At 31.2% G+C, this 115,343-nt stretch carries 108 protein-coding genes, 5 tRNA genes and 4 pseudogenes (1 of these 117 running past the window's edge); 62 read left to right on the top strand and 55 right to left on the bottom strand.

What is annotated here, in order from left to right; all coding sequences use genetic code 11:
• From C7448_RS14060 to C7448_RS14030, 6 genes are all read left to right on the top strand, one after another.
• On the top strand, nt 1-1,676 hold the 3' portion of the coding sequence (locus C7448_RS14060) for a TIGR04141 family sporadically distributed protein (protein WP_115902052.1). The gene continues 70 nt to the left of window position 1, outside the view; only the last 1,676 of its 1,746 coding nucleotides appear in the window; the start codon falls outside the window, past its left edge; its stop codon occupies nt 1,674-1,676.
• A 161-nt stretch (nt 1,677-1,837) separates the two neighbouring features.
• Nucleotides 1,838-2,371, top strand: a complete 534-nt coding sequence (locus C7448_RS14055; protein WP_115902051.1) for a hypothetical protein — start codon at nt 1,838-1,840, stop codon at nt 2,369-2,371.
• Nucleotides 2,372-3,151: 780 nt separating this feature from the next.
• A complete protein-coding gene (locus C7448_RS14045; RefSeq protein WP_147300545.1) occupies nt 3,152-3,832 on the top strand; it encodes a hypothetical protein in 681 nt (226 codons plus the stop codon).
• Between the two features lie 156 nt (nt 3,833-3,988).
• Entirely contained in the window at nt 3,989-4,375 is a 387-nt protein-coding gene (locus C7448_RS14040; protein ID WP_115902048.1) for a VOC family protein, read from the top strand.
• A gap of 165 nt (nt 4,376-4,540) precedes the next feature.
• On the top strand, nt 4,541-5,104 hold the full coding sequence (locus C7448_RS14035; RefSeq protein WP_115902047.1) for a Crp/Fnr family transcriptional regulator: 564 nt from the start codon (nt 4,541-4,543) through the stop codon (nt 5,102-5,104).
• A 76-nt stretch (nt 5,105-5,180) separates the two neighbouring features.
• Nucleotides 5,181-5,948, top strand: a complete 768-nt coding sequence (locus C7448_RS14030; RefSeq protein WP_115902046.1) for a hypothetical protein — start codon at nt 5,181-5,183, stop codon at nt 5,946-5,948.
• A 64-nt stretch (nt 5,949-6,012) separates the two neighbouring features.
• Here the strand turns inward: C7448_RS14030 and C7448_RS14025 are convergent.
• Nucleotides 6,013-6,132 (bottom strand): annotated as a pseudogene (locus C7448_RS14025) (IS110 family transposase); the annotation flags it as partial.
• Between the two features lie 104 nt (nt 6,133-6,236).
• Between C7448_RS14025 and C7448_RS14020 the strand changes: the two are divergent.
• Entirely contained in the window at nt 6,237-6,893 is a 657-nt protein-coding gene (locus C7448_RS14020; protein WP_115902045.1) for a peptidase associated/transthyretin-like domain-containing protein, read from the top strand.
• A gap of 100 nt (nt 6,894-6,993) precedes the next feature.
• Nucleotides 6,994-7,580, top strand: a pseudogene (locus tag C7448_RS16200) (TPM domain-containing protein).
• Here the strand turns inward: C7448_RS16200 and C7448_RS14005 are convergent.
• Both C7448_RS14005 and C7448_RS14000 read right to left on the bottom strand, forming a co-directional pair.
• Nucleotides 7,577-8,158 carry a TetR/AcrR family transcriptional regulator gene (locus tag C7448_RS14005; protein WP_115902042.1) on the bottom strand — a complete coding sequence of 194 codons (582 nt, stop codon included), beginning with the start codon at nt 8,156-8,158 and terminating at the stop codon, nt 7,577-7,579. The pseudogene C7448_RS16200 and the gene C7448_RS14005 sit on opposite strands and share 4 nt — an antisense overlap.
• Nucleotides 8,159-8,235: 77 nt before the next feature.
• Complete coding sequence (locus tag C7448_RS14000) at nt 8,236-8,991, bottom strand: SDR family oxidoreductase (RefSeq protein ID WP_115902041.1); 756 nt, start codon at nt 8,989-8,991, stop codon at nt 8,236-8,238.
• Between the two features lie 183 nt (nt 8,992-9,174).
• Between C7448_RS14000 and C7448_RS13995 the strand changes: the two genes are divergently transcribed.
• The 6 genes from C7448_RS13995 to C7448_RS13970 all read left to right on the top strand — a co-directional run bounded on the left by C7448_RS13995 (nt 9,175) and on the right by C7448_RS13970 (nt 12,857).
• Nucleotides 9,175-9,699 (top strand): TetR/AcrR family transcriptional regulator, encoded by a 525-nt coding sequence (locus C7448_RS13995; protein WP_115902040.1) that lies wholly within the window; start codon nt 9,175-9,177, stop codon nt 9,697-9,699.
• 6 nt (nt 9,700-9,705) lie between these two features.
• Nucleotides 9,706-10,116 carry a nuclear transport factor 2 family protein gene (locus C7448_RS13990; RefSeq protein ID WP_115902039.1) on the top strand — a complete coding sequence of 137 codons (411 nt, stop codon included), beginning with the start codon at nt 9,706-9,708 and terminating at the stop codon, nt 10,114-10,116.
• 152 nt (nt 10,117-10,268) lie between these two features.
• Nucleotides 10,269-10,706 (top strand): GNAT family N-acetyltransferase, encoded by a 438-nt coding sequence (locus C7448_RS13985; protein WP_115902038.1) that lies wholly within the window; start codon nt 10,269-10,271, stop codon nt 10,704-10,706.
• Between the two features lie 59 nt (nt 10,707-10,765).
• Nucleotides 10,766-11,680: a leucine-rich repeat domain-containing protein gene (locus tag C7448_RS13980; protein ID WP_115902037.1), complete on the top strand. Its 915-nt coding sequence runs from the start codon at nt 10,766-10,768 to the stop codon at nt 11,678-11,680.
• Nucleotides 11,681-11,702: 22 nt separating this feature from the next.
• Nucleotides 11,703-12,062: a GNAT family N-acetyltransferase gene (locus tag C7448_RS13975; RefSeq protein WP_245939484.1), complete on the top strand. Its 360-nt coding sequence runs from the start codon at nt 11,703-11,705 to the stop codon at nt 12,060-12,062.
• A gap of 186 nt (nt 12,063-12,248) precedes the next feature.
• The gene (locus tag C7448_RS13970; RefSeq protein WP_115902036.1) at nt 12,249-12,857 is read left to right on the top strand and encodes an aspartyl/asparaginyl beta-hydroxylase domain-containing protein; all 609 of its coding nucleotides are present in this window, start codon (nt 12,249-12,251) and stop codon (nt 12,855-12,857) included.
• Between the two features lie 78 nt (nt 12,858-12,935).
• On the opposite strand, the gene trxB is transcribed toward C7448_RS13970, so the two are convergent.
• Nucleotides 12,936-13,874 (bottom strand): thioredoxin-disulfide reductase, encoded by a 939-nt coding sequence (trxB, locus tag C7448_RS13965; RefSeq protein WP_115902035.1) that lies wholly within the window; start codon nt 13,872-13,874, stop codon nt 12,936-12,938.
• A 164-nt stretch (nt 13,875-14,038) separates the two neighbouring features.
• Between trxB and C7448_RS13960 the strand changes: the two genes are divergently transcribed.
• The 11 genes from C7448_RS13960 (at nt 14,039) to C7448_RS13905 (ending at nt 26,106) form a co-directional block, all read left to right on the top strand.
• Nucleotides 14,039-14,113: transfer RNA gene (locus tag C7448_RS13960), tRNA-Pro, on the top strand.
• A gap of 520 nt (nt 14,114-14,633) precedes the next feature.
• Nucleotides 14,634-15,194 carry a hypothetical protein gene (locus C7448_RS13955; protein WP_115902034.1) on the top strand — a complete coding sequence of 187 codons (561 nt, stop codon included), beginning with the start codon at nt 14,634-14,636 and terminating at the stop codon, nt 15,192-15,194.
• Nucleotides 15,195-15,204: 10 nt separating this feature from the next.
• Nucleotides 15,205-15,975, top strand: a complete 771-nt coding sequence (locus tag C7448_RS13950; RefSeq protein WP_147300544.1) for a COG1470 family protein — start codon at nt 15,205-15,207, stop codon at nt 15,973-15,975.
• Nucleotides 15,976-16,007: 32 nt separating this feature from the next.
• A complete protein-coding gene (locus C7448_RS13945) occupies nt 16,008-18,731 on the top strand; it encodes a peptidase associated/transthyretin-like domain-containing protein (RefSeq protein WP_147300543.1) in 2,724 nt (907 codons plus the stop codon).
• A gap of 1 nt (nt 18,732) precedes the next feature.
• On the top strand, nt 18,733-19,266 hold the full coding sequence (locus C7448_RS13940) for a hypothetical protein (RefSeq protein WP_115902031.1): 534 nt from the start codon (nt 18,733-18,735) through the stop codon (nt 19,264-19,266).
• Nucleotides 19,267-20,036: 770 nt separating this feature from the next.
• Nucleotides 20,037-20,900 carry an AraC family transcriptional regulator gene (locus C7448_RS13930; RefSeq protein ID WP_115902029.1) on the top strand — a complete coding sequence of 288 codons (864 nt, stop codon included), beginning with the start codon at nt 20,037-20,039 and terminating at the stop codon, nt 20,898-20,900.
• A gap of 86 nt (nt 20,901-20,986) precedes the next feature.
• Nucleotides 20,987-21,505 carry a DUF2938 family protein gene (locus C7448_RS13925; RefSeq protein ID WP_115902028.1) on the top strand — a complete coding sequence of 173 codons (519 nt, stop codon included), beginning with the start codon at nt 20,987-20,989 and terminating at the stop codon, nt 21,503-21,505.
• Nucleotides 21,486-22,868, top strand: a complete 1,383-nt coding sequence (locus C7448_RS13920) for an MFS transporter (RefSeq protein ID WP_115902027.1) — start codon at nt 21,486-21,488, stop codon at nt 22,866-22,868. The genes C7448_RS13925 and C7448_RS13920 overlap by 20 nt, the downstream gene beginning before the upstream one ends.
• A 101-nt stretch (nt 22,869-22,969) precedes the next feature.
• Nucleotides 22,970-23,608 carry a class I SAM-dependent methyltransferase gene (locus C7448_RS13915; RefSeq protein WP_115902026.1) on the top strand — a complete coding sequence of 213 codons (639 nt, stop codon included), beginning with the start codon at nt 22,970-22,972 and terminating at the stop codon, nt 23,606-23,608.
• Nucleotides 23,609-23,610: 2 nt separating this feature from the next.
• Nucleotides 23,611-24,297: a DUF2490 domain-containing protein gene (locus C7448_RS13910; protein ID WP_115902025.1), complete on the top strand. Its 687-nt coding sequence runs from the start codon at nt 23,611-23,613 to the stop codon at nt 24,295-24,297.
• Between the two features lie 123 nt (nt 24,298-24,420).
• Nucleotides 24,421-26,106 carry a helix-turn-helix domain-containing protein gene (locus tag C7448_RS13905; RefSeq protein WP_115902024.1) on the top strand — a complete coding sequence of 562 codons (1,686 nt, stop codon included), beginning with the start codon at nt 24,421-24,423 and terminating at the stop codon, nt 26,104-26,106.
• A 69-nt stretch (nt 26,107-26,175) separates the two neighbouring features.
• On the opposite strand, the gene C7448_RS13900 is transcribed toward C7448_RS13905, so the two are convergent.
• The 5 genes from C7448_RS13900 to C7448_RS13880 form a co-directional block, all read right to left on the bottom strand.
• Nucleotides 26,176-27,423, bottom strand: a complete 1,248-nt coding sequence (locus C7448_RS13900; RefSeq protein WP_115902023.1) for a DUF4374 domain-containing protein — start codon at nt 27,421-27,423, stop codon at nt 26,176-26,178.
• Nucleotides 27,424-27,473: 50 nt separating this feature from the next.
• Nucleotides 27,474-29,837, bottom strand: a complete 2,364-nt coding sequence (locus tag C7448_RS13895) for a TonB-dependent receptor (protein ID WP_211321922.1) — start codon at nt 29,835-29,837, stop codon at nt 27,474-27,476.
• 130 nt (nt 29,838-29,967) lie between these two features.
• Nucleotides 29,968-31,539, bottom strand: a complete 1,572-nt coding sequence (locus C7448_RS13890; RefSeq protein ID WP_115902022.1) for a PepSY-associated TM helix domain-containing protein — start codon at nt 31,537-31,539, stop codon at nt 29,968-29,970.
• A gap of 24 nt (nt 31,540-31,563) precedes the next feature.
• Nucleotides 31,564-31,851 carry a hypothetical protein gene (locus C7448_RS15955; RefSeq protein WP_115902021.1) on the bottom strand — a complete coding sequence of 96 codons (288 nt, stop codon included), beginning with the start codon at nt 31,849-31,851 and terminating at the stop codon, nt 31,564-31,566.
• 2 nt (nt 31,852-31,853) lie between these two features.
• Nucleotides 31,854-32,186, bottom strand: coding sequence for a hypothetical protein (locus C7448_RS13880; RefSeq protein WP_115902020.1), 333 nt, complete (start codon nt 32,184-32,186; stop codon nt 31,854-31,856).
• A gap of 178 nt (nt 32,187-32,364) precedes the next feature.
• Between C7448_RS13880 and C7448_RS13875 the strand changes: the two genes are divergently transcribed.
• Nucleotides 32,365-33,351, top strand: coding sequence for a helix-turn-helix transcriptional regulator (locus C7448_RS13875; RefSeq protein WP_115902019.1), 987 nt, complete (start codon nt 32,365-32,367; stop codon nt 33,349-33,351).
• Between the two features lie 108 nt (nt 33,352-33,459).
• Here the strand turns inward: C7448_RS13875 and C7448_RS13870 are convergent, their stop codons facing one another.
• The 6 genes from C7448_RS13870 to C7448_RS13850 form a co-directional block, all read right to left on the bottom strand.
• The gene (locus C7448_RS13870; RefSeq protein WP_115902018.1) at nt 33,460-33,846 is read right to left on the bottom strand and encodes a hypothetical protein; all 387 of its coding nucleotides are present in this window, start codon (nt 33,844-33,846) and stop codon (nt 33,460-33,462) included.
• Nucleotides 33,847-33,856: 10 nt separating this feature from the next.
• The gene (locus C7448_RS13865; RefSeq protein ID WP_115902017.1) at nt 33,857-34,276 is read right to left on the bottom strand and encodes a GreA/GreB family elongation factor; all 420 of its coding nucleotides are present in this window, start codon (nt 34,274-34,276) and stop codon (nt 33,857-33,859) included.
• An 11-nt stretch (nt 34,277-34,287) separates the two neighbouring features.
• On the bottom strand, nt 34,288-35,589 hold the full coding sequence (locus C7448_RS13860; RefSeq protein ID WP_115902055.1) for a Glu/Leu/Phe/Val family dehydrogenase: 1,302 nt from the start codon (nt 35,587-35,589) through the stop codon (nt 34,288-34,290).
• A gap of 68 nt (nt 35,590-35,657) precedes the next feature.
• Nucleotides 35,658-35,825: a hypothetical protein gene (locus C7448_RS15880; RefSeq protein ID WP_170137046.1), complete on the bottom strand. Its 168-nt coding sequence runs from the start codon at nt 35,823-35,825 to the stop codon at nt 35,658-35,660.
• Nucleotides 35,826-36,007: 182 nt separating this feature from the next.
• On the bottom strand, nt 36,008-37,333 hold the full coding sequence (locus tag C7448_RS13855) for a sigma-54-dependent transcriptional regulator (RefSeq protein WP_115902016.1): 1,326 nt from the start codon (nt 37,331-37,333) through the stop codon (nt 36,008-36,010).
• A 5-nt stretch (nt 37,334-37,338) separates the two neighbouring features.
• Nucleotides 37,339-38,436: a sensor histidine kinase gene (locus C7448_RS13850; protein WP_115902015.1), complete on the bottom strand. Its 1,098-nt coding sequence runs from the start codon at nt 38,434-38,436 to the stop codon at nt 37,339-37,341.
• 152 nt (nt 38,437-38,588) lie between these two features.
• Between C7448_RS13850 and C7448_RS13845 the strand changes: the two genes are divergently transcribed.
• From C7448_RS13845 to C7448_RS13830, 4 genes are read left to right on the top strand one after another with little or no spacing between them, the layout of a single operon-like run.
• A complete protein-coding gene (locus tag C7448_RS13845; protein ID WP_115902014.1) occupies nt 38,589-39,179 on the top strand; it encodes a DUF4230 domain-containing protein in 591 nt (196 codons plus the stop codon).
• 30 nt (nt 39,180-39,209) lie between these two features.
• A complete protein-coding gene (locus C7448_RS15950) occupies nt 39,210-39,458 on the top strand; it encodes a hypothetical protein (RefSeq protein ID WP_115902013.1) in 249 nt (82 codons plus the stop codon).
• Entirely contained in the window at nt 39,448-39,813 is a 366-nt protein-coding gene (locus C7448_RS13835) for an MmcQ/YjbR family DNA-binding protein (protein WP_115902012.1), read from the top strand. Before C7448_RS15950 ends, C7448_RS13835 begins: the two co-directional genes overlap by 11 nt.
• A gap of 4 nt (nt 39,814-39,817) precedes the next feature.
• The gene (locus C7448_RS13830; RefSeq protein ID WP_115902011.1) at nt 39,818-40,366 is read left to right on the top strand and encodes a 5-formyltetrahydrofolate cyclo-ligase; all 549 of its coding nucleotides are present in this window, start codon (nt 39,818-39,820) and stop codon (nt 40,364-40,366) included.
• A gap of 44 nt (nt 40,367-40,410) precedes the next feature.
• Here the strand turns inward: C7448_RS13830 and rho are convergent, their stop codons facing one another.
• The gene (gene rho / locus C7448_RS13825; protein WP_115902010.1) at nt 40,411-42,039 is read right to left on the bottom strand and encodes a transcription termination factor Rho; all 1,629 of its coding nucleotides are present in this window, start codon (nt 42,037-42,039) and stop codon (nt 40,411-40,413) included.
• Between the two features lie 199 nt (nt 42,040-42,238).
• Between rho and C7448_RS13820 the strand changes: the two genes are divergently transcribed.
• The 4 genes from C7448_RS13820 to C7448_RS13805 all read left to right on the top strand — a co-directional run bounded on the left by C7448_RS13820 (nt 42,239) and on the right by C7448_RS13805 (nt 46,338).
• Nucleotides 42,239-42,673, top strand: a complete 435-nt coding sequence (locus C7448_RS13820; protein ID WP_115902009.1) for a DUF4293 domain-containing protein — start codon at nt 42,239-42,241, stop codon at nt 42,671-42,673.
• A 218-nt stretch (nt 42,674-42,891) separates the two neighbouring features.
• A complete protein-coding gene (locus C7448_RS13815; RefSeq protein ID WP_115902008.1) occupies nt 42,892-43,548 on the top strand; it encodes a response regulator in 657 nt (218 codons plus the stop codon).
• Nucleotides 43,549-43,810: 262 nt separating this feature from the next.
• Entirely contained in the window at nt 43,811-44,479 is a 669-nt protein-coding gene (locus C7448_RS13810) for a hypothetical protein (protein ID WP_115902007.1), read from the top strand.
• Nucleotides 44,476-46,338, top strand: coding sequence for a sensor histidine kinase (locus tag C7448_RS13805; RefSeq protein WP_115902006.1), 1,863 nt, complete (start codon nt 44,476-44,478; stop codon nt 46,336-46,338). The genes C7448_RS13810 and C7448_RS13805 overlap by 4 nt, the downstream gene beginning before the upstream one ends.
• Here C7448_RS13805 and C7448_RS13800 read toward each other — a convergent pair.
• Nucleotides 46,321-46,818, bottom strand: coding sequence for a metallophosphoesterase family protein (locus tag C7448_RS13800; protein WP_115902005.1), 498 nt, complete (start codon nt 46,816-46,818; stop codon nt 46,321-46,323). The genes C7448_RS13805 and C7448_RS13800 overlap by 18 nt on opposite strands.
• A gap of 246 nt (nt 46,819-47,064) precedes the next feature.
• Here C7448_RS13800 and truA point away from each other — a divergent pair, with 246 nt between their 5' ends.
• The 3 genes from truA to C7448_RS13785 all read left to right on the top strand — a co-directional run bounded on the left by truA (nt 47,065) and on the right by C7448_RS13785 (nt 50,079).
• Nucleotides 47,065-47,799 (top strand): tRNA pseudouridine(38-40) synthase TruA, encoded by a 735-nt coding sequence (truA, locus tag C7448_RS13795; protein WP_115902004.1) that lies wholly within the window; start codon nt 47,065-47,067, stop codon nt 47,797-47,799.
• Nucleotides 47,799-49,565, top strand: coding sequence for an ABC transporter ATP-binding protein (locus C7448_RS13790; RefSeq protein ID WP_115902003.1), 1,767 nt, complete (start codon nt 47,799-47,801; stop codon nt 49,563-49,565). The genes truA and C7448_RS13790 overlap by 1 nt, the downstream gene beginning before the upstream one ends.
• A gap of 70 nt (nt 49,566-49,635) precedes the next feature.
• Nucleotides 49,636-50,079 carry a hypothetical protein gene (locus C7448_RS13785; protein ID WP_115902002.1) on the top strand — a complete coding sequence of 148 codons (444 nt, stop codon included), beginning with the start codon at nt 49,636-49,638 and terminating at the stop codon, nt 50,077-50,079.
• Between the two features lie 46 nt (nt 50,080-50,125).
• On the opposite strand, the gene cdaA is transcribed toward C7448_RS13785, so the two are convergent.
• Both cdaA and folP read right to left on the bottom strand, forming a co-directional pair.
• Entirely contained in the window at nt 50,126-50,908 is a 783-nt protein-coding gene (gene cdaA, locus C7448_RS13780) for a diadenylate cyclase CdaA (protein WP_115902001.1), read from the bottom strand.
• 83 nt (nt 50,909-50,991) lie between these two features.
• Entirely contained in the window at nt 50,992-51,810 is an 819-nt protein-coding gene (folP, locus tag C7448_RS13775) for a dihydropteroate synthase (RefSeq protein WP_115902000.1), read from the bottom strand.
• Between the two features lie 80 nt (nt 51,811-51,890).
• On the opposite strand from folP, the gene C7448_RS13770 reads away from it, so the two are divergent.
• The 5 genes from C7448_RS13770 to C7448_RS13750 all read left to right on the top strand — a co-directional run bounded on the left by C7448_RS13770 (nt 51,891) and on the right by C7448_RS13750 (nt 55,807).
• A complete protein-coding gene (locus C7448_RS13770) occupies nt 51,891-52,436 on the top strand; it encodes a DUF1599 domain-containing protein (RefSeq protein WP_115901999.1) in 546 nt (181 codons plus the stop codon).
• Nucleotides 52,437-52,452: 16 nt separating this feature from the next.
• A complete protein-coding gene (locus C7448_RS13765) occupies nt 52,453-53,424 on the top strand; it encodes a DoxX family protein (protein WP_115901998.1) in 972 nt (323 codons plus the stop codon).
• 50 nt (nt 53,425-53,474) lie between these two features.
• Nucleotides 53,475-54,500: an SRPBCC family protein gene (locus tag C7448_RS13760; protein WP_115901997.1), complete on the top strand. Its 1,026-nt coding sequence runs from the start codon at nt 53,475-53,477 to the stop codon at nt 54,498-54,500.
• Between the two features lie 154 nt (nt 54,501-54,654).
• A complete protein-coding gene (crcB, locus tag C7448_RS13755) occupies nt 54,655-55,047 on the top strand; it encodes a fluoride efflux transporter CrcB (RefSeq protein WP_115901996.1) in 393 nt (130 codons plus the stop codon).
• A gap of 55 nt (nt 55,048-55,102) precedes the next feature.
• Nucleotides 55,103-55,807 carry a crotonase/enoyl-CoA hydratase family protein gene (locus C7448_RS13750; protein WP_115901995.1) on the top strand — a complete coding sequence of 235 codons (705 nt, stop codon included), beginning with the start codon at nt 55,103-55,105 and terminating at the stop codon, nt 55,805-55,807.
• Between the two features lie 31 nt (nt 55,808-55,838).
• Here C7448_RS13750 and C7448_RS13745 read toward each other — a convergent pair whose 3' ends face one another.
• On the bottom strand, nt 55,839-56,450 hold the full coding sequence (locus C7448_RS13745; RefSeq protein ID WP_115901994.1) for a DUF1684 domain-containing protein: 612 nt from the start codon (nt 56,448-56,450) through the stop codon (nt 55,839-55,841).
• Nucleotides 56,451-56,811: 361 nt separating this feature from the next.
• Between C7448_RS13745 and C7448_RS13740 the strand changes: the two genes are divergently transcribed.
• The 14 genes from C7448_RS13740 to C7448_RS13675 all read left to right on the top strand — a co-directional run bounded on the left by C7448_RS13740 (nt 56,812) and on the right by C7448_RS13675 (nt 71,504).
• The gene (locus tag C7448_RS13740) at nt 56,812-57,042 is read left to right on the top strand and encodes a hypothetical protein (protein ID WP_115901993.1); all 231 of its coding nucleotides are present in this window, start codon (nt 56,812-56,814) and stop codon (nt 57,040-57,042) included.
• Nucleotides 57,043-57,188: 146 nt separating this feature from the next.
• Nucleotides 57,189-57,263 (top strand) — tRNA-Pro (locus tag C7448_RS13735).
• Nucleotides 57,264-57,429: 166 nt separating this feature from the next.
• Nucleotides 57,430-57,503, top strand: a tRNA-Thr gene (locus C7448_RS13730).
• A gap of 98 nt (nt 57,504-57,601) precedes the next feature.
• The gene (gene udk / locus C7448_RS13725; protein WP_115902054.1) at nt 57,602-58,207 is read left to right on the top strand and encodes a uridine kinase; all 606 of its coding nucleotides are present in this window, start codon (nt 57,602-57,604) and stop codon (nt 58,205-58,207) included.
• Nucleotide 58,208: 1 nt separating this feature from the next.
• The gene (locus C7448_RS13720; protein WP_115901992.1) at nt 58,209-58,532 is read left to right on the top strand and encodes an FtsB family cell division protein; all 324 of its coding nucleotides are present in this window, start codon (nt 58,209-58,211) and stop codon (nt 58,530-58,532) included.
• Nucleotides 58,525-59,871 (top strand): methylmalonyl-CoA mutase subunit beta, encoded by a 1,347-nt coding sequence (locus C7448_RS13715; protein ID WP_115901991.1) that lies wholly within the window; start codon nt 58,525-58,527, stop codon nt 59,869-59,871. The genes C7448_RS13720 and C7448_RS13715 overlap by 8 nt, the downstream gene beginning before the upstream one ends.
• Nucleotides 59,864-60,514: a hypothetical protein gene (locus C7448_RS13710; RefSeq protein WP_115901990.1), complete on the top strand. Its 651-nt coding sequence runs from the start codon at nt 59,864-59,866 to the stop codon at nt 60,512-60,514. Before C7448_RS13715 ends, C7448_RS13710 begins: the two co-directional genes overlap by 8 nt.
• The gene (gene scpA, locus C7448_RS13705) at nt 60,507-62,570 is read left to right on the top strand and encodes a methylmalonyl-CoA mutase (RefSeq protein ID WP_115901989.1); all 2,064 of its coding nucleotides are present in this window, start codon (nt 60,507-60,509) and stop codon (nt 62,568-62,570) included. The genes C7448_RS13710 and scpA overlap by 8 nt, the downstream gene beginning before the upstream one ends.
• A 10-nt stretch (nt 62,571-62,580) precedes the next feature.
• On the top strand, nt 62,581-63,804 hold the full coding sequence (locus tag C7448_RS13700) for an IPT/TIG domain-containing protein (RefSeq protein ID WP_115901988.1): 1,224 nt from the start codon (nt 62,581-62,583) through the stop codon (nt 63,802-63,804).
• Entirely contained in the window at nt 63,801-64,679 is an 879-nt protein-coding gene (locus C7448_RS13695) for a phosphatidylserine decarboxylase (protein WP_115901987.1), read from the top strand. Before C7448_RS13700 ends, C7448_RS13695 begins: the two co-directional genes overlap by 4 nt.
• Nucleotides 64,680-64,785: 106 nt before the next feature.
• The gene (gene ccsA, locus C7448_RS13690) at nt 64,786-67,932 is read left to right on the top strand and encodes a cytochrome c biogenesis protein CcsA (RefSeq protein WP_115901986.1); all 3,147 of its coding nucleotides are present in this window, start codon (nt 64,786-64,788) and stop codon (nt 67,930-67,932) included.
• A gap of 61 nt (nt 67,933-67,993) precedes the next feature.
• Complete coding sequence (locus tag C7448_RS13685) at nt 67,994-68,509, top strand: DUF2892 domain-containing protein (RefSeq protein ID WP_115901985.1); 516 nt, start codon at nt 67,994-67,996, stop codon at nt 68,507-68,509.
• Between the two features lie 60 nt (nt 68,510-68,569).
• Entirely contained in the window at nt 68,570-70,474 is a 1,905-nt protein-coding gene (locus C7448_RS13680; RefSeq protein ID WP_115901984.1) for a polysaccharide biosynthesis protein, read from the top strand.
• Nucleotides 70,475-70,652: 178 nt separating this feature from the next.
• The gene (locus tag C7448_RS13675) at nt 70,653-71,504 is read left to right on the top strand and encodes an N-acetylglucosamine kinase (RefSeq protein WP_115901983.1); all 852 of its coding nucleotides are present in this window, start codon (nt 70,653-70,655) and stop codon (nt 71,502-71,504) included.
• Here C7448_RS13675 and C7448_RS13670 read toward each other — a convergent pair.
• Both C7448_RS13670 and gldJ read right to left on the bottom strand, forming a co-directional pair.
• On the bottom strand, nt 71,501-72,763 hold the full coding sequence (locus C7448_RS13670; RefSeq protein ID WP_115901982.1) for a UDP-N-acetylmuramoyl-tripeptide--D-alanyl-D-alanine ligase: 1,263 nt from the start codon (nt 72,761-72,763) through the stop codon (nt 71,501-71,503). The two genes, C7448_RS13675 and C7448_RS13670, sit on opposite strands and share 4 nt — an antisense overlap.
• Before the next feature lie 63 nt (nt 72,764-72,826).
• Nucleotides 72,827-74,527 carry a gliding motility lipoprotein GldJ gene (gene gldJ, locus C7448_RS13665; protein WP_115901981.1) on the bottom strand — a complete coding sequence of 567 codons (1,701 nt, stop codon included), beginning with the start codon at nt 74,525-74,527 and terminating at the stop codon, nt 72,827-72,829.
• A gap of 378 nt (nt 74,528-74,905) precedes the next feature.
• On the opposite strand from gldJ, the gene porV reads away from it, so the two are divergent.
• From porV to C7448_RS13640, 5 genes are all read left to right on the top strand, one after another.
• The gene (porV, locus tag C7448_RS13660; RefSeq protein WP_115901980.1) at nt 74,906-76,000 is read left to right on the top strand and encodes a type IX secretion system outer membrane channel protein PorV; all 1,095 of its coding nucleotides are present in this window, start codon (nt 74,906-74,908) and stop codon (nt 75,998-76,000) included.
• A gap of 82 nt (nt 76,001-76,082) precedes the next feature.
• Complete coding sequence (gene cdd / locus C7448_RS13655) at nt 76,083-76,565, top strand: cytidine deaminase (protein ID WP_115901979.1); 483 nt, start codon at nt 76,083-76,085, stop codon at nt 76,563-76,565.
• 173 nt (nt 76,566-76,738) lie between these two features.
• Nucleotides 76,739-77,803: a 3-oxoacyl-ACP synthase III family protein gene (locus C7448_RS13650; RefSeq protein WP_115901978.1), complete on the top strand. Its 1,065-nt coding sequence runs from the start codon at nt 76,739-76,741 to the stop codon at nt 77,801-77,803.
• A gap of 71 nt (nt 77,804-77,874) precedes the next feature.
• Entirely contained in the window at nt 77,875-79,410 is a 1,536-nt protein-coding gene (gene guaA / locus C7448_RS13645; protein WP_115901977.1) for a glutamine-hydrolyzing GMP synthase, read from the top strand.
• Between the two features lie 29 nt (nt 79,411-79,439).
• Nucleotides 79,440-81,269 carry a LysM peptidoglycan-binding domain-containing protein gene (locus tag C7448_RS13640; RefSeq protein ID WP_115901976.1) on the top strand — a complete coding sequence of 610 codons (1,830 nt, stop codon included), beginning with the start codon at nt 79,440-79,442 and terminating at the stop codon, nt 81,267-81,269.
• Nucleotides 81,270-81,357: 88 nt separating this feature from the next.
• Here C7448_RS13640 and C7448_RS13635 read toward each other — a convergent pair.
• From C7448_RS13635 to C7448_RS13470, 33 genes and pseudogenes are all read right to left on the bottom strand, one after another.
• Nucleotides 81,358-81,561 (bottom strand): annotated as a pseudogene (locus tag C7448_RS13635) (GDP-mannose 4,6-dehydratase); the annotation flags it as partial.
• A gap of 38 nt (nt 81,562-81,599) precedes the next feature.
• A complete protein-coding gene (rfbC, locus tag C7448_RS13630; protein WP_115901975.1) occupies nt 81,600-82,154 on the bottom strand; it encodes a dTDP-4-dehydrorhamnose 3,5-epimerase in 555 nt (184 codons plus the stop codon).
• A 79-nt stretch (nt 82,155-82,233) separates the two neighbouring features.
• Nucleotides 82,234-83,370, bottom strand: coding sequence for a DegT/DnrJ/EryC1/StrS family aminotransferase (locus C7448_RS13625; protein ID WP_115901974.1), 1,137 nt, complete (start codon nt 83,368-83,370; stop codon nt 82,234-82,236).
• A 3-nt stretch (nt 83,371-83,373) separates the two neighbouring features.
• Nucleotides 83,374-84,399 (bottom strand): GNAT family N-acetyltransferase, encoded by a 1,026-nt coding sequence (locus C7448_RS13620; RefSeq protein WP_115901973.1) that lies wholly within the window; start codon nt 84,397-84,399, stop codon nt 83,374-83,376.
• A complete protein-coding gene (locus tag C7448_RS13615) occupies nt 84,378-85,427 on the bottom strand; it encodes a hypothetical protein (RefSeq protein WP_115901972.1) in 1,050 nt (349 codons plus the stop codon). The genes C7448_RS13620 and C7448_RS13615 overlap by 22 nt, the downstream gene beginning before the upstream one ends.
• Nucleotides 85,424-85,987, bottom strand: coding sequence for a GNAT family N-acetyltransferase (locus tag C7448_RS13610; RefSeq protein WP_115901971.1), 564 nt, complete (start codon nt 85,985-85,987; stop codon nt 85,424-85,426). The genes C7448_RS13615 and C7448_RS13610 overlap by 4 nt, the downstream gene beginning before the upstream one ends.
• Nucleotides 85,988-85,991: 4 nt before the next feature.
• Entirely contained in the window at nt 85,992-86,633 is a 642-nt protein-coding gene (locus C7448_RS13605; protein WP_115901970.1) for a sugar transferase, read from the bottom strand.
• Nucleotides 86,634-86,636: 3 nt separating this feature from the next.
• Nucleotides 86,637-87,833, bottom strand: a complete 1,197-nt coding sequence (locus C7448_RS13600) for a glycosyltransferase family 4 protein (RefSeq protein ID WP_115901969.1) — start codon at nt 87,831-87,833, stop codon at nt 86,637-86,639.
• On the bottom strand, nt 87,833-88,963 hold the full coding sequence (locus C7448_RS13595; RefSeq protein WP_115901968.1) for a glycosyltransferase family 4 protein: 1,131 nt from the start codon (nt 88,961-88,963) through the stop codon (nt 87,833-87,835). Before C7448_RS13595 ends, C7448_RS13600 begins: the two co-directional genes overlap by 1 nt.
• A 76-nt stretch (nt 88,964-89,039) precedes the next feature.
• Nucleotides 89,040-89,198, bottom strand: coding sequence for a ChbG/HpnK family deacetylase (locus tag C7448_RS16195; RefSeq protein ID WP_394342469.1), 159 nt, complete (start codon nt 89,196-89,198; stop codon nt 89,040-89,042).
• Nucleotides 89,199-89,380: 182 nt separating this feature from the next.
• Nucleotides 89,381-90,559 (bottom strand): glycosyltransferase, encoded by a 1,179-nt coding sequence (locus C7448_RS13585; RefSeq protein WP_115901966.1) that lies wholly within the window; start codon nt 90,557-90,559, stop codon nt 89,381-89,383.
• A gap of 11 nt (nt 90,560-90,570) precedes the next feature.
• Nucleotides 90,571-91,503 carry a hypothetical protein gene (locus tag C7448_RS13580; RefSeq protein ID WP_170137045.1) on the bottom strand — a complete coding sequence of 311 codons (933 nt, stop codon included), beginning with the start codon at nt 91,501-91,503 and terminating at the stop codon, nt 90,571-90,573.
• 288 nt (nt 91,504-91,791) lie between these two features.
• Nucleotides 91,792-93,084 carry an MOP flippase family protein gene (locus C7448_RS13575; protein WP_115901964.1) on the bottom strand — a complete coding sequence of 431 codons (1,293 nt, stop codon included), beginning with the start codon at nt 93,082-93,084 and terminating at the stop codon, nt 91,792-91,794.
• Between the two features lie 7 nt (nt 93,085-93,091).
• Nucleotides 93,092-94,243, bottom strand: a complete 1,152-nt coding sequence (locus tag C7448_RS13570; RefSeq protein ID WP_115901963.1) for a TDP-N-acetylfucosamine:lipid II N-acetylfucosaminyltransferase — start codon at nt 94,241-94,243, stop codon at nt 93,092-93,094.
• Nucleotides 94,236-95,360, bottom strand: coding sequence for a dTDP-4-amino-4,6-dideoxygalactose transaminase (rffA, locus tag C7448_RS13565; RefSeq protein ID WP_115901962.1), 1,125 nt, complete (start codon nt 95,358-95,360; stop codon nt 94,236-94,238). Before rffA ends, C7448_RS13570 begins: the two co-directional genes overlap by 8 nt.
• Nucleotides 95,351-96,016 (bottom strand): GNAT family N-acetyltransferase, encoded by a 666-nt coding sequence (locus C7448_RS13560; RefSeq protein WP_115901961.1) that lies wholly within the window; start codon nt 96,014-96,016, stop codon nt 95,351-95,353. The genes rffA and C7448_RS13560 overlap by 10 nt, the downstream gene beginning before the upstream one ends.
• Nucleotides 96,016-96,885 carry a glucose-1-phosphate thymidylyltransferase RfbA gene (gene rfbA, locus C7448_RS13555; protein ID WP_115901960.1) on the bottom strand — a complete coding sequence of 290 codons (870 nt, stop codon included), beginning with the start codon at nt 96,883-96,885 and terminating at the stop codon, nt 96,016-96,018. Before rfbA ends, C7448_RS13560 begins: the two co-directional genes overlap by 1 nt.
• A gap of 6 nt (nt 96,886-96,891) precedes the next feature.
• Nucleotides 96,892-97,938 carry a dTDP-glucose 4,6-dehydratase gene (gene rfbB, locus C7448_RS13550; protein WP_115901959.1) on the bottom strand — a complete coding sequence of 349 codons (1,047 nt, stop codon included), beginning with the start codon at nt 97,936-97,938 and terminating at the stop codon, nt 96,892-96,894.
• 458 nt (nt 97,939-98,396) lie between these two features.
• Complete coding sequence (locus C7448_RS13540) at nt 98,397-99,668, bottom strand: nucleotide sugar dehydrogenase (RefSeq protein ID WP_115901957.1); 1,272 nt, start codon at nt 99,666-99,668, stop codon at nt 98,397-98,399.
• A 46-nt stretch (nt 99,669-99,714) separates the two neighbouring features.
• Nucleotides 99,715-100,806, bottom strand: coding sequence for a Wzz/FepE/Etk N-terminal domain-containing protein (locus tag C7448_RS13535; RefSeq protein ID WP_115901955.1), 1,092 nt, complete (start codon nt 100,804-100,806; stop codon nt 99,715-99,717).
• A 13-nt stretch (nt 100,807-100,819) separates the two neighbouring features.
• On the bottom strand, nt 100,820-103,171 hold the full coding sequence (locus C7448_RS13530) for an SLBB domain-containing protein (protein ID WP_170137044.1): 2,352 nt from the start codon (nt 103,169-103,171) through the stop codon (nt 100,820-100,822).
• A gap of 94 nt (nt 103,172-103,265) precedes the next feature.
• Nucleotides 103,266-104,282 carry an NAD-dependent epimerase gene (locus tag C7448_RS13525; RefSeq protein ID WP_115901951.1) on the bottom strand — a complete coding sequence of 339 codons (1,017 nt, stop codon included), beginning with the start codon at nt 104,280-104,282 and terminating at the stop codon, nt 103,266-103,268.
• On the bottom strand, nt 104,282-105,607 hold the full coding sequence (locus C7448_RS13520; RefSeq protein WP_115901949.1) for a UDP-glucose dehydrogenase family protein: 1,326 nt from the start codon (nt 105,605-105,607) through the stop codon (nt 104,282-104,284). Before C7448_RS13520 ends, C7448_RS13525 begins: the two co-directional genes overlap by 1 nt.
• A 41-nt stretch (nt 105,608-105,648) precedes the next feature.
• Nucleotides 105,649-106,581: a Gfo/Idh/MocA family oxidoreductase gene (locus C7448_RS13515; RefSeq protein ID WP_115901947.1), complete on the bottom strand. Its 933-nt coding sequence runs from the start codon at nt 106,579-106,581 to the stop codon at nt 105,649-105,651.
• Nucleotides 106,581-107,878 (bottom strand): annotated as a pseudogene (locus C7448_RS13510) (nucleotide sugar dehydrogenase). The gene C7448_RS13515 and the pseudogene C7448_RS13510 overlap by 1 nt, the downstream one beginning before the upstream one ends.
• 87 nt (nt 107,879-107,965) lie before the next feature.
• Nucleotides 107,966-108,040 (bottom strand) — tRNA-Val (locus C7448_RS13505).
• Between the two features lie 29 nt (nt 108,041-108,069).
• Nucleotides 108,070-108,144, bottom strand: a tRNA-Val gene (locus tag C7448_RS13500).
• 69 nt (nt 108,145-108,213) lie between these two features.
• Complete coding sequence (locus C7448_RS13495; RefSeq protein WP_115901945.1) at nt 108,214-109,422, bottom strand: bifunctional folylpolyglutamate synthase/dihydrofolate synthase; 1,209 nt, start codon at nt 109,420-109,422, stop codon at nt 108,214-108,216.
• A 34-nt stretch (nt 109,423-109,456) separates the two neighbouring features.
• Nucleotides 109,457-110,275 (bottom strand): energy transducer TonB, encoded by an 819-nt coding sequence (locus C7448_RS13490; RefSeq protein WP_115901943.1) that lies wholly within the window; start codon nt 110,273-110,275, stop codon nt 109,457-109,459.
• The gene (locus C7448_RS13485) at nt 110,276-110,668 is read right to left on the bottom strand and encodes an ExbD/TolR family protein (RefSeq protein ID WP_115901941.1); all 393 of its coding nucleotides are present in this window, start codon (nt 110,666-110,668) and stop codon (nt 110,276-110,278) included.
• The gene (locus C7448_RS13480; RefSeq protein WP_115901939.1) at nt 110,668-111,351 is read right to left on the bottom strand and encodes a MotA/TolQ/ExbB proton channel family protein; all 684 of its coding nucleotides are present in this window, start codon (nt 111,349-111,351) and stop codon (nt 110,668-110,670) included. Before C7448_RS13480 ends, C7448_RS13485 begins: the two co-directional genes overlap by 1 nt.
• A gap of 173 nt (nt 111,352-111,524) precedes the next feature.
• Entirely contained in the window at nt 111,525-112,751 is a 1,227-nt protein-coding gene (locus C7448_RS13475; RefSeq protein WP_115901937.1) for a Glu/Leu/Phe/Val dehydrogenase dimerization domain-containing protein, read from the bottom strand.
• 178 nt (nt 112,752-112,929) lie between these two features.
• The gene (locus tag C7448_RS13470; RefSeq protein ID WP_115901935.1) at nt 112,930-113,997 is read right to left on the bottom strand and encodes an anhydro-N-acetylmuramic acid kinase; all 1,068 of its coding nucleotides are present in this window, start codon (nt 113,995-113,997) and stop codon (nt 112,930-112,932) included.
• A gap of 93 nt (nt 113,998-114,090) precedes the next feature.
• Here C7448_RS13470 and C7448_RS13465 point away from each other — a divergent pair, with 93 nt between their 5' ends.
• Nucleotides 114,091-115,233: an acyl-CoA dehydrogenase gene (locus C7448_RS13465; protein WP_115901933.1), complete on the top strand. Its 1,143-nt coding sequence runs from the start codon at nt 114,091-114,093 to the stop codon at nt 115,231-115,233.
• Nucleotides 115,234-115,343 lie beyond the last annotated feature (110 nt).

The following is a 115,343-nucleotide window of genomic DNA, read 5'->3' as shown; positions in this document are numbered from 1 at the left end:
CTGCTCATTTATTATTAAACAAAAAACAATCAATAGTTAAGGACATTCAAGTTAGCAAGTATGATTCAAAGCTAATCGTAATCCAATCTATAGAAAAGGAATCTGAATGGGCAAATTTCTTTCCAAAAGAATATGTAGAAGGAATTTCACTTGAATACCAAATACCATCAATATTAATATTAGTAAATACCGCATCTGGAATTTTCGCTGTTATTGGAGGCTCTTTTTACAACTATATTTTACCTTTTCTTGATACTTCTTACGGATTAAATACCTACTCAAGATTAATGAATCCTGTAAAAGATGAAATAATCACTATAAAGACAAGAGGAGTAACAGGTTTGAGAGCTGGAATGTCCGAACAGTTTAAAGATAATTATAGATTAATGGATTATATCAAGTTCGGAAAAATCCCAACTGAACTTAAGATTAAACTATCAAGCGAATCAGCAGAACTTTATTTTAATCAATTTTTATCAAATCGGTCACCAAATATTATCTTAAACATATCAAGTGGTTTCAACCTTAATAAAAATCTATCTTTCGAAGAGCTAGGTTTTTTAATAGAAATACTGGTATATGTGGAACCGAAAAAAGCTAATGACTTTTTTAGTTCATATAAAGAAATAACTGATAAAGACCTAATTGCTAATTCATTGAAGCCAGCAATAATTAATGAATTATTTAATCGGAGAAATAATATTCTTGATAAGAATATTTCAAATTTTGACATTTGCTATCCAAACAAAATAGAGGACTTTTATAGTGCCGACGAATATGAAATTAAACTAAAAGAAGATAAAAGAAAATTCAAAAAAATAGGGAGAATAAACGACAAAAGTGAAATCTTAAGAACTATACTTCGGTATTTAAATAATGAAAATTTTGATAATAATTTGAGTAATTTTAGTAGTAAAATTTATAGCTTATACATTTATACTTATAAAAATCAAAACAAAAAACCAATACTTAAAACTGCATTAATTTATCATCTAAATTCAGAAATAAATATTGATGGACTAGGTACTTTCATATACCTTGATTCGAAATGGTATAAACTACGACAGATTTTTATAAATGAAATGAATGAGAGATGCTCTGAAATTTTAAATGCAAATGACTTAAAAAATAGAATATTGGATGAAGAATGGGAGAAAAAAGCAAATGGAAAAAGGGAAAATGAAGGGACTTACAATAACAAATATGACAAAGATGAATATTTGGTTTTAGATGCTATTTCACCTGATTCAATAGAACTAGCTGATGTAATTCATTATAAACAGAACACTCTTTATTTATGTCACGTTAAATACGGTTTTAGTACAGAAATGAGAGAACTTTACAGTCAAATTATTTCTTCTGCAAGAAGATTAAAAAATGACTTAAAAGATGATGAAAATCAATATTTAAAAGCGGTTTATAAAGGATTATTATCTAAAAAGAAAAACAGGAATCTTACAGAACAGAATTTTATAGATTTATTTAAGTCAGCAGAAAACATTGTATATGTTATGTCTATAACTAGTCACAGAAAAAACAAACCTGTGCAAAATGATATGGCAAAATATAAATCAAACATTGCGAAATTATCACTAATACAATGCTATACAGAAATGAGGACAGAATATTATGACTTATCTTTCGAAGTAATTAAAAACAACGCTTGCTTTTCATAATTAAAAAAATAAACAACTACAGCTAACAAAGAACTGAGGTAAAAAACAAGTACATTTTATACTTTTTTAAACCAACGTACTTTTATAATTTGCGTCATAAGGTAAACCACTTTTATCCTTATCTTTAACCTATAATATGTAAACTAAAAAAGAACATCGCTATGAAAAACATTATCTACGTTTTCTTTTTATTTATATCTCTAACAAGTTGTGGAGTTAAAAAGGAAAAGATATTAGAACAGAAAAGAATTGAGAGCTTAACAAGCTCTCTAAATTATAAGGTTACGCTACCTGAAAACTGGAAACCAATTTTAAACTCTCATAATTTACTAAGTTATTCCCCCAAAAATCTTGGAGATATATTTTATAAAAACATTGTTCAAATACACGAATTAAAAGCAGTTAAGGTTGATGAAGACTCACTAAACAAGCTGGTTCAAGAGAAAGTTAAACAGTGGAATAATAACGTTAAAATTAATTCTCAAAATCTAATAAAAGGAACTACAAAGTATGGGGAAACTTATACGTATGTCTACGAACATAATTGGAATTCTACACATTATAAAAATACATTTATATACTTCAGGTATAATGATATTGTATATGAGTTCAATTACTCTTCTGATATTAGATTTTATGAAAAATATAAGAATGATGTGACTTTCATCTTAAATAATTTAAAATTTAATGAGTAATCCTAGTATTGATAAAACACGAACCTCAACAATGATTATAATTTATTACTAGTCATAACTTACTCCTGAAAGGCTGTACTTCCTTTTATTCAACTAGTATTCATTAAACTAGAAATTTAAAAGTATTTCTACTTTTATTTAAGAAAAGAGGATGGTATTTGGACAGCCCATAGAGATTTAATTTTAGGGTTGAATATTCCTGACTATGAGTAAAATATTTTCTTACCACCACTTACTTTTTTAGATTTTCTATTCAGCTTCTAATTGTTAAATTAGTTGCTTTTTTCAAAAAATATCTTGGTTTTTTTCTTCGGTTTGTATTTACTAAATTGGTTGCTTAAACCACGTTACTGGCAATCGTAACAAAATGAAAATGCTGATACTAAGTTATGAATGATTTACACGTAAGCACAATAATAACTATTATATTGATTTGCCATTTAGCAGCTATTACCATTGGGTATAAAAAGCAAAAAACAACTTTAATAATTTCTTATTTAAATACGGTTACTGTGATAGGGATATTTGTTTTTTGGGCCATTACCAGCCCGAATATAAAACAACATAACTTTGAATTTAGAGAATTATTAGTAATATGTTTGGAAACTTGTATTTTAATATTCGCTTTCTACTCTATAATTGGTTTTCATAATAAAGCCTTTGTAAAAGTCATAAATTTCATTGGATTTGGAATTCATTTATTGGCTACAATAGGAATGTTTTATTATATGTTCGCATTCAAATTTGACAAACTTTTTTAATGATAAATCGAGCTTAATAATGAAGGTTTCTGAAATTAACATACTGATTATATTACTTGTATTTATTCATTTTACAGGATATGCACAATCAGACAATAATATGATAAACAGTTCTATTACAATACCTTTAAAAATTGGAAAAAACCCTAGTACTCAATTTGAGAAATTAGTTATAGAACCTGCCAATTTATTTATTCAACCCAAACCAATAAACAACGACTCACCACATTTTCAACTAGAATTAAATTTATTTAAAAACAACACTAAACACACTACTTTTCTCTGGTGCTATGATGCGTCTACTAATAATGAAAAAGCAAACTATCCAAAAGCATATCAAAATTATTCTTTTGCTTTAAATATTAATAAAAAAGAAGTTACGTTAGTTGTGGAAAAATTAGACTTTGGAAAAACAATGTTTATTGATTTTGGGCAAACAGCAGTTATTGGTAACCTTGAAATTATGTTTGTAGATTTCATTAGAGAATGGTCAGAAGATATAAATGGAAATCAGACAGATGCCTTTAATTCATATAATATTTCATTATCAGAAGCGGGTGAGCAGAAAACTGTGTCATTTACATCAATTAATAAGCTTGTAGATAAGGAACTAATTATAGAATGGAAGAATTATAAAATCTTCATTTTAGAAGATTCGGAAAAAGCATTAAAACTAATCGTGCGTAAAAACGATTCTTAAAAAACTATAGGTAACAAAGACGTGTATAATTAATTGCTTTGGCAAGTGCTTATTTGAGGAATTTTCTCTGGCAAGTTTTTGTTTACTAAATTAGTAACTTAACCACGCAACTAATCTTATACATAAACACGTTGTACGCAATTTGAGAAAAAGTCCATGAATAAGAAAAATGATTTTGAAATAATAAACACGAGATATGTCCTCGCAGTTAAAGACTTAGTCAAATCCGCAGATTATTATGAAAATCAATTAGGCTTTTCTACCTTGTGGAAAGGAGATGGTTGGCATTTTCTTAAAAGAGGGAAATTTATGGTGATGCTTGGTGAGTGTAAAAACGATAAATCTGCTTTTGAAATCAAAAACCATTCTTATTTTGCATATATTGATGTTGAGAATATTGATAATTTATATACAGAATATTTGTCCAAAGAAGTCGAATTAATAAGTGAAGTAACCGATAAGTCTTGGGGACAACGGGAATTTGGAATTCGAACAATTGATGGTCACCGAATTATGTTTGGTCAAGAAATTCAAACTAAATAAAAACTGCACACAACAAAGAAGTGTATAATTAATTGCTTACTTCTAGCCTACTTACGAAAACTCACACGGATTTTCTATTCGGTTTTTATTTGCTAAATTACGTGCTTAACCACGCAGTTAACCTTATGCATAAACGTTAGCCACAATTACCACTCACACCTTAAAATGATAGAATTTATTAATTTTTGTAAAAAAGTATCACCTCTTGATAATGACTGTATAATTGATTTAAATTCTATTATAAAATTTAAAAAGGTAAAAAAAAATGATTTTCTATTGAATGTTAATTCACATTCGAATGAATTATTTTTTATTAAAAAAGGGATTGTAAAATTCTGTTTTAATGGAGATGGAAAAGAATTTATAATGCGGTTTTTTGCGGAAAATATATTGTTTGCTGATATAGAAAGTTATTCCTCTAAACAACATTCAAAATATGAAATAATTGCTATTGAAAATACAGAATATTTTTCATTACCTTTTTATGAATTTGAACAATTATGTTTAAAACATCATTCATTAGAGACTTTTTTTCGGAAATTTATGACAATTGCCAACCTAAATATGATGGAACGTGTAAGCGAAATTCTTGAAGAAGATGCCAAAAAAAGATATGCGAATTTTATTTCAAAAAAATCTCAAATACTGCCAAGAATAAGTTTAGGAGATTTAGCAAGTTATTTAGGAATTACACAGGTTTCTTTAAGTAGAATTAGAGCAAATAAATAACGTTTTTATCATTTGTTAAAAGAAGTAGAAAAATCACATTGTAAATTTGTTAGAGTATTTTCAAAAACTATAACAAATGACTGAAAACAATAATTTAAAAATAGTAAACAAACAGCTGAATTACGATAAGGTTTCTCTAATAAAACCTACAAATTCAAACTACATTCACATAGCTTCAGAAATTGATAAAAAAAATACACCATTTTTCATAGTAACGAGTTCGAAAAAGAAAAAACTCATTAAGCAATGTAAAAATTGGTGTAAAGAGTTAAACCAAGTTAATGGTGTGATTGAAATCAGCCTTTTTAAGGCTACAATAATTCCACCAGGAATGGGAGAATATGTAAAGGAAAATTTAAATAAAATACATTTGGCAAAATTTGATTTTGTTATTTTAATTGAGGTTTCTTCAGAAAAAATATGCTCAGAAATTAAAAACCATAGCATTTATAAAATCATGTTGAGTGAAATAGAGAAAGTGTCTAGTTATTCTCAAGTAATGACAGCTTCAAACATAAAAAGAATTGGAAATGTAAATCATAAAAAGCAAGGTGTATTTCTTTTTAATTATTTTTCAGCCGAAAGCACAGAACAAAATTTAAAGGTTTGGGAATACACCGCAGGTTGGTTTGAAAAGGAAACCGATTTAGATAATTCGACTTTATTATTCCCTTTAAATGAAAGCAAAACGACATATTCAATAGTCAATCATTGTAGATGGGATAAGTATATAGACATTTTACCAGACTTAATTTTCAAGAAGACATTTAAGAAATATGTACTCGACAATTTTTATGCTAATAATGTTGGTGCACAACCGATTTTATATAAGGTAATTTTATAACGAAGGAAAGAATAACTGTGGGTAACAAAGAACTGAGGTAAAAAACAAGTAAATTTTACAAATTTTATATCAAAGTACTTTTATAGTTCATATCATACGGTAATCCACTTTTTACAATTGCAAAAGCTTGTTTTAGTAACTTATTACACACCGCTATTAAAGCAAGTTTTTTACTCTTACCCTTTACTTATAAAATTCTCGCCTATTTCAAAAAAAACTCTCGATTTTTTTCTTCGGTTTGTATTTACTAAATTAGGTATTTTAAACGTAACTAATACTATACCAGTTATGCAGATTTCTAAATGCAAGACACTAAAACACTATTTAGGAATACTTTTTTTAACGCTAATTGTAACTTCCTGCAAAGGACAATCGCAAACTAAAACAGAAAGAAAAGTAGGTGGGGCTTGCGAGGATTGTAAAGCTTTGTTGGATTATAAAATACTCAACATAGCACCTAAACCAATTGATACTTTACCTGGTTTTCATGAGAATGAACCAAAATTAAAAATAACGGGTATTGCATTTAAAAAAGACGGGGAAACACCCGCGAAAAATGTTGTACTCTACATATATCACACAGATAGAAATGGAATTTATCAACCGAGTGAAAAACCTATTGGTTGGGAAAAGAGACACGGACAGCATAGAGGCTGGCTTAGAACAGGTAAAGGAGGGAAGTTTACTTTTTACACATTCAGACCAGCATCTTATCCAAAAACTCAAGAACCAGAACACATACACATTTATGCAAAAGAGCCTAATACAATACCTTATTATATTGACAGCTATCATTTTGAAAGTGATCCTTCTCTTACGGAAGAAAGAAAGCAATCAAAAAGAAACCGAGGAGGTTCTGGAATTATACATCTTAAAAAGGAAGCTGGTATTTGGACTGCCAACAGAGATATAATTTTAGGGTTGAATATTCCTGATTATGAATAAAACTCTTTTGCAACTTAACTACAAGTAATTACTACTCACCTACTCCTGAAAAACTCAGACTTCTATTCAATATGTATTTACTAATTTAGTTATATAAAAAATGAAACTTTCCTTTAAAATAATAATACTCTCTTTTTTAACAATTTCAAGCTGTAAGTTACAACAAAATGAGAAGAGTGAATCAAATCCAAATCCACCAAAAGCTGAATTTACCAAATTCGATTTAGGTGAAAGTGATTTACCTACACTAAAAAATGTAGTAAATGATTATGAATCTCTCTTCACTATTGAACAACTGGAAAAGTTAACCTTGTTAATTCGAGAATATGAGAAAACGACTTCCAACCAAATAGCTATAGTTTCTATTAAATCAATCGGGAAATACACCGATTTTAGTCAATTCGCTATTGACTTATCAAATTATAATGGTGTAGGACAAAAAGAAAAAATAACGGTTTGACTATTGTTTTTAGTAAAACCTTAAGAAAAATAAGAATTTCTACGGGCATTGGAACAGAACACATTTTAACAGACGAAATTTGTAAAGATGTAATCGAAAAAACAATTATCCCTAAGTTTAAAAAAGGAGAGTATTACCTTGGTATTGAAAAAGGAATAACTGAGTTAATAGCTAAGTGGCAAAAACCTAAAAAAAAAATAACTTTTTACTCAACCTTATTTGATTAGCTCAACAAAGACAAGGCAATATTTATAGAATTTGATAACTCTTTTTTATCAGGGTTTACTTTAGAAACAACTCGAATACCATTGTAAAGTGTGTAAAGAAAAGTAGCTATCGCTTTTAAATCTTGACTGTTCTTTAATTGACCTCTTTGTTTACCTCCTTTCAAATACTCGTAAAATAAGTTTTGGAAATCGCATTTATTTTCTATTAGTACTTTCTGCAAACTTTCATCATTTGGAATAAGTTCTGTCGTAGCATTTACAACAAAACATCCTTTTTTATCTTCATCCACAATAGCTTCATCTATAGCTTTATTAAAAAGCTTAGAAAATCCTTCTTTTACATCCGGATGGTTTTTAAAAAACTCTATTAGTCCCTCCTTTGTAGTGGCTCTATAAAGCTCGAAAGATTTTTTAAATAGCTGTTCTTTATCTCCAAAAGTATCATATAAGCTTGCTCTGTTTATTCCTAAGTAGCATACCAAATCTTGTACGGAAGTAGCAGAATAACCTTGTTTCCAAAACAAACACATTGCTTTGGTTAGTACTTCTTTTTCATCAAATGATTTAACTCTTGGCATAAAAAAATGTGGAAGTGGTTTACACTTCCACAAAATTAGCTTATTGGAACTGTCATTCCAAATATATTCAAAAAAAATTAGCTCAATAACGGGTTAATGTTTGTACCTCCATCAATGTTATATTCACTTCCTGTTATAAAAGAGGCATTATCTGATGCTAAAAACGATACAAGCTTAGCCACTTCTTCTGGTCGTCCAAATCGTTTTAAAGGAATACGATTTTCAATGGCCTGAGCAAGACCTTGTATTTGCTCCTCTTCCATTCCTGTTTTTTCAAAAATTGGTGTAGATACTGGACCAGGGTTTACCGAGTTAATTCTTATTTTTCTTGGCGCTAATTCAGTTGCTGCTGTTCTGGTATAAGAGTTAAGCGCTGCTTTTGATGCTGCATAAACAGCTGTACTTGGCATTCCGGTATAAGCATTTATAGATGATAAATTTATAATTGATGCTCCCTCATTTAAAATTGGCAAGAATTTTTCGGTCGTAAATACAGCCCCTTTAAAGTTAATAGCCATTTGATGATCAAACATTTCTTCGCTTATACTCCCTACTGGAGCTGGTTGAAAAATACCTGCATTTACAAATAATATATCAACTTTATTGAAGTTACTCCTAACTTCCTCTACTAAACTCTCTATTGCAGAGATATTCTTAACATCTGCAACGATTCCTTTTACTCCTAGTTTTTGCGATGCTTCTTCAACTTTTTTAGAGTTTCTTCCTGTAATAATAACTTTTGCTCCTTGATTTTTTAACTCTTGGGCAGATGCAAACCCAATTCCACTATTACCTCCAGTTACAACTGCTATTTTTCCTTTTAATGTACTCATTGTTTTTATTTTTTTAGTTAATATTTTTTATGGAACAATCGTTCCGTTTACAAACATACACATAACAGAACGAATGTTCCAAATTAAATTTACACTTATTTTATCTTCATAACTGTCAAAAAAGAAATCGAACAGACTTGTCTGTTTTTAGAAATTTACATAACTTTGACAAAAATTAAGAGCATGAGTAGCCCTAGAGAACGTATTTTAGAAACAGTAGCACATTTATTCCATCAACAAGGCTATAACAGTACTGGTATTAACCAAGTTATTAAAGAAGCTAAAGTTGCAAAAGCAAGTTTTTATCAGCACTTTAAATCAAAGAATGCCTTATGTGTTGATTTTTTAAACAACAGGCACGAGTTTTGGTTTAAAGAACTCTTTAAGTTTACTTCAAAAAGTAAAAACTCAAAAGACAGAATATTACTTGCTTTCGATTTTGTAATTCATATGAATACAAAAGAGAATTTTAGAGGTTGTAGCTTTTTAAATATTTTATCAGAAATTTCTAAAGAGCAGGAAACTATTCTGATAGTAATTCAATCACATAAAAAAGAATTAAATACTTTTTTTCAAGAATTAGTAGACAACGAATTACTTGCTACGCATATTTATCTGCTTTTTGAAAGTGCCATTATAGAAAGTCAACTCTTTAAGTCAAACAAAATAGTACACAAATCAAAAGAAATTATAAAAAACTTACTATAAAATAATATGGAACAAAAACATCCACTCCCTCCTTTTACTCTCGAAACTGCAAAGGAAAAAATTCAACTAGCAGAAGATGCTTGGAACTCTCAAAACCCAGAAAAGATAGCGTTAGCTTACACTATTGATAGTGAATGGAGAAATAGAGATACATTCGTTAATGGTCGGGAAGAAATTGTTAACTTCTTAACTAAAAAGTGGCAGAACGAATTTAATTATAAACTAAAAAAAGAATATTGGGCACATTGTGAAAACAGGATTGCTGTACGATTTGAGTATGAATACAAAAACAAAGAAGGCAAATGGTTTAGAGCTTACGGTAACGAAAACTGGGAGTTTGACAATAATGGGCAAATGAAAAAAAGATATGCTAGTATTAACGACCTTGAAATAGAGGAGGTTGATAGGTATCTTTAAAAGAATCATCTTTTTTAGCAAAAAAATAACAGCGGCTCTGATAAATCATCAGAGTCGCTTTTTGTATTTTTATTGCTAGAATAAAAATTGTAAAAAACTAATCTTCTCCCTTCACTTCTGAGGATAGTTAATAAATTAATTAAGCTTATATAATGAATTATAAAATAGATAATATAAACAAATCTGAATATCAAGAAGTAGTTGACTTATGGGAAGCTTCCGTTAGGGCGACACATCATTTTTTAAAAGAAGAAGACATTGCATATTTTAAACCTCTTATTTTGAATACATATTTGGATGCGGTAGAATTAAAATGTATTAAGATTAACAATAAAATAATAGGCTTCTTAGGTGTTGCTGAGCAAAATTTAGAAATGCTTTTCATTCATCCTGAATATCGAGGTAAAAAAGTAGGTAAAACCTTACTAAAATACTCACTTGATAAATTGAATGTAAATAAGGTAGATGTAAATGAGCAGAATGAACAAGCTGTAGGGTTTTACAAACATTTTGGTTTTGAAACCATAAAACGTTCTGAAGTGGACTCCTCTGGTAAACCTTATCCTATTTTACACATGCATTTAAAATAATAACTAATATCTCATAAAACATTAAAATATAAACTACGCTTAAAAAAATTAAACAACTTATGAAGTCCATATTTTTAAAACACAAAATTGTTTACACCGTACTTGTCTTAATCTTATCTATTTTTGTTTCATGTTCTAGTGATGATGAAGTTGCTGATATAGGAAATGAAACTTACATTACCATTCCTGACAAACACTTTGAAGCTATATTGGTAGAACAAAACTTGGATAGTGATGGTATTATTAATCAAAAAATATTAAAAGAAGATGCTAAAAAAGTTACTCGATTAAATTTAAACTTAAATGGTAGCTTTGGTGAAACTAGTGACCTAACAGGTATTGAAGCTTTTTCTAACTTAACTTTTTTATCAGCTGCTGGACAAAAAATTGAAACTATAGACCTAAGTTCAAACACAAAACTAGATACACTGTACTTGAATGCTAACTATTTAACTACGATTGATATTAGTAACAATCCTAATCTTACTTTAGTAGATATTCATGCAAACGACCTTACTTCTTTTATAGGCTTAGCTAAAGCTACCAAATTAAAAGGTTTAAATTTATCTTATAACTTCCTAACTAAATTTAGCGTCACTAATGAGTCTTTAGAAACATTAATGATGAGCAACAATTTATTAACTTCATTTGATGCTGAAAATGCACTGAACTTAAAAAGTGCTATACTTACAAGCAATAAAATTACCTCAATAAATACTAATACTTCTCTTGAAACTCTATTAATATCAGACAACAAAATAACAGCAATTAATATTAGTACCATTAGTAATTTAAAGTACCTCTACATCACTAGTAATTCACTTACCAATTTAGATGTTAGTAACAATCTAAAACTAGAAGATTTGAGAGTAGATAGAAACCCTGACTTAGCTTGTATTAAAATTAATGCAGACCAAACAATACCTACTATTTATAAATCTGATAGTCAAAAACTAAGTGATACTTGTTTTTAATTTATCTGAAAAAATTAAACCAATGAATATTACACTTCATCAAATAAAAATTAGTGAGAAAGAAATTGTCTTAAACTTATTTAAAGAGGCTGCTGAAAAAATTAGTAAAATGAATATTGATCATTGGCAGTATTGGAAAAATCCACCTCAACAAAAAATAAAATGGGTAGAAGAGGGTATTCTTAATAATGAGTTCTTTTTTATTTATAACTTAGACGATAAACGCTTAGGCATGGTTAGAGTACTGAATAAAGACTTATTATACTGGGGTAAACAAAATGAAAAAGCTACATATGTCCATTCTTTAGTTATTAAAGAAAAATATAATGGTTACGGTATTGGAGCTAAAGTGATGCAAAAGAGAGTAACTGTTTATATTTAAGACTTGATGCTGACTCAAAAAACCAAAAACTTTGTAACTACTACGAAAAAATGGGTTTTGTAAAAGTTGGTACGAAAGAGTTACCTTTATCAATTAACAACCTTTATGAGAAAAGATTACAATAATATGCATACATAAAACTATAAACACTTAATATACTAACCTAAACTTTTATAAAACTATTATATGCAAACAACTGACACTACTCCCATCTCTACAAATGATACGTTTAGTGATCGTATTAAACTCCCTTTTAATTTTGAAACAGCTAAAATGCTTGAAGAAGCAAAAGCGCTACAGTTAGACAACTTTGAATATTACGATGTAATTCCTTTACGGTCGCCTGCACACTTAGTTGACACTTCATTACCTTTCCCTCCTCCTGCAGATGATTACGCAGACGGTTCGTGGACAGATTGGCTAGACACTAATGCTTTAAAAAAGTCTCCGTATTTAACCAGTGTAATCGATTTTTTTAAAGAAAACACCACTGTAAACTTAGTTCGAGTGCTTCGGTTAGCTCCACATTCAACAGTAAAAGAACACACAGATCCTACTTTAGGTTTAGAGGTTGAAAAATCGGTGATTCGTCTTACCATTCCTATTCTTAACAATGAAAATGTAACTTTTTATTTAAATGATACTCCTGTATTAATGGAACCAGGAGAATGTTGGTATATGCGACTTACAGATCCTCATAAAGTTATTAATAACGGGGATAAAGAGCGTATAAACCTCACCATAGATATGACTCCTAATGAATGGATTCGAAAAATTATTAAAGAAAGTGAATAAAACTCTAATTAAAAAAGAGCTTATTTTATAAAAAAACAAAAAGGGTACACGTGTACCCTTTTTGTTTTTTTATTTTTTTTATTCTAACGCTCCTATATAACGTTCAGCATCTAAAGCTGCCATACAACCAGTACCTGCAGCTGTTACTGCTTGACGATATTCTTTATCTTGAATATCTCCTGCTGCAAAAACTCCTGGTAAATTTGTTTTGGTAGATTTTCCTTTAGTAATTAAATACCCAGTATCATCCATATCTAAAACGCCTTTAAACAAATCAGAATTTGGCTTGTGTCCTATTGCAATAAATACACCTGTTACTGGAATTTCCGTTTTTTCTCCTGTTTGATTATTCACAGCACGAACTCCTTCAACAACGTTTTCACCTAATACCTCATCAATTTCAGTGTTATATAAAACGGTGATATTTTCAGTTTTGCTTACGCGGTGTTGCATTGCCTTTGAAGCACGCATATAATCTTTACGCACCAACATAGTAACTTTGCTACAAATATTGGCTAAATACGTTGCTTCTTCAGCAGCAGTATCTCCTGCTCCAACTACTACAACATCTTGCCCTTTATAAAAGAATCCGTCACAAGTAGCACAGGCAGAAACTCCTCCACCTATTAAACGTTGTTCACTTTCTATACCTAAATATTTAGCAGTTGCTCCTGTAGAAATAATAACAGTTTGTGCTTCAATCTCAGTCGACTCATCCACAATTACTTTATGAACTCCACCTTCTTTACCAGAAAACTCGACCTTTGTTGCCATACCAAAACGAACATCAGTTCCAAAACGTTCTGCTTGACTTTTTAAATCTTCCATCATTGCGGTACCATCAGTTCCTTTCGGATATCCTGGAAAATTATCAACCTCTGTAGTTGTTGTTAACTGCCCTCCCATTTGCATTCCTGTGTACATAACTGGTTTCATATCTGCTCTTGCTGCATATATTGCTGCTGTGTAACCTGCTGGACCAGACCCAATAATCAAACATTTAATTTTTTCTGCCATTATCTTGAATTTTTGAAGTTACAAATGTAATTTTTTTTTACTTCTATTATCTGCTTTTAAATATATTTTAACTATCGCTTTATAAAGTCATATTATTGAATAAATATTTATTTTTTTATTTGTTGTTTACTTTTTTTTTATACATTTGCAGTCCCAATTAAAAACGGGGTGTAGCGTAGCCCGGTCATCGCGCCTGCTTTGGGAGCAGGAGGTCGCAGGTTCGAATCCTGCCACCCCGACAAATTATAGTATCAACCTATACCAAAAACCTGTTAATCGTATGATTTTCAGGTTTTTTTGGTTTTTATAATGTCATAAGAATTGATATGGTTTGATTAAAAACGTCAACAAATCGGATAATGGACTTGCAACAAAAAGTCCAATCATTGTTCGAGTAACAATTTGAAGCTGAAAATGAGGGTGGAGATCTAGAGGATGATTTTGAATTCATAGAGAAGAAGTTCGAGGACCATGACAAAACAGAAAAATGGATCGAAGAAACGACAATTCCTAAAATAAGATATGAAAAACTGGGGAAAAAAAATGGAAGCCCTAAAAACAGGTTTCGGATATGTTTTTCTTAGCAAGATTCATCTATAACATAAAAAATACGGTAACTCTGTCTGTAGAAACCATGGGCAGAAAGCTCAACCAAAGAAATTGAAAATCAGTAATTTAATTTACTTTATTTTCTACTTTTTCTTTCTTATAACATACCTTTTTTATATATTTATCCTTACCAAACCTAAACCAAACCTTATGAAAAAGTATTATCTACTACTGCTATGTACATTTGTTGCCTTAGCAACCAATGCTCAGGATACTAATACTTCTGCTCATAGTGTCACTATTAACTTCTCTGAGATTGCCATTGTTGACCTCGAAAGTGGCGGAAGCACAGATATCACGTTAGATGCTACTGCAGGTGTATCCGAAGCAGGTAATCCTGCAAATTTTGGTACTGTCACAAACAATTCGCTCTGGCTGAATTATACCAGTATCCTTGGGAACGAAGCCAACAGATCGATTACAGCTGCTATTACCAACGGAACTGTTCCTGCCGGTATTTCTCTTAATGTTACCGCAGCAGCAGATGCCGGTAATGGAGACGGAACCATGGGAACCTCTTCAGGGTCAGTCGAACTTTCAGGCACCCCTCAGAATTTCATAACTGGAATAGGTAGTGCCTACACCGGGAATGGTATCAGCAACGGCCATAACCTTACCTATGTGTTGGGCATTGCTGATTTTAGTGCTTTGGACGCCGATAATTCAGGGGCTTTAATAGAGGTTACTTATACTATTACCGACACCCCTTAACCTTATACCTATGAAATATTTAGGTCTTATAACCTTGTTCTTCATGGTTCAATTTAGTTATGCCAACATAGCTATTTTGAATGGTTTGAAGCATGAATATTCATCATCAGGAGATTCAATAAGTGGAGAGATTGATGTGAAAAATATATCTGACGCCCAGCAAAAGATTATTTTATATCTTCAGGACATTTTAATCCCCTGCAATCAAGATGTAGTTTTTTCTGAACCCGGAAGTTCTGTGAATTCCTTAAATAATTGGATCTCCATAGAAAACAATGAGGTTATACTTGAACCTGGGGAAGTTCGAAAGATCAGATATAAAATTGTTTTTCCAAAGAACATAACTCCTATGGGGTATTGGAGCATGATTATGGTCGAGGGACAAACCCCTTTATCTGAACAAGAATTAAAGAGCATTGTAACGGTTAGCTCTAAAATACGCTACGGCGTTCAAATCATTTGTAACCTAGCCAATGATTTTGACCAAGCGCTGCAAATTGAAGATGCGAAATATACCCCTGTTACCGGCACTGTAGAAGTTACATTATCCAATCCCTCTGATTATGTTGCCAAATCTTCGCTATCTATAGAAATATACAATAAAGAAAGTGAATTAATCTCCGACAAATCTTCTCAGAAGGTGAATATATATCCTGATTCTTGCAGGACTATAAAAATGCCATTGGATACCCCTCCTGGCTCGGGTAAATACACCTGTATAATCATGATGGATCATTCGTCTGAACTTACAGGAACTTCTTTTGAATTTATCGTTGAGTAACAACTACGTCCCTGACGTAAAAAACAGTTTATTTGATCACCCCAAAAGGAATAACAGGCTTTAAAAACATAGGCATCAATAGCCTTTTACTGGTCGTGTTTCTACTTTTTGAACCACTAAACGCTCAACAAACAGAAATAACCACTCCAAATGACACCATACATATACTGCCCAATAAACGCTATACCATTCCAGTAACCTTTTTTAATCCAACACAATTAAAAGACAGCCTACGCATCTTTTTAAAAGTTCCTGGCACCATATCTGTTTTTCACAATATCCCTGAGAATACCGTTTTAGAGGGAAATTCTAAAAAATTATCATTTATCCTGCTAAAGATAAACTCAAAGGTACGCCCTGCGCTATACCCCCTGAAATTACATTATGCTAACGGAAAAATAAAACGTGTAAAAACCATTTACATAAATCTTCAGGAAGAAGAAAGAACAGAAGCTTCTGCTATCTCTTTTCCTGAGGAAGTAAAAAGTGATGAGGAATTTTACATTAAGTATTTAATAAAAAATACAGGAAATATAGCCGACACCTTGCAGCTAACATACACGAATGCTGTTGTTGGAGATGATATAAATAAGACATGGGTCTTACCTCCTGGCAAGGACCTTTCTATTGAATTGCCTTTCTTCGTACCTGAACAAGGTGTTGGAAAAAGCTATTTTATGGCAGAAACACATTACAGGTCACTACATAACGGAAAATTAACCAAAATCCGTAAAAGCATCCCTGTTTACCACTCTACACATAATAACGATGAAGATCGGTTGACTTTTCCGGTTACTGCTGGAATAAAATATTTTAACAACAGCCTGCCAGGACAGGAAAATCAAAGTCATTTTCAATTTGAGCTCTCCGGCAGTGGATATGTTGATACCATCAGGAATAAAAAAGTTGATTTTACGCTCAGGGGACCAAGCACCTTGGAGCAACCCAGGTTTGGCAATTATGATCAATACAGCGTAAATTATACATCAGAAAAATTGCATGTTGCACTTGGAGATTATCCGTTAAAACTAAATGTTTTAAGTCTTCAGGGCAGATGGGTTAGAGGAGCAGAGATTAAAACATACTTCAATCAGAAAAATTCAATTAAAGCCTTTTATGGGAGACCCCGTTTTTTTGCACCTACGAATACCCTCTACGGGGCAACATACAGTTATACAAACAATAAAAACTTCTCATACTTCCTTGAATGGCTTCAAAAAGAGGAAGATTATAAGAATAAATTACACAATGGATGGATCGGTACAGGCGGTTTCAATTACAAAAGAGAAGGGTTTACTTTTCAGGGGCTCTTTTCATATAGCAATACTGATGCATACAAAGGTCACGGATTTCAAATTAACCCCCAGTTCAGGGACGACCTTATAAATGCCTCTATCGATTACCTGTATGCTTCAAAAGATTTTTTCGGTTATTATAACGATAGCGAGCTTTTAAATGCCCGTTTTCACTATAACTTCCTAAAACGCTTAAGAATCGGTATAGGATATAATCAGGCACAATACAACAGACAGCTCGAGGACCTTGAATTCAACACCCAACCACAATACAATATGTTGTTTTCAGATGTGAGGTGGTATTTAAAATCTACTAATTATATCCAGTTTAAATTATACAGGAGAAACAATAAGGATCAGGCTGTAAATGCTACGTTCAATTATAAAGAATCTGGTATCAGAAGTATATTAAACTGGGGTTTTAACGGGTTTAACGCCAATATTCAAAACACAATCTCCGAAACTGTTAACTACCTGATAACCAAAAACCACAATAGCGGAAACTCGTACAACACCAGACTAGCCCTTACCTTTAACCCCTTTAACAGTCTTTCTGTTAAACCATATACAGAACACCTGGCTACCAATAGATTTAATCAGAACTCCTCAATTAATGAGACCTATTGGTATTACGGACTGTCTGTTAGTTATCGTACAGAGAATTTTAATGGATCTGTTTTCTGGAGAAACTCTTATGCCAAAGACGAGTTGTATAAAGACCGAAGCTTTTTTAATGCCCTTCTAAACTATAACATAAACAAAAGGGGACTTTTATCACTGTCAGGAGGCTACACCGTTTTTCCTTCTCCTCTTGAAAACAAAGACCTTTATTTCAGCCTGGGATACCGGCATCGTTTCGACATCCCATTAGAAAGGAACAGGAATAAGTTTAACTTAATGGGAGACATCCGGTTTTATGGTCAGCAACTCCTGAATAAAACAGGAATCAGGTTCCGGGTAAACAATGACGAGGTTGCCACCAATCAGGACGGCCATTTTGTAATCAGAAACATCAAAACACCGTCTGTAAGGATCGATATCGATAAAAACACCTTACCGGCCGGCTATCTTACCTTTGAAAAGTTTCCACAAATCGTAGACCTCATGGAAAATGACGTAACACAGATAAACCTGACCCTTATTAAAGAAAGCAGCTTAAAAGGTAGCCTGTCTGTAAAAAAAGCCCCATACAGCAAACTCCGGGATTTTAAAATTTATCTCAAACTTTTTAATGAGGATTATCAATATTTTGCCGAGGTAAATAAAAAGAGTATCTTTAGGTTTATGCATATTATTCCCGGAACATATAAACTGGAAATAATTAACAACCTTAAAAAAGATCGTATAGAAATTGTTTCCATGGCTGATGAAGTGACCCTTTTGCCAGGGAAAACCAAAACCGAGAATATTGAACTAAAAGAAACTGAGCGAAAGATCCGCTTTGTTAAATTGAAAAAATAATATGAGGCTGGCCTTTTATATATTGTTGTGTTCTACCCAATGGCTTTTTGCGCAGATTGACAGCGACATTGTTCCTGTAGAAATAAGCCTCCCTCAAATAGCCTTACTGGATATTGAAGATGGTAGTCCTGTAATTTTGAATCAGATCAACCCAACAGAAGCCGGGAACCAACCTGGCTTTGAATCAAATTCGATTCAATGGATCAATTTTACTTCCGCAGTAAGTACCGGAACAACCAGAAATATTACAGCTGCAATTGAAGGGGGAAGTATCCCTTCGGGTATAGCATTACAATTAACCCTATCCGGTTATAGTGGCACCGGTGAAGGAAATCTGGGCACTCCAACGGGCGGAGCTATAACCCTGACAACGTCCCCACAGGATATTATTACGGCCATAGGCGGGGCATATACCGGTAATGGCACAGGCAACGGATACCAGGTCATCTACTCCATTTTATTATCGGACATCAGTTTACTAACCTCAACAGCATCAACCAGTTTCGATGTCGTTTATACCATGACCAGCTTATGAAACAAATACCCCTGTTTATCTTCATTTTTTACACACTATTTTCCAACAGTCAGACGATTACAGTTAGCGGGGGAGGCTGGACACCAGCCATCTCTTCATCTGACATACTTGATGCCGGCAGTGATTATAACACGAATGTTTCCAGCAATACAGAACACTCCACCATTAATATCACCGGGACATCGTTGCTATGTTTAGGCATCCTAGTAGCTCCCGACTATCAAATTCGAATAAACCGACAAGACAATAACTGGAACAACCTGTTACAGCTTTTTTTAAGAAGAACAGGAGATGGAGAACCTACCCTATTATGCTTAGGTTGTTTCATAGAAAACGGCAATAATTATATTGAAATTGAGAGTATTGACAAATACTTTTTTAACATACGCGGTTGCTACAGTAACGTCCCTATTCAGTATGAACTTAGAGGCTTGTCCGTCCTTATCCCGCCAGACAACTATAGCACAGAAGTTATTTATACTATAACCAATTTCTAAATTACAATTTTCATAAATAACAGGCCACATTCTACCAGCTTTAAGGGTTTTCGATTACCGTAAGTCCGTATTTCCTCATTTTTTTATAAATGGATAATGGCTGGTTCAAATTCGTCCTGAAGCAGGGTCAATGTAAATTCTACTGATTTTTTCATTTTAAAAACTACTACCTATCTATCTAAACCTATAAAATCTTTTATACATTTAAATAATAACCAACCTTCCTTATTTTTTTATAATTAAATTTGTAATACTTTAGTTTATCTTACTTTCATGAAAACCATACCTATAAGACATCTAAAAGCTTCACAAAAAGAACCAAGTTTATCTGGTAATTTTATGATTAAAAGCCTTAAGGAACTTCTCAACGGAAAGGATATGATTCATGAACTTCACAGACACGATTTTTTCTTCTTTTTAGCATTAAAAAAAGGGGTTGGAAACCATGAAATAGACTTTGTTAGTTATGAAGTAACTGATTATACTTTTTTCATAGTCCGTCCCGGTCAAGTACACGAATTAGAATTAAGAAGTAACAGTAAGGGCTTTATGATTCAGTTTAATACTGATTTTTACTATTCAATTGAAAAAGAGTTTAATTCTTTACTACAAAAAGCTAGTGCTACAAATTATTATCAATTAGAAAAAAATAGTTTTTTAAATTTGAATCTGTTATTAATATCCATTTCTATCGAATATAAAAATCAAGCTGTAGCATATAAAGAAGTTATAAATTCTAACCTTCGTATTCTTTTTATAGAATTAATGAGGTTAAGAAATACTGGTAACAAAACCTCAAATACTAAAGACTCATATGTTCAAGAGCGCCTTGAAGAATTTTTGCACTTATTAGAAACCAATATTACTAGTAAAAAGCAGGTGTCTCAATATGCTAATATATTGAGTCTGTCTAACTATCAGCTAAATGCAATAACAAAACAAGCTTTAGGTAAAACAGCTTCAGAACTTATAAACGAACAAATTATTTTAGAATCAAAAAGGTATCTTCTAGCAACGTCTAATCAAGTAAATCAAATCGCTTTTTATTTAGGGTATGAAGATGTTTCATATTTTATCAGGTTCTTTAAAAAACATACAGGTCATTCCCCAGAAGCTTTTAGGCAAAAACTTAAATAAGTCCTATCCTACTTCATTTTTATCCTAATATTTACTGCCTTTTCAAAAGTACTTTTGTAGTGTAATTTTTAGCATAAGTACGTCAAATGAAAATCGTTTATAAAACTATTTTAGTAGGTATAGGAGCGACCCTTTTTATTGATTTCTGTAAGCTCATTGCAGGTTTATTTGAAATTCAGTCTAGAGGAGTGCTATTTTTAGGCAGATGGTTGGCCTATACATCAAATGGGCAGTTTTTACATAATACCATTATACAAACACCAAGTATAGAAAACGAAAAAATTTATGGTTTAATTGGTCATTATTTTATTGGTGCAATTTTCGCTTTTTTACTACCATTACTTTATGGTAGAAAATGGTTTTCTAAACCCGAATTATTACCACCAATTATCGTTGGTATAGTTTCACTTTTACCGGCTATTTTCATAATTCAGCCATTATTTGGTTTCGGGATTGCATTTTCAAAACTACCAAACTCTACACAATACCTTTTAAAGATTTTTATAATTCACATAGTTTATGGTTTTGGCTTGTATTTAAGTGCGATGTTAATTGAGAGAATTAAACTATTCAAACGACAAAAGCATGAAAGGACATTCAAATAAATGGATATTAGCGAGTCTATCGCTATCTACCTTAATGGCTTCACTTGGTGTTAGTATAGCTAATGTAGCATTGCCAACTTTAACTGAAGTTTTTTCAACTTCGTTTCAATCTGTACAATGGGTAGTCATTTCATATCTCTTGTCAATTACAGTTATGATTGTAAGTATAGGACGATTGGGGGATATTTTTGGTTTACGACGTATGTTAATGATAGGCGTTATCATATACACTTTAGCATCCCTAGCCTGTGGTATATCCCCAACACTATGGGGCTTGATTTTAGCTCGTGCTTTTCAAGGATTAGGAGCAGCTATTTTAATAGCACTCACTTTAGCCTTTGTTCGCGAAGCTGTTTCAGATAAGAAAACGGGAAGTGCTATGGGAATGTTAGGTACAATATCTGCTATAGGTACCGCACTGGGTCCAACACTTGGTGGAATTTTGATAGAGAATTTTGGGTGGAGAACTATTTTTCTAATTATGACTCCACTAGGTGTCTTGAATATGTTTTTAATATACAGGTACCTACCAATAACTAAAACGAAAACAAAGTTTGAAAGCAAAAAAATTGATTGGATAGGTACGGTTGTATTGGCATTAACTTTAACTTCTTACACTTTGGCAATGACAATCGGCAAAGGAAGTTTTGATTGGTTGAATGTAGTGTTGCTATTACTTGCTGTTTTTGGTATTGGGACATTTATGTATTCCCAAGCCAATGTGAAATTCCCATTAATAAAATTATCATTATTTAAAAACAGAAATTTAAGTGCCAGTTTAATAATAAATTCTTTTGTCTCAACTGTAATGATGGCAACATTGGTGGTTGGCCCGTTTTATCTATCAATGGGATTAAGTCTTAATGAAACTTTTGTTGGAATGGTCATGTCGGTTGGTCCAATAGTTTCTGCGCTTACAGGAATTCCTTCCGGTCGAATTGTTGACTATTTTGGTTCATCAAAGATTGTAATAACAGGTCTTTTGATAATGGTACTGGGTGCTTTTGCATTGTCAATATTACCAAATTATTATGGGGTTCTTGGGTATATTATTGCATTATCAATTTTAACACCAGGGTATCAACTTTTTCAGGCCGCTAACAATACGTCTGTTATGATGGATGCAAATAAAGACCAGAGAGGTCTTATATCTGGAGTACTTAACTTATCACGTAATTTAGGTCTTATTACAGGAGCTTCAGTGATGGGAGCATTATTCGCATTTGTTGTCGGTTCTAGTGATTTCGAAATAGCTAAAGCACAAGATATTTCAAAGGGAATGCGTATAACATTTATTGCTGCAGGTATTTTAATCATTATAGCTGTAATTATTTCGCTGACTACACGGAAAAAAAAAGTGTAGAATTCTGAAAATTTAGCATTTGTCCAATACTACTTCAATTTTGTCCTAGCGTATAATTTAGGTAGGATATTAATTTTACGTCATATAAATTAAATACAATTATGGAAAAACAATCCGAATTAAAATACAAGGAATTTTGGAATGAAAGATATCAAGATTCAGGTTTTGCTTATGGTAAAGAACCCAATTTATTCTTTAAAGAGCAAGTGCAAAAATTAAAACCAGAGACAATGTTGTTACCAGCAGATGGAGAAGGTCGCAATGGCGTATTCGCTGCAAAGTTAGGTTGGAATGTTACTGCAACCGATTTAAGTATTGAAGGAAAAAATAAAGCCCAAAAGCTAGCCAACGAATCAGGTGTACCTCTAAAATATATTGTAGGCGATATACAAAACCTTGAATTTCCAAAAGAGTCTTTTGATGCCATCGCTTTAGTATATGCGCATTTTTCTGCCTGGAAAATTTCTATCATTCATCAAAAATTAACCACACTTCTTAAACCTGGAGGATACATCATATTCGAAGCATTTAGCAAGAATCATCTTGATTATCAAAAAGACAATCAAAAAATAGGTGGGCCAAAAGATATAGATATGTTATTTTCTATAGAACAAATACAACAAGATTTTGCTGGACTTGAAATTCAAGTTTTAGAAGAGAAAGAAGTCTTTTTAAATGAAGGAGCTTGCCACAACGGAAAAGGAAGTGTAATTCGTTTTATAGGTAAAAAAATTAGTTAAAAATGAGAAAAACACTAATTGTAATACTGGTTTTTACATTTTTTTCTGCTAATGCTCAAAAAGTCGATCAGTTTAATTCATGGTGGTATTACTCTGGAAAGTATCGATTAACTGATAAATTTAATATTGAAACTTTATACTCTTGGAGTAGACATAATTTTGTTAAGAACTGGCAACAATCAAAATTACGACTAGGTGGTAGTTATGATTATTTAAAAAATGTAAGCTTCGGTGTTGGATATGAATGGGTAGTGCTCTTTCCTTATGGAGCACACCCTGTTTCTGAAAAAAGAACAGAACACAGAGTCTATGAATACTTTAATCTAAAAAATAAAATTAAAACTGTTGCTGTTAATTATGGAATGTTATTAGAGCAACGAATTATGAAAGATAGAATAAGACATCGATTACGATTAATTTTAGGAGTAAAAGTACCTTTAATACAAACAGAAGGTAAAACGAAATTAGGGCTATCACTTTCCAATCAGGTCTTTTTAGATATTGATAAGTATACTAATAATAATCATTTTGGACAGAATAGAATTTATGGAGCTTTTGATATCCCTATAAATAACGCTTTTACGTTAAGTTTAGGGTACATGAATCAATACATAATCATAAAAGAAAGTCGTATTGAAAACGATCATACTTTAATGGTAAAACTATCTCACAAAATTGATTTTAGATAGAAAAATAAACGGTTTAGTTTACTATAATTTTTAGAAAAATTACTACAAACATCTTACATTTGTGATTTACTTTCTATTAACATTACTCACTAGAAATAGTGCTAATAAGAATACCTAATTAGTATGACAACTAACATACATACACTCAAATCACTCATAATCAAAACCATTTCTAGTTTTATTTTTTGTTGTTTTTTATTCTTTACACTTCTAACTCAAGCTCAAAAAAAACAATCTTCATATAACAAAGACATTACAAATGTTAGTTTAGCTAAAAAAAAATGTAAAGACCTCCTTAATCTTTCGCAAAGAGCCTACAACGAAGCAAATTTTGATTCTTTTAAAAAATATAATGATTCTGTTTTATTTATTACTCAAAAATTTGAACTAAAAGAGTTAGAAATAAAATCTATTATAAACCACGGTATCTACTATAATGTTACGGATGCCTATGAAAAAGCTCTTGAAAAATTCCATAACGCTCTTGAGTTTAACAAGACAAATTTTAACAGCGAAATAACAGAAATTAATATCTTAGTTAATCTTGCTAGTGTTTACAGTCAAATAAACAAACCTGATAAAGTAATTACTTATATGGAAAAAGTACTTGCTTTAACTGATAAAAATAATGTATCTAATATTATTAAACTTGCTGCCTATAATGGGCTAGGCAATAGCTATACTGAAAAAAAAGATTACGAAAAATCTTTAGCTTACTTGTATAAAATGAAAAATCTAGCTGAAAGCATAAACAATATCCAAGCTGTTAACACTGCGCTTGACAATATTGGATATTCTTACTTTCAGCAAGAAAAGTGGGATAAAGTTATAACAACAGCTAATGAGTCTTTGGTTTTTTCTAAAAAAAATGGAGTTTCTAAAAGACCTGTTTCACTCCTTAATTTAGGTATGTCTTACCTTCAAAAAGAAGATCCTAAAAAAGCTATACCACTGTTAAAAGAAGTTTTAGTTATGGCTATTAACAGAAAAGATCTTGAGCTTAAAAAAGAAGCTCATTCACACTTGGCTAAAGCTTATAAATTATTAGGTGATTTTGAAAATTCTCAAAAAGAACAAGAAAGCTATTCTGAGTTAATGAATACTTTATTAAAAGAGCAATCAAATGCTGCTCTGCTTGATTTAAAACATGATTCTGATACAGAAAAACAAAATATTGAATCTAAATTACACTCTTTAACCTCTATAGATAATAAAAAAAGTAAATTACTTATTGGTGGTGGGGTTTCAATTGTTTTTTTAGGAGGATTACTGTTCTTTTATGCTCGTAAAAAGAAAATTATTGAGACTGATCGTGAACGTTTCAAAAAAACAAATTCTTTACTTCAAAACGAAAACAAAGCTTTAAAAGCTAAAATGATAGAGCTTGCTGCTGTAAAAAAGGAACAAACCCCTAAAACAGTTCAGTATAAAAACTCTTCCCTAACAGAAAAAGACAAGAATTATTACATGAAAATAATTCTTAATTATATGGAAAAGGAAAAACCTTATCTTGATTTTGAAATCAATCAATCAGAATTAGCATCTCAACTATCTATGAGTAAACATCATCTTTCTGAAGTTCTAAATCTTTGTTTTGACCAAAATTTTTATCAATTCATTAATTTATATAGAGTAAATGATGCTCAAAAAATAATGAAAAACTCTAATTATAAAGATTATAAAATCTTAGCAATTGCCTACGAAGCTGGTTTTAAAAGTAAAACTTCTTTTAACCGTGTTTTTAAAAACCATACTGGTTTTACACCTTCTGAATTTCGAAAACAACAATTAAGCACACTGGCTGTTTAACTATTTTATTTTATAAGAAAACCTTGGAATCAGATGATTCCAAGGTTTCTGTTCTGATATGTTTCTTTTTTACTTTACAGGATTAAGCTTACTTATAGCAGTAATCGTTCCTCCTTCTACTTCAATTCCTTGTGTAGCTTTTGCAGTTGTTGCATCTATATTGTAAACATAACTTCCAGTTTTTGTTGTTATACCAATATAAACTATTCCTTCTGCTTTAGATACATAATGCCCTTTTGATGCAATACTTTCTATATCTTCTTTTGTAGGAAGCCCAGTTACGTCTGTTAACGTTTTAGCATATACATCTACAATTGCCAAATCTTTTCCAGTACTATATGTACCTTTTGAAGCTGTATCGTGTAAATTTACCAAGAATTTACCATTTCCTAAATATAAGTGAGAAGTAATGTATCTATTACCTGAAGCTTCTTCAATGTTATAATAAAAAGTTTGGTCAAACGCTGTTTCTCCTTTTTTAATTCTTGTTATTGCTGATGGCTTTGTAGATGTTATTTCTCCGTTAGTTGTTGCTATAGAAGAAGAAAAAGCATAAGCATCTCCTTTTTCATCTACAGACAAACCATTGTTAAAATAGCGTCCAATATGACTTGTTCTATCGTCATGAATCGTTTTTACATACTCCATTTCTGGGTATGAATATACTGCAATATTAGCTTCGTTAGGGTAAGCCGTTCCAAATCTATCTGTAGAATTTCCTTTAATTGTATAATAAGGTAAATACACATAATCACCTACTTGCGTTATCCAAGTAAAGAAAGCCAACTCTCCATTTTCTTTATTTGCTAAATCTTTGGTATTAATTTGTCCTTCGGCTACAAATTGTGATGTTCTTGTATCAAGACGATACCAAGAAGCGATAGGTGAATCAGAACTTCTTGATATTTTCATTAACAATAAATCATCTTTAACTGGAGCAAATGCTTGTACAGTTTCTGACTGAAAATTAGACAGTTTATCTAATGTTCCTTTATTATTTAACTGGTATGTTGTTACCGCTCCTGGGTTTCCTTGTCCATATAATAAACTAAAAAATTTATTATTACTGGTTACATAATAACGATACGTTCCATCTTGCTCAATACCATTCCCTACTGTACTAATTTTTCCTTGGGATAAATTATCTGTTGTAAGTATATAATCTGCAACTCCTTCTGATGCTTTTGGTGTTGCTGTTATTAAGTATTTAGCTCCTTTTTGAGGTGTTTCTCCTTGTTTCGGAGTGTCATCATCACTACAAGACGTAAAAATTGCCGCTGCAATAAATAAAGCTGAATAAAGGTTTTTGTACTTCATTTGTTTTAATTTATAATTGTTATTTAATTATCTTCTATAAATATGTGTTCTTAAAAAAAAGTATATTTAATTTTTCCTGTAAAGTTTCTACTAGGTTTTTGTAAACTAAAATTGTCATAAAGCTCAGCATTTAACAAGTTTCTACATTCTAAAGTAAATTGTAGTTTCTTGTTAAATGAGTATGTAAAACTTACATCGTGTGATATTTGTTGAGGAATTTCTAGCTTATTACTCCCTAAACTAGGCCAATACAAATAGAAATTATGAACAAATAATAAGTTATAGGCTATGTTTAATTTGTCTTCTTTATTCCATAGATTAGAAAAAGTGTAGCTCGCGTCAGCATTTCCAAATAAATAAGGCTCGTTAGGAACTCGATCTTTGTAAACAACACTAACTTCTGTTTGATTATCTTCATATTTTGTGTTATTTCTTAAGTTTTGATAAGTTATGTTTGCTCCTAGTGAGACTTGATTATTAAAGTTATATCTTGCCTCTGCTTCTACACCAAGGTTGGTTACACTCGCTAAATTATCCATAACTTGCCTACTTTGATTTTTATTAAGCGTAGGTCTAATAAAATCTTTAGCATCTCTATAAAAACCACTTGTATTGAAGTTAAAAGAGTGTTTACTATTTGTATGCTTCCAAAAACTAACTCCTAAATTATAATTATTGCTACTTTCTGGTTTTAAGCTTAAGTTTCCTTCTAAATTAATTATGTCTCCATAAAGTTCATTTGCTTCTGGTAAACGATAACTTTTTTCATAGGACGCTTTAAATTGTATATCATCATTTACAAAGTATGTTGCTGCAAGCCCATACCCTGTATGATTAAACTTATTAACTTGATTTCTATAAGCCACATCTCCGTAGTTTCCACTAGGATTATATGCTTCTGCAAACTTATTTCTTTGATAGTATTTTTTTAAAAAGATTGAGGTATTCCAATTAGAACTTTTAAAGTCATAGCCAAACCCCATCACATTTTTCATCATTTTTTTAGGATGCTCGTAAATTTCGTTATCTGGATTTAACTCATTATGCCCCACTCTATCAAACGTATTAAGAGTATTACTAAATGTAATTTTATGCTTATTATTTAGCTTATAGTTTAAGCTTGTTGTTGTAATACCTGCGTTATTTTTGTATTTATATAAAGAATACGAACGCTCTCCTCCAGGGCCATCATATTCTTTAAAATCTCCAAACCAATTATAACGCCTATGCAACGTATCAATATTTTTTTCTTCTCCCAAGTTGATATTAGCGGTTAACTTAAAGTCTAAGTTTTTAAATATAAAGTCGTTCTTTTTATACTTTACACTAGGCATTATAATATTACCTCTTGTATGCCAAGCTCCAAACACACTTACCATTCTTGCTCCTGTTTGGATTTCTCTATAACTCTGCCCTAGAGTTATACCAAACAATAGTTGATCTGCGAACTTAGTATTTACAAAACCTATATTAAAAATGGCTACTTCGTTATGGTAAGTATCATTAAAACGTTTTATCCTTTGGTTGGGAAAGTATTCTCCGGTGTTTAAATCAGATACATCAACGTTTACTTTATAATCGTTATCGGAATAGTTTTGAAAAGCATTTAATTGAGCAGTAAACCCTGATTTTGCTACATAAACAGCATTTACATGTGATCTATGAGTATTAAACGAGCCAAAAGAATACGAAGCTTCTAAATGACTTTTCTTATGCTGTTGTGTTATAATATTTACAGCTCCCCCTAATGCATCTGCTCCTAAACCTATAGGTACTACTCCCTTATATATTTCTATCCGTTCTGCTAAACTTATTGGAATATTATTAATTTGTAGCGATGAACCAAAATTATCCATGGGCAACCCATCAATAAAAAATCGGACTTGATTTCCTCTAAAACCGTTAAGTGAAAAATTCATTCGAGAACCAACCCCCCCACTTTCTCTAATGCGTACTCCTGCTACTCTATCTAATGCATGTCCTAAATCTAAAGAGGTATGATGTAACTCCTTAGCATCAACAACGCCTACATTATATGCTTTCTCTTTTACTTTTTTTACAATACTCTTTCCAGTTACAAGTACCTCATCCAACTCTACTGATGATTCTTCTAATTGTATTGATAATACTAGTTCTTCTCCCTCCTCTATCTTAAAAAATAGTTCCTTAGTTTTAAAGCCAACAAAAGAAACTTTAAGTACATGTTTTCCTTTAAGTTTACCCTTAAAAAGGAAATGACCATTTATATCAGTTGAAACTCCTTTGTTAGTTTCTTTTATAATAACTGTTGCTCCAGGAATTGGATTTTTCCACGCATCTACTACTGTTCCTGATAATTTAGACTGTGTATACCCTACGAATAAAAATAGAAGGTTAATCGTTATAAAGCTTATTGTTTTTTTAAATGTGTTCACTTTATTTTTATTTAGACTTAATTGAAATTAAAAACAAAATTACTCTTATAAAACTGTAAGCTTTATACGTTAAACGGATAATTAGCTACGCTAAACGGAGTAAATGATACTGATTATTAAGATGATTCTTTTATAGCTTTTTATTTCTTTTTATTTTGAAGAAAATACTAAGTGATGTTATTGAAAGTAGCAACCAAAAAGCATCTACCACAAAAATTTGCGAATATCCTTTTTGCCAAGAAATCCATAGCCAATTGCCAGTAATAGCACCATTTGAGATAGGTACTAGGAATCCAAAAATGCTGCCTAATAAAAGTGATATTTTATTGGTAAAGTAATTGTCTTTTTTTACAATAAAAAGTGAGCTTAATATAAGCCATCCCCAGAAAAATATCTGATAAATAAATACTTTTTTATTGTCTCCATTGCTGTTTGAAAAACATTTAACGGCAACAAAAACAAAAGCAGTCATTGGGTATAAACTTAAACATATAGCCATATAAATATTTACCAGCCAACTGTTGAATTTACGTTTGTAACTTGGTACGTTTTTTTTATCTCTTGCAACTAACCAAATAAGTACGCCAGATATGATTACAAAACAGGTGACAAAACCTAAAACCAAGTAAATTAATTTCATTCCATAACCACCAAAATCTCCAAAGTGTAATCTTTTTAAAATATTTGTAGCTCCTTCTATATACGATAGGCTATTTTTTGGGTCTTTTGTTTGTACTATAAATCCATCTGCTGCTTTGAATGTAACCGTTCCTGAACTTAAAAAATTATCTTTATACTTTGGATACCCTCCTACTTTTACGTGCATATTTGCATCTCCATAATTAAATATTTCAATACTATTTAATTGTAAGCTAGGGTATTCTTTTTTTGTTCTAACTAAAAAATCATTAATAGAAATAGTTTTTTCTAATTCTACTGCTTTGTACTCATAATTTATATCTTTTTCGTAATTCAATGCTTCGGTTAAAGCTTTAGAATTATCATTAAAAATATAGTTTTGCACAGGTGCTAACATTACCATATAACCAATAATTAGGTATGCACCTGTAACAGCAAATATAAATTGATATGGTAGTCCTATTACACCGAGTGCAACATGTGCATCAGTCCAAATAGTTTTCCACTTAGTTTTTGGTCGGAATTGGTAAAAATTAGGTACTACTTTTTTCCAGTGAACGATGATTCCTGTTATAATTGCAAACAAGAAAAAGAAAGCTATTAAGCCTGCAAAAACATACCCAGATCGTCCATAAAAATTTAGTTGTGCAAAAAAATGTAACCTGTAAAAAAATTCTCCTAAAGAATAGTTTTGGTTATAATTTGCTTTTTTAAAGGTTTTTAAATTTGTGTAAAAAAAAGCTCTTTTAGGCTCTTTTTTTGAAGCTAGTGTATCTTTAGATTGCCCCATTCTAGTAACTACATTTTGTCCTTCTACATTTCTATAGAAAGAGATGTCTCTACCTCTTAGATAATACTCTTCTTCTAAGTTATTTAATAAAGCATCAAAATCTCCTTGTAAAAAAAAGTTTTTTTCAACGGGCTCATTTCTTTCCCAAGCTATTATTTCATCTCTTAAAAAAGAAATAGATCCTGTAAAAAAAATAACATATAATGCTGCACTAATAACAATACCACTAATGGTATGTGTATGAAACATTATATTATATACTCTCTTAGCCATAATGATATTTTGATATTGTTTTAGTTAATTTGGAGTATTTAAATAAATTATTGTAACAAATAGAAGACTAACAAGAATATAAATCACCCATATCTTCCATGCGCTTTTGGCTAAAAAGGCAAAAATCATTAAAACTGCCCACATAATAAACCCAAAAAAACGTAGTGTCATTATTACATTTGGTATACTAAAAAAGGGCATTAACATCATGTGAAAGGTTTCTGTCACAATATACCCTCCTATAAATCCAGCACTTATCTTTGCAATGCGTTGGATAGGTGAACTTGTCAAGTATTTTTTATTTGCTGGCATAATTATTTAAGATAAACTTCAAGTAATAGTGATAAAATCATCATAATAACTAATATTGGAAATTTTAAAAAACGTAAAGGCTCAATTAAAACAACTAAGCTTGCTACTAACATTAGTAGAGTTAAATATGAAAATATTCCTGCCCCAAAGCCTAAGTATAAAACTGCACTAGCTAACCCAATAATTAACAAGACTAAACCTATATACTTCCCTTTTATTTTGTTCTCATTAATCCATTTCTGAAGAGGTAAATAAAACGTTAAACCTGCTCTACTTGAAGTACTGTATAAAAAATAAAAACCTATAAGGGTTAAGCAGCCTATAATTGTTAACATGTTATTTTTTTATAAGTTATAATTAAATCAATCCTACTATTTTTATGTTAAAATCGTTTTTACTTATTAAGACTAAATAAAAATAAATTATTTTTGTTTTCTGCAAAACTAATTTTTATTTGGAAATCGGGGGATACGTAAAACGGATAAAAACATACGTTAAACGGAATAAGAAAACATGAAGGTCACTATAAATAATAACGAAGAAGCTGTTTTTGATAAGCTAACTAATATTAAAAAGACAAATGATAATTTTTATAAAACCCTAATAACAAACTTTAATGACGATAATTTTAAAGGTTGGTATAAAGAACATGTGTTTGAAAACTTTAAAATAGGTTTTGGTTCTATAAAAACCATAAAAGGCTATAGAATACATTTTAATATTAAAGGAGAGAGTATAGAAATGTTATTCAATTTACAAGGTAAGTTTACTATACATATACCTGAAAAAGAAAGTAAATATTCTTTTAATTCAAACTCACATAATATTAACTTTTATAGTAATACACAAGGTTGTTTAGAATGTGAATCTTCTGAATCTTTTATTGTACGCCTTAACTTATCTCCCTTATTTTTTATTCAGTATTTACCCGATGATATTAGGTTTGATGATTTTAAAAGGTTAATCAATGATAAAAAATTCGGGAAAATTAATTCGGAAAATTGCTTAATAAATTCAAAAATGCATTTTTTAATAAAAGAAGTTATTGATTCTGAATGGGATAATCATTTTCGGAAAATACATATTACCTCTAAAATATTAGACCTTCTTTTATTACAACTTTATCAGTTTACTCCTAGTGTTCCTGAAAAAAACACAACAAAGCTAACCACAACTGAAACTAACAAAATTCGAAAGGTTTATGAATACATACTTAATAACTATACATCTCCACTAACCTTATCTTTGTTATGTAAAGAAATTGGCACCAATGAATATGCTTTAAAAAAGGGCTTTAAAACCGCATTTGGCATAACCGTTTTTAAATTTATTGCTAACTTAAGAATGAATAAGGCTAAAGAACTGCTATTAAAAGGCTATACAGTAAATGAGGTTTCTGAGAAGGTAAGTTATAAAAATCCACAACACTTTTCTACTGCTTTTAAGAAGAAATTTGGTACTTCTCCTAGTAAATTTTTAAGTGAACTAAGTTCTTATTAAAGAAAAAATTAATAGTTCTATGTTTTAGATAAAAAAACCTTGGAACTACATGATTCCAAGGTTTTACAACTAACTCTACAAATCTAACATACTTGCTTAACAAGAATGCTATTCTTTTAATAAGACTTCATCAAAAAACTTGTCTTTAAGTTTTTGATAAGCTTCCAAATTATTTTGATAATTCTCACGTAACCTATCGTACTCTCCTAAATAAGCCATGTCGCACTGTATATTGTCACATTCTGCTACATTTACATAGGTGTTTGAATATGATAAAACAGTTTTATAAAGCTCATTATTTACTTTTTTTCTCTCGGAAAAGAGTCCCAATGTTTCTTTAGAAATAGCTTTATTGATTAAAGAATGCTCATGTAAACTTAAAAGATTCTCAATTTCTCTATTGATATACTGCAACTGATCTACCCATCCTTTTAGTTCTGCATAATTATACTTATGTACAACATCTATATCGCTACCGTGATTATTAAGTGTCATTTTTTTATCTTTAAATTAGGGTACTTAAACTCTCTTTCCCTTTATCTTGAATTACTTTTAAAATTTTAACTTCTTTCTTCCCTCCAGGTAAATTCCAATGAACTACATCATTCAAAGCATAACCAAACAAAGCTATACCTATTGGTGTTAAAATAGAGACTTTATTGTTTTTCAAATCTTTTTCAATTGGTTTTACAATCTGAATAGTTTTTTTCCAAACATCACCAGAAGCTATAGTTATAACAGTATTTAAACGTACTACATCATCTAGCATTTCTTCTTCATCTAAAATCTTAGCTGACTTTAATTCCTCAGCAAACTTATCTAATGATGTTTGTACTTTACCTTCTTCAGTATGTTCTGAAACATTTAGTAAACTCTTAATGTACACATACTCTTTTTTTTCTAAAACTAAACTTCCGTACTTCATTTTACTATTTTTTATGGAAAAATACCTCGTTGAACATATGCCTTTTCTATACGTTGTATAGCTATACAATATGCTGCTTTTCGCATATCTACACCTTCTAACTTTGCATAATCTGAAACTCTAGTATATGAGTCTTTTAGCTTCTTGTCTAATCGTGTAATTACCTCTTCCATATTCCATAACTCACCATTACGGTTTTGAAGCCATTCAAAATAACTAGTGATTACTCCTCCTGAATTACATAATATATCAGGGATAATTGTTACTCCTTTTTCTAAAAGAATTTTTTCTCCTTCAACATTTATAGGTCCGTTTGCTCCTTCAGCTATTAAATTAGCTTTGATTACATGCGCATTATCTTCTGTGATTTGATTTCCTAAAGCGGCAGGAATACAAATATCACAATCGGTAGCAAAAAAATCTTCTTTTTCTATTCCTATTGATTCTGGATACCCTACTAAACTTCCGTTATTAGCTTTTGTATAGTTAAAAAGATCTTCTACCTTGATTCCGTTTATATTTTGAATACTTCCGTAAGCATCTTGAACTCCTACCATTTTGGCTCCTTCTCTTTCTAAAAAGTATGATGCCCAATAACCAACATTACCAAAACCTTGTACAATAAAAGTTTTACCTTCTAAACTCTCATTATTTTGTTCTACCCAAAACTTAATAGTTAAGAAAACTCCATAACCTGTTGCTCTATCACGCCCTTCAAGTCCACCACTTCCTATTGGTTTTCCTGTAACTACATGTTGATTCATTGAACGTTCTGCAGGTGCTTTTGTACTCATATACGTATCTGCCATCCACGCCATAGTTTGGGCACTTGTATTTACATCTGGAGCAGGAATATCATGCTCTGGTCCAATATTATCTCCTAAAGCAAACGTAAAACGCCTAGTAATACGTTCTAATTCATCTTTTGAATATTTAGTAGGGTCAATTTGAATACCTCCTTTACCTCCACCGTATGGCAAACCTGCTAAAGATGTTTTCCATGTCATCCACATTGCCAAAGCTCTTGCTGCATCAATATCTACCGTTGGGTGGTAACGTAAACCTCCCTTATACGGACCTAATGCATTATTGTGTTGTACACGATATCCTTGAAAAATTTCAACACCTCCATTATCCATTTTCACAGGAAAATTAACAATGATCTCGTTATTCGTAATACTTAATATTTTACGAATATTAGGGTGCAAACCAATTTGATCAGATGCACTATTAAACTGTTCTAGTACATTATCAACCATTCCTCTAGCATTCTTTCGCTTCGTTGGTTTTTTTAATTCTTTGGTTAATGTCATCTCACTTATGTTTGAATTTATTTTACTACCTAAAATTTTACTTTTTGTATTATTCATACCTAACTCCCTTAAACAGCTTGCATTTCTTGTTCTGCAACTACCTCTTTTTTCTTTACTTCTTCGGCACTCACCTCATTATACTCACTACATGACCACACCTTTTCTTTAGATTTGGTTAACACGCATGTATTTATTTCTGTACATGACGGGCAAATATTAAAAGGATTAGTATTCATAAATTACATTTATTTTGTTCTTTCCTTCTAAAGGCAAATGGTATGCCGATAAATATGCCAAAAAACAAAAAAACTTCTACACCCTTTGTTTATATAGGATACGGAAGTTTCTGTAAAATTTACTTTAAAATTAAAGTGGGGAATTTTTCCTCAGGCGGAGAAAAAACACCCAAAAAAACATCTTATTCTTTTAACTTTTCTCGTAAAGTCTTACGATCTATTTGAAGGATTTTTGCTGCTTTTGTTTTATTGTTATTAGTAGCATTTAATACATGTTGTATGTGACGTTTTTCCATTTCTTTTAAAGATATTAATCCTTCTTCTGAAAAATCGACATTATATTTTAGCGAATCCGGTAAATGCTCTACCTCAACTATACGATCACACATGATTACTGCACGCTGTATTATGTTCTCTAACTCTCTAATATTCCCAGGCCAATTATATCGTTTTAACACATCTAAAGCTTTAGGGCTTATTTTTACGAACCTATCTTTATATTCAACACCATACTTAAAAAGAAATTTTTCTACTAGCATAGAAATATCATCCTTTCTTTCTCGTAAAGGTGGTACCTCTATTTCAACTACTGTTAATCTATAAAATAAATCTTCTCGAAATGTTCCTTTTTGAATCATTTCTTTTAAGTTGTTGTTAGTTGCTGCAATAATTCTAACATCTACTTTCTCTGCTTTTTGAGCTCCAACCTTTACCACTTCTTTTTCTTGTAAAGCTCTTAACAATTTTGATTGTACATTTAAAGAGGCGTTACCTATTTCATCTAAAAAAATAGTTCCTCCATTAGCTGCTTGAAAAAAACCATTCCTGTTACTTTCTGCCCCAGTAAAAGCTCCTTTAACATAACCAAACAACTCAGATTCTAATAAATTCTCTGGTATTGCACCACAGTTCACAGCTATATATGGCTCTTTAGCAAATTTTCCTTCATAATGTATTGCGCGTGCTACCAATTCTTTTCCCGTTCCACTCTCCCCTTTAACAGAAACCGTTACCTTGTTATTTTTTACACGATCTATTATTTGAAAAATTTCATTAATCTTTTCTGAAGCTCCTATCATATCTCCATAAAAGTTCTTTTTTTCTTTCTCTTGAGGAACCTTTCTTTGGCTTATTTCTGATTTTTTCAAAGCATCATCCATTGCTGTTTTCAGCTCTTCTTTAGTAAATGGCTTTGTTAGATATGCTACTACACCAGATTTAATAGCTTCAAGTGAGTCTTGTACTGATGGATATCCTGTTACTATAAGTTTAGGTAACTTTGGATAATGCTCTGAAACAAACTTAACAAGCTCAAAACCATCCACTTCAGGCATTTTTAAATCTGTAATTAACAAGTCTATTGAAGTATCTCTTAAAATTGTGACTGCTTCTTTAACCGATACTGCTTTGTAGGTGTGATAATTCCAAGATTGTAAGTGTCTATGCAACAATTCTAAGATATGAACGTCATCATCAACTATAAGTATATTCTCTTTTTTTAACGGCATTTCTTTTATTTTGGTAACCTCACCTCAAAGATAGCACCTTTTTCAATGCCATTTTTAGCTGTTATTCTTCCTTTATGACTTGATACAATACCATGCACTACACTCAGTCCTAAACCTGTTCCTTCTCCTGTTGGTTTCGTTGTAAAGAAAGGTTGAAACACTTTTTCAAGAGCTTCTTCAGTTAACCCTTTTCCTTCATCTGAAATTCTTAAAACTACTTCTTTATCTGTTTGAAATGTTTCAATGGTAACTAGCCCTTCTTTTGGTGAAAAGTAAATAGCATTTATAATTAAGTTAAAAATAATCTGAGTAAGCTGAACCGTATCTGCTCGCAACCATAGTTCAGACTCTTCTACTTTTACTAAATACTTTACAGATTGTCTTCTAAAAGTAGCGTCCAGTAAATTTATAGCATCTTTTATGCTTGGAATAATATTTACTTCCTTCATTTCTTGTGGCATCTCACAAGCAAAATACATGAGTTTTTTTACTACTTCTCTTGAAAAAATTGCGCTTTGAATAATTTTTTCTACATCGGCCAACCCCTTTTCATTACTATGCATATCTGCTTTTAACAGTTCTGAATAACCTAATATATTGGCTAGCGGGGTATTTAACTCATGGGCAATACCTGCTGTTAGTTCTCCTAAAATTGATAAACGATCGGCGTGTTCCATTTTACGCCTCATTGATAATTCGTTATTCTTTATTTCAATACGTTCTAAAAGTCCTCCTATTTTTTTAGCTACGGTATCAAACAGTTCCTTTTCTTCTTTTAGGTATAAGTTATCTTTAAGTTCTTTACCTTTTATAAATGCTGATATTTTTCCTTTAGGTATATTAAATACCGGAATAGTACTTGAAATTATACAAAGTTCTTCTTCTGTATTATTTTTCTCTTCAGAATACTCTTTTACATCAATAAAAACTCGAGTGTTTTTGGGAAACTGTAACGCTTTTTTTAAACTCTTAGCTATCGCTTTTAAAGTAATAGCTACTTGATCTAAGTTTGCATTTATTATTAAAGATGTTACCTCATAAAGACAGGTTAACTCTTTTATACGTTCTTTTAGTTCTTTTTCTGTGGTACTTCCTGACTTCATTAGTAGCTTTTTTTATTAAACTCAGATAAACACTTATGTTTTCGGGGAATAAAAATACAAAATAACTCTCCTTAGCTTGCTTTTATGATAAAAACTATCTTATTATTTATTCTCTTTTTTATGCTTTACCTATTTTATGTAAATTCGTTGTTATGGAATTACTTTTTATAGGTTTAGCTGGAGGTGCTATTATATCCTATTACATTTTTAAAAAATTCACCTCAGTAAGAAGAAAAAATTTAACCGAAAAACAATCGGTCGTTTTGTTAGATAAAATTAAAAAAGTATCTAAATTAATTACAGTTGAAGGAGAGTTTGCCGAGATATACCATCATGAAAATACTAGAGAGAAGTTTTTAGGACTTGTTACTAGTAAGAAAAAAGCTATTATTTTAATTAATGCTAAAGTTCATATTGGCTTTGATTTTAGAAAAATAAAAATGCATACCGACACGAAGAAAAAGGTATTGATTTTATCTCAATTTCCACAACCTGAAGTATTTTCAATAGAACCTAATTTACGTTTCTATGATATTCAAAACGGACTACTTAACAAGTTTAGCTCAGAAGATTTAACCGAAGTAAACAAAGAGGCCAAAGAACATATTCTTCAAAAAATACCTGAAAGCAACCTAATGCAAACAGCAAACAAGGAAGCTTTGGAAGCTGTTACTCTAATGCAAAACTTAGTAGAAACTATTGGATGGAAACTAGACTATTCTGCATTAAAAATTCCTGAATAAACTCAAAATTTAATTGAATAACTAGCTGTAATGAAGAAATATTATAAAACATTTAAATTATTATTCATTTCTGCTTTTTCTTTCTCTTTATATTATTACATAGATAACCATGATGCTTTAATATTACTTCAAGAAAAAGCTGACAAATACTCCATGCGTAGAGGCTTTGAATTTTTCATATTCGTAAATATTTTTAAATACTTTTTCTTATTACTTAGCTTTATGTCTATTATTTTCTTAGCTTTTACATCCTATAAAAATAAAAAGAATGAATATTGAAGAATTTCGTAACTATTGCATTACCAAAAAAGGAGTAACTGAACATTTTCCTTTTGATGATAATGTTTTAGTATTTAAAGTAATGGATAAAATGTTTGCTTTATCTGGTTTAGATAGTTGGGAGCAACATGAGCCTAAGGTTAATTTAAAATGTGAGCCTGAACGTGCTTTAGAATTAAGAGCTGAATACGAAAGTATTAATCCAGGATTTCACATGAGTAAGAAACATTGGAATACAGTTACTTTAAACAATGATGTTTCTGATACTTTTGTTTTTGAATTAATTGATCGCTCATGCGAACTTATAGTAAAAGGATTAACTAAAAAACTTCAAGAAGAATTAAAATCATTATAACCAAATGCTAAAACCTGACCTTAGAAAACTATACAAACAAAAGAGAAACACACTTACTGAAGTAGAAAAAGAAAAACTACAGAAAAGTATTTATCAACAAATTTTCGAGTTACAAACCAGTGATATTCGTACTGTACATTTGTTTTTGTCCATGCGAAAGTTTAATGAAGTGGACACAAAACCTATCGTCGATTTTTTTAGAGAAAAAGGAAAAAGAGTTATTGTTAGTCGTTGTAATTTTGAAGATGATACTCTTTCTCATTTCTATTTTGAAAAAGACACTAAACTTGAACTCAATAAATTTGGAGTTCCAGAACCTATAAATGCGGAAGAAGCTAATGTAAAAGATATCGATTTAGTTTTTGTTCCCATGTTAATTTCTGATGAGCAAAAGTATCGAGTTGGTTACGGAAAAGGGTTTTATGATCGATTTTTATCAGAGTGTAGAGAAAATACTCGAACTGTTGGACTTAATTTCTTTCCTCCTATCAAAAAAATAGAAAATACTCATGAATTTGACGTTCCATTGGATTTTGTGATATACCCAAAATAAAAAATCCCGCAAAAAGCGGGATTTTTTATTTTATATACTAACGATTATCCGTTCATTGAAATCAAGAACTCATCGTTATTTAATGATCTTTTAATTCTATCTTGTATAAACTCCATTGCTTCAATAGGGTTCATATCTGCTAAATACTTACGCAATACCCACATACGTTGTACTGTCTTTTCATCTAATAATAAATCATCTCGACGTGTACTCGACTTAATTAAGTCAATTGCAGGGTAAATTCTACGGTTTGCTATATTACGTTCTAATTGTAACTCCATGTTACCTGTTCCTTTGAATTCTTCAAAGATAACCTCATCCATTTTAGAACCAGTTTCGGTAAGTGCAGTAGCAATAATAGTTAATGAACCACCATTTTCAATATTACGAGCCGCTCCAAAGAAACGTTTTGGTTTGTGTAATGCGTTCGCATCAATACCTCCTGATAAAATCTTACCTGATGCTGGTGCTACTGTATTGTAAGCTCTTGCTAAACGTGTAATAGAGTCTAACAAAATCACTACATCATGACCACACTCTACTAAACGCTTTGCTTTTTCTAACACAATGTTAGCAACACGAACATGTTTATCTGCTGGTTCATCAAAAGTAGAAGCAACTACTTCACCGCGTACACTACGCTGCATATCGGTAACTTCTTCAGGGCGCTCATCAATTAATAAAACTATTTGATATACTTCAGGATGATTTGCTGCAATTGCTTTTGCTACATCTTTCAATAGCACTGTTTTACCAGTTTTAGGCTGCGCTACAATCATACCACGTTGTCCTTTTCCTATTGGAGAAAACAAGTCAATAATTCTAGTTGACAATGAACTTCCTTTTTCTGCTAAATTGAATTTTTCTTCAGCAAATAATGGAGTTAAGTGTTCAAAAGAAACGCGATCGCGAACAATATTTGGGCTTAATCCATTAATTTTTGAAACTCTAATTAACGGGAAGTACTTTTCTCCTTCTTTTGGAGGACGTACATTACCACGAACAGTGTCTCCTGTTTTTAATCCAAATAATTTTATTTGAGATTGTGATACATAAATATCATCAGGTGATGATAGATAGTTATAATCAGAAGAACGTAAAAATCCGTACCCATCAGGCATCATTTCTAATACACCTTCACTTTCAATGATTCCATCAAATTCAAAATCTGGATCGCGGTACTTGTTACCACTCTTGTGGTGTTGTTTATTAGTATTCTGATTTTTATTGTGCTTATTACCTCTGTTATGATTTTTATTATGCTGCTGCTTTTGTTGTTGAGGCTGTTGCTGTTTTTTATCATCTGATGAAGCTTGAACTTGCTTCTTCTCTTCTGGCCTCTTTTTTGGCTTATTAACAACTTCCTTTTTTTCTGGAGTTACTTTTTCTGGAGTTTTTTTTACTTCTGGCTCGTTAACAACTTTACTTTCTGGCTTTTCGTCAACAGTTGTAGCAGTAGCTTTAGCTTCTGTCTTAGTTATTCTTTTCCTTTTTGGTTTTTCTGCCTTAGGTGCAGGTTTAGCCTCGTTAGCACTTGCTTCAGCTTGCGCATCTAAAATTTTGTATACTAAGTCTAATTTTTTTAATTGACTAATCTTTGTTAATCCTATTGATTTAGCAATAACTTGTAAATCAGCTAATTTTTTAGTTTTTAATTCCGAAATATCGAACATTCGTTAAATAATTAAGTTACTAAAATTCTTTATGTATAAAGAATTATATTGTATTAAGTTTTGTTTTGAGTGCTAATTATATAGGGGCTATATAATAATTTTGTGCGGTTACATACAAGGCAAATATATACAAATATTTTAACTTCTAATATTTCTTTTTAAAAAAAGAAGTATTACATTTGCTACCCGATAAAAAATTATGATACAAAGAATACAATCTATATACTTATTAGTAGCAGGAATTATTTCTGGAGGATTGACTTTTTTATTTAGTCTTTGGAGTAACTCTCAAACTAATACGGTATATGTTTTAGATTTATTTTCTGGGAACTCAACCTTAGAAAATAGTATTCCTGTTTTATTTTTTATCTCAGCTTTAGTAGCTATTGTAACAATATTTTTATTTAAAAATCGTCAGTTACAATTTGTACTAAACCGTTTAAACATTTTGATAAACCTTTTTTTATTAGGATTATTGATATATTTATCACAAACATTATCTGGAGAAGCTTCGGTTTCTGAGAAAGGTATTGGGATGTTCTTTCCTATCGTTGTTATTTTGCTGTTAGTTTTAGCAAATAGAGCCATTAAGAAGGATGAAGATCTTGTAAAATCTGTAGATAGATTACGATAAACCTAACATCTTAGTATATTTAGTGCGAAAAAAACCGGGATTTAAATCTCGGTTTTTTATTTTTGTTTCCTAGTATATTCAAGGCTCACAGCTTTAAATGTTAAAGAAATGTTAAAAAAAACTCAGGGTTAACCCTGAGTCATTAATGAAACGATTAGGGATATTGTGTATTGCACACACTCTTTTAACCTCATAAATTTGTAACTGTAATAACAACCATGAATTACAACAAGATAAAAGTTCACATAGCAGATGACCATAAGATTTTAATAGACGGGGTCATTGCTTTATTAAATACTGAAGACGACATTGAAGTAGAGGGATATTCTTTAACTGGTAGACAAGTGGTAAACTGGTCTTCTAAAAATACAGCAGATGTATTAGTTTTAGATATTAACATGCCTGAAATGGATGGTATTGAAGTTTTAAAAACGTTTAAAAAACGTAATACAAAAATTAAAACAATTATACTTTCTGGTTTAAGCGACCCAAAACTTGTTCAAGAAATGATAGCACTAGGAGCTAATGGTTTTGTAGATAAAAGTCGAGCTAATGAGCAAATAATTGATGCCATAAAAGTTGTTCACAACGGCATACAATATATTAGTGAAGATATTAAAGTAAAACTTTTAGACTTATATGCTTCAGATGTAAAAGATGAAGATGAACCTGAGTTTTTGCACGGAGACTTAACTGAGAGGGAGGTTGCTGTATTAAGATTAATTTCTAAAGAGAAAAGCTCCAGTGAAATTGCACAAAAACTAAATGTCAGTATTAAAACAGTAGAAACATATAGAAGTAATTTATATAAAAAATTAAAAGTAAAAAATGTAGTAGGTTTAGCGATGTATGCCGTGAGAAACAAAATAGTGTAAAGACATAATCAACCCTTCAAATTTTCTTTAGTCCCCCAGATTAAGAAGAAGCCCCCCGAGTCTATACACTTCATGCATCGCTAATCAACTGCTACTAACAATAAACCCAATAGCGATGTACGCGTTATTTAACATAGTATAGAAAACCCCTTCATTTTGTTTTCTTTTATCCCTAAGAGATATCGTCCCCCGTCTCTTAACATCTATCCTAAGTACATCGCTATTTTTTTTAATCTAATCTCAATAATAAACACCATAAGTCATGAAAAAATTTACTCCTTATTTCCTTGCTTTGAGCCTTAGTGTTATTTTTGCTTCTTGTTCTTCTAACGAAGCGGAAGTTATAGAGAATAGTCCTGAAAACTTATTACAATCATATACTCTTAAAAGAGATGCAACTGGGGCCTACTCTATCGATTTCAATACAACTAACAATACCGATGTAACTACATTGACTAATGTAGACAACTCTAAAGAAATTGTTTTAGCTGAAACTGCACAAAAAACTGCCACAAAACACTCTAATGATTTTTCTATTGAAAATGATCATTTAAAGATTGGTTTCTTAGAGACTAATAAAGGTAAACAAACACAAATATCTGTAAAAGATGAAAACATTACATTTGCTAAAGGAATTACTGAGTTTTTAAACTCGTATAGTATTACAGCTAATGAAAATGGAACATATTTATTAAAGTTTATAGTCAACGATAATGTTACCACCGATTTTCTTTATAATGAAGAACTTGAAATTTATGAGATCCACCTATCTAATGGTAAAGCTACAGAAAACACATTTTCAAGAGAGTTAGAAACTGGATCGGATAAAGTGCTTAAGTTAAATTTTGTTAACCATAAGCTTTCTGGAAAATTATTAAAAGATGCAGTTGCTACTGTAACAAAAAAACCTGAAGTAATAATTCAATCGTGAATTTAAAACTAACAGCATACATATTATTTTTATTTTATTTCTTTTCTAATATTTCTTTTGGACAAGAAAAAAATAAAGGTTTAAATGATAAAGAATTCAGTAATAATTATCTCAAGCTTAAAGATTCTTTAACTTTTGATAAAATAGATAGTTTATATTCAACCCAAAACTATACTGAGGCTTTAGATAAAGCTTTATTACTACTAAGAAAAAGTAGATCTGAAAAAGATTACCTTCTTTCATCAAAAATTAATAACCTCATTGGTAAAATATATTTTGAAAACCATTCATACTTAAAGGCTATAGAGTTCTATACCACTAGTAATGAATATATAAAAAAACACAAACAATCATTCATTTCAGACAAAAAGAAAGATTTAAACTTACCCAAATCTAATTCTTATAATGACCTTGAAATAACTAATTTACAAAAAATTGGTAGTGCGTACCATGTTCTAAAAGAGAACGACTCTATAAATTCAAAAGTATATAAGGATAGTGCAATGCTTTATTATGAAAAAGCTATTAATAGTACTTTTAAATCTAAAAAAGCTAGAATAATAAAAGCAAAAATCAACAATAACCTTTCAACTATATACCTTAGAGACTCACTATATGACAAAGCTGAGTTTTATATAAATGAGTCCATAAATTTATATGAGGGCATTAACAACAACGTTGGTAAGGCTGGTGCTTTAGGGAATCTCGCAAATATTTATTTAGAAAAAAAAGAATTAGAAAAATCCAAAGAAACTTACTTTAAAGCTCTTAAACTTATTAATGGTATAGATGATGTCTCATCTATCAAAACTAAGTCTAGTCTATACTTTAATCTGGCATGGACACTATACCTCTTAAAAGACTATACTGCTTATGATTATCAGGAAAAATCTTATAATATTAAGGATGATTTAAGAGATAAGGAAATAAGAAGAATGATTGAGGAAATTTATGCTCAACAAGAAGTAAATTTAGAAAAAGAAAAAACAGCTTTAGTAGAAGAACAGCGAAAATTGGAAGAAGCTCAGGAAGCCAAAACTTCTATGCTTTTTGGTGCTTTAAGTTTTTTAGTTTTAATAGTTTCTGGAGTAATCATTTACAACTACAAGCTTCGTCAAAAAAATCTACGTCTTAAACTATCTGAAAGTAAACTTATACAACAACAAAACCTTGAAAAAGTAAGATCTGAAGCACAGGTTAAAATTCTTAACGCTACCATAGACGGAAAAGAAACTGAACGAAAACTTATTGCAGAAATATTGCATGATAATGTTAGTGCATTACTTTCATCAGCAAACATGCATTTAACTGCTACAAAAAAACAATTTAATGGAGACACCCCTCAAGAAATAGAAAAAACACAAGCTATAATTTCTGAAGCGTCGCAAAAAGTAAGAGACTTGTCTCATAATTTAGTTTCTTCTATTTTACTAAAATTCGGATTAGAATATGCAATTAAAGACGTTGTTAAAAAATACTCTAACAGCCAGTTAAAACTTGAGGTTTCTGCAAAAAACATTAATAGATACAACCAAGAATTTGAAATAAAAATATTTAATGTGATTCAAGAGTTAATCAATAATATTTTGAAGCACAGTAAAGCTAAACATGCGCAAATAGATTTAAAAGAAGAGAAGAATCAACTAACCGTTCTCGTTAAGGATGATGGGGTAGGATTTTCTACCTCGTCTTCTTCTTTTTCTGATGGCATTGGTCTTAATCAAGTTGAAGCTAGAATTCATATGATGGATGGTAAACTAACTATTAAGTCTGAAATAAATGTAGGTACTTCTATACATATTGCTGTTCCTATACTTAGTAAAGAAAAAAAACTCAATAAATTAACCTCTGTTAGCTAGCTCAATAATTTCCATATTTTTTACACTACCATTATCTATTTCAAAACGTAACATAGTTCTAACCTTATGGAATCCATGGTTTCCTGCCGCTCCTGGATTTAAATGAAGTAAATTTAGTTTTTTATCGTACTGAACCTTTAATATATGTGAATGTCCACAAATAAACAATTGTGGTGTATTACTTTTTAACTCTTCTCGAACCCTTTGATTGTATTTATTCGGATAACCTCCAATATGAGTTATCCAAACCGAAACACCATCAACAATAAACTTATTGTCTAACGGAAATTCTGCCCTAGCATTTTTATCATCAATATTTCCGTACACTGCTCTAAGTGGTTTTAAGCTTTTTATTATATCAGTAACCTGTAAATCTCCAATATCACCTGCATGCCAAACCTCATCAGCTTGCTTTACAAACTTTAAAATTTGATCATCAATAAAACTATGTGTATCAGAAAGGAGTAAAATTTTCTTCATTAAGGCAAAGCTAATGAATTATAAAATAAAAAATCCACGACATTACATCATGGATTTCTTTATACTAAGGGGATTTAATGAAAGGGGAATTCACTATCTTATTTTAAAAGTGAACAAAAATAGCACAAACATTCAGTTAATCTGTTAACATATGTTAATAAAACCTAAAAACATTATTTTAACCTCTTTCTCTAGCCCTTTTCAAATTAGATTTTTATAATTTAGCTCTTTAAAACTTTACACTTCTTGAGGTATTTTATTGAATTAGCATACAACGGAAAAAATTATCACGGTTGGCAAATACAGCCACACGCGATTTCAGTTCAAGAAAAAATAAACAAGGCTATTAGCACTATTTTAAGGAAAGAAGTAAACATTGTTGGTGCAGGAAGAACTGATGCTGGTGTACACGCATCACAAATGTTCGCTCATTTTGATGTGGAAACTTCACTGAACGATAATTTCACTTACAAATTGAATGCTATTTTACCTGATGATATTGTTATATTTAATACACTATTAATGCATAACGATGCTCATACTCGTTTTGATGCACTTAGCAGAAGCTATGAATACAAAATTTGGCTAGGTAGAAATCCGTTTTTGTTAGATACTACTTGGCAATTACACCACCAGCAATTAAACATAGAATTGATGAATAAAGCTGCTACAATTCTTTATGATTATGAAGATTTTAAATGTTTTTCAAAAGTAAAAACAGATGTACATACGTTTAATTGCACAGTAACTAATGCAAAATGGATAAAAAGTGGAAATGAACTAACCTTTCATATTAGTGCTAATCGTTTTTTAAGAAACATGGTTCGTGCTATAGTAGGTACCTTGATTGAGGTTGGTTTAGAAAAAATAACTTTAGATGATTTTAAAAACATTATAGAAAGTAAAAATCGAAGCAAAGCAGGAGTGTCAGTTCCTGCAAAAGGTTTATTTTTAACAAAAGTAAAATACGACTATATATAGTGAGTAAAACAACAGGAAAAGCATTTGATATTAAAATTTTTGCACGACTTATGAGTTTTGCAAAAAAATACCGTGTACGATTTATAATTGCGGCATTATCTACCATTTTACTAGCGGGATTTGCGGTACTAACTCCTGTCATTTTAATGACGGCCATAGACGACTTTACAGTAACCAAAGACATTACAAGACTGTTGTATTTTACAATTGCCATGATTGTTGTTTTACTTATTCAAGTATTATTTCAGTTTAGTTTTATCTATTATGCAAACTGGGTAGGTCAACATATTATTAGAGATATAAGGGCTAAAACTTTTAGGAAAATACTTCAATTTAAGATGGGGTATTTTGATAACTCTTCAGTTGGAAAGTTAGTAACTCGTGTTGTTTCAGATATAGAAACCATTGCTAATTTTTTTACACAGGGTGTTTTTATGATTGTTAGCGATGTTTTAAAAATGATTGTAGTAATCATGGTAATGTTCTATACAAACTGGAAGCTAGCATTAATCGCACTTGCAACCCTACCTGTGTTAATTTACGCTACTAAACTATTTCAAATAGCAATTAAATCTACCTTTCAAGATGTTCGTAACCAAGTAGCAAACCTAAACAGTTTTGTACAAGAAAGAGTTACAGGAATGAAAATTGTCCAACTCTTTAATAGAGAAAAAATTGAGTACAAAAATTTTATTGATATTAACAATAAACATAAAAAAGCACATGTTAAAACTGTATGGTACTACTCTATTTTCTTCCCTATCGCCGAAATACTATCTTCAATAGCAATAGGCTTAATTGTATGGTATGGTGGTTTACAAGTTGTTGAAGACAAAGCTGTAAGTGTTGGTGCCATTATTGGTTTTATAAAAATGGCTCAAATGCTTTTTAGACCTTTAAGGCAAATAGCTGATAAGTTTAATCAACTACAAATGGGAATTGTAGCTGGTGAACGTGTTTTTAATATAATAGATACTGAAAGCTCTATAGACAAAAATGGAACGATTACTGCTAATAACATACAAGGAACTATTGACTTTAAAGACGTACGGTTTAGCTATATAAAAGGAGAAGAAATTTTAAAAGGAATTAGTTTTAATGTTAAAAAAGGACAAACAGTTGCCATTGTGGGAGCTACAGGTGCAGGTAAATCAACTATAATTAATCTTATAAATCGTTTTTACGAAATAGATAGTGGTGAAATATCTATTGATAACATTCCTGTTCAAGATTACAAAATAACTTCTTTACGTCAAAAAGTAGCTGTAGTATTACAAGATGTATTTTTATTCTCAGATAGTATTTTAAACAACATTACTTTAAACAATGAAAACATTTCTCTTGAAGAAGTTCAAATAGCAGCAAAACAGATAGGGATTCACGAGTTTATAATGACTCTTCCTAACAACTATCATTATAATGTAAAAGAACGCGGGGGCATGTTATCTTCAGGTCAACGTCAATTAATTGCCTTTTTACGTGCCTATGTTAGTAAGCCAAGTATTTTAATTTTAGACGAGGCTACCTCATCAGTTGACACACATTCTGAACAAATGATTCAATACGCAACTGATGAAATCACCAAAAACAGGACTTCTATTGTAATTGCACATCGTTTAGCGACCATTAAAAAAGCAGATATGATTATCGTTATGGACAAAGGTTGCATTGTTGAAAAAGGAAATCATACACAATTATTAAAAAAACATGAGGGTTATTATAAGAATTTGTACGAAAAACAGTTTAATAATGAAACAGTGGTGTAAATAAATTTGTTTACACCAATCAAAGTAGTACATTTGTTATTCAATCTTAAAAACTAAAAATCAATAAACGATGAAAAGAGTAATTTTATCAGTATTTGTTGTTGGTGCTTTATTAGCAACATCATGTAAAAATACTAAAGAGGAAGCTAAAGATGCTGTAGAAACTGTAGAAAAAGCTACTGAAGAAGCTAAAGAAGCTGCAACTAAAGCAACAGAAGAAGCTAAAGAGGCTACTGAAGAAGCTGCTAAAGCTGTAGGTTCTACAATCGAAGGTGTCGAAATTCCTGAATTTGAAGATCCAAAAGTAGGTGAATACTTACAGTCTTATGCTGAGTATGCTAAAACATACATTGATGCAAAAGGTGATGTTGTAAAAAATTCTGAATTAGCTCAAAAAGGTGTTGAGTTAGCTAAAAAGTCACAAGATATTCTTGGTAACTTAAGCCAAGAAGATGCTGTAAAGTTTAGTGAAGTTATGACTGCTATTCAATCTAAAATGGCTCCTGCTCAATAATCTTTTGGACAGATCATAAAAAAAACTCGCAAATTGCGAGTTTTTTTTATGCCATTACATCTTTTTCTAATTTTCTATGGAGTTCTTCTAATGACTTGTACAATACAAATTCTCCATCTTTTATATACGAAATCTCTCCTGTCTCTTCTGAAACCAATAAACAAATTGCATCGGTTTTTTCACTAACACCAATAGCCGCTCTGTGACGTAACCCAAACCTTGAAGGTATTTTAGTACTGTTAGAAACTGGTAATATTACTCGAGTTGCCACAATATAATTATCACGAATAACTGTCGCACCATCATGCAACGGACTGTTTTTATAAAAAATACTCTCAATAATAACTTCATTAACCAAAGCATTCATCTTATCTCCAGTATTAATTAAAAAATCTAAATTATTTGTTTTCTCAATAACTAATAATGCTCCTGTTTTTGTTTTAGATAAGTTAGCACAAGCCATTAAAATAGTTTCAACATCTGTTTCAGAATGAATTTCTGTTTTTAAAAACTTCAACTGATTTAAAAAGCCTTTTTTTGTTGAAAAATTAGTAGTTCCAATCATTAATAAAAACTTTCGAATTTCCTGTTGGAACACAATAATAAGTGCAATGACCCCACCTGAAAGTAAGTAACCTAAAATTCCACTTAACATTTCCATATGTAAAGCCTGTGTTACCTTCCATATCAAAAATATAAAAGCAATTCCTATTACAATATTAATCGCGACTGTTCCTTTTAATAATTTATAGATATAATAAAGTAGCACTGCTACTAAAAATATATCTAACACATCAAGGAACGAAAAGTCGATAAAATCCAAGTTCATTAATTTTTTGAAGTTTTTTTAGCCTTTTAAAAACAAATTAGTAGGCACTACACTTAACTTAATAAGTAAATGTAATGATTTTATTACAACTGTTCCACAATTTTAACTGCTTCAATAGCCTCCTTTACATCGTGCACTCTTAAAATATGCGTTCCATTTAACAAAGCAACTGTATTCGCTACAGTCGTAGCGTTTAAAGCTTCTTGTGGTGTTATATTTAATAATTTATATAACATCGACTTTCTCGAAACCCCTGTTAAAATAGGTACTTCTAAACTTTTAAACAACGATAATTCTTTAAGTAACTTATAGTTTTGATCGAGCGTTTTTCCAAAACCAAAACCAACATCAATTAGTACATCATTTACTTTTAAAGCTCTAAGTTTAAAAAGCTGTTCTGCAAAAAAAGAAATTACTTCTGTAACCACATTTTCATATTGCGGATTTTGTTGCATACTTTGTGGTGTTCCTTGCATATGCATCATTATATATGGAACTTGCAATTTTGCTACTGTTTCAAACATTTGCTTATCCATCTTTCCTCCAGAAATATCGTTAATCATGGTAGCTCCTGCATATATCGATTCTTCTACTACTCTACTTCTAAAAGAATCTACTGAAATAAGAATTTTAGGGAATTTTTTCACCAGTAACGTTACAACAGGAAGCATTCTTTCTAGTTCCTCTTCTTCGGAAATATGTTTAGCTCCAGGACGTGAAGAATACGCACCAACATCAATAAATGTAGCACCATCATACAACATCTTTTCCGTTTGTAACAGTATATCACGTTCATTTTTATACTTACCACCATCAAAAAAAGAATCAGGAGTTACATTTAAAATCCCCATAACCTTAGGCTTAGTTAAATCTACCAAGGTTCCTTTACAATTAATTGTCATCACACTAAATTTCCAAGTAAAAATAAATGAAAAGCTTGTAATATTTACTATTTTTGGTCGAATACTTTTAAATAAGAAAGATGCAGAACACCTCTAAACAGTATGATGCTGTAGTTGAAGAATGTAAAAGTTTGTTTGTAAAAAAAATGAGTGATTATGGTAGTGCTTGGAGAGTTTTAAGACTTCCATCATTAACTGATCAAATATTTATAAAAGCTCAACGTATACGCCAATTACAAGAAAATACTGAACGAAAAGTTGATGAAGGAGAAAAATCAGAGTTTATTGGTATTATCAATTATTCGGTAATGGCATTAATTCAAATTGATTTAGGTATTGTTGAGCAACCTGATCTAACAACAGAAGAGGCTACAAACTTATATGATAAACATATAAAGGTTACCAAAGAATTAATGGAAAACAAAAACCATGATTATGGTGAAGCTTGGAGAGATATGAGAATTTCTTCATTAACCGACTTAATTTTACAAAAACTACTTCGTGTAAAACAAATTGAAAACAATCAAGGCAAAACCCTAGTTTCTGAGGGAATTGATGCTAATTATCAAGATATGATTAATTATGCTATTTTTGCCATGATTCACCTTTCTGAATCAGATAATTAACCTAAAAAACACCCCTATGATTTTAAAAATGTTAACACATATTTCAAGAGTACTTGTAGGTCTTCTTTTTATTTACTCTGGATTTGTAAAATTGGTAGACCCTATTGGATCTCAATATAAATTTGAAGAATACTTTGGTGCCGATGTATTAAATTTAGAATTTTTAATTCCTTATGCTTTACCATTCTCAATTCTTTTAATTGTTACCGAATTAGTTTTAGGTATTATGCTTTTAGTAGGCTATAAAGCAAAATTTACCGTTTGGAGTTTATTTGGTATAAACCTAATATTCTTATTTTTAACCTGGTATTCATACACCTACAATAAAGTTACAGATTGCGGTTGCTTTGGTGACGCTTTAAAACTTACACCTAAAGAAACATTTTATAAAAATGTTGTTTTTATGTTTTTTATAGTCATTCTTATTTTAGGAGTTAAATATATTAAACCTTTAATTTCAAATAAGTTTGCTTCTTTAACAACCATTACCTCTGTTGTTTTATCACTAGTTGTAACTTATTATGTTTTACAACACTTACCAATTATTGATTTTAGAGCTTATTCTATAGGAACGGATATTGCTAAAGGAATGGAATACCCAGAAAATAGCGACGAGCTTCCTCCTATACATGATTTCATGATAGAAACAGATGAAGGTGACAAATTAGAAGAAATGCTAGCTAAAGAAAAAGCTATGCTCATTATAATGTCTAACCTTGACAAGACAGAAAAAGAGGGAATTACTGAAGTTTCTAAAGTAGCAAAAAAAGCTAGCGAACAAGGTTATGAAGTTTATATATTAACGGCTTCCTATATTGAAGACTTAGCTACAATTCAAAAAGAGTACGGACTTCCTTATACTTTCGGATTTTGTGACGAAACTGCTTTAAAAACAGTAATTAGAGCTAACCCTGGTATTGTTACCGTAAAAAACGGAATTATTGCTGGGAAGTGGAACTGGACGGATACTAACGATGTGGAATTATAGATAATAATTTAAAAATCAGTAACTTTATAACTCAATCAAAAACTATAATCATGAAGTTTATAAAGTATTTTTTTCTACTCCTAGTCGCCTTAATTGTTATATTTCTCATTTACGTAGCTACCTTTTCTAGCAGTTATGATGTAAGTAGAAATAAGATTATCAAAGCTCCAGTAAGCCATGTTTTCAACACCGTTAACGACCTAAAGACATGGGAAAAATGGGGACCTTGGCATGAAGAAGACACTACTATTGTAGTTACTTATGGGGACAAAACAGTAGGAGTTGGTGCGTCTGATAGTTGGACGAGCAAAGAAGGACCTGGGAAAATGGAAACTGTTGCTGTAGTTCCTAACAAATCTATCAACCAAAAAATAGCTTTTGGTGATTATGAACCGGGAGATATTTATTGGACGTTTGAAGAAGTTTCTGAAGGCACAAAAGTAACTTGGGGAATGAAAGCCGATAATAATCCGTTTATTTTCAAATTTTTTGCAGCGTTATCAGGAGGCTGGAACAATATGCTTGGTCCTATGGAAGAAAAAGGACTTAACAATCTTGAAAAAGTAATCTTAGAGACTGTTCCTGCAGCTCCTAAGTTTTCCACAAGTCAAGTAACAACCAAAGAGCTTACTGAGAAAAACTTTATCGGTTACCCGCATAAAACAAAGATTAATCATGAAGAAATGACCAAATTATTTATGCAAGATATGCCAAAAGCGGGTACGTACGCTGTTAAGAGCGGATTAAGTGAGGATGATTTTATTCCTGCTGCTGTTTACACCAAGTATGATGAAACCAATAACGAAACAGAGTTTTATATAGGTCTTTTACTACACAAATCTATCACACCAGACAAAGGGATGGAAACAATTAACTTACCTGCTGGTAATAGTGTTATGATTTCTAAATTTGGAAATTATGGTGATGGTGATTACGAAGCACATATGAAAATCGATGCATACTTAAAAGAGAATAATCTCAAACAAAATTGGCCTATTTGGGAACTATATGTAAATGACCCTACAACGGTTAAACCTGAAGAAATTCAAACAGATATTTATTACCCTGTAGAATAACTGATTTTACAACTTATTCATAATTAAAACCTCACAAATTTGTGAGGTTTTCTTATTTTCGCAATGATATGAAAAACTCTTGTAAAGATTTTTTCAACATCTCTCATAAATAAAAAGAGTAAAACCAAGCTATTAACTTAGAAATATTTTTTTTGTGAAACAGTTATTATTAGTTTTTATAGGCGGCGGAGCAGGAAGCGTATTACGATATATTATTGGAAAAACCCTGAATAGTTCGCAAACAGGAATTCCGTATGGAACTTTTGCAGCCAACATTCTTGGGAGCTTACTTATCGGTATTATTTTAGGACTTGCTGTCAAAAATGAAACACTAACACAAAATCACACCCTATTACTAGCTACTGGCTTTTGTGGAGGCTTTACCACTTTCTCTACTTTTGCTTATGAAAATCATGTCTTTTTAAAATCTGGAGACTTTACCTCTTTTGCCACATACACAATAGCAAGTTTTATTTTCGGGTTTTTAGCTGTTTTTGCAGGGATTTACTTAGTAAATTATCTTTGGACGAATCCACAAGCAATTTAAACAATACCATAACCTTGAAACCAACCTCACTTTGTGAGTAAATTTTATATAATAAATGAGCGAACTTATACAATACAAATCAGAAGACAACTACGTAATAATTACTATTACAAACGGAAAAGCTAACGCTATTTCTCATGAAGTGATTGACGCTTTAAACATCTCTTTTGATAAAGCTGAAAAAGAAGAAAAACCAGTAATATTAACAGGACAACCAGGGATATTCTCTGCAGGTTACGATTTAAAAAGCATGACGCAATCTCCTGAATCAGCTTTAGAACTAGTAACCAAAGGATCTCAATTATCACACAGAATGCTTTCTTTCCCCTATCCAATAATTGCAGCTTGTTCTGGGCACGCAGTTGCCAAAGGAGCTTTTTTACTACTATCTGTTGATTATAGGCTAGGTATTGAAGGTGACTTTAAAATCGGATTGAACGAAATTTTAATTGGTATGACCATGCACAATGCTGGAATTGAGATAGCAAAAGCACGTTTAGCTCCTGTTTATTTCGAAAGAAGCGTTAGTTGCTCAGAAATATACAACCCTAAAAATGCTATTACCGCTGGTTTTTTAGATAAAGTTGTTCCCCAAGAACACTTACTACCCACAGCAGTAAAGGTTGCTGAAATGTTTTCTAAACTAAATAAGAAAGCACATAAAGAGACCAAGTTAAAAGTAAGAGAGTCTTATTTAGACTCATTAGCAAAAGCTATCAAACAAGACAGTGAAGAAGGCTTAACACCTCCTTCTAAATAAAAAAGTCCTGCAGATTGCAGGACTTTTTTATTTAATTAGGTTTTTCATAAGACATCACCCCTGCCTTAATTTCTACATCTAAATAATTATCACTTGGTGTAATTGGGCAAGAATAACGATCACTATATGCACAGTAAGGATTATAAGCTTCATTAAAATTTATTACAATAGTACCATCATCCTTTATATCTGTTGTATAAACATCTATAAAACGACCACCTTTATAAGACGTTTTTCCATTCGTATTATCTAAAAAAGGTAAAAATAAATGGTTAGCATATTCTGGGTCAGGCTTTACATCTTGATAAATTGCCAACTCAAACTCTTCTCCATCAACAGAAAAAGATAATATTCCGTACTTTTTGTATAACACTACCCTATCTGTTGTAGTAGGAAAATTAAAAACAGGAGCATTCGGTAACAATTCTAGACTAGCATTTACTTTATACTTCTCATTAATAGGAAAAAAATTTAACCCATTAAACTCTTTCAATCCTTTTTTAGTTAATGGTGACCTAGAAGCATCTTTAAACTTAGTATTCATTTCTTTCTGAAAATCAGACTCTCCTAAAACAGCTCTTTTACCTTGACTCTTGCAAGACAGTATTGAAACAGTAAAAATTAATAGTAATATTTTCTTCATATTAGTTCTATGTTTTAACTCGCTACAAAAATACTGTATTCAAACTAAAACCTTACCATTCCTTAAAAAATCATTAAATAAACAGGTGAAAACTGTTAATTTTCTACTAATAATTTGAAATAACAAAATAAAATCGTTACATTTATATTTATAGATAATACTTATACCTGATATAAGATAGTGTGAAAAAAGATTTTTTTATCTTATAAAAAAAACTTATTAACTAATAAATCAAATTGATGGACTTGTTTGTTTGTAAACAGAAAGTTTCCTATATATTTGCCGCCCCAGTTATTTTAGGCATATATCTTTTATCAGACAAAACCTAATAAAGAAATTTTAAATTAAATTGGTAAATTTTATGAATTCAGAATTAATCAATAAGGCAGAAGAGTTTGAAAACAGAAAATTCAAATTCATTACTACTAGTGATAGAATACTAGCCTCTAGAGAAGCAAAAGCTCTGATTCTAGAGATTAATGAGGTATATAAACAAACAAAAGACAGCACGTTAATGGACTTAATGAAGCGTTTAACAGCTGTAAAACAACGTATTGAAAAACGTTTAAAAGGAAAACCTTTAACAGCTTAAACAATAAACAACCTTTAAGCTCGTTTATAATATATACATAAGAATAGTAGTTTCATCAACTACCACTCTCATTATAATATTTATTCTTGATAAAGTTCTAAGTAAATTACTTAGAACTTTTTCTTTTTTAAATATATTTGTAGTATCGGGATGTAGCTTAGTCCGGTTAAAGTGCTGGTCTGGGGGACCAGAGATCGGTGGTTCGAATCCACTCATCCCGACTTCTTTTCTTAAAAAAACACACCTCCCTTAAAAACCAAACAAACTCTAATTCAACCACTTAAAAAGCACCTAAAACTATTACAAAAAACGCCCTTTAAAAAATTTTAAAAAAAGTTTTTTCAGTTTCAAAAAACATTATATATTTGCCACGCTTTTAAAGCAAATGCCGATGTAGCTCAGCTGGCTAGAGCAGCTGATTTGTAATCAGCAGGTCGTGGGTTCGAGTCCCTCCATCGGCTCAAAACTAAAAGCGCTAACAAAAAGTTAGCGCTTTTTTTATGCACTTAATTTGCTAAATTTGTCATAACTCTATTTTTACAAAAACTTAATGAAAAATATATTTGTTATCGGTATTGCTGGAGGTACGGGAAGTGGAAAAACCACGGTAGTAAACCAAATAATAAACGAGCTTCCTGCTGACGAAGTATGCGTTATCTCTCAAGACTCTTACTACAAGCAAACAGATAATCTAACTTACGAAGAACGCACTAAGATAAACTTTGATCATCCAAGAGCAATCGATTTTGATTTAATGGTTCAACACCTTACTGAATTAAAAAACGGATGCATTATTGAACAACCTGTATATTCGTTTGTTGCTCATAACAGAACCAAAGACACTATAAAAACACACCCTAGAAAAGTTATTATAATTGAAGGAATTTTGATTTTTAATAGCAAAGAACTTCGTAACTTGTGTGACATTAAAGTTTTTGTTCATGCCGATGCTGATGAACGTTTAATTAGACGTGTAAAGAGAGATATTAAAGAACGAGGTAGAGATGTTGATGAAGTTTTGAACCGTTATCAAAATACCTTAAAACCCATGCATCAACAATTTATTGAACCTACAAAAAATTACGCTGACATTATTATACCTAACGACAGATATAATACTGTTGCCATAGACATTGTAAGAACTGTAATTAACGACCGTTTATAACATGAGTTTTAAATCAATAAAAAACAAACCTTCCTTTAAAATAGCTACTAATATTTATGTGATTATACTCACCGTATTTGTGGTATGGATGCTTTTTTTTGATGAAAATTCTTACCTTACACATAGAGAGTTTAATAGCGAAATCAACGAGTTAAAAAGTTGGATTAATTATCATGAAAAGAAAATAAAAAAAGATAAAAAAACTATACAGCAACTACAAGACTCTCTTCAACTAGAACGCTATGCTAGAGAAAAATATTTAATGAAGAAAGAAGATGAAGATATTTATATTATTGAATTTGATACCATAAAAAGTAATGAGTAACTATTTATTTGACGAATTTCAAGGTGTTACCCCCGCAGAATGGAAGCAAAAAATACAAGTAGACCTAAAAGGTGCCGATTATAACGATACCCTTTTATGGAAAACTGAAGAAGGTATTACTGTAAAACCTTTTTACACTAAAGAAGACAGAACCAACACCAAAGTTAACACCCCGAACAAAGGTTTTGCTATTTGCCAATCTATTAATATTGAAAATGAAGAAAAAGCAAACTTATTTGCTATCGACTCAATTCAAAGAGGAGCAAACGCCGTTGAATTTAAGGCGAAAAAAGAGTTCGACTACAAAACCTTACTAAAAGGAATTGACCCTCAAAAAACTTTACTTTACTTTACTTTCAGTTTTTTATCCTCAGAATTCATCAAAGAATTAGCTAGTTTTATAAACTCTGACAATTGTTTTTTAAATATAGACATTATAGGAAACTTAGCGAGTTCTGGAAACTGGTACTCAAACCTTAAAAACGACCATACACAACTAGAAGAGATAACAAAAACTACTAAAAATGCTATTTGTGTTGATACTTCAATTTATCAAAATGCAGGAGCAACAATCACTCAGCAGTTAGCGTATGCTTTGGCACATGCAAATGAATACTTACATCACTTTGGAAGTTCAATTGCGAATAATATTCACTTTAATTTTTCAGTAGGAAGTAATTACTTTTTTGAAATCGCCAAACTAAGAGCTTTTAGAATTTTATGGAATGTTCTTTTAAAAGAATATAATACTGAAGTAACCGCTCACATTTTCGCACAACCTAGTTTACGCAACAAAACTTTATATGATTATAATGTAAACATGCTTCGTACAACTTCAGAATGTATGAGTGCTATTTTAGGAGGGGCAAGTACAGTAGTCAATAGTTCGTACGATAAAATTTTTCATCAACCAAATGAGTTTGGAGAGCGTATTTCAAGAAATCAATTATTGATTTTACAACAAGAAAGTGAACTAGCAGAAGCACAAAACATTGCTAATGGTGCATACTACATCGAAACAATCACCCAACAACTTGCTCAAAAAGCACTAGAAGTTTTTAAGTTAATAGAAAAAGGTGGTGGTTTTTTAAAACAACTGAAAGAAGGAGTCATCCAACGAAAAATAAAAGAATCAGCTGATAAAGAACAACAGTTATTTGATTCAGGAGAATTAGTGTTACTTGGCACAAACAAAATTCAAAACGAAAATGACAAGATGAAAAACGATTTAGAAGTTTCTCCTTTCTTGAAAATTCGTAACGAAAAAACCTTAATTCAACCTATTATTCAAAAACGATTAGCTGAAAAGCTAGAACAAGAACGTTTGCAAAATGAGTAAAAAACTAATTAACATATCCGTTTTCATTCCATTACTTTTTGGGACGCTAACCTTAAATGCTCAAGGCTTTAGTAACATTCCAAAAACTGAACTTATTAAATTGATGGTTGATTCTTTTGAGAATCAAATTTGTTCTTACTACTCTATTAACCCTGACGAAGCCTTTAAAGCCTACCCTAAGTACATTAAAGATATCGCTTCCAATAAAAAAACATTCAATACAATAACTACCGAAGACGAACTTGAATTATTGAAAATTTCTAAAACTGAGTTAATCAATTATATTTGGATAACCAACAAAGATAAAAGAGAACGTTCTGACTTTAATCAAGGAGTTAATACAGACCATAGTAAAGACGATGAAGCTACAAAAGAATATTATGCTTCTCTAAAATCAACTGACCATATTTTAAGCATTAATTATTTTGATGAGTATTCAGAATTTCTATTAAACAAATCCAAAAATCAAGACTTAAAAGATTTAGTTATAACTTTTAGACTGGTTACGGATAGCTCTTCTATGCTAACAGCATCATCAATCTCACACCTTAAAGAGAATAGTTTTAAAGAACACTCTCTTAGAACTTTTATAGCTTTTGAACTCTACTATGCTATATTAAACACATTGAATAAAAATGAGTAGAAAAGATATATCAAACATACAAATAACCAATAACCAAAAGCAAAAAAACAAAAGCTTTAAACACGAAGATTTTGTTGCTGGTATCGCTCCAAACTTACGTGGGCCGTATTCTACCATGTATGTTCGTAGACCTTGGACAATTCGTCAATATGCAGGTTTTTCTACTGCCGAAGAAAGTAATGCCTTTTACCGTAGAAATTTAGCTGCTGGTCAAAAAGGATTATCAGTCGCTTTTGATCTAGCTACTCACCGAGGGTATGATTCAGATCACGAACGTGTACAAGGTGACGTGGGAAAAGCAGGTGTTGCTATTGATTCTGTTGAGGATATGAAAGTTTTGTTCGATCAGATCCCTTTAGATAAAATGTCGGTTTCTATGACAATGAACGGAGCTGTATTACCTATTTTGGCTTTTTATATTGTAGCAGCAGAAGAACAAGGTGTAGCTCCTGAGTTATTATCAGGAACTATCCAAAATGATATCTTAAAAGAATTTATGGTGCGTAACACTTATATTTACCCACCTACTCCTTCAATGAAAATTATTGCTGATATTTTTAGATATACCTCTGAAAATATGCCGAGATTTAATTCAATTTCTATTTCAGGATACCACATGCAAGAAGCTGGCGCTACCGCAGAAATTGAATTAGCCTATACGTTAGCTGACGGATTAGAATACATCAAAAAAGGACTCGAAGCAGGAATGGATATTGACACTTTTGCTCCTCGTTTATCTTTTTTCTGGGCAATTGGTATGAATCATTTTATGGAAGTTGCCAAAATGCGAGCAGGAAGAATGCTTTGGGCAAAACTCGTAAAGCAATTCAATCCGAAAAACCCAAAATCGTTAGCATTAAGAACTCACTGTCAAACCAGTGGGTGGAGTTTAACGGAACAAGACCCTTTTAACAATGTAGCTCGTACTGCTATTGAAGCGATGGCTGCTGCTTTTGGAGGAACACAAAGTTTACACACCAACGCTTTAGATGAAGCAATTGCCTTACCAACTGATTTTTCAGCACGTATTGCTCGTAACACACAAATATACCTACAACAAGAAACCCATATTACAAAAACTGTAGACCCATGGGCGGGTAGTTATCATGTAGAAAAACTTACTGAAGAAATTGCCAATAAAGCATGGGGGTTAATTCAAGAAGTTGAAGAATTAGGCGGAATGACCAAAGCCATTGAAAAAGGAATTCCGAAAATGCGTATTGAAGAAGCTGCTGCCATAAAACAAGCCAAAATCGACAGTAGTCAAGATGTAATTGTTGGTGTTAATAAATATCAATTAAAACAAGAAGATCCTTTACATATTTTAGAGGTAGATAACGAAGCAGTGCGTCAATCTCAAATCGACAGACTAAACAACTTAAAATCAAACAGAAATCAAACAGAAGTTGGCAAAGCTTTACATGATTTAACAGAATCTGCAAAAACAGGCGAAGGAAATTTATTAGATTTAGCTGTAAAAGCTGCAAGAAACAGAGCTACATTAGGTGAAATTTCAGATGCTCTTGAAACTATTTTTGGGCGTCATAAAGCAGTGCATAAAACCATATCAGGCGTGTATAGTAAAGAAATAAAAGATGACGAATTATTTAAAAAAGCTACTGAATTAGCAGATAAATTTGCGGAGTTAGAAGGTCGTCGTCCTCGTATTATGATTGCAAAATTAGGACAAGATGGCCACGATCGAGGTGCTAAAGTAGTAGCAACAGGTTATGCTGACTTAGGTTTTGATGTAGATATTGGCCCTTTATTCCAAACACCACAAGAAGCCACCAAACAAGCTATAGAAAATGATGTACATATATTAGGTATCTCATCATTAGCTGCAGGACACAAAACATTAGTTCCTCAAGTTATTGCTGAGCTAAAAAAATATGGACGTGAAGATATTATGGTTATTGTTGGCGGTGTGATTCCAGCACAAGATTATCAATTCTTGTTTGATGCTGGTGCTGTAGGTGTTTTTGGCCCTGGAACTAAAATTGCACAAGCAGCCATTGACATGTTAACTATTTTAATTGATAGCACCGAAGAATAAAATAAACTTAATGAAAAAACGAATCTTTTTAATACTAAGCTTAATAGTCTTAATCTTTTCTTGTAGTCAAAATGAAACTGAAGTACCCCACCCTACAGTTTCCTCATATACTCCTAAAAATGGGTATGTTGGTGACACAATTACTATTCTGGGAGAAAACTTTCCTTCAAACATAAAAGTAACTTTACTTGACATTGAAACTAAGCTCATTCAAAAATCAGCTACTGAAATAAAAGCTATTGTACATGAAAAAGTAACGAAAGGGGACAATCCTATCAAATTAGTTTACAACAACGAAGCTTCTGTAGAAATTGGTTCTTTCAGTGCTATCATAGACGATTATGAATACTTAATATATGATAACTGGAACGCCAAACTATTTAAAATAGGCAATAACACTGGTACTATTAGCTTTATTAATCAACTACCTATACCCACCCCCACACAAAATAGCATGTATGGTTTTCTAAAAAGAGATGACTTAATTTACTTAATTGATTTCTCAAACAACCCTGAACACAGCCTCTTAACCTATAATCTAAATACAAAAGCTTCAAGCTTTACTCCTTTAGCTTTACCATCATCTATTACAGGAGGGATAACAGCTATTAATTGGAATATCACAAATAATACTTTAATTGGTCTAGTTAGTGAAAATATACACAACACTAGCGCAGCCAAACACCACTTAATAGAAATAAACCCTATTAATGGTCAAATAAAAGACTTAAACATATCTTTTAATCATTCTTTTATTTCTTCCCATTTAGTAAAAAATAATTACCTTTTCTTATTCTCTTCTACCTCTCCTTATGATTTATCTAAAATAGACTTAACTAATTATTCAATAGAAAAATTATCTACCAATAATGAAGAATTTTCCATCACTAAACCAAGTTTAAACTCTTCCAATGAAATAATTTGTTTAAAAGATTATGGAAACTCTTTAGGGCAACTAGTCAAATTTAATGAGGAAACAGTTAAGGTCACACAATTATCTGAAAGCAAGCTTTACTACTCTAATCGCTTAGGCTATGGTTTTTTTGACAAAAAAAATGATGAATATATTGGAATTTACAAAGATTCATCAATAGAGAATAGTTCAGGGAATCAACCAACTTATAATAGCTTATACAAATTCAACACACCCACTTATCAAGAAGAAAAAATACTTTTTAGACCTTTAAAAACTAGTTTTACTTCTCCTACAATTATTGACATAATAGAGTTATGAAAATAAAATTCATTGATAGAAAAACAGGTAAAATAGTTACCGAAAACCCTCCAGGAGAAGGGTATTTAAAATTGCTTTACAACAATCCGTTTGGTAAAATGGCCTTGTTACCACTAGTTAAACGTAAGTTTTTGTCGTCTTGGTATGGTAAGCTTATGAATAAGCCAAACTCTATTAACAAAATAAATAGTTTTGTTAAAGAGCTTCAAATTGACATGAGTGAAGCTGAAAAATCATCTGAAGACTATGTTTCCTTTAATGATTTTTTTTATCGAAAATTAAAACTTGGTGCTCGTCCTATTAAGGAAGGCTTCGTTTCTCCTGGAGACGGAAAAATGTTAGCATTTAAGAGTATTTCAGATATTCATGATTTCTTTGTTAAGGGTAGGAAATTTACATTAGAAGAATTTTTAGGGGATAAAGAGTTAGCTAAAAAACACAAAAATAATTCTTTAATCATATTACGACTTGCTCCAAATGATTATCACAGGTATCATTTTCCTTATGACGGAATTCCTTCCGAAGTAACAAAAATTAAAGGGCGCTATTTCTCCGTTTCTCCACACGCTTTGGCTGCTAACTTCACTAGAGTATTCTGTGAAAATAAAAGAGAGTACTGCACTTTAACTACACAAAACAAAGGAGATGTTATCATCGCCCCCGTTGGCGCTACCATGGTTGGAAGCATTATTGAGACTTACCAACCTAATTCCGAAGTGAAAAAAGGCGATGAAATGGGATATTTTGCTTTTGGTGGTTCAACTATCGTATTGCTAGTTGATAGTTCTAAAACGACTATTGATGAAGACATCTTGGTTAACACTAAAAATAAGATGGAAACCTTTGTTAAAATGGGGGAGCGAATTGGAAATTAACCCTCATAAATTTAACATTTTACCTTTTAAAAATAGATTGATTTCATAAGGTGATTAGAGCTTTAATCCGTAAATTTGCGTCGTTTTATACTTAGCAGATTTACTGATGAAAAAAATCTTAGATATCCTCTACTCTACCCGTTTAATGGCTGTATTATTTTTTGTTTTTGCCATTGCCATGGGAATTGCCACTTTTATTGAAAACGATTACGGAACCCAAACTTCAAAAGCTTTAGTGTACAACACTTGGTGGTTTGAGTTGATTATGGTGTTTTTTGTTATCAACTTTTTTGGAAATATTTTTAGGTATCGATTGTATAAAAAAGAAAAATGGTCTGTATTATTATTTCACGTATCCTTTCTATTAATCTTAATTGGTGCAGGTATTACTCGTTATATTAGCTATGAAGGCTTAATGGTTATTGATGAAGGCGAAACAACAAACCAATTCTATTCTGAACACACCTATTTAAACGTTATTATTGATAATGGTGAGTTTCAAAAAACTACTGCAAACAAATTACTTTTATCTGCTTGGGGTGAAAACTCTGCAAATTTTGAAGAAAACTTTCAACCTGAAAAAACAGGAAAAAACCATAAGGTTACTTTTAATTTAGTAGACTATATTCCTTGGTCTGAAACAAAAATGGTCTTAGATGAAAACGGAACAGAACATTTATTTTTTGTAGAAAGTTCCGACGGAAGTAGACACGAACATTACATAAAAAAAGGAACTATTGAAAACATCCACAACATATTAGTAGGTTTTGAAGCTCCGAATAAAGAGGCTGCTTCTATTAATTTCTTTTATGAAGGTGGAGGTTTAAAAATGGTTTCTAAAAATGATGGAGATTGGTTTAGGATGGCAGATCAAAAACGAGGTCAAATAGTTAAAGATAGTGCACAACATTTTCAACTATTAACGCTTCATAACATAAATGGATTACAGTTTGTAGTTCCTAAAACACCTGAAAAAGGAGAAATTAGAACTGTTAGAGGAAAAAAAGATGATCAAAAATACGATACTGTAATTTTTGACATTACAACAAACGGAGAGACTAAACGTGTTGAGTTTTATGGTGGAAAGTTTAACGTTGACAACCAAGAACAGTTTAGTATTGGCAAATTAAACTTTAGAGCTTGGTATGGTTCTAAACTATTGGAGACTCCATTCAGCATAAAATTAAACGACTTTCAACTAGAAAAATATCCTGGTTCTGAAAGCGCCGCCGCTTATGCAAGTGAAATTACTGTTATCGCTCCAAACGAAACATTCGATTATAGAATTTTTATGAATCATATTTTAGATTATGGAGGTTACAAGTTCTTTCAATCTAGTTATAAAATTGAAGGTGAGCATGAACAAACACACTTATCGGTGAATCATGATTTTTGGGGAACTTGGATTACCTATATTGGTTACTTTTTATTGTTCTTTGGTTTAACCGCGGCTTTATTTGTAAAAGGCACTCGTTTTTATGACTTAAAACAGTCATTAGTTAAAATTAGAAATAAGAAAACTAAACTATCAGCTATCGCTTTGTTAGTTTCTCTTGTTAGTTTCGGTCAACACGAAACTCATGAACCAAAACAAATTACAGAAGCTCAAATAGATTCTATTTTAACAGCTAATAAAGTAGATGACAAACACGCTGCTTTATTTAGTTCTTTAGTTATTCAAGATGCTGGCGGACGTATGAAACCTGCTCATACTTTTGCTTCTGAATTAGTAAGAAAAGTAGCACATGTTGATAAATTCAAAGATTTAGACCCAAGCCAAATTTTACTTTCTATTACAGAAAATCCTATGCTTTGGCTAAATGTACCTTTTGTATATTTAGAAGATGGAAATACCCAAGTTAGAGAAATTTTAGGTGTACCAGAAGATGCTGAATATGCTCGTTTTATTGATTTCTACAATAAAGATGGTTCTTCAAAAATTAGCAAATTAGTAGTTGAGGCTGAAAAGAAAAAAATTCAAAATAAGTTTGAAAAAGATATTATAAAGATTGAACGAAGAGTTTGGTTACTATCTCAAGCTTTAGGAGGTGGAATGTTACGCATCTACCCTATTCCAAATGATGAAAATAACAAGTGGGTATCTCAACCAGAAACACTACAAGCTAATTTTAAAGGAACAGACTCAGTTTTTGTGCGTCAATCATTACCTGTTTATTTACAATTATTACAAGCTTCAAAAAAATCAGGAAACTATACAGAAACTAACAAAGTTTTAGACGGAATTAAGAAGTTTCAACGAAAATTTGGTTCAGAAGTTATTCCTGCTAAAGATAAAATCGATTTAGAAATAGCTTATAATAAACTAAACATCTTTGTTAAACTTTCGGAGTATTACGGATATGTAAGTTTACTTTTAATTGTATTTGTTTTCTTACAAATTTTCAACAACAAACCATGGGTTAATACTATTGTAAAAGCCTTAATAGGTGTTGTAATTTTCTTATTTATCTTCCACGTTTTAGGGTTAGCTGCTCGTTGGTATATCAGTGGAAATGCCCCTTGGAGTAACGCTTATGAATCTATTATTTTTGTTGGATTAGCAACCATGCTATTTGGATTAATTCTTGGAAAAAAATCTTCATTAACTATTGCAGCTACAACATTTTTAGTTTCTGTAATTTTAATGTTTGCGCATCAAAACTGGCTAGATCCTGAAATTGCCAACCTTCAACCTGTGTTAAATTCTTGGTGGTTATATGTACACGTTTCTGTTATTGTTGCAAGTTATGGTCCTTTTGCAATGGGTATGATCTTAGGAATCTTCTCTTTATTCCTAATCATTTTCACCAATGAAAAAAATAAAAAGAAAATGGATTTACACATTAAAGAACTTACTGTTATTAATGAAATGGCAATAACCGTTGGGTTAGTTATGCTTACCGTTGGTAACTTTTTAGGCGGAATGTGGGCAAATGAAAGTTGGGGACGCTATTGGGGCTGGGACCCTAAAGAAACTTGGGCTTTAATCTCTATTATGGTATATGCTTTTGTGTTACACATGCGTTTAATACCTGGTTTAAGAGGACGATACACCTTTAATTTATGGTCCATTTTAGCATTTGCTTCTATCATGATGACGTATTTTGGAGTAAACTTCTATTTATCAGGCCTACACTCGTATGCTAGTGGTGATAAAGTAATTACGCCTACTTCTGTATATTACGCTGTAGCTTTTGTGTCTATTTTAGGAGTTTTAGCTTGGATCAAGAATAAAAAGTATTACAAAAAATAAGTTACTACTTTTTCTGTTAAAAAAATGTATTTTTGCAAACCGACGAAAAGAAAAGACAACTATGTTCAATAAAAATATAAAATTAGTTTTAGCTGCATTAATAACTGCATGGTCTGTATATGAATTTATACAAGGACACATTATGAACGGCATATCAATACTTTTGCTTGCTGGACTATTCATTTTATTTTACTTTAAAAATGAGTTTATTCTTTTAGCTTTTTTACAACTACGTAAACAGAATTTCCCTGGAACTCAAAAATGGTTAGGGTACATAAAGAATCCTTCTACTTCATTAACTAAAAAGCAAGAAGGGTATTATAATTACCTACATGGAATTATGCTATCTCAAACCAACATAACTCAAGCTGAAAAGTACTTAAAAAAAGCAGTTAAATTAGGATTAGCAATGGATCATGATTTAGCTATGGCTAAATTACAATTGGCAGGAATTGCTATGACAAAACGTAGAAAAAGAGAGGCTACAAACTTAATGGCAGAAGCTAAAAAGCTAGACAAACACGGAATGCTTAAAGAGCAAATGCAGATGATGAAACAACAAATGAAGAAGATTTAACACTTCTTTAAGTTTTTCCCTTTATATTTTGTAATTTTACTTATTAACAAAAAACATCTAATGATTAGGAGTTTATTCTTAAAAGCTTTTGATAAATATGCTTCGCGATGGGTTGTTTTAATTATAGATATTACTTTAATTTGTGTATCTTTCATTTTAGCCTATACAGTACGATTTAATGCTAGTTTAAATTTTGATATTAGAAGCCTATATTATCAACTTCCTTTTATAGCAATTATTGGTCTTATTAGCTTTCTCCTTGTAGGTTCTTATAAAGGTATTGTACGACACACTGGGACTAGAGATGCTTTTAATGTTTTTGTTGGTGTTACGCTACTTTCAATTATTACAACCTGTATTGTCCTTTTTAATAATGCTTTAAATTTATTTCCTGATTTTACAATTCCAAAATCGATAATAATTATTCATTATTTAATTTCTGTACTTACTTTAGTAGTTAGTCGATATATTTTCAAAGCTTTTTACGAAATTGTCTCTACAGAACTTAAATCTATAACCAATGTTTTAATATATGGAGCCGGTGACTCTGGATTAATAACATATGGAGCTTTAAACAGAGATACTAAGAATAAGTATGAAGTCATAGGTTTCATAGACGATGACCCAAAGAAAATAGGCAAAAAGTTAGATAGAATTAAAATTTATGATGGAAAGAGAATAAACAAATACTTTATTAAAGAGAAGCACATTGATGAAGTTATTATTTCTATTCAAAATATTAAATCGGAAAAACTTTTATATCTTACTGATAATTTACTTGAATTAGGTGTTCAAGTAAAAATTGTTCCTCCATTATCAAAATGGATTCATGGTGATTTAGAGGCCAATCAAATAAAACAGGTTAAAATTGAAGATTTACTCGATAGAAAACCTATCTCTATCAACAACCCTATTGTAAAAAGAGAAGTAAATAATAAAGTAATTTTAGTTACTGGTGCCGCTGGTTCCATTGGCTCAGAAATTTCTCGTCAATTAAGTATCTATAACCACGAGCACTTAATATTAGTGGATCAAGCTGAATCTCCATTATATGATCTTCAACAGGAATTAATTCAAAAAGAACGTAGAAACTTTACCTCTATCGTTGCAGATGTTAGGGACGAAAAAAGAATGGATGAAATATTTAAAAAGTTTAAACCTCAAAAAGTATTTCATGCAGCTGCTTACAAGCATGTTCCTTTAATGGAAATGAGTCCTTATGAAGCTGTGAAAATAAATATTAGTGGAACAAAAAACATTGCTGATTTATCAATAAAACACAATGTTGGTCGCTTCGTCATGGTTTCTACCGACAAAGCTGTAAACCCAACCAACGTTATGGGAGCTACAAAACGAGTTGCAGAAATGTATATAAGCTGTTTGAGTAACTCTCATAATCATACTACAAAGTTTACAACCACTCGTTTTGGTAATGTTTTAGGATCTAACGGTTCAGTTATACCTCTTTTTAAACGTCAAATTGAAAACGGAGGCCCTTTAACTGTTACTCATAAAGACATTACACGATACTTTATGACTATTCCCGAAGCATGTAGATTGGTTCTTGAAGCTGGTACTATGGGTAATGGCGGTGAAATTTATATTTTCGACATGGGGAAATCTGTAAGAATATATGATATTGCCAAAAGAATGATTCACTTATCTGGTTTAAACTTTCCGGATGATGTTGACATAAAAATTACTGGTTTACGCCCTGGAGAAAAATTATATGAAGAACTATTAGCTGATGGTGAAAATACTACTCCTACTTATCATGAAAAAATTATGATAGCTAAAAATCAGTTAATTGATTATACTATTATTAAAGATAAAATTAAAGAATTATGTTTATCTAATAGAAATCACGACAATAGTAAAACAGTTCAACTCATAAAAGATATTGTTCCTGAATATAAATCAAACAATTCAGTATACGAAAAGTTAGATACTCCTATTAAGAATTAAATTACCCATTTCGAAAAAACAATCAACACAAGTAAACATTTCGAGAATTATTTTAGCTACATTAACACTATAATATAACATCCTATGTACCTAAAAGGATTTAGTTAAATAAAAAAACAACTCGAAAGCACAATACTTAATTAATTTGTTTAATAAGAATTTAAACTAGCAACTACACATGATCTTAATTGCCGATGGAGGCTCTACAAAAGCCGATTGGATTGCTCTTGACGATACTAAGAAAGAAGTTTTTAGAACTACTACTCTAGGCTTAAATCCTTCGGTTTTAACAAAACAACAAATGTTAAGTACTGTCAATAATGTTAATACTTTATTGGAGGTACAAAACGATACGCTACAAGTTCATTTTTATGGTGCAGGTTGTGGCAGTACAGAAGCTGCAGAAAACTTGAGAAATGTTCTGGAATCTGTCTTTAAAAAAGCCGAAGTTTTTGTTTCTGAAGACACTTTAGCTGCTGTTTATGCTAGTACTGGTAATAAGCCTGGAATTGTCTGTATTTTAGGAACAGGATCTAACAGTTGTTATTATGATGGCAAAAACATAACTACAACAGCCCCATCATTAGGTTATACTGTTATGGATGAAGCTAGTGGAAATTATTTTGGTAAACAATTATTACGTGATTTTTACTACAAAAAAATGCCAAAAAGAATAGCTTCAGCATTCAAAACATCTTTCGACCTTGATATAGATGTCGTAAAAATGAACTTGTACAGGGAACCTTACCCCAATATGTATTTAGCTTCATTTGCAAAATTTATGCTTGATCATAAAGATGAAAAGTATGTTAGAAAAATGATTAAAAAAGGGATTCAAGAGTTTTTCAAGTATCGTATTCTTCCTTTTGAAAAAGATAGTCAAATCCCAATCTATTTTATTGGATCTATAGCTTATTACTTTAAAGACATATTAGAAAAAGTTGCATCAAAAAATAAATTATCTGTTACTGATGTAATTCAACGCCCAATTGATAATTTAGTTGACTTTCATAGAAACAATTCATTTTAACAAAGTTCTACAACTCTTTCAAGAGCCATTCCCCTCGACCCTTTCACTAAAAGGGCACTATCTGTTATTGAATTATTTTGTAAATACTTTTCTAAATCTTTAAAAGATTTAAACTTGATTATTTTATTAGTTCTAGAAATAGTATTGTAGAAATTTTCCCCTACCAAAAAAACAACGTCAAAATTATTTTTTTCTACTTCTTCAACTATATTTTGATGCTCTTTTGAGCTATATTCTCCAAGCTCAAACATGTCTCCTAAAATTACTGTTTTATGGTTAGCTTTTAACTTACTAAAGCTTTCTAAAGCTGCTTTCATACTTGTAGGATTAGCATTATAAGCATCTAGAATAATCTTATTGGTGTTAGTATTTATTATCTGAGATCGATTATTAGACGGAATGTACCTTTCAATTGCCTTCTTTATTAACTCAGAGGGTATATTAAAGTAATTTCCAATAGTTATTGCCGCTGATATATTATTAAAGTTATAACCCCCAATTAAATTACTTAATATATTTACATTTTGATATGATAGTTTTACAAAAGGATTAGCCTCTGTAAATTTTATACTTTTTTCAAAAGTAATTGCCTCCATACCATTAGTTCTAGCTACTTGCTTTTCATCGTTAGGGTTTATAAATACTTTTTTATTATGTGATCTGAGAAAATCATACAATTCAGACTTAGCTTTCACCACTCCTGCTAAAGAACCAAACCCCTCCAAATGTGCACTTCCAAAATTTGTTATATATCCATAATCAGGATTTGCTATTTCTGATAAAAACTCAATTTCTTTTGCATGATTTGCCCCCATTTCTACAATACCAATCTCTGTGCTTTTATTCATTGACAATAAAGTCAATGGTACACCAATATGATTGTTTAGGTTTCCAATGGTAGCAGTTGTTTTATATTTCGTTGAAAGAACTGCATTTATTAGCTCTTTTGTCGTAGTTTTCCCATTACTTCCTGTTAAAGCAATTACAGGAACTTGCAACTGGTTTCTATGATAATTTGCAAGCTCTTGAAGTGCACCTAAAACATCATCTACTAAAATTATTCCATCAGATGTTTTATACTCAACTTCATCAACTATTGCATAACCAGCTCCTTTAGCTATCGCTTCTTCTGCAAACTTATTTCCGTTAAAGTTCTCTCCTTTTAAAGCAAAAAAAAGTGTGTTTTCTCTAATATTTCTAGTATCTGTATCTACTAAACCGTGCGTGATATATAAACTGTATAATTCTTCTACCTTCATAAGGTAAAAATAAAAAACCTCATTGAAATTCAATGAGGTTTTCTTCTATAAAAATACTTTTTGTTATCTAGCTCTATCTGGTATAGCTCTTTTTCTTTTGTTTAGCACCATTGGCCCCATTTTATCTGTAGCACATCTAAAACCTATATAGTTTGTTGCCATATATTCAGGAAAATATCTTCTTTGTGCTGGATCTAACCAATATTCTCTATCGGCCCAAGAACCACCTTTATAAACTCTAGACTGATCACTAATCAATGTAGTTCTTCTCTTGTCATCATACTTGTAGTTATTAATAACATTCCCTAAAGTGTCAATTTCTGCTTCAGGTTTTTGTGGAGAATTATACATTCTTGTAGTACGATCTAATTGATCTTTATCTAAATTATAAAACTTAGAAGAAGCTTGGTCTCCATCAGCTAAACTTGAATTGTTAGCTAAATTATAGTTTCTTCTCATATAAGTATCTTCTTTAGTAATAGGAATATACTTAACACTTCCTGGTAAGTCTTTAGGTACAATTCTACCGTTTTCTAAAGTATCATACTGTACCTCTCCATCGCCTACAATAACAACTTTACCTTCTTCGTTAATTAATTTTTTTGTAAAAATATTACCTCTAAAGTAGTTAAAATCATTCGCTTCTGAGTCGATAATTGGTCTATACACATCTTCTACCCATTCCGAAACATTACCAGACATATCATATAACCCAAAAGCATTTGGAGGGTAACTTCTTACCGCATTAGGAATATCTGATCCATCACTACTCCATCCAGCAATACCACTATAATCTCCTTTACCTTGCTTAAAGTTAGCTAACTGATCCCCTCTTCTTCTCTTATCTCTATCACGAGTATATTTTCCGCTCCAAGCGTATTTTTTTCTACCTCTAATATTATTATATTCACGGTTTTCAAAAATAGCTTTTGCTGCATATTCCCACTCTACCTCTGTCGGTAATCTAAATTTCTGAGATAAAATACCATCAGAAGAAGTTACTTGTCTTCCTGTGAAAGCTCCTTTTTCAGGTTTAGGTTCTCCTTTTGGTCTTGGTACTGGGATTCCTTTTTTATAAATTGTAGAATCTCCATCAAAAATTGCATAAGGATCTGTCAAATAGGTATCAGTATCAAAATTGTTTTCACCTTTAAAGCTTACTGAGTCTTCCTTAAAAATATTTTTAATAACTCCTTTGTCCATTAATATTTTTAGGTTAACAGCGTTAGTACGCCATTTACAGTATTTATTAGCTTGTATCCAACTAACTCCAACTACAGGATATTCTGCATAAGAAGGATGCCTTAAATAGCTCTCTGACAACAAATTAGTATTACCTAATCCTTTTCTCCAAACCAGTGTATCTGGTAAAACTGAAGGATAAATATTTTTAAACTGTGGATCTTCTGGTGGAAATACATCTTTGGTATACTGCATAAACAATCCATATTCTGCATTGGTTACTTCTGTTTCGTCCATATAAAAAGTACGAACATGCATTTTTTGAGGAGTTGTATTCCAATCAAACATAACATCATCCTGTACCAATCCCATAGTAAAAGTACCTCCTTCAATATGTACCATTCCTGGTGGAACATTTTTTCCTTCTTTGTATTCTCCCTTCAAATAACCTCCATAATTAGGATCATTAAAGTTCCAACCAGTTAATGAAGACTTACTCGACCCACCTCCATTACTCTTACAAGAAGTAACTAATAAACCAGTGATCGCTAATAAACTAAATAATTTCAACGTACTTTTCATGTATTTTTAACTGTTTTTTAAGGGTGTCGCAATTTACAATATTTCTAATTTCTTACAACTAATTTATCTATAAATTCACATTTAGTAACCTTGTCTATGCAAGATTACAAACGACAGTTTTTATACTTTAGTATTACGAATCTAAGAAAAAGATTAAAATATAGACTGTTAAAGTTTAATATTTTTAACAGTACAAAAGTAATTTTCTTCTTGATTCTAAATCAAGGTATATAATATTATTATAGTAATACCGTTAACTTTAGTAAACTAATAAATAAACTTTTAAGTTTAGTATTACAAGAAATCTAAAAAAAGCTATTAGTTATAAACTCCCCCAAGAAAAATTATATATTTGCTAAACAATTAATCAAATTTTACATGAAAAAATTATCAATCGTATTATTTTTTGTGTGCTTTACCCTTCAAAATAAAGCGCAAGCCCAAACATCAATAAACACAACGGCAATGCCTTTTTTATTGATTACACCTGATGCTCGTGCTGGTGGTATGGGAGATATTGGAGTCGCTACCTCTTCAGATGCTTATTCAATTTTTCACAACCCCGCAAAAACTGCATTTAATCAAAATAAAATTAGCATAGGACTTAACTATACTCCTTGGCTTAGAAACTTAACTGATGATATTTTCGTTGGTGGGGGTTCTTATGTTAACAGGTATAGTGAAAAATCAGCTTGGGGAGTTGATTTAAAGTATTTTTCTCTAGGAGAAGTAGCTTTAACTAATGACAGTGGTGTTTCTAACGGAACAGAAAATCCTAATGAGTTAGCCATTACAGGTATTTATTCATTAAAACTAAGTGAAACTTTTTCTATGGGTATTGGTTTAAAGTATATCCATTCTAATTACAAAATAAGAAGTAATGACTCTAACTTAGATGCCGTTAATTCTTTTGCTGTTGACGTCTCTGGTTATTACCAATCTAAAGAGGAAAACTTTGGAAGCTTTAACGGACGTTACCGATTAGGTTTTAACATAGCCAACATAGGGCCAAAAGTTGAGTATAGTCCTGGAGTTCCAAACTTTATTCCTACTAATGCTAAAATTGGTGGTGGTTTTGATTTCATCTTTGACGATTCAAACATTTTTGGACTTAACTTAGAATTCACAAAACTATTAGTTCCATCAAGTCCTAACTCAGAGAGAGGTTGGTTTGAAGGAATGTTTACTTCATTAGGAGACAGAAGTTTTAGTGAAGAGTTACAAGAAACAACTTGGGCTTTAGGTGCTGAGTATTTATATAACAATGCCTTTGCTCTAAGAGCTGGTTATTTTCATGAAAGTGAAGAAAAAGGACAACGTCAATTCTTAACCTTAGGTACAGGATTTACTGCAAGAGCTTTTACTTTAGATTTATCATATTTAGTAAATACTGCAGCAGTTAACAACCCATTAGAAAACACATTACGTTTTTCTTTATCATTTGACTTAGGAGAACTGTATGAGGTTTATTAAAAAACAGGATTTTTTTTTATAAATTCGTATCAGAATACAAAAGCAGTCGAGTCGACTGCTTTTTTTGACTAATTTATTTACGATGAAGAAAATTGACATAACCACTTCTGCCACTTTATTTGATGATATTTCACAATTATCAACTGAAGATGCTTTTTTAATTCAAGAAGCTGTAAAAGCAAGAAAAAAAGCATACGCCCCATATTCCAAGTTTAATGTAGGAGCAGCTATATTACTTGATAACGGGGAAGTTATTTTAGGAAATAATCAAGAAAGTGCTGCTTACCCTTCTGGCATGTGTGCAGAACGTGTTGCTATTTGGAAGGCTGGATCTGAATTCCCTAATATGAAAGTAAAAAAAATAGCAATAACTGCAGCTTCAGAAAATTCAACTGTTAACAAACCTGTTGGTCCTTGTGGTGCATGTCGTCAAACATTATCAGAATACGAAATCAATCAACAGCAACCTATTGAAATTATTTTTATGGGTGAAGTTGGTAGAATTGTAAAAACAGAATCTCTTCTTTCTCTATTACCTTTTTCTTTTGATAGTTCCTATTTATAACAGATTAAACATTAAAATCACAAAAAAATACTTTTGTTTTTTATAAAAAAATAATACATCCTTCTTTTTTTAAGAAAATCATAATTCTAAAAAAATGACTGTATATAAAGAGGTAATCGTCAATAAAAATGCTTTATTTGTAATTACTCAACATTTAAAAATCAGCAACCCTAATGAAACTATCAGTAATTACAGGAACAGGAGCCTTTATACCATCAATCAAAAAAGAAAACAGTAAGTTTAATGATAACTTCTTTTTGAATGCTGATGGAACTTCCATTGATAATTCAAACTCTGTAATTATTGAGAAATTTAAATCGATAACTGGTATCGAAGAACGTCGCTATGCTAAACCTGAATATAAAGCTTCAGACCTTGGCTTTTTTGCAGCAAAAAAAGCGATTGAAGATGCTAACATTAATTCTGAAGAATTAGACTATATTATTTTTGCTCATAACTTTGGAGATGTTAAAACAGACGCTATTCAAAGTGATATTCTTCCTAGCTTAGCTACTCGTGTAAAGCACTTATTGCAAATTGAAAACCCTAATTGTGTCGCATACGATATTTTATTTGGTTGTCCTGGCTGGATTGAAGGTGTTATTCAAGCACAGGCTTTTATAAAAGCGAAAATTGCTAAAAAATGTTTGATTATTGGAGGAGAAACACTATCGAGAGTTATAGATATAAACGATCGTGATTCTATGATTTATAGCGATGGTGCTGGTGCTTGTATTGTTGAAGCTTCGGATAGTAGTGATAGTGGTATTCTTAGCCATGCATCACAAACTTTCACTAAAGAAGAAGCTTATTATTTATTCTTCGGAAACTCTAATGACAAAAACAAAGACAACAATATTCGTTATATTAAAATGCACGGACGAAAAATTTATGAATTCGCATTAAATAATGTACCTAAGGCAATGCAAACAGCTTTAGATAAAAGTGACCTAGACATCGATGATGTTAAAAAAATATTCATCCATCAAGCCAATGAAAAAATGGATGAAGCCATTATTAAACGTTTTTATCGCTTGTATAAAAAACCAGTTCCTAAAGACATAATGCCAATGAGTATCCATAAATTAGGAAATAGTTCTGTAGCAACCGTACCTACTCTACTCGATTTAGTTTTAAAAGGAAACGTTGAAAATCAAGAGGTAAAAAAAGGCGATGTTATTATTTTAGCTTCTGTAGGTGCAGGCATGAATATTAACGCTATTGTTTATAAGTTTTAATAGTTTTTAAAACTCATTAATTTCTTACTAAATATTCTCGCAAATATAAAATGTAAGTACTATTTTTGCGCATGCAACAACACAACGTACTTATATTAGATTTCGGATCGCAATACACACAGTTAATTGCGCGCCGTGTAAGAGAATTAAATATTTATTGTGAAATTCACCCTTACAACAAAATACCACAAAACTTAAACGATTTTAAAGCTGTAATTCTTTCAGGAAGTCCATCTTCGGTTCGTTCTGATGAAGCTCCACATCCTGATTTATCTGATATTAGAGGTAAAAAACCTTTATTATCAGTTTGTTATGGAGCTCAATACTTAGCTCATTTTTCTGGTGGTTTAGTAGCGCCTTCTAACACTCGCGAATACGGAAGAGCTAATTTATCTTTTATCAAAGAAGGAGAAGAATTCTTTAAAGATATTTCTGAAGGAAGTCAAGTTTGGATGAGCCATTCAGACACGATTAAAGAATTACCAACTGGCGGAACATTGTTAGCAAGCACTCATGATGTAAAAAATGCAGCATACAGAATTGATGGAGAAACTACCTATGCTATCCAATTTCACCCAGAAGTATATCATTCTACTGATGGTAAACAATTATTACAAAATTTTTTAGTTACTATAGCTGGGGTAGCTCAAACATGGACACCAGATTCATTCGTTGATGAAACAGTAGCTGAGTTAAAAGCAAAAGTAGGCAATGATAAAGTTGTTTTAGGTTTATCTGGAGGAGTAGATTCTACCGTAGCTGCAGTATTATTACACAAAGCAATCGGAAGCAATTTACACTGTATTTTTGTTAACAACGGATTGTTACGTAAAAATGAATTTACCGACGTATTAAAGCAATACGAAGGTATGGGGTTAAACGTTAAAGGAGTGGATGCTTCGGCACGTTTTTTGGACAAACTTGCTGGGTTAAGTGACCCAGAAGCAAAACGTAAAGCTATTGGTAAAGTTTTTATTGATGTTTTTGATGATGAGGCACACCAAATAGAAGATGCTAAATGGTTAGCACAAGGAACTATTTATCCTGATGTAATTGAATCCGTTTCAGTTAACGGAGGTCCTTCAGCAACCATTAAAAGTCATCATAATGTAGGTGGTTTACCTGACTTTATGAAGCTAAAAATAGTAGAACCTTTACGTATGATTTTTAAAGATGAAGTACGTCGTGTAGGAGCCTCTATGGGAATAGATAAAGAATTATTAGGTCGTCACCCATTTCCAGGACCTGGTTTGGCTATTAGAATCTTAGGAGATATTACAGCTGAAAAGGTTCGTATTTTACAAGAAGTAGATGCAGTATTCATTAACGGATTAAAAGAAAGCGGATTATACGATAAAGTATGGCAAGCAGGTGCTATTTTATTACCAGTAAATTCTGTTGGAGTTATGGGGGATGAAAGAACCTACGAAAAAGTGGTAGCTTTACGCGCTGTAGAAAGTACAGATGGTATGACTGCAGACTGGGTTAATTTACCTTATGAGTTTTTACAAAAAACATCAAATAAAATAATTAATAATGTAAAAGGTGTGAATAGAGTTGTATATGATATTAGCTCTAAACCACCAGCAACAATTGAGTGGGAATAAAAATCCATCATTAATATAAAAAAGAGTAGATGAAGAAATTACAGTTTTTACTATTAGTTTGTATTTTAACTTTTGCCGTTTCTTGCGGTCAGCAAAAACGTTATGTATCGTACAAAACCCAAGAAGGAGAAACGATGCGAGATATTGCAGATCGTTTAGATATGAAAACGAAAGATTTATTACGTTTAAATCCTGATGTTGGAAGACGTCCAGATGCTAACACGGTAATTGTAATACCAAACCCTAAAATTAAAAAGGGTACTTCTTCATCTACTACTTCATCTGAAGAAGAAGTAAATACTACCGATACTAATAACAACGAAGAAACGACTCCTGAAACTAAAGAAGATGGTACTGTTTTTCAACAAACAATTGTTGAATATGAAACTCATGAAGTCCAAAAAGGAGAAACTGTGTATCGTATTACAAAACAATATGATATAACGAAAGAGGATTTAATTAAATTTAATCCTGAGTACACCAATATTCAGAGTAATAATCTAAGTATTGGTCAGGTATTAAAAGTTAAGGCTATAGAAAAAACAGTTACAATTAATAAAGATGAAGTTTTAGAAAAGTTCTTAACTCACACTGTTAAGAGTAAAGAAACGATGTATAGTTTAACTCGTTTTTATAATGTTACGAAAGAAGATTTATTACGATTAAATCCTGAGTATCCAGATTTAGCTGATAATAAATTATCTATAGGTCAATTATTAAAAATTAAACCTATAGAGGAGGTTAGTAAAAAAGAGAATTATACTTTTTATAAAGATTCTATTGAAGTAGACACCTCTATAAACCTTGCTATTTTACTTCCTTTTAAAGCAAATGAATATAGCTCTAAATCGAGTAAAGATATTTTTGAAGGAAATCAACTAGCAAATATGGTTACTGATTTTTACATGGGAGCTGAAATGGCTATCGACTCTATTAAAAAACAAGGAGTGCTAGTAAATGTAAATATTTTTGATACAGGAAATAGAGGAAAAAATATTGCGACCATATTAAAAGATAAAAAACTAGAAAACACTGATGTTATTATCGGACCTTTTTACTCTGATAAAGCTGAAGTTGTTGCTCGTGATGTGAATGCACCTGTTGTTTTCCCTCACTACTCTAGTAAACAAAGTAAATTCACTTCATCTAAATTAGTTAAAACTTCTCCTGAAAAAGAGAATTATGCGGGTTATTTAGCTTCTTATTTAAAAGACAGTTATAAAGATCAAGAAATTTTTATTGTAAGTGATGAAGAAAAAGACACAAACGCAAAAGTTTCTAAAATTATTTCTGAGCTAAAGAAACATGATAGTATAAACACTATACATGTTTTAAAACCTGAAAAAGGCTATATAAAAAGAGCCCGCTTTACATCTAAAATGTCTTCAAAAAGACATAATTGGGTTATTATTACTTCTGATGATAATGTTGTTGTAGCTGATGCTCTTAATAGTATGATTGGCATCCCTGATGAAGTTAAAGTCCAAGTATTTACTTTAGAAAAAGGTCCCGCTTATGATAAAATTGATAATAACAAACTGGCTAGTGTTAACTTTACTTATGTTTCAAACACTTACACAGATGAAGAAGCTATAGATACTAAAGCTTTTAATAATAAATACTTACAAAAAAACAACACCATTCCTTCTGATTATGCTATCAAAGGCTTTGATATTACATACGATGTTTTAATGCGTTTAGCTTCTGGTGATAAGCTTACAGACACCTTTAAAAAAGGGGTATCTTTACGTGTTGAGAATAAATTTGATTATCATAAAAAAACGTTTGGGAGTAGCGGAAACCAAGGTTTATTTATTGTTAAATACAATGGAGATTTAAGTTTGAGTAGACTAAGATAGATCCTCATAATAAGTCGATTTTGTGTCAACTTATTTTAGGACGGGACATATATAATAAAAAAGCCAAAACTTAGTTTTGGCTTTTTTATTATTCATACATTTCTTTATAATATTTTTGATACTCTCCACTGGTTACGTTTTTTATCCATTCTTCATTCTCTAAGTACCATTGAACTGTTTGTTCTATTCCTTCTTCAAATTGCAAAGATGGTTCCCATCCTAACTCTTTTTTAAGCTTTGATGCGTCTATTGCATATCGATAATCATGCCCTGCCCTATCTTTTACATAAGTTCCTCATAAAAATTTACTATATAAACTTTTCAAAGCTACTAATAAATAAATGGAGTTTCTAGCTCTTTAAAAGTTGAAAGTTGTTGGTCTTTTGGAGAAAGTATTACCTCTTCTGAATTAATTTTCCAATCAATATTCAAAGTAGGATCGTTCCAGATAATTCCCGAATCATATTCAGGAGCATACCAATTATCTACCTTATAAGCAAAAATGGCTTCTTCAGAAAGGGTCACAAATCCATGCGCAAAACCTCTTGGAATGAATACTTGTTTCTTGTTTTCTTCTGATAATTCCACTACTATATATTTACCATAACTGGGTGAGTTTTGTCTAATATCAACTGTCACATCCAATACTTTTCCTTTAATACATCTAACGAGCTTTGCTTGAGCAAAAGGTGTTTTTTGAAAATGTAACCCTCTTAAAGCACCAAATGTAGATTTTGATTCGTTATCTTGGACAAAATTCACTTTTCCTATATTCTCTTCAAACTCTTTTTGATTAAAAGATTCAAAAAAATATCCTCTTGGGTCTCCGTAAACTTTGGGCTCAATAACAATAACTTCAGGAATATCTGTTTTTGTAAAAATCATAATCACTTTTTATTAACTTATTTGATATTATGTTAATACATTGAAGAATTAAAACTCATTAAACTTGGTGTGTTCTGAATTATAAATTTAATAGTTTTTGAATCACTACTTTTATTCTCAACCTATCCTCATTGGTTAAATTAGATCCAGAAGGTAAACATAATCCATATTCAAATAATTTTTCTGAGACGTTTGTTCCATAGTATTTACAATCTTTAAAAACAGGTTGTAAGTGCATTGGTTTCCATAATGGACGAGACTCTATATTTTCTTTTTCTAGAGCTAAACGCAAATCTTCTCTTGAAAAACCTGTTTTATCTTCATCTATTATTACGGCACTTAACCAGTGATTTGAAAAGTATTCTGATGTTGGTTCTGTTAACACTATAATTCCTTCTACACCTTCGAATAACTCTTGATAAAACTTATTGTTAGCTCTTCTAAAACCTACATGTTTATCTAACACCTCCATTTGACCACGACCTATACCCGCTACAATATTACTCATACGATAGTTGTACCCTATGTGTGAATGTTGATAATGAGGGGCTTTATCACGTGCTTGTGTTGCTAAAAAAATTGCTTTTTGTTTATCACCTTCATTACGACAAACCAGAGCGCCCCCACCAGAAGTCGTTATTATTTTATTTCCGTTAAACGATAAAATTCCAAAATCACCAAGCGTACCACATTTTCGTCCTTTATAGGTTGATCCAAGTGCTTCAGCTGCATCTTCTATTAATGTTATATCGTATTTTTTAGAAAGCGCTACAATTTTATCCATTTTGGCAGGCATTCCATATAAATGTACTACAATAATCGCTTTTGTTTTTTTTCCCTTAACAATGCCCTCTTTAATAGCTTCTTCTAACGCTTTTGGACACATATTCCATGTCTCTTTTTCACTATCTACAAAAACAGGTATTGCTCCTTGGTAGGTAATTGGATTTGCAGAAGCAGAAAAGGTCATACTTTGACACAATACCTCATCTCCATTCCTTACTCCTGCTAATATCAGTGCTAAATGTAAGGCAGAGGTACCCGAAGCTAAGCAAGCTACTTTTGAGTTTTCTCCTACATACTCTTCTAAATCTTTTTCAAAACCGTTTACATTAGGTCCTAAAGGTGCTACCCAATTCGTATCAAACGCTTCTTGTACATATTTTCGTTCGCCTCCCCCCATATGTGGTGAGGATAGCCATATTTTTTTTTCCATAATCTAAGCTCTATATAATGGGAAAAATGAATTATTATCAGTCGAAATACCTTTTTCTCTAACTAGTTCTTCATATTTTTCTTTGTTTACTATATACCTCCATATTTTAAACTGAAAACTCTCTTTAGAAAACCCAGATTTGAATCTAAACAAAGGGTCTTCATCGCTTCCTCCAACACCTCCACCAAGATGTAAATAATCTAATTTTAATTCATTTCCTAGCAATCTTGCTTCATCTAAAATCAACTTCATTGGGGTATCTCTTGCGTAGGCTTGTTTTGTACCTGCTAAATGGTACTGAATTATCTTATCTGTAATTGTAAAAATAGCACCTGCAGTAATCTCCCCATCCTTCTTTGCAAGCAATAATTTTGTTTCAAAACAATTATTACTTAAAAATTCATAGAAGTATTCTTTAGAAAAAAAATAATAGTCATTTGCTTCTACTTTTTTCATCGTTTCATAATAAATATCAATAAACTCATCTTGTTCTTCTTTTGTAGTTGCTTCAACAACTTCAAAATTATTTTTCTTTAGCTTATTAATTTCGTATTTGTTCGATTTTCTGTACTGTTTTCTTTGTTCTTCTGGAGTTAATTTAAGATAGATTGCTATGGTTTTATTTAAATTAACAACTTCACCTAACCCTTCTATTAATTTATCATTTTCTAAAATAGGATGTAATCTTGAAAAAACAGATATTATCTTTTTCTTTACGAAAAATTCATTAAGTTTATTTTGAAAGCTAATTTTTAACTCTTCGGAGATTATATTGATATCAATATTTGCTATTGCACCAGCATAACCATAAACTGAAGTACAATCAAATAAGTCTGTATCTGGTATTTCTCTAATTATTAATGGTAAAGCTATAAAATTATTATCTTCTTGATATACAAACAATATTGGTTCACCTTCTTTTTCTAATTTATTATAAGATGAAGTATGGTAAAAATCATGAACAAATGATGCGTTAACATACTCTTTCCAAGATTCTTCTGTTAGTCTTATAATTTTTGTTTCTGACATTCTTGAATTGATTTTTTTAATGCTGTCGTTATGTAAATAATATCTTCTTTGGAATATCTATAATCTGTATGTAAAAATAAAAACCTATTTTGATAACTAATATCATTATCTATTTTCTGATTTGGCCATAAAATAGCTGGATATACATTGGACTTTATTAATTTGTTTCGAATAAAGTCTCTTTGAATATTTGAATCAAAAAAAAGTAATAATCCTAATGAATTTTCATCTACACTAAAGGTATAGTTTAAATAATCTTTAAGATACTTTAAAGCCAATTGGATATTAGATTCTTTCTTTTTAAATATTTCTTCAACATTTAATCTTTCTAAAATATTTTCTGCTAAAACAGGTAATTTGTAATCTCTATAAAGTTTAGTTAACTGTTCTTCAGCTTTAGAGTAATAACTCCTATATAAATCTTTATTTGAAAATCTATTTTGCAAGTATTCGTTTTTTAAGAACATACCTAATGTTTTGTTCTCTGCTACTTGATCTGCTAGAATACTTTCCTTGCCTTCTGGAAGTTGAAATTTATTCGGAGAATACAAAAAACCTCCTAATGGTATTGGTAATTGTTTTCTTAATGATCCGAAAACATAATTTGCATTACTTATTTTTATAGCATTAATATTATGTGTCAAATCATCAACAACTACAATTTTTTTAAATAATTGAGTATTAAAATCTCTTACACCAAAATAATTTACGTTAACAAAAACACTGGTTTCCTCGTCTTCGAAAAAATCATAATCCAATATCAAATTATTTGGATTAGACCGAAATACTATAACCTGAATATTTAAATTTGATAGATTTTCAATTACATCTTGGCAATAATAAGATGGAATATAAACTTTCTTCCATCCATTATTTTTGATCCCATGTTGAAGTAACGCATATAAAGCAGACCTTCCTGATAGAAAAAAAGAAAAGTTTTCATCTTCGAAAAAATTTCTCTGGTTTTTATCTAAAATAAACTCTTGATTACAAGAATGAAAATCTGAACCAAACTCTTTATTTATCATTTTTTTTCCCAGTAATTACTGTTCTCTAATAACTTGAAATAATCATCACTTGTTATCCCAACAACCACTTGATCCCACCATTTGTTTTTTCTAAAATAATGATTCTTTTTTACTCCTTCGACTTGCCAACCGCATTTTTTTGTGTAAACACCAATAGAAGGTTGATTATATGAAATCATTGACCCATTCATTCTCATTAAACCCAATTCCTCAAAAGCATACTTATTAATTGCCATTATTGTATCGACTCCGTACCCTTTACCTCTCATTTTTTTATCTCCTAATAACATTCCATGAAATGCATTTCTATCTTTCCAATTTATATCGACCAAATTAGCCATACCAATCAGACCCAAATCTGGAGTATCTATTGCAAAGCGCTGGTTAACACTTCCCAAAGAAAGTGAAGTAAACCAACTTTCTTGATCTTTTATACTTGAAGGAAAATGCCATCCTCCTAACATATAATTGATTTCAGGATCATTAGACCATTTATGTAAAAGTTCTAAATCTCTCTCCTCTATTGCTCTTAACACAACTTTTTTCCCTCTTATATTCATAAAATTATTTTTTCTTAAAATGATTACTACTTAAATTCCTGCTAATTCCTAAATCATCTATATCATCTACCGTTTGGCCATTTACAATAGTAGACGATTTAAATAATACCGAGTTTATTGTCATAAATATTATCCTTGCATCCAATAAAAAAGACAAGTTATCAACATAAAAGACGTCATTATCAAACCTTTCAGAAAATTTCATTGTATTTCTTCCTTTTACCTGTGCAAGTCCAGTTATTCCTGGTCTAACATTATGTCTCTTCTTATGTTTCTCTGAATACATTGGTAAATACTCAGGTAATAAAGGACGAGGACCTATTAAACTCATATCTCCTTTTATTATATTTAATAATTGTGGAATTTCATCCAATGAAGTTTTTCTCACAAACTTACCTATGCTTGTTAATCGATCAGCGTCTGGCAATAAATTTCCTTCCTTATCTTTTTTATCATTCATAGATTTAAACTTGACGATTTTAAAAATCCTTTCATTTAAACCTGGACGTTCTTGAAAGAAAAATGGTTTTCCTTGATTTGCTATAAGTAAACTTAAAGTAACAACTGTGAAAATTGGAAATAACATAACAAAAGCCAATAAAGCCAAAATAAAATCTAAAATGCGTTTTAAATAGTTTCTATACATAACTTAAAGGTTTTTGTATGTATTTTCAACTGTTTCCACAAATTGTTTACATAAAATAGATTTATCATAAACTGTTTCAGCCAAAGTTCGAGATTTTCGTCCCATTTCTTTCACTATTTCTGGATTTTTTTTTAACAACAAAATTTTATCAACTAGTTCTTGTGCTACATTAGGATTGACATAAAATCCGCAATTATGCTTCTCCACCATATCTTTTGTCCATCCCGCAGAATTTACGATAATAGGTTTACCTGCTGATAGAGAATCAAATAGTTTATTAGGTGAATTGGTATAGAGTATTGGTAAGTCTTTAAAGCTAACCATCGATACATCACAGAGGTTAACAATCTCTGAGGTTTCTTTCATTGGGAATCTTCCTAAAAAATGAACTTGTTTTAATTGATGTTTTTGGCAATAGGTCTTTAATTCTTCTTCTGTAGAACCTCCACCTATAAAAATAAATTCAATACTGGTATCTTCTTTTAGCTCCTCTGCTCCTCTTATTATGCTCATTGCTCCATTAGCTATACCCAATGCCCCGAAGTGGATTAATTTAAAACTGTCTGTTCGAAGCCCTAACTCCGTTTGCAATTGTTCGTTTTTCTCTCTTGGCCAAAAGGCATCTATTTTAGCCATATTAGGAATCATACTAACTTTTTCCTTAGGTTCATATTTGAGTACCCCCGCTGCCATACCTGGAGATAAAGCTACAATATGCTTGGCATTTTTGTAAATACTTTTTTCAAAACTAACTGCTAATTTTTGAAGCAGCTTGTTATCTAGCCCTCCCATTTGGATGGGTACTTCTGGCCATAAATCTCTTACTTCAAAAATAAAAGGAATTTTTCGTAACTTCTTTAATACCAAGGTGGGAAAACCTACCGTTAAAGGGGTTGAAGTAGCAAGTGCTAAATCGACATTTTTTACTTTTAATGCTAAACGTGTCGATTTTATCATAAAATTGAGGAATGATTTTACACGTGCCATGATAGACATATTCTGATTATAGGGTACTTTTAGATATATTACCTCGATGCCATCGATTGTTTTATGCACAATTTTTTCCTGAATACTAGAAGAGGTTGTAAGCATCGTTACCTTATGCCCTTCTTCAATAAAGCGTTTTGCTACCCAGTATGAACGCGTCCCTCCTGGCTCACTTGGTATTTTAAAATATTGGTGTATATATAAAATGTGCATTATTTCTTATTATTTTTGGCAATATTAGCATATATTTCCTTATGTTTTTTAGCAATATTAGACCAATCATGATTAGCTGTTATCTCTGCCTCTAAATTCTGTAACGGGTTATAATTTTCAAGTATTTGTTTAACCGCATTTATTATACTTTCTTCGTTATTGGGCTCTACTGCCACCCCTATATTTTCATAATACCCATCTATTCCTTCTTTTTGTGTGTAAATTATAGGTAAGCCTTGAGAAATTGCTTCTATATAAACTAATCCAAAGGTTTCTCCTTTAGAAGGCATGGCAAAAATATCTGCTTTCGTAAACTGCTGTTGAAGTAATTTTTTATCGGTAATCTTTCCTTTAAAATTAATAGCCTCCCTACGTTTAACTTTTTCTAATATTTTTTTTTCTTCACTTCCCCCCCCTCCTACTAAGTTTAATTGACAAGGAACACCAATAGCATTAAGAATCGTTATTGCATTTATTAATTTTAGCACATTTTTTCCTTTAGCAAATTTACCTATATACAAAACAACGGGTAGTTTCTGGGGGTTCTGCTTTGGAACTTTATAATTTCTTATCCAAAAACTGTCTATCCCATTAGGGATTATCTCACTTTTTTTAATAAACCTTTGTTTGTTTACAAAGGGTTTTAAATTAAAAAAACGTTTATGATAACTTGGAGAGATAAAAAACACCTTACTGGCATATTCTATAATATTTTTTGCTCGTTTACGTAAGTGATACCCATATTTATAAAACAAATTTAAATCGGTATTCCTTATGGTTATTATATAGGGAATATTATGTTTTTTATATAGTTGATAAGCCACTCCGCCATCACTATACCATGTGTGTGCGTGAATCAACGTTACTTTGGATAAATCTACATAAGCTTCTACATCATCAGTAACTTTATTAATCTTGTGAAAGTATCGAAGTTTATCAGTTTTTTTTAAAATATTACGATAAATAATACTTGAGTTTGTTTGTTTAAAATTTATATGATTTTTCCCTATTAAATCCTCTCTCCTTACAGCTGTATATATAATTTGAGAAAGTTCTAATTGATCAAGCTGTTGAATTAAACTTTTATAAACCTTTGATCCTGAAAAGTCATTTGTGATATGTAGTAGCATAACATTAAATTTTCTCTTAATAATTTTTAACTTTTTTAGCTGCTATTTTCCATATTCATTTATCAAATCTGGGATTTTATTCATAACTAATAAGAGGCTTCCCTTCTGTCAAAGTAAAATGAATTCCAACCCAAAGTTTTGAATATTTCTTCTCCTTCAATATTACATAATCAAAATTTTTCATGTTTTGCATCATTGTAGTGCTTGTCGTAATACTTTTTTCATGAGAATCAATTACTGCATCTATTATTTAACCAGTAAAGCCTTAGTAATCTCAGTTTGTTATTAGATATACGAATTTAATTCATTTTAATTTTTTTTTCGATTTTATCCATTTGATTTTCCCAATGATATTTGTCTTTTATCAACATAATATTATTTTTTTACATATTTCATAAACATCTATTTTCTCAAATTCTATTTGTTTTCATACAATTTTAAATACTTAGGAACAATTTTATCCCATGTATATTGCTCTGCATAAATTTTAGCATTATCACTCATTTTTTTATAGGGTATTTTTAATGAAATAAAACCATATAAAATATTATGAAAAACTTCAGTAAATTCATTTTCATTAAGTGAATTTAACAAAAAACCTTCTCTTCCATCAACTATCAAACCATCTATACCTGTGTTTTTTGAGGCTATAACTGGTAATCCACATGCCATTGCTTCAAAATAAACCCTCCCTAATGTTTCAGGGTAACTTGGCATAATGAATAAGTCATATTTTAATAAAACCGAAGGTAAATCTTGATTATTGATAAGTCCTTTAAGAGTAACTTTATCTCCTAAATTATGCTGTTTTATTAATTGACTTAAATTGTGTTTCTCTCCCCCATCACCGTAAACATCAAAAATAAAATCGTATTCAAAGTAACTTAAACTTTTTATAACTAAATCTATATTCTTTAGCTTCAATAATCTTGATACTGTAACTAACCGAATTGGTTGGTTTATCTTTTTATTTTCTTTATTTTTAAAAAAATGTCGACCTACTCCATGTGGGATAAAATTAATTTTTTTATTGACAAACATTTCACCCTCAACTATTTGACGAGAGCTAATTGCTATTAAGTCTCTTGCTCCTTCTAAGTTTTTTTTAACCTTTTCATCTTTAATTCTATTTAAACCACGTAACGTGACTATATAAGGGATATTATATTTTTTACTCAGCAAGCGTGCTATATATGCACTAGTATCTGCATTATGTGCATGAAGAACTGTTGGTTGATATTTATTAATTATTTTCTCTATTCTTTTTCTATATAAAAAAAGACTTAACCTTATTAATACATTTCTAAAAAATACTTTTTTGGGGAGTAAAAAAACAGGAAATAAGAATAATTTTCTTCCTTTTAACTCAAACTCTTTCTCTTTTTTTAACTGATAATATGAATTCCATTTTGATGAGGCTTTAGATAAGGTTTTATTAGCGTTCGGAAAAGTAAAAATATATTTAAATGAGATATCTTTATTTCTCGAGTTGATCTCATCCTCCGTTACTAATAATATATCATTTTCCGTTTTTTTATACTCTATAGCTGAAACAGGAAGAATCCCAGTAACAACTAACACTTTAATCTCTTTCATACATCTCTTATTTATTGAAAATCATTTTTAAAACTATTTGAAGTATATATAAAAATTAAACTTATATATGTTATGGGAGTCGTAATCATTGGGCTTATAAAGTTTGATACAATAAAAAGAAAAACACCTATAAAACATGCTATATCAATTGAATTTTTAAATCTAAAATGTGAAAATCTATTTTTTATTCGAATAAATAAAAAAATAAGTAAGGGAAGAAACCCCAAAAGACCAAAATTCGCTAAAAAATCAACCCAAGGCATATGCTCTCCAATTTTATTATACGACCGCCACGGAGGAACACCTATTCCAAAAAATGGATTGTCATAAAAAGTTTCTAGTGAAACATTTGCTAATTTATCTCTCCCTGTAACATCTCCTCCTTGCTTTGAAAACCCCTCTATTTTTTTCAAAATTGGATCTAATAATCTAGTATCCGATAAGTATTGATTAAAAATATAAATTGACATAGAAAAAAGCACTATTCCTACTACTATAGCCTTAAAACTAAATAACTTTTTAAACCTAAAAAACAATAACAATAGTACACCTAGAACAAACATAAAAATAGAAGCAAAATAAGTAGATATAAAAATTGAAAATATCATACTAAAAATTGCTATAAACATTATTATTCTTGCAAAAGAACTTTGTAAATAACTTTGAATTATCAAGCCAAATAAACACAACCCTCCCAAGGAAGTATATAAAGCATTCGTTCCTACTCCGTTCTTCACTGCTTCTTTTACTAATTCATCAGACAACTGACCTGAAGACATCAACCTAGATAACAGCAAGTTAGAATCAAAAATATAAGGGATAGAAATACTTGCTTGCACTCCTAAGGCTATAAAAATCAAAAATATAATTGTGACTTTTTTTCTTATATCATATTCGTAAATAGCATCTATAACGTACAATATTGCAAAAAAGAAAAATATCAAAAAGTATTGTTTCGATTTAGAATTAAAATCTACCAATACAAAATTAAAAAAAACAACAAGAATAAAACCTATTAAGAATAAAAAATCAATTTTTATACTTCCTTTACGTAAAGGGATTTTTTTGTACTTAACCAGTAAGTAAACAAAATAAACAAGAATTAAACTCCATGAAGTTAAAAAACCTTTGAATAAGATATTCAAGTATCCTATCATAGGGATAATAAATGCAAAAGCAGTTAAAAATACATCAATTGAAAAAATTAATGTTATTTTATTTTTCATCCCCATTTAACCTTTTATTAATTTATAAAAATTTAACTGTACCTTAAAACATGCTCGGAAATATTCTTTAAAACTTGCACCTGTTAAATTATTGACTAATATTTTCCAACTAGGATAGTACAATAGCATCATTGCTAATATTAGACTAATCGTAACTCCCAAAATACCGTATAGACTTCCAAAATATATAAATACTGGTACAACAAATAACGTTATAAGATTCCAAAGAAACTCTAAATCAGTCCTACCTGTTGCTACTACAAGGCTCCCTACTGGATTTCCTATAGACCTAAACATCATATAAACAGAAAGAATTCTAACTAAAATAATAACCTCATCAAAACCTCCTCCATACATTATTTTCACTACCCATGGAGCTAATACTATTAATCCTAAATAGACAGGAATGTTAATTGATGCCACAATATTTACTAGTCTTAAATATCCACTTTTTAATTCTTGTATATTTTTCTGCATCAAAGCTAACGCAGGTGCTGCTACTTTGACAAGTATCGGATTAATTACTTGCACAGGACGAAAAACTAACTGTTTAGCCAAACTATAACCTCCCAAAATATCTGTAGAAAAAAACTTTCCAATAATTAATATATCTAAATCTCGATTAAAATAATTAATTACCTGACCTCCTACCTGATACATCCCTATTTTTAAAAACTCTTTTGTCTCTTTGAATTTAAAATGAAATAAAAGCCCGTATTTTCTTATACCTATTATAAAATAACATACATTAGAAAATAAAGCTTGAAATATAACAGAGTAAACCAGTGCAAAAACCCCATAATCAAAAACAGCAAGTACTACAGAAAGTCCTAAAGATAATAAAGCACCTATTATATCTATAAGGCTTATGATATTGAACAAAAGATGTTTTTGTTCTATTGTCTTATATTGTCTCCCCAAGCCTGATATCAATAAGTTGAGGCCTATTAAAGGTATTAACGTATTCAACAAAGGTTGTTCATAAAAAGATGTAACTAACGGAGTGATGAGAAATAATATAACATACATAGCTATACTTACCATCCAATTTATCCAATACAAACTAGCATATTGATTTTTGGTAATTCCTTGTTTATGTAAAATAGCTGAGGTTACTCCCATATCATTAAACAGGTTCATAAACCCCATCACAAAAGTAACCAACGCCATCAATCCAAAATCAGCTTTATCTAAAAATCGAGTAAGGATAGAAACTTTTAATATAGCAACTACAGCCAATACAATTGTACTTATAGTTGTCCATTTTACTCCTGTTTTAACTTGTTTATTTATCGACACCTATTAATTAATTAATTAATTTATTTACTAATTCCTTATACTGTGATTGTAAAACATTTTCTGTAAATAGCTTATCTAAAATTTCTCGATTAGTCTCTTGCTTATCCTTTTCTAAAATAGTGTTTGCGTAGAATGAAAATTCATTATCAAAATCAAACACAAAAATTCCCAGCCTCTTAAAGTAGTTATATACTGGGTTTTTAGAAGATAAATAAACACGAACTCCCATATAAAGCAAGGCTAATATATTACCCATTGCTTGTTGCCTGTAATGATAAAAAACAGCTGTACTACAACTAAATAATAAATTGAAATATTTATCTCTTTCCATAAAATCCAAAATAGGGCAAAAATTTTCTTCTAACAATTCTTTACCTCTATTCAAAACAACTAACTTATATTTTTGATTATTCCCATAACTTAAAGGAACAAATACTCTTTCTTTAAAACCTGATTTATTAATTATTTCGAGAGCATCTAAGTGATTATTTTCTACTGAGTTTGAATTACCTAAAATAATATTTCGAGCATCCAAATTAATTCTCAAATTTGATTGTCCTGCCAAATACTGATTAATAGTAGAATATCCTATTTCTTGATACGCTAATCTATTTGGATAAAAACCTACAAAAAAATCGTAATCTTCTTTTATATATGTACAGAAATAATCAATACGCTTATGTGCTAATTCATAAACACTATAAAAATCGTCTGTTTTTTTAATATGCTTATAATATAAAGACCGAAGAACTTTATGCTTTTTAATACTATTTATAAGTGTATATTTCCGATTATTACTTTTTAAATATGATAAGGTTTCAGGAGCATATAATGTATTTCTAATTTTTGGCAGATTATATATATCAAATCCCCAAGCAAACCATGCCTTTTTCACATTAACATCTAACTCTACTAACAACTTAGCAAATACATAATTTAACCCATGAACAACAACTGCAACAACATCTTGCTCTATGTTATCTTTAGAAAATAAACTAAAATCTCCAAAAATCACATTATCCCGTTCTGTCTTGCAATGCCTCCGATTAGCACTATCTCCTAACACAAAAAAAATGTTGTTTTGAAAAACTTTTTCAAAATTTTCAATAACATCATCTGTGATTTTTTCATCAGGTATTAAATGTAAAATCTTACTCATTAATAATGCTATCTATTATGTATTGTACATTTTCCTTGGTTAATTCATAATACATAGGCAAGCGTACTAAACAATCTGAATAATCATCAGCTTTTTCTAACTTATCGCCTTCATATTGCTTGGCGTAAAAAGGGCTTTTATGCAAACTTAAATAATGAAATACCGAATGGATATTCTTTACTTTAAGTTTTTTAATCAATGCTTTTCTTTGTGCAGCATTTTCACACACCATATAAAACATGTGTGCATTATTTGTAGCAAAGTCTGGTACAAAAGGTAACTTTACATTATTCTCTTCTGCCCATTTGCTTAAACCTGTATAATATTGTTCCCAAATTTCTTTCCTTTTGTTTTGAATTTCCTTTAAGTTCTCTAGTTGAGCCCATAAAAAAGCAGCTATAATGTCTGAAGGCAAAAATGAAGAACCTACATCTACCCAGCCATATTTATCTACTTCTCCCCTAAAAAATGCAGAACGATTTGTTCCTTTTTCTCGTATAATCTCTGCTCTCTTTATAAATTGTTCATCATTGATTGCCAACAAGCCTCCTTCTCCAGAAATAATATTTTTTGTTTCATGAAAAGAAAATGCAGCTAAATGCCCTATACTTCCTAAAGGTTTTCCTTTATAATATGAATCTATTGCCTGAGCAGCATCTTCAATCACGTACAAATTATACTTACGTGCTAAATCCATTATTATATCCATATCACAAGCAACTCCTGCATAATGTACAGGAACAATAGCTTTTGTTTTTGGAGTAATTAACCGTTCTATACTTCTTTCATCTATTCCTGGGTGGTCTTTTTTACTATCGGCAAATATTATTTTTGCCCCTCTAAGTACAAAAGCATTTGAGGTAGATACAAAAGTGTAAGAAGGCATAATAACCTCATCTCCTGGTTGTATATCTATCAATATTGCTGCCATTTCCAAAGCATCTGTACAAGAAGTTGTGAGTAGTGCTTTTTTAAAACCGTAGTTTTCTTCAAGAAAAGTATGACATTTTTTGGTAAAAATCCCGTCTCCTGATATTTTCCCTGTTTTTACAGCTTCTTCAATATATAAAGTTTCTTTTCCTGTAAAATAAGGTTTATTAAATGGTATTATTGCCATAAATGATAAATATAAGTTCTTTCTTTTAATATAAACTTTGTCTTTTTATAAAGATTTACTGCTGCTAAATTTTCTCCTTGTGTAGATACCTCTATATCTGTATACCCTTTTTTATAACTAAAACTTATAGCCTGTTCTACTAAAATTCTTCCTATCCCTCTACCTCTAAACAAATCATTAACTGCTATTAAGCCTATTATAGCTGTTTCTTTATTTTTCTCTCCTAAAGTAACAAACCCTCCCAATTCATTATCTTCAAAAAAAAGAAGTACCTCCCAAGTTATTGAGAAAGAGATTGATTTTTCAAACCAAATAGAATATAGCTTTTCAAATTCTTTTTTTTGAAAATTCGGATCAAGTTTAAATCTGGATAACTTTCCACTCTGAAAAGCTAATTTTCTTAAACTTTTCTTTTCATAGGAAACATCTCTTATCGATTTTACTTTTGGATCTTCATTATGTTTCTCTGTTTTTCTGGAATATACCTCTTTACGATCCATTAAGTCCAAAGAGAGTTCTTTTTTCGAAAAGACGTAGATTAGTTTATATTCATCTGGTATAGAAAAAGAATTAAGTCCACCGTCCTCTAAAAAAATTTTACCTACTGGATAACCAAAAATATCAGTATCAAACTCCAGCTTTGAAATTGTATTCATTAACTTAACTTTAATAAATATTCTCCGTAACTACTTTTTCTTATCATTTTAGCTCCTTCCTGTAATTGTTCTTTACTTATATACCCCATTCGATAAGCAATCTCCTCTAAACAAGCTATTTTAAGTCCTGTACGTTTTTCTACCGCTTTTACAAACTCGGTAGCTTCGGTTAAAGCTTCATGCGTACCAGTGTCTAACCATGCAAATCCCCTACTTAAAATTTGCATTTTAAGTTGTTCTTTTCCTAAATAAGTTTGATTTACTGAAGTAATTTCTAACTCTCCTCGATGAGAAGGTTTTACTTCCTTTGCAATACTGATTACAGAATTTGGATAAAAATATAAACCAACCACCGCAAAATTCGATTTTGGTTCTTTTGGCTTTTCTTCTATACTTATCACATTTTGATCGGCATCAAATTCAGCTACTCCATAACGTCCTGGATCGTCTACATAATTACCAAAAACAACTGCTTTTTGCTCATCTTTTACCGTTTGTACAGCTTCACTTAATAGTTTTTGTAATCCTGCTCCGTAAAAAATATTATCCCCTAACACTAAACAAACATCATCACTCCCAATAAAATCTTCACCAATAATAAAAGCTTGTGCCAAACCATCAGGACTCGGTTGCTCCTTATATGATAACTTAATTCCTAACTGGGAACCATCTCCTAATAAACGCTTAAAATTAGGCAAATCGTGAGGAGTAGAAATAATTAAAATTTCTTTTATCCCCGCTAGCATTAATACCGACAATGGGTAATAAATCATTGGTTTATCGTAAATAGGTAGTAGTTGCTTACTTACAGACAGGGTTAATGGATGCAACCTTGTTCCTGAACCTCCTGCTAATATTATTCCTTTCATCCTTTTTTATTTATATTGTTTTTGATAATACTCTTGGTATACTCCACTTGTTACATTTTCCATCCATTCTTTGTTCTCTAAAAACCAATCAATTGTTTTTGCTAAGCCTTCTTCAAATGTAACTGTTGGAGACCACCCCAGTTCTTCGTTTATTTTAGAAGCATCAATTGCATATCGTAAATCGTGTCCTGGACGGTCTTTAACATAGGTAATTAGTTTTTCACTTTCTCCCTCTAATCTTCCCAGTTTCTCATCCATTTGTTTGCAAAGTAGTTTTACTAAATCGATATTTTTCCACTCATTAAAACCACCAATATTATAGGTTTCATGATTTATACCTTTGCGGAATACCAAATCAATCGCTATCGCATGATCTATAACATACAACCAATCTCTTGTGTAATTTCCATCGCCATATACAGGCAATGACTTCTTATTAAGAATGTTATTGATAAATAGAGGAATTAACTTTTCTGGAAAATGATTGGGTCCATAATTGTTAGAACAATTAGAAATGACAAATGGCATACCATAGGTTTCCCCATATGCTCTTACAAAATGGTCTGAACTTGCTTTAGAAGCTGAATAAGGAGAATTGGGATCGTATGAAGTACTTTCTTTAAACAAGCCTGTTTCTCCTAATGAACCATAGACTTCATCTGTACTTACATGATAAAAACGTTTATCCTCCCAATTATTTTGCCATAAGTTTTTAAATGCATTTAGCAAAATCATTGTCCCTAAAATATTCGTTTTCGCAAAAGCTAATGGGTCAGTAATTGAGCGATCTACATGTGATTCTGCTGCTAAGTGAATAACTCCATCAAACTTGTACCTTGTAAAAATCTTGTTAATAAAAGTTTCATCTGTAATATCACCATGTAAAAAAGTATAATTTGGGGATTCTTCTACATCTCTTAAATTCTCTAAATTTCCTGCATAAGTTAAAGCATCCAAATTATAAATATGACAATTTGGGTATTGTTTTATAAAACGTCTTACAACATGACTCCCTATGAAACCAGCTCCTCCAGTAATTAATAAATGTCTCATTTCCTTTTACTTCTTAATTTATATAAACTGTTAACTCACTTTTATAACATAAAAACCCTATTGTTTTTTACTAACCCAACATTGCGTATCTCGTGTACAATTTCAATAGACTCTCTTGCTTTTTATTAACCAAGCCTATTTCTTTTTAGGGCCTCTTGATAACTTTTCTTGTGTCAGTCAGTAAATACTGTACTAACCTCAATTTCTTCTCTATTTACTGCAATAGAACGATAGATACGTAGTCCGTTTTTTGTATTTGTATTTGCTTTTGGTAAGGTCGTTTCATCAATTGATAATAAACAGAAAACCCGCACTTCTTCAAATTCTAAATAGCTTGAAACTTTGTATTTTTCTCTAAGATACACCTTACTTTCCTATATTACAAAATCCAAGATAATATATCAGTTTTCTCCAAAAACAATTAACCCCTCATATCCTAAGAGGATAAAATTTTTCGTTTATAACCTCCAATTTGGATTCTTAACAATTCCTTTTATATCCATAATAACGGGGGTCTCTTTTGATATTTTTTTATAATCATCATCCGTTAACTCCTTAAACTGTTTATGAGCAACTGCAACAATTATAGAATCATATTTTTTTATTGACTTAAAAGGGCTTTCAATTATCTCGTAGTTATAATTACTATTATTTCCATTGGGTTCTACCCAAGGATCATACACATCTACATTACATCCATAAGTCTGTAATTCTTTTATAATATCTACAACTTTTGTATTTCTCATATCTGGACAATCTTCCTTAAAGGTTAGTCCTAAAACCAAAACATTTGATTTATTAATCTTCTTATCATTGGCTATCATTACTTTTACCGTATTCTCAGCAATGTATTTCCCCATTCCATTATTAATTTGTCGAGCATCTAAAATAAGATTTGGTTTGTACCCTAATTCTTCTGCTTTAAATGTTAAATAATAAGGATCTACACCTATGCAATGTCCCCCCACAAGACCTGGTGATAGTTTTATAAAGTTCCATTTTGTTGCTGCAGCTTCTAAAACTTCATTTGTATCAATTTTCATTACATCAAAAATCAATGCAAGCTCATTAATTAAAGCTATATTAACATCTCTTTGGGTATTTTCGATAACTTTACTTGCCTCTGCAACTTTAATACTTGACGCTTTGTGAGTCCCAGCTACAATTATTGACTTGTATAGTTCATCAACTTCAGTCGCCACTTCAGGCGTTGACCCCGAAGTTACTTTAAGTATTTTTGTTACTGTATGCTCTTTATCTCCCGGATTAATCCTTTCAGGGCTATAACCACAGAAAAAATCTTTATTAAACTTTAACTTTGAATGCTTTTCAAGTTCTGGTACACATACTTCTTCAGTTACTCCAGGATAAACAGTTGATTCATAAATCACAATATCTCCTTTCTTTAAAACACTTGCAACTAGTCCAGAAGAATTTATCAGAGGAGTTAAATCAGGACGATTGTTACTATCAATTGGCGTAGGAACCGTTACTATAAAAATTGAACTATCTATGGTTTCCTTTATGTTCGATGTATATTTTATACATTCTTTAATATCATCTAACTGATTTTTTCCCACCTCCAAGGTTCCATCATAACCTAACTTTAATTCATTTATTCTTCTTTCATTAATATCGAAACCTACAACTTTGAATTTCTTTGCTGCAAATGCGTGTGCTAAAGGTAACCCTACATAACCAAGCCCAACTACACATATTTTTTTACTCATTTTAATTATTTGATAAGTTATATACTATCTTTTTCAGATCTTACGCTTATTTTTCGTCAGTATTCAAACTACTAATCCATTTTTTACCTAAAATAAAAACCAAACTTAAAACACCTCCTAAAAATACCCAAACTAGAATAATTAATGCTCTTTTAGGCTTTGATTTATCAACAGGTACACTTACTGGTTCTATCACAGTAAACACTGGTGTGTTTTCTTTTATTTGAATTTTTTGAGTCTCTAATTGCTTTGCCAATTCGGAATATAAACTGAACGCTAAATTATACTCTGATTCTATTCTTTTTAAATATGATTGAGAACGTGAAGTAATTAACCCTTGATTTCTATCTCTATAACTAGCCAATATGGTTTGTTTTTTTTCAAATTCTAATTTTACTTCATTGTAGCGCTTCTGTATAAAGTTCAACTCTTGCTTTGCCTTTTCTATTTTAAATTTTGTGATAGCCTCTTGCAATATCGTTTGTGCTTTTTTTGTCATTTGAGCAGCTGCCAAGGCTTCTGGCATAGAAAACGATATTTCAACAAAACCATCCCTTGTATTGTTCTCTATTATTAATTGTTTTTGTATTTTCTTAAATAGCTTATGTTCATTTTTAGTAATTCGGTAGATTGAATCGTTGCTTATCTCTATAACAGTAGGCTCTTTATCGCTTTTTAAAAACTTGATAATCTTCCCTGGTAAACCTATGGTATATTCTTTAATAGCAGCAAGTAAATTAAACTTTGTATATTTTTCATAGTATTCTTGATAGGTTACTTCCTTTTCTACATTCGAAAATTTTAAGGGCATTTGTAAAAGTTTTCTCTGAAAAGGTACGCTTTGCGCTATTTTTGGATATAAAGTAGGAGGGATACTTTCAGTAGCTCCTCCACCTAAATTGATACCTGCCATTGCTGCTAACCCCCCTAAATTCCCTCCGAATTTTGAACCACTTGTTTGCGGCACTACTATTGTAGAGGCTGTATATTCTTTAACCGAAAAAACTGCTATGAACAACCCTATTAATCCAAAAACGACAAGGAATTTGACAACTGTTTTTCTAGCCTTCCATATGGTATTAAATAACTCTAATAAATCTATATCCTCTTGAGAACCTTGTTTAACTTTATTTTCCATATCTTTTATAAAGTTATTTATCTGTTAATGATTTTACCAACACTCCCAATGTTGCTAATCCTGTTGTGATAGCTATTACTTGTTGCGTCGTAACTTTATTTGTTACTTCTGGTTTTTTTGGCACAAGAATAACTGCACCAGGCTTAACATCTGGATATGATTTAAAAAACAAAAACTTTTTTGTTGTTCTAATATCTCCATTTGCATACACTATATATGCTCTACTCTTTTTTGCATTTTCAGAAAAACCTCCAGAATTTTCAATATAATGTTTGAATGATTTCCCTTTTTCATATCTCACCAATGATGGTGACAACACCTCTCCTTCTACCTTTACGGTTTGCCTTTCAGAAGGGATAAATAACTCGTCTCCTTCTTCTAAAATTATATCATACTTTGATTTTTTCCCTCCTGAAGCTAATATCTTCTCTAACTCTATTCCTATTTTAAAGTCTTTTTTCTTCTGTATGCGTTCTTCAACATTACTAGCTAATGAGTCTCTTTCTGCAAAATCAGCTATAAAAACTGACTGTTTTTCATCTTCCTCTTCATTATTCTTTCTAGTTAAAAAGGCTCCTTCTTCATAAGCATATTTTGTTAAACCTCCAGCTTGCTCTATTAAATCAGAAATTCTTTGATTTTTTTGACCAATTGAATATTCTCCTTCAAAGTTAACTTCTCCTGTAATAGTTACTCTTTTTTGTTCTGTATACCCTTTTAAATACCTTACAGAAACAATATCAAATGGTTTTAACACAAAATCATCTAAATGATCAGTACCTAGGTTCTTACTTGCTCTTAAATCAAAATTTTCACTAACCGTTTCAAAACTTCCATCTTTCAACCTTCTAGACACATCAATCATACTTGCATCCGCTCCATCTTTCAATCCTCCTGCCAATACGATTAAATCCTCTACACGCATTCCTTTCATAAAATCAAACTCTCCTCCTTTATTCACTGCTCCATTAATAGAAATAAACTCTTTCTCCTTTAGCTCTTCTTTCGTGAAAATGTAAATACTATCGCTTTCCTTTAAGAGTATATGCTCTTTATTTTCCATGGCTTTTCTCGGAGAAAAAGATAATGTTTCCTTATCACTCTTATCATATGTTCTTACAATGATCCCTCTATCTAAAAAGGCTTCTTTGGTTACCCCTTCAGCTTTTAGCAACAAGTTAGAAGCCGTCATTCCTTCTTTATATTCGTAGTTACCAGGTTGAAAAACAGCTCCTCCAACACTTACTCTATTCAAGAACTCATCTACTATTTCATTTACTTTGATATAATCTCCATCTTTTATTTTCAATAAATCAAAATTATCTTGAGAAACCTCCACAATCTCTTTTTGAACCCCTTTAATTCTCTCTATAACAATTTTTTGTCTATACGCATTTGAGGTGAAACCACTACAATAATTTAATAAGTCTTTTACACTTTCTTTGGATTTCATCTCAAAAATACCTGGTCTTTTAATAGCACCTTCAATAGTAATTTTACTTTCATAAGGTCTTACTATTATCACATCCTGATCTTGAACCGTTATATTTCCTTCTTCTGAACCATTAACTAGAAACTGATAAAAGTCAAAATCAGCCTCCTTCACTCCTCTCCTAAAAAGCTGAATTCTTCTAAAAGTACCATTCTTTGTTGGTCCTCCTGCTGCATATAATGCATTTAACACTGTGGATAAAGCACTTACTGAATATGACCCTGGAACTTTTACTTCTCCTACTATATTTACTTGTACGTTTCTAACCTCTTTTATAGAAACAGCTATATTTACTTTATTATAACTACTAGAAGAAGCTCCTATTCCCGCATAGATTCTTTTTAAATAATTTTTAATTTTAGATTTTGCAGCACTGACTGGTAATCCAATTAATTGAATATAACCAACACCCTCTACATTAATAGCTCCTTGTTTATTTACTTTTTTCTCATAATTTACCTCTGCTGCTCCCCAAAGGTCAATTGAAATAACATCTCCCGCTCCTATAATATAGTTTTCTGGTGTAGCTATATTTAAATTTGGTGTAAACGAAATATTTGGATTATTAAAAAAACCATACCCAAAGAGTTCTTCCTTTTTTTCTTCCTTTTTTTCTTCTCCCGTCAACCCAAAAAGTAGTTGAGTACTGTCAACTTCTTCTAAACTATCTTCTTGACTTTCCTCCTCTTTATTTAATGGTTTACTTTTAAGTCTTTCTATCCTTTCTCTAAGCTTTTGAGCTTGTAATTCGGACATTCCTCTAGTTTTTGCTATTGCTAAAGCTTGATCTAAAGTATATCCTTCTTGTTTTATTTTCTCCCAATATTTAGCTACTTGGTCATCAGATAAATCATCAACTTGTATTTGACTCATTTGATTCTGAATATTTTGGGCTTGTCCCTCAGTACTAACTAACACCAAAAAAATGGCTAGAAATATTTGTAGTAAAACTCTTTTAAATAACATTTTAACTTTCAATGTAAAAATCTTTAAACCAATTAATAAACTCTTTTATTCCTGTACTTAAATTTGTATTAGGACTGTAATTATAATCTTTAATTAATCCATCAACATTTGCCCAAGTTTTTTTAACATCCCCCATCTGTATGGGCAACATTTCTTTGGTAGCTTCTTTTCCTATACTCGTTTCGATCTGAGTAATAAATTCTAATAATTTTACAGAATTATTATTTCCTATATTATAAACTTTATACAAGTCTCTTTCTTCAATAGGCTTCTCTATTACTCTTTTGACTCCTTCTACTATATCATCTATATAAGTAAAATCACGCTCCATATCACCACTGTTGAACACTTTGATTGAACGATCATTTGAAATGGCATTGGCAAACAGTATCGGTGCCATATCTGGTCTCCCCCAAGGCCCATATACCGTAAAAAAACGTAATCCTGTTGTTGGTATTTGATATAAGTGGCTATATGTATGTGCCATTAGCTCGTTGCTCTTTTTTGTTGCAGCATACAAACTCACAGGGTTATCTACCCTATCTTCTTCTGAAAAAGGCACATTTTTATTCGCCCCATACACACTAGAACTGCTTGCATACACCAGGTGTTTAATCTCGTGATGTCTGCAACATTCTAAAATATTCAGAAAACCAACGATATTACTTTGAATATACGCATCTGGGTTTTCAATACTGTAACGAACTCCTGCTTGCGCTGCTAGGTTACAAACAACATCAAACTTTTCAGTAGTAAATAACTGAAACAATTCTTCTTTATCTTCTAAGTTTAATCGTATAAACTTAAAGTTCTCATGTGTAGTACTAATCGTTTCTTGATAAAAAATGTCAGCATTTTCTCTATCAATACCCAATTCTTTTAATCGAGCATATTTAAGGTTGACATCATAATAATCGTTGATATTATCAATCCCAACAACCGTATGCCCTTGTGCTAATATTTTTTGACTAATATGAAATCCGATAAAGCCTGCTGCTCCTGTAACTAAAATTTTCATTAGTTCTTACCTATTTGATAATATTCAAATCCTCTTTCTTCTAAATTATAACTGTTGTACTGATTTCTTCCGTCAAAAACAACTGGTGTTTTCAATTGTTTTTTTATTTCAGAAAAATCTGGAGAACGAAATTCTTTCCATTCTGTTAATAAAATTAAAGCATCCGAATCTTTTAGCACTTCATATTTTGACTCAAAGTACTCTATACTATTTACGTCTTTTAAATAAAAATGTTGTGCTTCTTCTATTGCTTTTGGATCATACGCTTGTACTTTTGCTCCTCTTTTCACTAACTCCTTTACTACATAAATTGCTGGAGCTTCACGCATATCATCTGTCCCTGGTTTAAATGCCAATCCCCAAAGTCCAAAAGTTTTCCCGGTTAAATCTTCTCCGAATCTTTTGATGATTTTCTCAGCTATCACAAACTTCTGACGGTTATTAACCTCTTCTACTGATGTTATTAACTGCGCTTTGTATCCATTTTCTTCCGCTATCTTTTTCAATGCTTTTACATCCTTCGGAAAACAAGAACCGCCATACCCAGCACCTGGATAAATAAAACTGTAACCAATTCTTGAATCAGACCCAATTCCTGCGCGAACATTATTTACATCTGCTCCTACACGTTCACAAATATTAGCCATCTCATTCATAAATGAAATTTTGGTTGCTAACATGGCGTTAGCTGCATACTTAGTCATTTCCGCTGAACGAACATCCATTGCTATAAAGCGTTCATGCGACATGGTAAAAGGCACATATAATTGCCTCATTTTTTCGAAAGCATATTCTGACTCTGCTCCAATTACTACTCTATCTGGCTTCATAAAGTCATTAATAGCATCTCCTTCTTTTAAAAATTCAGGATTTGACACCACATCGAATTTAATCGTAGCGTTTCTTTTATCTAATTCTGATTGAATAGTAGCTTTTACTTTATCAGCTGTTCCTACTGGTACAGTAGATTTGTCAACAATAATAAGTCTGTTGTTCATCTTCTGACCAATTTCTTTGGCTACAGCTAATACATACTGTAAATCTGCAGAACCATCATCTCCCATCGGTGTTCCAACTGCTATAAAAACGATTTCAGCTTCTTTTATAGCTTCCTCTAGCTTAGTTGTAAAAAACAGGTTTTTCCTTTCAATATTTTTAAGAACCATCTTTTCAAGACCTGGCTCATAGATAGGAATGACTCCTTCATGTAATTTGTTTATTTTTTCTTGATCAATATCAACGCAAGTAACTTTATTCCCCATTTCTGAAAAACATGTTCCCGACACTAACCCTACATATCCTGTTCCAATAACAGCTATATTCATTTCCTCTTACTATTTATTTTTATACAAATATATATTATCTATTACAAAAGATAATGCTTCTCTCCTGTGTTTATCAATTCAATATTACGAATATCATGCACTATTTCAACTGATTGTCTTGCTTCTTGCAAACCAAAACCGTTACCTTTTAATATTTCTTTATAGCTTATAGTATGAAGATCTGTAAAACCTGAACTAAATTCAATTTCTTCTCCATTCACAGTTATAGAACGATAGGTTCTTTGTCCTTTTTCTCGGATTTGTTTTGGTAAAGTAGTTTCATCAATTGATAAAAACCAACGTACTCTAGCCTTTTCAAACTCTAAATAGCCTGAAGCTTTGTGTTTTTCTCTTAAATGCACCTTGTTTTCTTGCACATCTCCAAAAATCCAAGAGAGCATATCAAAAAAATGAACTCCAATATTTGTTGCAATCCCTCCTGATTTACTTTCGTCTCCTTTCCAAGAAACATCATACCAATTTCCTCTTGAGGTTATATAAGTTAGGTCTACATCATACTTTTTTTCCTTTTTCTCTCTTTTAATTTTATTTTTCAATGTTATGATACTAGGATGTAATCGTAATTGAAGTATTGTATTTATTTTATTTTCTGTTTCTTTTTCTATTGCTTCTAAGGCATCTACATTCCATGGATTCAACACCAAAGGTTTTTCACAAATAGCATCTGCTCCTCTACGTAATGCCATACGTATATGAGAATCATGTAAATAGTTTGGAGTACAAATACTTACATAATCTAACTGAATATTTTGCTGTCTTTTCAGTTTTTCTACATGACGATCAAAACGTTCAAATTCAACAAAAAAATCAGCTTTCGGAAAATAACTATCCATAACACCTACACTATCATTTTTATCTAATGCGGCTAACAAAACATTGTTTGTATCTTTAATCGCTTTTAAATGACGTGGAGCAATATATCCAGCGGCTCCTATGAGTGCGAAATTTTTCATTATAAACTTTTATCTACTACTTCTTTTGGTATTATTCCTTCAACATCATACACCACCGACTCTTTCTTTTTTAAAGAAACAATATCTAATTCTTTATATTCATCATGAGCTACTGTTAACACAATCGCATCATATTTTTCCTTTGGTAATCCCTTTGTTGATTGTAATTCATATTCCTCTGCAACCTCCTCAACATCTGCCCAAGGGTCGTAAATTGTCACATTTGCCCCAAATTCTTTTAGCGAACGTATCACATCAACAACTTTTGTATTTCTAACGTCTGGACAATTTTCTTTAAACGTAACTCCCAAAACTAGAACCTCTGCATTCTTTATTTTGATATCACGGCTTATCATTAACTTAATTACTTGAGAAGCTACATACTCTCCATTCCATCATTCATCCTTCTTCCAGCTAAAATTATACCAGGATGGTACCCTAATTCCTCAGCTTTTTGCACCAAATAATAGGGATCAATTCCTATACAGTGCCCGCCAACTAAGCCTGGTTTAAATGACAAAAAGTTCCATTTGGTTCCAGCCGCTTCTAGCACTTCCTGAGTATTAATATTCATAAACCCAAAAATTTTAGCCAACTCATTCATAAAAGCAATATTAATATCTCGTTGTGAGTTTTCTATTACTTTTGAAGCCTCTGCCACTTTTATACTGGAAACTAAATGAGTTCCTGCAGTAACAACTGAATTATATAACCCATCTACAAGCTTAGCTACCTCAGGAGTTGAGCCTGATGTCACTTTTAAAATATTTTCGATGGTGTTTTTTTTATCACCTGGATTAATACGCTCTGGAGAATACCCTGCAAAAAAGTCTCTATTAAATACTAAACCTGAAGTATTTTCTAAAACAGGAACACATTCTTCCTCTGTTACCCCAAGGTACACTGTTGATTCATAAATAACAACATCATCCTTTTTCAACACTCTCCCTACAGTCTTACTAGCATTTATCAATGGCGTTAGCACTGCTCTATTGTTCTTATCTACAGGCGTAGGAACAGTTATTATAAAAACATTACAACTCTTAATACCTTCTATTTCAGACGTACAAAACAACCCGTTTTCTTCAATTCCTTTACTTCGTAAAACAGACAACAATTCTCCAGACTCTACTTCCTTAGTAATATCTATACCTTCATTTAGTTTTTGTATCCTAGCTTTATTTATATCAAACCCAACTACAGAATACTTTGTAGCAAATAACCTTGCCAATGGCAAACCAACGTATCCTAATCCGATTATTGCTATTTTCTTATTCAACCAGTAGCTTTTAAACATTTTTCAAGTTCACAAAACTACAAAAAATAGTAGTAACTAAAGGTCATAAAATAAAAAAGTCTCATCATTAAATGATGAGACTTTTAGTGGGCGCGAAGGGATTCGAACCCCTGACCCCTTGGGTGTAAACCAAGTGCTCTGAACCAACTGAGCTACGCGCCCGTTTGCAATTAAACTTTTTGTAAGAGTTGTGGGCGCGAAGGGATTCGAACCCCTGACCCCTTGGGTGTAAACCAAGTGCTCTGAACCAACTGAGCTACGCGCCCTTACTTGTTAATTGCGGATGCAAATATATAACAGTTTTATAAATTAGCAATAACTTTTTTTATTTTTTTCTATAAAATTTCTGCAACCACAAATGTACTTCCTCCTACATAAATCACATCTTCTTTTGAAGCGTTTACCTTTGATTTCTCAAGGGCTTGATTTACAGAATCAAACACCTTACCCACTAAACCAAACACATTTGCTTGATTTTGTAATTCGTCTGCTGATACCCCTCGAGGAATATTGGGTTTGCAGAAATAATAATTCGCTTTTTGAGGAAACATTGGTAAAGTTTCATTCAAATTCTTATCGGAAACTACTCCCAAAACAATATGCAATTGCTTATAATTTTCTTTTTTTAATTGTTTCAATGTATAAAACAATCCTTCTTTGTTATGCGCTGTATCACATATTACTTTTGGATATTCCTGCAACACTTGCCAACGCCCTTTTAAATTGGTGTTTTTTACAACATTTAACAATCCGTTTTTTATATTTTCTTCAGAGATAGCAAACCCTTTTAGTTGCTGAATGGCTTCTACTGCTGTTTTTACATTGTTTTTTTGATAATCACCCAATAAATCAGTTGTATAATGTTGCTCTTCATCCGAAGCAAAAACAATTGGGGCATTACATTCTTCCGCTTTAGTAATAAAAACTTTTTCCGTTTCTTTTTGACGTTCACCTATAACAACTGGGACATTATTTTTAATTATTCCAGCTTTTTCAAAAGCTATTTCTGATAAAGTTTCTCCTAAAAATTGTGTATGATCTAATCCAATATTAGTAATTACTGAAACTTCTGGTGTAATTATATTTGTTGAATCCAATCTTCCACCCAAACCTACTTCAATAACCGCAATATCTACTTTTTGATTCGCAAATTCTTCAAACGCCATTCCAACAGTCATTTCAAAAAATGATAACCCTTGTTTTTCTAAAAATGTCTTATTCTTTTCTATAAACTTGACCACAGAACCTCTTGAGATTTCTTCTCCGTTGATTCGGATACGTTCTGTGAAGTTTTTTAAATGTGGAGACGTGTACAGACCAACTTTGTAACCAGCCTCTTGTAATATGGATGCTAACATATGACTGGTAGACCCTTTTCCATTAGTTCCTCCTACATGAATAGTTTTAAACTTTTCTTGAGGGTTACCTAGTTCTTCACACAATGCAATAATATTTGTTAGATCTTTTTTAAATGCTGCTTGTCCCTGACGCTGGTACATTGGTAACTGAGCGAACATCCAATCTAATACTTCTTGATAAGTCATTTTATGTTTTAGTGTTATAAAAAAAGTTGAGAACTTATTTTGAAAGAGAAAACTTGTAGATAATTGTTCCTCGTTGTTTTGATGGAGCATTTCCATCAGCGTTCCATTTTGTTTTTAATGCTGCTTTTTTTGCTGCATCATATAAACATGAAGCTGAATTTGTAGTCCCTCTAGCTCCCGGAGTTGCTTTAGTAACTTTTCCGTTTTGGTCTACCTCAATACTAACTACTACGGTACCTTCTTCTTGACAATCTGGTTTTTGAATAGGTTTTGATAAGGCTTTTCTTCCTGCAAGGTTATAATTACCTCCTGAACCGCTTCCTGAATTCCCGTAGTATTTATCTGAATTCGGATCTCCATTTTCATTTCCTTTTACACCTGATTGCTTATCATCTCCTTCTCCAGAGTTTGCTCCTTCTTTTGAAGCACCATTTAACAAACTATTCAATGCATCCGTTGTTTCTTTTGATGGTTTTGGCTTTAGTTTTTCTTTGGGTTTTACTTCTTTCGGAGTTTCTTTTACTACTTCTTTCTTTTCTGCTTTTTTCTCAACTACTGGAACTTCTTCCGCAGTATCATTTGTAATAATTTCTTCTTTGATCGTTTCCTCTGGAGTTTCTTCTACTTGCTCTTCAACTACTTCTTCTTGTTGTGGAGTAGCTTGAGCTTTTGTTTTTTCAACAGGTTCACCACTTCCTACTTCTGAGTTCCCAAAATTGATTGCTAACCCATATTCAATAGGCGGATCTAGATATTTCATTCCATAGTTAAATACTCCGATTATTAATAATATCAGAATAATAGCTGTGATAACAGCCGACTTACGTTTATGTTTTGTTTCTAAAACTGTCATTTATTTGCCTTTTACAGCCAAAATCATTTTTAACTTGTTTCTGTTAGCAATATCAATTACCTGCATTACATTTTTATATTGCACATTTTGATCACCACGAATAACCACTGTTTTCTTTTTACCTACACCTACTTTAGTGAGTAATTCTCTTTCTAAGTTTACGTTACTTACCTTTGTTTTATCTATATAAAATAATGCATCGTTTGTAATAGTTACTGCTACTGACGTATTATTTTCAGTTTTTCCTCCAGCTTTTGGCAACAACACATCAATTGCACTTACCGTAACAAGTGTAGATGTTAACATAAAAAATATCAATAACAAAAAAACAATATCAGTCATTGATGACATATTGAAGTTTGGATTGACTTTATTTCTTCCTCGTAAATTCATTATACTGGCTCGTTTAATAAATCTAAAAACTCAACAGACTTTGCTTCCATTTGATAAACAACTTTATCTGTTCTAACTACTAAATGGTTATAAGCGATGTATGCTATAATTCCTACAATTAGCCCTGCAACAGTAGTTGTCATAGCTGTATACAATCCATCCGATAACATTTTAATATCAATCTGTCCTCCTGAATTTGCTATCTCGTGTATCGCAATAATCATTCCAATTACAGTACCTAAAAAGCCTATCATTGGAGCAGCTCCCGCTATTGTTGCCAACACTGATACATTCCTTTCTAACTTATATACTTCAAGTTTTCCTGCATTTTCTATTGCTGTATTAATATCTTCTAAAGGTTTCCCTATTCTAGAAATTCCTTTTCCAATTAACCTAGCAGTTGGTGTCACTGTATTATCACAAAGTGATTTAGCACTATCAATTCTTCCATTCGTTACATGATCTCTAATTTGATCCATGAAATTTATGTCTACTTTTGAAGCTTCTTTGATGGCAAAAAATCGTTCAAAATAAATATATAGAGCTATAGCTAACAACACAAATAATAAAGCTATAATAATTTGTCCGCCTACACCTCCATCCATAATTAAACTATAGATTGATAATGTTTTTTCTTGTGGAACTTCTTCTACTAACTCCTGAGTTTCTTGAAATAATAGCATGAATACTAAATTAGGATTTATATTATGTTTTCGCTACTTAACTAACGATTTGTTTTATGTAAAATTGTTTTATGTAAAAAGCCTTCCTTAATATTAACAAGAAAGGAAGACTTTTATTTTTTATACCTGTTTGCTCAAAAACAGCATTTTTACAACTATAAAATTTATATGGTTTATACTAATTCTTTTAAAGCTATTTCAAAAGCCGTTTCACTTATTTTAGCTTTTGAAGCACTTCTAGCGAACGTTCTTTGTAAAGCTTTTTTAATAGTATTTGATGTATCTTCAAAAATAGCTTGATCTGTCATTTTTACTCTACGCTCCATAAAGTATGCAAATACTCTTGCCATACCACAGTTAGATATAAAATCAGGAATTAAGCTAACTTTTTTATCAGTATCTTCCATGATTGATCCGAAGAAAATTTCTTTATCTGCAAACGGAACATTTGCTCCACATGAAATAACTTCCAATCCTGAATTTATCATCTGATTAATTTGCTCTTGAGTAACTAATCTTGAAGCTGCACAAGGTGCAAAAACTTCACAAGGCAAATTCCAAACACGTTCGTTCATCTCTTCAAACGAAACCATGTTTTCAGACACTAAAGTATTTCCGTCTTTGTTTAAGAACATTTCTTTTATCTCATCAAAAGAAAAACCTTCTTCTTTAATTACCCCACCAACTCTATCAATTATACCTACAACCTTAGCTCCCATTTGTGCTAAATAATAAGCTGCTGCTGAACCTACATTTCCAAAACCTTGTACTACAGCACGTTTTCCTTCTACTGTTCCTCCATAAATATCGTAGTAATGACGAACTGCTTCTGCAACACCATATCCTGTAATCATATCAGCTACTGTATATTTTCTAGCAGTATCTGGTGATAAATTTTCGTCTTCTAATACCTTAATTACTCCGTGACGTAATTGACCTATACGATTAATTTTATCTGCTTCAGTTGGTTTAAAGTGCCCGTTAAAAACACCTTCTTGTGGATGCCACACACCACTATCTTCTGTAATTGGAATTACTTCATGAATTTCATCAACATTTAAATCCCCTCCTGTTCCATAGTAGTTTTTTAACAGCGGAGCAACAGCTTTATACCAACGTTCTAATACTCCTTTTTTACGAGGATCTTGTGGGTCAAAATTAATTCCTGATTTTGCGCCTCCAATTGCAGGGCCAGATACTGTAAATTTCACTTCCATAGTTTTTGCAAGTGACATTACTTCGTATTTATCTAATCCTTTACGCATACGCGTACCACCACCAGCAGCACCTCCTCTTAATGAGTTTATAACTGTCCAACCTTCTGCTTCTGTTTCTGAATCTTTCCAGTTAAATACTATTTCAGGTTGTTTTTCTTCGTATTGTTTAAGTAATTCTTTCATTGTTTAATGTTATAATAGATGATTTTCAACTTTGCTTGTTTCTTTTTCATGTTCAAAAATTCGTTGTGATTATTCCCCTAAGGGAAGCTAAAGTTGATTCATTATAATATAGGTTTTAATGTGTAGTTGTTACCGAACAAATTTATCATAAAAAACAACATTACTCAAATACTTTAAATTATTTCTGAGGATAAAAAACGTTACCTGAAGAATGGTCTCTCTTCGCACCAGTTACTGACTGTAAACAGTTTACTTTTCCCTGTTTTTTCAACACTCCTAAAAACGCAAAAATTAATGCTTCTTTATAATTGACTAACTCTTTGTTTACCGTTGGTATTGTTTTTTTTATATAAAACTCTATCCTACTTATTAAAAAATTATTAAAAACTCCTCCTCCTGTTACTAAAACCTCTGCATCATCTACTCCTATTACTTTACCAATTTGTATTGCTGAATGTTCTACAAAAGTTCTTAAAATAGTAGGTATATCTGCTTCTGCTCTATCTATTGCAGGAAAAATAGTTGATTGCACCCATTCCAACCCTAAAGATTTTGGTGGTAATTGAGTATAAAAAGGAAGGCTATTAAGATTATCTAATAACTTTGCATTTATCTTTCCTTTCGAAGCTATTATTCCTTTATCGTCAAACTCTAATCCTAGTTTTCTAGTGTAATGATTCAATACAATATTTACAGGACAAATATCAAAAGCTGTTCTTTGGTTCTTTTCTTCATAAGAAATATTCGCAAAACCTCCTAAATTTATACAATAACCATAATCAGCAAACAATAAACTATCACCAATAGGCACTAAAGGGGCTCCTTGCCCTCCCAGTTCTACATCTTGAGTTCTAAAATCACAAACAACTTCTTTTTTAGTAATCTTAGCTATTTCTTGACCATTACCCACCTGTAAAGTTATTCCTGCTTCTGGTTGATGCAAAACAGTATGTCCATGAGAAGCTATAAAATCTAATTTTAAAATATGATTTTTAACTATAAAATCATTTAATATATTTCCCAAGAATTTACCATAATCAATATCTAAAATCAATAAACTCTTTGTACTATAATTAATAGCATCTTGTAATTTACTTTTCCATTCGCAGGAATACGGTATCGTATCTGCTTGTAGTATTTTAAAATCTTTGTATAAATTTTTATGGATTTTAATGTATGCTAAATCTATTCCATCTAAAGAAGTTCCAGACATTAATCCAATACAATAAATATAGTTGTCTTGCATGAAGTAAAAATAGTAAGTCTATTGAAAAATTGCTATTAAAAAAGTATCTTTGAGCACATTTTTTACGAATTTAACAAAATATAAAAATAGATAATGGATTTTAATCTTACAGAAGAGCACTTGATGATTCGTGATGCTGCACGTGATTTTGCTCAAACCGAATTATTGCCAGGAGTTATAGAAAGAGATGAAAAACAAGAGTTTCCTAACGAACTAGTTCGAAAAATGGGTGAATTAGGGTTCATGGGAGTAATGGTAGATCCTAAATATGGAGGAAGTGGAATGGATGCTATTTCTTACGTGTTAATTATGGAAGAATTATCTAAAATTGACGCTTCTGCTTCAGTAATGGTTTCTGTAAACAATTCATTAGTATGTTATGGTTTAGAAGCTTACGGAACTGAAGAACAAAAGCAAAAATACTTAACAAAATTAGCTACAGGTGAGCAAATCGGAGCTTTTTGTTTAAGTGAGCCTGAAGCAGGTTCTGACGCTACTTCACAAGCAACTACTGCTGAAGACAAAGGCGATTACTATCTATTAAATGGTACTAAAAACTGGATTACAAACGGTGGTCGTGCTGATACTTATTTAGTAATAGCACAAACTGATCGTGAAAAAGGACATCGTGGTATTAATGCTTTTATCCTTGAAAAAGGAATGAAAGGTTTTCATATTGGACCAAAAGAAGATAAATTAGGTATCCGTGGCTCTGATACTCATACATTACAATTTAACGACGTAAAAGTTCCTAAAGAAAATAGAATTGGAGAAGATGGATTCGGATTCAAATTTGCTATGAAAACTTTATCTGGTGGTCGTATTGGTATTGCTGCTCAAGCATTAGGTATTGCTGCTGGAGGTTACGAATTAGCTTTAAAATATTCTAAAGAACGTAAAGCTTTTGGTACTGAAATTTGTAACCATCAGGCCATCGCATTTAAATTAGCTGATATGTACACGGAAATTTCTGCTGCTCGTCATTTAGTAATGGCTGCTGCTTGTAAAAAAGATGCTGGTGAAAACTACGATCGTGAAGGTGCTATGGCTAAACTATACGCTTCTAAAGTAGCAATGGAACAAACTGTTGAAGCAGTTCAAATACACGGAGGTAATGGTTTCGTTAAAGAATACCATGTAGAGCGTTTAATGCGTGACGCTAAAATTACTCAAATTTACGAAGGAACATCAGAAATTCAAAAAATTGTGATTTCTAGAAGTGTATTGAGAGATTAACTTCTATAAATAGATTGAGTCGTCCTGAAATAGGTTGACAGTTTTTATAAAATATTAATTAAACCTTTGAAGCTAGCTTCAAAGGTTTTTTGTTGTGTATAAAGTTAGGT

It is taken from the genome of Tenacibaculum gallaicum (genome assembly GCF_003387615.1).
Classification (GTDB): Bacteria; Bacteroidota; Bacteroidia; order Flavobacteriales; family Flavobacteriaceae; genus Polaribacter; species Polaribacter gallaicus.
This window is presented reverse-complemented; position numbering and strand designations above follow the sequence as displayed.

Bases quoted from the DNA above. Each gene is read 5' to 3' on its own strand.
- cdd (WP_115901979.1), top strand. From the start codon at position 76,083: ATGAAGAAAATTGACATAACCACTTCTGCCACTTTATTTGATGATATT.
- C7448_RS13475 (WP_115901937.1), bottom strand. From the start codon at position 112,751: ATGAAAGAATTACTTAAACAATACGAAGAAAAACAACCTGAAATAGTA.
- C7448_RS13920 (WP_115902027.1), top strand. From the start codon at position 21,486: ATGAAAGGACATTCAAATAAATGGATATTAGCGAGTCTATCGCTATCT.
- C7448_RS13470 (WP_115901935.1), bottom strand. From the start codon at position 113,997: ATGCAAGACAACTATATTTATTGTATTGGATTAATGTCTGGAACTTCT.
- C7448_RS13985 (WP_115902038.1), top strand. From the start codon at position 10,269: ATGAATTATAAAATAGATAATATAAACAAATCTGAATATCAAGAAGTA.
- C7448_RS13835 (WP_115902012.1), top strand. From the start codon at position 39,448: ATGAATATTGAAGAATTTCGTAACTATTGCATTACCAAAAAAGGAGTA.
- C7448_RS13865 (WP_115902017.1), bottom strand. From the start codon at position 34,276: ATGAAGTACGGAAGTTTAGTTTTAGAAAAAAAAGAGTATGTGTACATT.
- C7448_RS13710 (WP_115901990.1), top strand. From the start codon at position 59,864: ATGAGTAAAAAACTAATTAACATATCCGTTTTCATTCCATTACTTTTT.
- C7448_RS13465 (WP_115901933.1), top strand. From the start codon at position 114,091: ATGGATTTTAATCTTACAGAAGAGCACTTGATGATTCGTGATGCTGCA.
- C7448_RS13980 (WP_115902037.1), top strand. From the start codon at position 10,766: ATGAAGTCCATATTTTTAAAACACAAAATTGTTTACACCGTACTTGTC.
- C7448_RS13640 (WP_115901976.1), top strand. From the start codon at position 79,440: ATGAAGAAATTACAGTTTTTACTATTAGTTTGTATTTTAACTTTTGCC.
- C7448_RS13540 (WP_115901957.1), bottom strand. From the start codon at position 99,668: ATGAGTAAAAAAATATGTGTAGTTGGGCTTGGTTATGTAGGGTTACCT.
- C7448_RS13720 (WP_115901992.1), top strand. From the start codon at position 58,209: ATGAGTTTTAAATCAATAAAAAACAAACCTTCCTTTAAAATAGCTACT.
- C7448_RS13740 (WP_115901993.1), top strand. From the start codon at position 56,812: ATGAATTCAGAATTAATCAATAAGGCAGAAGAGTTTGAAAACAGAAAA.
- C7448_RS13700 (WP_115901988.1), top strand. From the start codon at position 62,581: ATGAAAAAACGAATCTTTTTAATACTAAGCTTAATAGTCTTAATCTTT.
- C7448_RS14020 (WP_115902045.1), top strand. From the start codon at position 6,237: ATGCAGATTTCTAAATGCAAGACACTAAAACACTATTTAGGAATACTT.
- C7448_RS13930 (WP_115902029.1), top strand. From the start codon at position 20,037: ATGAAAACCATACCTATAAGACATCTAAAAGCTTCACAAAAAGAACCA.
- C7448_RS13670 (WP_115901982.1), bottom strand. From the start codon at position 72,763: ATGAAGGTAGAAGAATTATACAGTTTATATATCACGCACGGTTTAGTA.
- C7448_RS13600 (WP_115901969.1), bottom strand. From the start codon at position 87,833: ATGCACATTTTATATATACACCAATATTTTAAAATACCAAGTGAGCCA.
- C7448_RS13695 (WP_115901987.1), top strand. From the start codon at position 63,801: ATGAAAATAAAATTCATTGATAGAAAAACAGGTAAAATAGTTACCGAA.
- C7448_RS13940 (WP_115902031.1), top strand. From the start codon at position 18,733: ATGAGGCTGGCCTTTTATATATTGTTGTGTTCTACCCAATGGCTTTTT.
- C7448_RS13950 (WP_147300544.1), top strand. From the start codon at position 15,205: ATGAAATATTTAGGTCTTATAACCTTGTTCTTCATGGTTCAATTTAGT.
- C7448_RS13800 (WP_115902005.1), bottom strand. From the start codon at position 46,818: ATGAAGAAAATTTTACTCCTTTCTGATACACATAGTTTTATTGATGAT.
- C7448_RS13605 (WP_115901970.1), bottom strand. From the start codon at position 86,633: ATGTATAGAAACTATTTAAAACGCATTTTAGATTTTATTTTGGCTTTA.
- C7448_RS13615 (WP_115901972.1), bottom strand. From the start codon at position 85,427: ATGATAAATAAAGAGTTTGGTTCAGATTTTCATTCTTGTAATCAAGAG.
- ccsA (WP_115901986.1), top strand. From the start codon at position 64,786: ATGAAAAAAATCTTAGATATCCTCTACTCTACCCGTTTAATGGCTGTA.
- C7448_RS13830 (WP_115902011.1), top strand. From the start codon at position 39,818: ATGCTAAAACCTGACCTTAGAAAACTATACAAACAAAAGAGAAACACA.
- C7448_RS13855 (WP_115902016.1), bottom strand. From the start codon at position 37,333: ATGCCGTTAAAAAAAGAGAATATACTTATAGTTGATGATGACGTTCAT.
- C7448_RS13975 (WP_245939484.1), top strand. From the start codon at position 11,703: ATGAATATTACACTTCATCAAATAAAAATTAGTGAGAAAGAAATTGTC.
- C7448_RS13560 (WP_115901961.1), bottom strand. From the start codon at position 96,016: ATGAATACAATTTCAAAGCTGGAGTTTGATACTGATATTTTTGGTTAT.
- C7448_RS13595 (WP_115901968.1), bottom strand. From the start codon at position 88,963: ATGCTACTACATATCACAAATGACTTTTCAGGATCAAAGGTTTATAAA.
- C7448_RS14055 (WP_115902051.1), top strand. From the start codon at position 1,838: ATGAAAAACATTATCTACGTTTTCTTTTTATTTATATCTCTAACAAGT.
- C7448_RS13485 (WP_115901941.1), bottom strand. From the start codon at position 110,668: ATGAATTTACGAGGAAGAAATAAAGTCAATCCAAACTTCAATATGTCA.
- C7448_RS13650 (WP_115901978.1), top strand. From the start codon at position 76,739: ATGAAACTATCAGTAATTACAGGAACAGGAGCCTTTATACCATCAATC.
- C7448_RS13880 (WP_115902020.1), bottom strand. From the start codon at position 32,186: ATGTTAACAATTATAGGCTGCTTAACCCTTATAGGTTTTTATTTTTTA.
- C7448_RS13750 (WP_115901995.1), top strand. From the start codon at position 55,103: ATGAGCGAACTTATACAATACAAATCAGAAGACAACTACGTAATAATT.
- C7448_RS13995 (WP_115902040.1), top strand. From the start codon at position 9,175: ATGAGTAGCCCTAGAGAACGTATTTTAGAAACAGTAGCACATTTATTC.
- C7448_RS14005 (WP_115902042.1), bottom strand. From the start codon at position 8,158: ATGCCAAGAGTTAAATCATTTGATGAAAAAGAAGTACTAACCAAAGCA.
- C7448_RS13610 (WP_115901971.1), bottom strand. From the start codon at position 85,987: ATGAATATAAGAGGGAAAAAAGTTGTGTTAAGAGCAATAGAGGAGAGA.
- C7448_RS13815 (WP_115902008.1), top strand. From the start codon at position 42,892: ATGAATTACAACAAGATAAAAGTTCACATAGCAGATGACCATAAGATT.
- C7448_RS13530 (WP_170137044.1), bottom strand. From the start codon at position 103,171: ATGAGTCAAATACAAGTTGATGATTTATCTGATGACCAAGTAGCTAAA.
- C7448_RS14035 (WP_115902047.1), top strand. From the start codon at position 4,541: ATGATAGAATTTATTAATTTTTGTAAAAAAGTATCACCTCTTGATAAT.
- C7448_RS13490 (WP_115901943.1), bottom strand. From the start codon at position 110,275: ATGACAGTTTTAGAAACAAAACATAAACGTAAGTCGGCTGTTATCACA.
- C7448_RS13525 (WP_115901951.1), bottom strand. From the start codon at position 104,282: ATGAAAATTTTAGTTACAGGAGCAGCAGGCTTTATCGGATTTCATATT.
- C7448_RS13915 (WP_115902026.1), top strand. From the start codon at position 22,970: ATGGAAAAACAATCCGAATTAAAATACAAGGAATTTTGGAATGAAAGA.
- C7448_RS13875 (WP_115902019.1), top strand. From the start codon at position 32,365: ATGAAGGTCACTATAAATAATAACGAAGAAGCTGTTTTTGATAAGCTA.
- C7448_RS13890 (WP_115902022.1), bottom strand. From the start codon at position 31,539: ATGGCTAAGAGAGTATATAATATAATGTTTCATACACATACCATTAGT.
- C7448_RS13810 (WP_115902007.1), top strand. From the start codon at position 43,811: ATGAAAAAATTTACTCCTTATTTCCTTGCTTTGAGCCTTAGTGTTATT.
- C7448_RS13515 (WP_115901947.1), bottom strand. From the start codon at position 106,581: ATGAAAAATTTCGCACTCATAGGAGCCGCTGGATATATTGCTCCACGT.
- C7448_RS13585 (WP_115901966.1), bottom strand. From the start codon at position 90,559: ATGAAAGAGATTAAAGTGTTAGTTGTTACTGGGATTCTTCCTGTTTCA.
- C7448_RS13955 (WP_115902034.1), top strand. From the start codon at position 14,634: ATGAAAAAGTATTATCTACTACTGCTATGTACATTTGTTGCCTTAGCA.
- C7448_RS13685 (WP_115901985.1), top strand. From the start codon at position 67,994: ATGTTCAATAAAAATATAAAATTAGTTTTAGCTGCATTAATAACTGCA.
- C7448_RS13785 (WP_115902002.1), top strand. From the start codon at position 49,636: ATGAAAAGAGTAATTTTATCAGTATTTGTTGTTGGTGCTTTATTAGCA.
- trxB (WP_115902035.1), bottom strand. From the start codon at position 13,874: ATGGCAGAAAAAATTAAATGTTTGATTATTGGGTCTGGTCCAGCAGGT.
- folP (WP_115902000.1), bottom strand. From the start codon at position 51,810: ATGACAATTAATTGTAAAGGAACCTTGGTAGATTTAACTAAGCCTAAG.
- C7448_RS13535 (WP_115901955.1), bottom strand. From the start codon at position 100,806: ATGGAAAATAAAGTTAAACAAGGTTCTCAAGAGGATATAGATTTATTA.
- C7448_RS13770 (WP_115901999.1), top strand. From the start codon at position 51,891: ATGCAGAACACCTCTAAACAGTATGATGCTGTAGTTGAAGAATGTAAA.
- C7448_RS13765 (WP_115901998.1), top strand. From the start codon at position 52,453: ATGATTTTAAAAATGTTAACACATATTTCAAGAGTACTTGTAGGTCTT.
- C7448_RS13520 (WP_115901949.1), bottom strand. From the start codon at position 105,607: ATGAATATAGCTGTTATTGGAACAGGATATGTAGGGTTAGTGTCGGGA.
- C7448_RS13970 (WP_115902036.1), top strand. From the start codon at position 12,249: ATGCAAACAACTGACACTACTCCCATCTCTACAAATGATACGTTTAGT.
- C7448_RS15955 (WP_115902021.1), bottom strand. From the start codon at position 31,851: ATGCCAGCAAATAAAAAATACTTGACAAGTTCACCTATCCAACGCATT.
- rfbB (WP_115901959.1), bottom strand. From the start codon at position 97,938: ATGAGACATTTATTAATTACTGGAGGAGCTGGTTTCATAGGGAGTCAT.
- C7448_RS13900 (WP_115902023.1), bottom strand. From the start codon at position 27,423: ATGAAGTACAAAAACCTTTATTCAGCTTTATTTATTGCAGCGGCAATT.
- gldJ (WP_115901981.1), bottom strand. From the start codon at position 74,527: ATGAAAAGTACGTTGAAATTATTTAGTTTATTAGCGATCACTGGTTTA.
- C7448_RS13760 (WP_115901997.1), top strand. From the start codon at position 53,475: ATGAAGTTTATAAAGTATTTTTTTCTACTCCTAGTCGCCTTAATTGTT.
- C7448_RS13910 (WP_115902025.1), top strand. From the start codon at position 23,611: ATGAGAAAAACACTAATTGTAATACTGGTTTTTACATTTTTTTCTGCT.
- C7448_RS13715 (WP_115901991.1), top strand. From the start codon at position 58,525: ATGAGTAACTATTTATTTGACGAATTTCAAGGTGTTACCCCCGCAGAA.
- C7448_RS14045 (WP_147300545.1), top strand. From the start codon at position 3,152: ATGAAGGTTTCTGAAATTAACATACTGATTATATTACTTGTATTTATT.
- rfbC (WP_115901975.1), bottom strand. From the start codon at position 82,154: ATGATTTTTACAAAAACAGATATTCCTGAAGTTATTGTTATTGAGCCC.
- C7448_RS13925 (WP_115902028.1), top strand. From the start codon at position 20,987: ATGAAAATCGTTTATAAAACTATTTTAGTAGGTATAGGAGCGACCCTT.
- scpA (WP_115901989.1), top strand. From the start codon at position 60,507: ATGAGTAGAAAAGATATATCAAACATACAAATAACCAATAACCAAAAG.
- C7448_RS13990 (WP_115902039.1), top strand. From the start codon at position 9,706: ATGGAACAAAAACATCCACTCCCTCCTTTTACTCTCGAAACTGCAAAG.
- C7448_RS14000 (WP_115902041.1), bottom strand. From the start codon at position 8,991: ATGAGTACATTAAAAGGAAAAATAGCAGTTGTAACTGGAGGTAATAGT.
- C7448_RS13845 (WP_115902014.1), top strand. From the start codon at position 38,589: ATGGAATTACTTTTTATAGGTTTAGCTGGAGGTGCTATTATATCCTAT.
- C7448_RS13860 (WP_115902055.1), bottom strand. From the start codon at position 35,589: ATGACATTAACCAAAGAATTAAAAAAACCAACGAAGCGAAAGAATGCT.
- C7448_RS13620 (WP_115901973.1), bottom strand. From the start codon at position 84,399: ATGTCAGAAACAAAAATTATAAGACTAACAGAAGAATCTTGGAAAGAG.
- C7448_RS15950 (WP_115902013.1), top strand. From the start codon at position 39,210: ATGAAGAAATATTATAAAACATTTAAATTATTATTCATTTCTGCTTTT.
- C7448_RS14040 (WP_115902048.1), top strand. From the start codon at position 3,989: ATGAATAAGAAAAATGATTTTGAAATAATAAACACGAGATATGTCCTC.
- C7448_RS13680 (WP_115901984.1), top strand. From the start codon at position 68,570: ATGATTAGGAGTTTATTCTTAAAAGCTTTTGATAAATATGCTTCGCGA.
- C7448_RS14030 (WP_115902046.1), top strand. From the start codon at position 5,181: ATGACTGAAAACAATAATTTAAAAATAGTAAACAAACAGCTGAATTAC.
- C7448_RS13905 (WP_115902024.1), top strand. From the start codon at position 24,421: ATGACAACTAACATACATACACTCAAATCACTCATAATCAAAACCATT.
- C7448_RS13675 (WP_115901983.1), top strand. From the start codon at position 70,653: ATGATCTTAATTGCCGATGGAGGCTCTACAAAAGCCGATTGGATTGCT.
- C7448_RS13495 (WP_115901945.1), bottom strand. From the start codon at position 109,422: ATGACTTATCAAGAAGTATTAGATTGGATGTTCGCTCAGTTACCAATG.
- C7448_RS13745 (WP_115901994.1), bottom strand. From the start codon at position 56,450: ATGAAGAAAATATTACTATTAATTTTTACTGTTTCAATACTGTCTTGC.
- guaA (WP_115901977.1), top strand. From the start codon at position 77,875: ATGCAACAACACAACGTACTTATATTAGATTTCGGATCGCAATACACA.
- cdaA (WP_115902001.1), bottom strand. From the start codon at position 50,908: ATGAACTTGGATTTTATCGACTTTTCGTTCCTTGATGTGTTAGATATA.
- C7448_RS13850 (WP_115902015.1), bottom strand. From the start codon at position 38,436: ATGAAGTCAGGAAGTACCACAGAAAAAGAACTAAAAGAACGTATAAAA.
- rfbA (WP_115901960.1), bottom strand. From the start codon at position 96,885: ATGAAAGGAATAATATTAGCAGGAGGTTCAGGAACAAGGTTGCATCCA.
- C7448_RS13820 (WP_115902009.1), top strand. From the start codon at position 42,239: ATGATACAAAGAATACAATCTATATACTTATTAGTAGCAGGAATTATT.
- rho (WP_115902010.1), bottom strand. From the start codon at position 42,039: ATGTTCGATATTTCGGAATTAAAAACTAAAAAATTAGCTGATTTACAA.
- C7448_RS13570 (WP_115901963.1), bottom strand. From the start codon at position 94,243: ATGAGTAAGATTTTACATTTAATACCTGATGAAAAAATCACAGATGAT.
- rffA (WP_115901962.1), bottom strand. From the start codon at position 95,360: ATGGCAATAATACCATTTAATAAACCTTATTTTACAGGAAAAGAAACT.
- porV (WP_115901980.1), top strand. From the start codon at position 74,906: ATGAAAAAATTATCAATCGTATTATTTTTTGTGTGCTTTACCCTTCAA.
- C7448_RS13870 (WP_115902018.1), bottom strand. From the start codon at position 33,846: ATGACACTTAATAATCACGGTAGCGATATAGATGTTGTACATAAGTAT.
- C7448_RS15880 (WP_170137046.1), bottom strand. From the start codon at position 35,825: ATGAATACTAATCCTTTTAATATTTGCCCGTCATGTACAGAAATAAAT.
- C7448_RS13625 (WP_115901974.1), bottom strand. From the start codon at position 83,370: ATGGAAAAAAAAATATGGCTATCCTCACCACATATGGGGGGAGGCGAA.
- C7448_RS13480 (WP_115901939.1), bottom strand. From the start codon at position 111,351: ATGCTATTATTTCAAGAAACTCAGGAGTTAGTAGAAGAAGTTCCACAA.